Raw genomic sequence first — 110,788 nt, 5'->3', positions numbered from 1 at the left:
GGTGTCGTCGGTCTTAACCGGCAAAAAAGTGCCGGCGCCGACATGCAGCGTGACGAAGCGCCGCTCGATGCCCTTGGCTTCCAGCGCTGCAAACAGCTCCGGCGTGAAATGCAGGCCGGCGGTGGGGGCCGCGACCGCGCCCTCTTCCCTGGCATAGATGGTCTGGTAGTCGCTGCGGTCGCGCTCGTCGTCATCTCGCCTCGAGGCGATGTATGGCGGCAATGGGATGTGGCCTACGGCGTGCATTGCCTCGTCGAGAAAGACGCCCGAGAGGTCGAAGCCGAGCAACACCTCGCCCGCCTCGCCCTTCTCGATCACCGTCGCGTCGAGCTGGCCGAGAAAGCAGGAATTCTGGTCGTGGCCGAAATGAATGCGGTCGCCGACGGCGATGCGCTTGCCGGGCCGCATGAAGGCCCGCCAGCGGTCCGGCGCGAGCCGCATATGCAGCGTGGCCTCGACCTGCGCCATCGCTTCGCCGCGCTTGCGGATGCCTTTCAGCTGGGCCGGAATGACCTTGGTATCGTTGAATACCAGAACGTCGCCTTCTCTCAGCAGCGACGGCAGATCGCTGACGGTGCGGTCGCGCAGCGTTTCGCCCGGTTTGACCACCAATAGCTTGGCGCTGTCACGCGGCTCGGCCGGGCGCAGCGCAATGCGCTCCTCCGGCAGGTCGAAGTCGAAAAGATCGACGCGCATCAGTAGAGCCGGATGAGCAGCGCTCCAACGAGCAGCAGCACGGCGCCGGCCACGCGGCCAAGCGAGACCTCGCGCACGGCAACACCAAGGAAGCCGGCCCGGTCGACCAGTATGCCGGCGATCAGTTGGCCGGCGACCAGGAAGGCCATCAGCGCCGCCGCGCCGATGCGCGGCGTAAGAATGGTGGAGAGCGTGACGTAGAATCCGCCGAGCATGCCGCCGGCGACGAACAGCCAGGGTGCCGGCGCCTTCCAGTCGAGCGAGAGGCCCTGCAGCTTCACCACGGCGATCGCGATGATACCGAGAACGACGGCGCCCGACAGGAACGAGAAAGCGGCGGCCGCGACCGGAAGGCCGAGGCCGCGCGCCAATTGCGAGTTGATCGGCGCCTGGATGGCGATGAAGGCGCCGGACAGGATGCCGAGCAGGGACCAGACTGCGCCCATCATCGTACTATGCCTTACTTGACGTCGGCCGCGACCTTCAGCGACACGATCTTGTCGGGATCCTGCACCGGCTCGCCGCGCTTGATCTTGTCGACATTCTCCATGCCTTCGATGACCTGGCCCCAGACCGTGTACTGGCGATTGAGGAAGGAGGCATCGTCAAAGCAGATGAAGAACTGCGAGTTCGCCGAGTTCGGGTTCTGCGCCCGCGCCATCGAGCAGGTGCCGCGGCCGTGATTGGCGTTGGAGAATTCGGCCTTGAGGTCCGGCTTGTCGGAGCCGCCCATGCCAGCGCGCGACGGGGCGAAGGTCGGCTTCGAGGAGTTGCCGAACTTGACGTCGCCGGTCTGCGCCATGAAGCCGTCGATGACACGGTGGAACACCACGCCGTCATAGGCGCCCTCGCGCGCCAATTCCTTGATGCGCGCGACGTGACCGGGCGCAAGGTCCGGATACATTTCGATGACGACCTCGCCCTTGGTCGTTTCCATGATGAGCGCGTTCTCGCGGTCCTTGATCTCAGCCATGTCAGAAAATCCTTTTGAAAATCGAGCAGTTACTTGCTGTCGGCAGCGATGCGGACTTTGATCATGCGGTCCGGGTCCTTGACCGTGCCGTTGTCCGCCTCATCGCCCTTCTTGATCTTGTCCACCAGATCCATGCCGCTCTCCACCTTGCCGACAATGGTGTACTGCCCGTCGAGGTTCGGCGCGGGCGCGAACATGATGAAGAACTGGGAATTGGCCGAGTTCGGGTCCTGTGAGCGGGCCATGCCGACCACGCCACGGGTGAATTGCTCGGTCTGCGAGAACTCGGCAGGCAGATCGGGAAGGTCGGATCCGCCCGTGCCGACAGCCTCGGGATTAAAACCCTTCTTCATGTTGCCGAACTTGACGTCGCCGGTCTGGGCCATGAAGCCGTCGATGACGCGATGGAAGGCGACATTGTCATAGGCGCCCTCGCGCACCAGCTTCTTGATCTGCGCCACATGCTTCGGCGCGAGATCGGGACGCAGCGCGACGGTCACGTCACCGTCCTTCAGCGTGATGATCATGGTGTTTTCCTTGTCGGCTGCCGAGGCCGGCAAGGACGCCGCCAAAACGCCGGCAAGCACGACAAGCAACGAAGCAAGCTTTTTCAGCTGCATGAGGTTCTCCGAAAGTCTTTGTTTGGGTGCATGTCGTTGCCCCAAAACCGGGATCCACCTTTGGGCGACATGCACTATTTCGCGAATTTGGCAGTGAGGGCGCCTGCGACCGCCGCCGGCACGAACGGGCGGATGTCGCCGCCCATCGACGCAATCTGGCGGACAAGTGTGGCGGTAATGGTGCGCACAGACGGGCTGGCCGGCAGGAAAACCGTCTGCAGCTCCGGCGCCATGGTCTCGTTCATGCCCGCCATCTGCATCTCATAGTCGAGATCGGTGCCGTCGCGCAGGCCGCGGATGATGATCGAGGCGCCATGCTTCCTGGCGGCGTCGATGACCAGCCCATCGAACGAGACGACCTTGATGCGGTCGCTGTCGCGGCCGAATTCCGCCTTGGTCGCGGCCTCGATCAGCTTCACGCGTTCCTCGAAGGAAAACAGCGGCGTCTTGCCGGGATGAATGCCGATTGCAGCGTAGACGGTGTCGGCCACGGCAAGCGAAGCCTTCAACACGTCGAGGTGACCATTGGTCAGCGGGTCGAAGGAGCCGGCGTAAAGGGCGGTGCGTTCGGTCATGGCAGGCTTCTAGCGAGCCTCTCCGACAAAGGCAAATCCCATTGCTGCGCCCGGTCGTGAACCTTTTCACGGACGTCAACGACAGACGAATGCGACAATCACGAACGCTTCACGCAGCATTCACCAGCTTGCCGCTTCAGGAGATGAAACCAAAGCACCATCTTTATCGTTGTGATCGCAGGAGAACACGCAAATGCTGATCTACATGCTTGCCACTGCAATGACCATCGTGATGCTGATCGCCACCGCATTCGGGTTGCACCAGGAAGCGGCGCGGGTGCGCATCAAGACCAACACCAAGCGGCTCGATGGCTTCGTAGGCCGCAACCTGTACCACCGCCGCTGACTTCCAGCCATGATCGCACCGGCCAAGGGCCGGTGGCGCGCAGTAAGGCTATTCGGGATTTCCCTCGCCCGAATCTTCTGCGGTGTCGGCTTCACCCGAAGGCGCTTCCTCGGCTTCCTCGTCCGACTGCGGCTCCGAAATCCGCTCGACCGACACCACCTTCTCACCTTCGGCGGTGTTGAAGATGGTCACCCCCTTGGTGGCACGGCTGGCGAAGCGGATGCCATCGACGGGCACGCGGATGACGGTCCCGCCATCCGATACCAGCATGATCTGATCGTCGTTGCCGACCGGGAAGGTCGCGACCAGCCGGCCGATCTCGGCCACTTTCGAGACATCCGTGGCGCGGATGCCCTTGCCGCCGCGACCCGTCAGGCGGAAATCATAGGACGAGGAACGCTTGCCGTAGCCGTATTCGGTCACCGTCAGCACAAGCTGCTCGTGCATCTTGAGGAATTCGTAGCGCTCGTCGGAAAGCTCGGCTTCCTCGCCGATCTCCTCATTGGTCAGCGCGATCTCTTCCTCCTCGGCTGCACCGCCGGCGGCAAGCCGACGCTCGGATGCCGCACGCTTGAGATAGGCCGCGCGCTCAGCCGGTGAAGCATCTACATGTTCGATCACCGACATCGAGATCACGCGGTCGGTTTCGGCCATGGCGATGCCGCGCACGCCGACGGAATTGCGGCTCTGGAAGACGCGCACATCGGAGACCGAGAAGCGGATGCACTGGCCGGAATTCGCCGTCAGCAGCACGTCGTCATTGTCCGTGCAGGTCTCGACGCCGAGGATTTCGTCGCCTTCTTCCTCCAGCTTCATGGCGATCTTGCCGTTGCGGTTGACCTGGACGAAGTCGGACAGCTTGTTGCGTCGCACGGTGCCGCGCGTGGTCGCGAACATCACGTCGAGCTCGCCCCAGCTCGTCTCGTCCTCCGGCAGCGGCATGATGGTGGTGATGCGCTCGCCCTGCTCGAGCGGCAGCATGTTGATCAGCGCCTTGCCGCGCGACTGCGGGTTGCCGACCGGCAGGCGCCAGACCTTTTCCTTGTAGACGATGCCGCGCGAGGAGAAGAACAGCACCGGCGTATGCGTGTTGGCGACGAATAGCCGGGTGACGAAATCCTCTTCCTTGGTCGACATGCCGGAGCGGCCCTTGCCGCCGCGGCGCTGCGCCCGGTAGAGCGACAGCGGCACGCGCTTGATGTAGCCGGAATGGCTGACCGTGACGACCATGTCCTCGCGCTGGATCAGGTCTTCGTCTTCCATGTCCGCCCCGCCCTCGGCGAGTTCCGTGCGGCGCGGCGTGCCGAACTCGTCGCGGACGGCGATCAGCTCGTCCTTGACGATCTGCTGGATGCGCGCGCGAGAAGACAGGATGTCAAGGTAATCAAGGATTTCAGCGCCGATCTTGTTCAACTCGTCGGCGATCTCGTCGCGGCCGAGCGCGGTCAGGCGCTGCAGGCGCAGGTCGAGGATGGCGCGGGCCTGCTCCTCGGATAGATTGTAGGTGCCGTCCTCGTTGATGCGGTGGCGCGGATCATCGATCAGCTGGATCAGCGGAGCGACGTCGTGCGATGGCCAGCGCCGTTCCATCAACTGCTCGCGCGCCGTCTGCGGATCTGGCGCGGTGCGGATCAGCTTGATCACCTCATCGATGTTGGCGACGGCGATAGCGAGACCGACCAGAACATGGGCGCGCTCGCGCGCCTTGCGCAGAAGATATTTCGTGCGCCGGCTGATAACCTCCTCGCGGAAGCCGACAAAGGCCTTCAGCATGTCGATCAGCGTCAGCACTTCCGGCTTGCCGCCGTTCAGCGCGACCATATTGGCGCCGAACGAGGTCTGCAGCGGCGTGAAGCGGTAAAGCTGGTTCAAAATGACGTCGGCGACCGCCTCGCGCTTGAGCTCGACGACGACACGGTAGCCCTGGCGGTCGCTCTCGTCGCGGATGTCGGAGATGCCCTCGATGCGCTTCTCGCGCACGAGTTCGGCCATCTTCTCGATCATCGCCGCCTTGTTCACCTGATAGGGAATCTCGGTGATGATGATCGATTCACGGTCGTTGCCGCGCGCCTCGATGTTGACGCGGCCGCGCATGACGATCGAGCCGCGGCCCGTCGAATAGGCATTGTAGATGCCGGAGCGGCCAAGCACGATGCCGCCGGTCGGGAAATCCGGACCGGGCACGATCTCCATCAGCGCAGGCAGGTCGATCGCCGGATTGTCGATGATGGCGATGGCGCCGTTGCAGACTTCGGCCAGATTGTGCGGCGGGATGTTGGTGGCCATGCCGACGGCGATGCCGCCCGAGCCGTTGACGAGCAGGTTCGGGAAGCGCGCCGGCAGCACCTTGGGCTCGGTGGCGGAGGCGTCGTAGGTGTCCTGGAAATCGACGGTTTCCTTGTCGATGTCCTCCAGCAGCTCATGCGCAACCTTGGTCAGCCGGGACTCGGTGTAGCGCATCGCCGCCGGCGGGTCGCCGTCGATCGAGCCGAAATTGCCCTGACCGTCGATCAGCGGCACGCGCAGCGACCAATCCTGGGCCATGCGCACCAGCGCGTCATAGATCGAGGCATCGCCATGCGGATGGTATTTACCCATCACGTCGGCGACCGGGCGCGCCGACTTCACATATTTGCGGTTCCAGTGATAGCCGCTCTCATGCGAGGCATAGAGGATGCGGCGGTGCACCGGCTTCAGGCCGTCGCGCACGTCGGGCAGCGCCCGACTGACGATCACGCTCATGGCGTAATCGAGATAGGAGCGCTGCATCTCCTCGATGATCGAAATCGGCTCGATGCCGGTGGGGCCGCCCTCCGGCCCGCGCGGTGTCTTCTGGTCGGTCAAATCAGGTCACAATCCAGTCGGGAATCACTCGCCGCTTATATAGGAAGCCGGGCTGAAACTCCAATGGCTACGACACTTTTCCAAAGACAATTTCGGCGGCAATTTCAAATGGATACCGCTGATTGCGACGATATGGCCAAAGCCACACTTTGAGCTCGCAGGCCAAGTCGATCCCGAACGGCCTTGGCTAATGCCCGCGTCTGCCCGCCCGTTTGCAGCGGTAGGCGCCGGGCGCTTCTCCCATCTCGCGCCGGAACCTCCGGTTGAAGGTCGAAAGGTCGTTGAAGCCGGCATCGAACGCAATCGTCGAGATCGCTTCGTTCGACGCGCACAGCCGCACCGCGGCCCGATGCAGCCTGGTCCTCAGCAGGAACTGATAGGGCGTCATGCCGGCGACATGACGGAACGTGCGCAGGAAATGATACGGGCTGGTCGCCGTGCCGTCGGCGAGTTCGGTCAGCGAAAGCGGGCGATCGGCGTTGAGCTCGATCAAACGCACCGCCTCGGCTACGCGTTTCTGGTCGCGGGGGCTGGGTGTCCGGGCAACCTCGGACGAATTGGCCGCAGCCCCGACCACCGCGCACGCAATGCGCAGACCGAGTTCCTCGAACGCCTCGCCGTCGCCCGTTTGCTGCGCCGCCTCCGCTTGCGCCAGCAACGGCGCCAGCACCGGCAAGGGCGGCAGGCGTGGGTCGGCAAAGCCGAGCCGGCTTGCGCCCGGCACATCGGCGACGACGCGCTCCATATAGGCCGGCGAAAAATGGAAGGAGAGGCAGCGGTCGCCCGCGCCGTGCTCGTGGCCGCACTCGTAGCAGGCGCCCGGATTGCCGAGCAGGATGGCGCCTGGAGCAAGCATTGCGGTGCCCTGGCGCGTCCGGTAGCGGAACGTGCCTCTGGTCACGGCGGCGAGGCAGAAACCGCGATGCTGTTCCTCAAACGGACGGTCGCCGGCGCGAGCCGTGCAGATCACGTCGGATACCTGCCAGCCATGCCCTGAGGCCAGGTTTTTCTCAGTCGTCGCCATCGCCGAAAAATAGCAATTTTTCCCAAGCCCAGAACCCCGCCATGGCCCTATTGCTCCGCCTCTCCTGACAAACGAGGCAGCAACCATGACCGATCCTTTTGCCGAAGCCCTGCACAGCGACGCTCCCAATCCGGATCTCGCCGAAAAGCTGAAACTCTACGGCCGCTTCATCGGCGCCTGGACCTTCGACGCCACGCGCACGCTGGAGGACGGCACCAGGCTCACTGGGCGCGGCGAGGTGCATTTCGGCTGGGTTCTGGAGGGCAAGGCGGTCCAGGACGTCTGGATCCTGCCCGCGCGGAATGCCGGGGTGCAAGCCTCTCTCGGGCCATGGACCTTCTACGGCTCGACGCTGCGCGTCTACGACCCCGGCGCGGACGCCTGGCATATCTTCTGGAGCGATCCGCGCAACCAGTATTACAGCCGCCAGCTCGGCCGCGCCGAAGGCGACACGATCGTTCAGATCGGCGCCGACGGCACCGGCTCCTCGGTGCGCTGGAGCTTTTCGCACATCACCGAGAACGCCTTCCGCTGGCTTGGCGAGCGTTCGCATGACGGCGGCAAAACCTGGCGCACCGAGGTCGAGTTCCTGGCGCGGCGCTCGACTCCAGCCTGACCGATTAACCACCTGTATTTATGGAGAAAACGATGCTTGACCATATCTCGATCGGCGTCCGCGACAGCGGCGCCTCGAAGCGCTTCTACGACGCCGCTTTGGAGCCCCTCGGCTACTCGTGCCTCAGCCAGTCACCCGGCTCGCTCGGCTACGGCGCCAGGACCGTAAAACTCTGGGTCAATGAGGCCGGCCGGCCGGTCCCGGCCGACGCGGACTCCGGCCTGCACTTCTGCTTTGCCGCACCGACACGCGCCGGCGTCGACGCTTTCCATGCGGCCTCCTTGCTTGCGGGTGGCAAGGACAATGGCCGGCCCGGCCCGCGCGCCGCCTATGGCGACAACTACTACGCCGCCTTCGTAATCGACCCTGACGGCTACCGGCTCGAGGCTTATTGCAACAAAGCTGAATAGCCGGCTGAAATCCTCCCGTCCTGTTCCCACCGCTCCCGCTTTGCTCTACGAATGCAGGGCTTGGGCTTCGCCAGGCGGGAGGGGACCAGCGATGCCGAGCTTCGACACCCTGTTCAACGCCTTCGTCACCATCCTAGTGACCATCGATCCGCCCGGGCTGGCACCGCTCTTCCTCGCCGTCACGCGTGGCATGAACCGGGACGAGCGCCAGCAAGTCTCGGTGCGAGCTTCGGTGATCGGCTTTCTGGTGATGGCGTTGTTCGCCGTCGCCGGCGCGTCGATCCTGTCGGTGTTCGGCATCACGCTGCCGGCCTTCCGCGTCGCCGGCGGCTTCCTGCTTTTCTTCATCGCCTTCGAAATGGTGTTCGAGCGCCGTCAGGACCGCAAGGAGAAGATCGGCGACGTCGCCATCACCAAGGACATGATCCACAACATCGCCGCCTTTCCGCTGGCGATCCCGCTGATCGCCGGTCCCGGCGCGATATCGGCGACAGTGCTGCTGTCAGGACACTTCGAGGGCTTTGCCGCGCAAGCGGCGCTGGTCGGCATCATCGCGATCTGTCTTGTGCTCACCTTTCTGGTGTTCGTGCTGGCAGAGCGCATCGACCGCATCCTCGGCCAGACCGGCCGCTCGATCCTGACGAGGCTGCTCGGCGTCATCCTGGCGGCGCTTGCGGTGCAGTTCGTCGCCGACGGCGTCAGGGCGCTGATGTCTGCCTGAGCAGCATCCCTACTGCCTTATTTCACTGCTGTATCGACCACCTCGAAATCATGCGTGACGGCCGCCGTCTTGGCCATCATGGCGGTGGCCGAGCAGTATTTCTCGATCGACAGATCGATCGCCCTTTTCACCTTGTCGCGCGACAGCGCGCGACCCTTGACGATGAAATGCATGTGGATGCGGGTGAAGACGCGCGGTTCCGTCTCGGCACGATCCGCGTCCAGCTCGACCACGCAGTCCTCGACCGCCTCGCGACCTTTTTCGAGGATATGGACCACGTCGTAGGCCGAGCAGCCGCCGGTGCCGATCAGCACCAGCTCCATTGGGCTCGGCCCTGGCGTCCGGCCTTCCGGCCCATGCGCCGTGCCCAGCACGACTTTGTGACCGCTGCCGGACTCGCCGACAAAGGTGCGTTCCTCAACCCATTTGACGCGTGCTTTCACGATGATCTTCCTTAGACGCTGCTTTGCAAGCGGACTATCGCCGCAACTATCAACTATAGGCAATTCCGGACGGAAAACCGCGACGCACTTTCGCTCGAAATTGTTTATTGGCCGAATACGACCGTGTGCATGATGCGGCCGGGCAGCAACGTGAAGATGCCGGCGCCGATCAGCGCAAATAGGTAGAGGTTGATCATGGCGCTGCGATGCGCGGCCACTTTATGGGTGTGCGCATACCAGACCGCCAGCGGGGCGGTGACAACCACCAGGATCGACAGGATGTGGATCGGGCTGAACGGCCCGATCAGGCGTATCTGCTGGATCCAGAAGCTCGAGACGGCGACGACCAGCATCAGCGCTGCCCAGGCATAGCCCAAGACGCGGTGGCGTGTCGTGCCTTTCGGCAATGCCAGTTGCGCCCCGCCTATCGCCAGCGCGGCGAAGGCGGCGAACGCGTGCCATGGAATGGGAGGAGGCGCTGTCAGCAACGGTCCGAGCGACATCGCGCCTTCCCCTCAAACGACGATTGCGAGACCTTCAGAACGGAATCTCGTCATCCAGCTCGCGCGACGAACCACCGCCACCGCCCCTGGAACCGCCACCGCCGCCACGGCTGAAGCCTTCGTTCGGACCCGACTGGCCGAAATCGGAACCCCGGCTGTTGCCGCCGCCGGCATAACTGCCGACCTGGCCGCCGCCTTCGCCGCGCGCGTCGAGCATCTGCAGCTCGCCACGGAATTTCTGCAGTACGACCTCAGTCGTGTAGCGATCGTTGCCGGTCTGGTCCTGCCATTTGCGCGTCTGCAGCTGGCCCTCGACATAGACCTTCATGCCCTTCTTCAAATACTGCTCCGCCACCTTGGCGAGCTGGTCGTTGAAGATGACGACATTGTGCCACTCCGTCTTTTCCTTGCGCTCCCCGGAATTCTTGTCGCGCCAGCTTTCCGACGTGGCGATGCGGATGTTGACGACCGGGTCGCCCGAATTCAGGCGGCGGATTTCAGGGTCCGCCCCGAGATTGCCGACCAGAATGACCTTGTTGACGCTACCCGCCATCGTACTTCTCCGCGCTCATCCGAAACAAATTTTAAGTCGCTCACCTTACAGCCTGCGGTTCGCCCATGCCCGCGAAGGCTGGCTTTTCCCACAAGGTTTTTGTTCTCTCTTCGTTCTAGTCTTGACCGCTGTTTCTGTCAAGGAATGTCAGCAACAGGTAGTATTCCTGGGCAGGAAACAAGGGGATATCGGAATGAACGTTGTTTCGCATGAGGATCAGCCGCGCGAAACGTGGCGCGCCGGAGTCGAAACCCGCATGCATGTTGCCGCCGCCAATGGCGCGGCGGGCCTTTGCATATTCGAGCAGTGGGTCGGACCGGGTAGCGGCGCACCAACGCATGCGCATATGGTCGAGGAAGTACTGACGGTGATTGCCGGCGAAGCCGAAATGTGGGTCGACGACCGACGGGCCGTGCTTGCCGCCGGGCAGTCCCTGATCATTCCCGCGCACCGCAAGCATGGCTTTCGAAACGTGGCTTCCGGCACGCTTCACATCCATGCCGTGCTCGCATCGCCAATCTTCGAGGCAAGCTTCGACGGAGCGGCGGAGCCGGTGAGACGCTGGACGGCCTAAAACGGCGCTTGCCAAACCAATAAGTATCGACTTATGCTTTGCGCATGATCGAAGCAGAGATTTTCCGGGCCCTGGCCGATCCGACACGCCGCGCCGTCTACGAGCGGCTCGCGGCCGGTGAATTGACGGTGTCCGAGCTGCGCGCCGGCGTCAGCGTGTCGCAGCCGGCCGTCTCGCAGCATCTTGCCGTGCTGCGCGGCGCCGGACTGGTGATCGAGCGGCGCGCCGGCCGCAACGCCTATTACCGCGCCGACCCTCAAGGGCTCGATCCCTTGCTCGGCTGGATCGAACGCTACCGCGCCTTCTGGCCGGAGCGCATCGAGCGTTTGAAGAGGGTTCTGAAGGAAATGGACCAATGACGATTACCAAACACCTGGCAGCGGCCAACGCGCCGCTCAGCTTCGAATGCGAGCTTCCCGATCCGCCGGAAAAAGTCTGGCGGGCGCTCACCGAGCCGGAACTGCTCGCCGCGTGGCTGATGCCCAACGACATCAAGCCGGCGATCGGCGAGCGCTTTGCCTTTGCCGGACCAAACGCGCCGATCGAGTGCGAAGTGCTCGAGGCCGAGCCCGGCAAGCTGCTGCGCTATTCCTGGCGCGAGCGACCGGGCGTGGACGCTGCCGACCGGCTACCGGCATTCGACGGTCCCATCTTCGACAGCATTGTCACCTTCACGCTCGCGCGCATGGTTTCCGGCGGCACGCATCTCAGCATCGTCCATGATGGTTTCGCGACGGTCGCGCAACCTGTCGTCGCCGTTTCCGGCGCCGGCTGCGGGATTTCGCTCCACGCGCGCAAGAGCCCAGCTGCCGCCAATGCGCCAAGCATGATGCTGCGCGCGGCTTGACCAAAGAACCGAGGAGATCTGCGATGAGCGCCTTTGCCAATCTCGTGCCGATGGTGATCGAGCAGTCGAGCCGCGGCGAGCGCGCCTTCGACATTTTCTCGCGGCTGCTGCGCGAACGCATCGTCTTCATCAACGGCGAGATCAATGACGGCGTGTCGGCGCTGGTCTGCGCGCAGCTCCTGTCGCTGGAATCGGACCATCCCGACAAGGAGATATCGATCTACATCAACTCGCCGGGCGGCGTGGTGACCAGCGGCTTCGCCATCTACGACACCATGCAGTACATCTCCTGCCCGGTGTCGACGGTGTGCATGGGCTTTGCCGCCTCGATGGGCTCATTCCTGTTGATGGCGGGCTCGCCCGGTCGGCGCATCGCGCTGCCCAACACCAGGATCGTGCTGCATCAGCCGCTGGGCGGCTTCCAGGGCCAGGCCTCCGACATCCAGCGCCACGCCGAGGACATCCTGCGCACCAAGCGCCACATGACGGAGCTGTACGCCAAGCATTGCGGCCGGACCTATGACGAGGTCGAGCGCACGCTCGACCGCGACTATTTCATGACCGCCGAGGAAGCGAAGGCCTGGGGCCTCGTCGACCATGTCTACGACACGCGCAAGAAGGCGGCCTGACCGCGCGGCAAATTGATTGCGGCGCGTCTGGCCTCGCCTTCGGCGCGCCTCTATAGTTCGCGCATGATCCGAGCGCGTTCCTTGACGAATCTGGGTTTTGCCGTTGTCGCAGTCGCCGGCGTGCTTGCGGTCGGCACCGCCGCTTTTGCCGACGACAATTCGACACAAAAACTGCCCGGCGTGAGCAGCGACTACCGTATCGCCAAGCCCGCGCCGCAGCCCGAGCCTGACGACTCACTGCCAGCCGGCAGCAACGGCACGTTCAAGATCGGCGACACCGATGTCAGGATTTCGGGTAGCATAACCATCGACATGGCAACGGGCGCCATCAGGCCTCCCAACCACTGAAGCTTACCCCGCATTGCGGACGCCGGCGACGGACCTTCGACTCGCAAAATGCAAGCCCCGCCACTGCTTCCGCAGGTGGACGGGGCTTTCATGGATCTGAAACCCAATTTTAGCCGGGAGTGGACTGCCGGCGTTCTGTTTCGGATGCAACGCGGCTTTCAGCCGACGATCCGACTATGGTCTCTGATTGTAGGAATCGGCAGGTCACGTTTTTCGGGTGGCGCTCACGCCTACCCTGGCACTATGCCCGCCGCGGCTCCATCGCTTCGTGGAGCCTCAAGGGACTGTCCGGTGGCGTCATGCTCCGCTCCTGGTCCGTTGTGGCAATGTCGTCCGAAGCGCAAATCGCTGAAGCCTGCGGCGTCTCGCAGGCCACCTCTGGGTGACGAGGCCATCGACAGACGGCCGGCTTCGTTGACGCCTTTGAGACTGCCCCCATGGGTCCGAGACGTCAACCGTTGAAGAGCCGGTTACAGAAAAATGTGATCGATCGGAGGTTACGTCCAGGTAAGTCGAATGCCTTCGACTGATCGGTCGCGACGGTTTTTGCAGCCGCTGTTTCCACAGCGCTTTGTCAGGAGGGTGTTCGGCCTTTGTTCTTTCCGCTTGCCCGCTCGCGCGAAAGGCGGTTAAACGCTTTGGTCGAGATTGTGGCGTCTCTCGACGCGGCGACGAGATTACCTACATAGGGGATGGCCGGGACAAACCCGCCAATCCAGCAAATTCCAGACCTGAGGCGGCGACCGGCGATGGCCGACCAAAAATATCTTTCCATTCGCGGCGCGCGCGAACACAATCTCAAGAACGTCGATCTCGACCTGCCGCGCGACAGCCTGATCGTCATGACCGGCCTGTCGGGATCCGGCAAGTCGTCGCTTGCCTTCGACACCATCTATGCCGAGGGTCAGCGTCGCTATGTCGAAAGCCTTTCGGCCTATGCCCGCCAGTTCCTGGAAATGATGCAGAAGCCGGACGTCGACCAGATCGACGGCTTGTCTCCCGCCATCTCGATCGAGCAGAAGACGACGTCGCGCAACCCGCGCTCGACAGTCGGCACCGTCACCGAAATCTACGACTATATGCGCCTGCTCTTCGCCCGCGTCGGCATTCCCTATTCGCCGGCCACCGGCCTGCCGATCGAAAGCCAGACGGTCAGCCAGATGATTGACCGCGTGCTGGCGCTGGACGAGGGCACGCGTCTCTACCTGCTGGCGCCGATCGTGCGCGGCCGCAAGGGCGAATACCGCAAGGAACTTCTGGAGCTGCAGAAGAAGGGGTTCCAGCGCGTCAAGGTCGACGGCGTCTTCTACGAGATCGCCGACGTGCCGGCGCTGGACAAGAAATACAAGCACGACATCGACGTGGTCGTCGACCGCATCGTAGTTCGCGGCGATCTGGCGACGCGGCTTGCGGATTCGATGGAGACGGCGCTGAAGCTCGCCGACGGGCTTGCGGTGGCCGAGTTCGCCGACAAGCCGCTCGACGCCAGCCGGACGGGCGAGGACTCGGTCAACAAGTCGAAGAACGAGACGCATGAGCGCATCATGTTCTCGGAAAAATTCGCCTGCCCGGTGTCCGGCTTCACCATTCCCGAGATCGAGCCCAGGCTGTTCTCCTTCAACAATCCGTTCGGCGCCTGCCCGACCTGCGACGGCCTCGGCAGCCAGCGCGCCATCGACGCCAACCTCATTGTGCCGGACGAGAATGTCTCGCTGCGCGACGGCGCCATCAGCCCGTGGGCGAAATCGACCTCGCCCTATTACGCGCAGACGCTTGAGGCCTTGGGCAAGGCCTATGGCTTCAAGCTCGGCGACAAGTTCAAGGATCTGAGCGCCGAGGCGCAGCAGGCCGTGCTGCACGGCACGGGCGAGCGCGAGCTCACCTTCCAGTATGACGACGGCCTGCGGTCCTACAAAACGACCAAGACCTTCGAGGGCGTCATCCCCAACCTCGACCGGCGCTGGAAAGAAACGGAATCGGCCTGGATGCGCGAGGAGATCGAGCGCTTCATGTCGGCCACCCCCTGCCCCGCCTGCAACGGCTACCGGCTGAAGCCGGAAGCGCTCTCGGTCAAGATCGCCGGCAGGCACATCGGCGAGGTCACGGAGCTGTCGATCCGCAAGGCCGACCGGTGGTTCACCGATCTGCCGGCGCAGCTCAACGAGAAGCAGAATGAGATCGCCGTCCGGGTGCTGAAGGAAATCCGCGAGCGCCTGCGTTTCTTGAACGATGTCGGCCTCGACTATCTGACGTTGTCGCGCAATTCCGGCACGCTGTCGGGCGGCGAGAGCCAGCGCATTCGTTTGGCTTCGCAGATCGGCTCCGGCTTGACGGGCGTGCTCTACGTGCTGGACGAGCCGTCTATCGGTCTGCACCAGCGCGACAACGCGCGCCTGCTCGATACGTTGAAGCACCTGCGCGACATCGGCAACACGGTGATCGTCGTCGAGCATGACGAGGACGCCATCCTGCATGCCGATTATGTCGTCGATATCGGCCCGGCCGCCGGCATCCATGGCGGTGAGATCATCGCGCAAGGCACGCCGCAGCAGATCATGGCGACGCCCGCCTCGATCACCGGGAAATATTTGTCGGGCGAGCTCGAGGTCGCGACGCCGGCGGTGCGCCGCGAGGCGAAAAAGAACCGGCGTATCAAGGTTATCGGCGCGCGCGGCAACAATTTGAAGAACGTCACGGCGGAGATCCCGCTCGGCACTTTCACCTGCGTCACCGGCGTCTCCGGCGGCGGCAAGTCGACCTTCCTGATCGAGACGCTGTTCAAGGCGGCCTCACGCCGCATCATGGGCTCGCGCGAGCATCCGGCCGAGCATGATCGCATCGAGGGCCTGGAGTTCCTCGACAAGGTCATCGATATCGACCAGTCGCCGATTGGCCGCACGCCCCGCTCCAACCCCGCCACTTATACCGGCGCCTTCACGCCGATCCGCGATTGGTTCGCCGGTCTGCCGGAGGCCAAGGCCCGCGGCTATCAGCCGGGCCGTTTCTCCTTCAACGTCAAGGGCGGCCGCTGCGAGGCGTGCCAGGGCGACGGCGTCATCAAGATCGAGATGCACTTCCTGCCCGACGTCTACGTCACCTGCGACGTCTGCCATGGCAAGCGCTACAACCGCGAGACGCTGGACGTGCTTTTCAAGGGCAAGTCGATCGCCGACGTGCTCGACATGACGGTCGAGGAAGGCGTCGAGTTCTTCTCGGCGGTGCCCGGCGTGCGCGACAAGCTCGAGACGCTGAAGCAGGTCGGGCTCGGCTACATCCATATCGGCCAGCAGGCGACGACGCTGTCCGGCGGCGAGGCGCAACGCATCAAGCTGGCCAAGGAACTGTCGCGCAAGGCGACCGGCAAGACGCTCTACATCCTGGATGAGCCGACCACCGGCCTGCATTTCCACGACGTCGCCAAGCTGCTCGAAGTGCTGCATGAGCTGGTCGACCAGGGCAACACGGTGGTGGTGATCGAGCACAATCTCGAAGTCATCAAGACAGCCGACTGGGTGCTCGACCTCGGCCCCGAGGGCGGCGACGGTGGCGGCGAGCTGGTCGCCTCCGGCACCCCGGAAGCGATCGTGCGCGAAAAGCGCAGCTACACCGGCCAGTTCCTGAAGGAGCTTCTGGAGCGGCGCCCCGGGGGCAAGCGCGAAGCGGCCGAGTGAGCGAGTGGGTCGGCAAGCGTTTGGAACAGTCTCGAATGAAGATCAGGCAAGCGCTTGCAGGTGATCTCCAAGCTGTCGTCGCGATAACCACGGACGCCTACGCCCCCTACACCGCCCTGTTCGGCGCGCCGCCGATCCCGGTGACCGAGGACTATGCGCCCCGTATTACGCGCGGCGAGGTCTGGCTGCTGGAGGATGGTTCCGATCTGGCCGGGCTGCTTGTCCTCGAGCGGCACGACGATCATGCCATGATCTTCAGCGTTGCCGTTTCGCCGGCCTTCCAGGGCAGGAGACTCGGTATCGCGCTGCTCGACTTCGCCGACGAACAGGCGCGGTCATGGGGCGTGCCGGAGGTGCGCCTCTACACCAATTCGCGCATGGAGCGGAACATCGCGCTCTATTCGGCTTACGGCTATCGGGAAACGGGTCGCCGCGCCAACCCATACCGGCCAGGATGGATATTGGTCGACATGGCCAAGCCGGTCGACAAAGCAGCCTGAGCCGCATTCAAAACTCGGAGGAGGAAGACGATGAGCCAAGGAAAGATCCGCTCCGGCATGGGCGGCTGGACCTTCGAGCCCTGGGACACCTCCTTCTATCCGGAGAAGCTCGCCAAGGCCAAGCAGTTGCACTATGCCAGCCGCCAGGTGCCGAGCATCGAGGTCAACGGCACCTATTATTCCAGCTTCAAGGAGCCGACCTTCGTCAAGTGGGCGAACGATACGCCGGACGGCTTCGTCTTTTCGCTCAAGGGCAATCGCTTCGTCACCAACCGCCGCGTGCTCGGCGAGGCCGGGGAATCGATAATGCGCTTCCTCGGCTCGGGCATTGTCGCGCTCGGCGACAAGCTGGGACCGATCCTGTGGCAGTTCGCGCCGACGAAGAAGTTCGATGCGGACGATCTCGAGGCCTTCCTGAAGCTGCTGCCCGACAAGCAGGACGGCGTGCCGCTGCGCCATGCGCTCGAAGTGCGGCATGACAGCTTCATTGTCCCGGAATTTCCGGCTCTGGCGCGCAAATACAATGCCGCCATCGTCTATGCCGACCACGCCAAATATCCGGCGATCGCCGACGTCACCGGCGATTTCGTCTATGCCCGCCTGCAAACCGGCAGCGACGACAATCCCGATTGCTACACGCCGAAAGGGCTCGACGAATGGGCGGGCCGCGTCAAGACCTGGGCGGAAGGCAGGCAGCCGGCCGATTTGCCGCGCGCCGATCCCAAGACCGACGCGCCGGTCAAGCCGCGCGACGTGTTCGCCTATTTCATAAGCGAGGGCAAGGTGCGTGCGCCCTTCGGTGCCATGGCGCTGATGAAGCGGGTGGCGGCCTAAACTGCCGCGGCTCTTTGTTGGAACGCCGGAAGTTTGCCCGGCGCGGAACGCCGTCGGCGGTTGGCTTGTCGGAACCTGCCGGCCATGTTGACCGTTCTGTCCCAGCCGATCGCGAGGTCGACGGAGGGTGATCTCGCCGAAAGATTCGGTACGGCGACCTCGCGAAACGCTCGCCACATCCCGCAGCGTCGGAAAGGAGCGAGGGAAGATGACCGTCATCCTCGGTGCGTTGCTTACCATCGCAGGCGTCGTCTACATGGCAGGCGCCACTTTGAGGCGCGGACGCCTGAGTGACCCGGCATCTACAGCGCCGGACCGTCCGGCGCCGAACCTGGCAACACCAGGCCCCACACTGGAGCCGCGGCGACGCGGACTCCGTTTCCTCGGCCTGTCTCAGAATTGGCCAGGTCTGGTGATGATGGCGGTCGGCATCATACTGCTGTTGTCGGTGTTCGTCCTCTGACCTTACGGAATGTCGGAGTCTTCGCTCGCAGCCGCGTGCTCGACATCCACCGCTGCGCTTGAAGCTCAGAGCAATTCCGGAACGGTTGAAGTCTTGCTGCTCAGGCCGTCAATGGTGCCCGATTACTTCGTTATAGGCGTCGAGGTCAACGTAAAAAACCTTGGTTATTTCGCCGAGCAGATCATCCTCGTCGTAGCCCTGCGACATCAGGATGTTGATCGCCGTCATGATATCGACGCGCTCGGTCAGCCGCCGCTTCTGATAGTCCTCGACAAAACGTTCCATCGCCTTCCCCTGGCAAGCTTTTGTTGGACGCATCGACCGACAATCACTGCGGGGAAAGCTAGGCGAGCTTGCTTGCGCGGACCTTGCGGGCGGAGCCCGCGCCATCCCCCTTCATCTCGACTGATACGGAAAGAGCCCGACTCACCAAGGCCATGCAAAGACTAGCATGCGCTATTGGCCACACCAGAGCCGTCGAACACTTCGTCATCCTTCCGCGTAACGACGCGAACCGGAGCGAAGACCCAAGGATCCATTCCGTTACTTGGAAGCGTCATTAATGGTGCATAATCCGCAATGATCTAGGCGTCCGCACGAGGAATCTATTCTGCATCGCGAGACCGGCGACGGCGTGCGCAGCTTCGGCCGCATCACCAGCGCCCGCCCGAGTGGCGAGTTGCCGCTGGTCACCGCACAGGTCGCCGCCGCGCCGCGAAGGCATCTGCCTCAGCACCGCAAACACCTCGAAGACATGCGAAGGAATGTTGCGGTCGCCGCGCTGAAGCGGCGCGAAGCCGGACTTCAGATTTTCGAGGACCGTGAGCAGCGGAGAGATCTCCCTGCCCTGCGGCACCATGCGATGCCCGACCGGGCGCGGTCATACGCCGCGCTCCGGTCGAGCGCCTTCCCCTCGAAGGCAACCCTTCCGCTCGTCAACCGGTGATGGTTGACGATCCGATCTCATCAAACTTGGTTGCAAGCGACGTGCCAAACGCGGACGCAGGCGGGGATCAGGAGAAATAGTCATAAATACAAACGTTTAGCGCTTGAGAAGCGAATAAAACGACTCCGATCAAGCACCCTGGGTTTGAGAAAACGTTGCGCAGCTCTGCCTAGATTTTGCCCAAATCATAAAATGCCCAATACTTAATCTCGTCTCCGTGCCGGCACTCGCCGGCCAGTTGCGGGGCAGCGGCAAAATGGGGCAAGGTCGCCGCCGAAATGAGCGACCGCATGGCCTTCCCGATTCGCATTCTTCTGAGCTTGCTGCTTCTTGCGTCGGCCGTGGGCAAGGCCGGCGCGGACTTCGCCGAAGGCAAGCTTCCGGACGGCGTCTATCATTGCGAGGTCTATCTGCTCGGCCTCTTCATCAATCTCGGCGACATCACCATCAAGGGCAATGTCTATAGCGGCCCAGTGACCTTCGGCACGTCGGGAACCTACAACTACCAGATGGACGCCAATGGCGAGATCAGCTGGCTCGGCCCGCTCGGCGGCTATACGAGCGGCGGCAACTCGATCTCGCTGACACAGGCGACGCTCGACGATCCAGGCGCTCCCTCCTTCGACATCATCATGAAGCAGCAGGACGGCGCCTTTACCGCCTCCACCTGCACGAAACATTGATCGAACAAGGAACTTCGCTTCGATGCTGCGCACAACCTACCGCTTTATCTGCGGGTCGCCGGCCGACAGCCGAGGGGCAGTTGAAGCGGAAACCGCCTAAGCAGTGACCGCGACTTCCAGCGCCAGGCGGGTCATGTCGGTGAACAGCGCCTGGCGTTCGGAATACTCGGTCTGCTCGTCGGCGGCGACGTGGTCGACCACGGTCAGCAGCGATAGGGCGCGCGCGCCGAACTGCGCCGAGATGCGGTAGAGCGCGCTGGTTTCCATGTCGACCGCCAGCGCGCCGAGCGCCCTGGGCTCGTCGAAGCGGGCGCGGCCATCGGGATGATGGAAGATGTCGCTGCAGACGGTCAGGCCGGCGCTGCAGGCAATGCCGAGATCGGCGGCCCGCTGCAGCGCCAGCGCATGGAGCGCCTCATCGGGGCCCGCCGGCTGGTAAAGTCCGAACACCTGCCCGCTGATCGGGCCCTCGGCGCGCACGGCGCTTGAAACGACCAAGCCCCGCAGCGGCACGTCGTCCGACAATGCGCCGCATGTTCCTGTGCGGATCAGCGTCTTCACGCCATGATAGTCCAGCAACTCATGGGCATAGATCAGGAAAGAAGAGACGCCGATGCCGGTTGCCTGGATGCTGACCGGCTTACCGCGGAAACGGCCAGTGAAGCCGAGGGCGCCCCGACGGAGATTGATGCAGCGCGGCGCCTCCAGAAAAGTTTGCGCCATCCACTGCGCGCGCTCGGGGTCGCCCGGCAGCAGCACCGTTTCGGCATAATCTCCCCTGCCCGCCTCGATGTGCGGCGTCACGCGCTATCACCCCCATGACAGGACCCATCCGACCTGCATCATGGCAGGCTGGCTGCAATGTGCAAGCGATAGCTGTTTAAGACATGTCGCCTAAAAGGGCGCAGCGCTTTTGGGGAAAGGACCTGCATCAAGCAATGATCTAAAGCGCGTCGTCTGATCGCTTCGGCGATGCGCTTTAAGATTCCAGCACGTCTTTGACGATCGTCGCCAGTTGCTTGAGCGAGAATGGTTTGGGCAGGAAGCCGAAATGCGCGTCGGCCGGCAGGTTTTTGGCAAAGGCGTCCTCGGCGTAGCCGGAAACGAAGACGAATTTTATGTCCGGCTGGCGCTTGCGCAGTTCGCCGAGCAGCGTCGGCCCGTCCATTTCCGGCATCACCACATCGGACACCACGATGTCGACCTTGCCGCCGAGCGCCTCGAAGACCTCCAGCGCCTCGACGCCGGAGGAAGCCTCGTGCACGGTATAGCCGCGCGAGGTCAGCGCCCTCACGCCGCCCATGCGAACGGCGTCCTCGTCCTCGACCAGAAGCACGGTCGCCGAACCTGAGAGGTCCTTCAGCGTGTCGGCCGGCTTGGCTGGAGCTGCCGCCGCCGCAGTGTCGGCAGGCTCGCTCGCCTTCTTCACCTCCGTCACGTGGCGCGGCAGGAAGATGCGGAACACCGTGCCTTTGCCGACTTCGGAATCGCAGTAGATGAAGCCGCCGGTCTGCTTGATGATGCCATAGACCATCGAGAGGCCAAGGCCCGTTCCCTTGCCGACCTCCTTTGTGGTGAAGAACGGCTCGAATATCTTCTTCAGCACCTCCGGCGCGATGCCGCTGCCCGTGTCCTCGACCTCGACCAGCACATAATCTGCCGGGATAAGCTCGCGATACGGGAAGGATTTGCACTCCTCGGCCATGACGTTGCGGGTGCGCACGGTAAGATCGCCGCCGGTGGGCATCGCATCGCGCGCGTTGACGGCGAGATTAACCACCACCTGCTCGAATTGGCCGATGTCGACCTTGACCGGCCACAGATCCCGCCCGTGGTCGATCTTCAGCCTGATATCGTTGCCCACCAGGCGGGCAAGCAGCATGCGCAGATCGGCAAGCACATCGGTCAGGTTGAGAACTTCCGGCCGCAAGGTCTGCTTGCGCGAGAAGGCCAGCAACTGCCTAACAAGCGACGCCGCCCGGTTGGCGTTCTGCTTGATGTTCATAATGTCGGGGAAGGACGGGTCCGACGGCCGGTGGTTGGTGAGCAGGAGGTCCGACGCCATGATGATGGCGGTGAGCACGTTGTTGAAGTCGTGCGCGATGCCGCCGGCAAGCTGGCCGACCGCCTGCATCTTCTGGCTCTGCGCCATCTGGCCCTCGAGCGCCTTCTGCTCGGTAGTCTCGACGGCGTAGACGATGGCCGATTCCTCCGCACCCTCGCTACCGGCGCCGTCGGCGACGGCATTCACGTAGAAGCGGATGTGGCGCTCCTCATGCCCGGGCAGCAACGAGTCGATCGGCTCGATATTGGCCTGCCGCTGCCGCGCCTTCTCGAAGGCGGCGGCGAAGGCCGGCCGGTCGCGTTCATGCACCACGCTCTCGAAACGCACGCGCCGGTCGACAGCGTCTCGGTCGACGACGGACGAAAACAGCGACAGGAACGGCGCATTGGTGCGCAGGATGCGCCCGCCGGCATCGACGCCGGCTATCGCCATCGGCGTCGAGTTGAAGAAACGCGTGAAGCGCACCTCCGAGGCGCGCAGGTCGGCGGACGCGTCCTCTCCCTGGGTGCGGTTGAGCACGATGGTGCGCGTCGGCCCGTTCACTCCTTCGCGGCTTGCCGAAACGCGGTGCATGAAGCGGACGGGCAGTGCCTGGCCGCTCATTGTCGTCAGATCAAGGTCGATGACGGCGTTGCGCGTGGCGCCGGGATCAGCCTTGACCGAGCGGACGAGCGCCATGCCGTCGCCGGCGACGATCTCCGGCAGCGTGACCGCGCCCGGGGTGAAGCTGGCAAGGTCGATGCCCAGCCATTCGGCAAGCGTCGCATTGATATAGGTGACGCGGCCTTCCTGGTCGGCCGAGAAGAAGCCTGCGGGCGCGTGGTCGAGATGGTCTATCGCCTTTTGCAGGTCGAGGAAGAAACGCTCCTGTTCCGCCCGCTCCTGCGAGATGTCTGCGATCTGCCAGGCAAGCATCGGCAGCCGCTGGCCCGGCACATTGAAGGCGCGGGCACGGACGCGGTACCAGCGCGCGCCCGGCTCGGCCCCAGGCTTGATCGACTGCGCCAGGCGAAATTCACCGTCGCCAGCCTGGCCGTCGCGCAGGCCGGACGCCAGCCGGTAGATGGTCATTGAAGCCTCGGGGACGTCCGAAAGCAGCCCCTCGACCGTCTTGAGGTCCGCCGCCGAAGCGGCCCCCGTCATCTCGGCATAGGCCCGGTTGGCGTAGATTACGCGACCCTTGGTGTCGGTGACCAGGAGGCCTTGCGACATTGAATCGACGAACGCTTTGGACAGCTCGTCGCCGGTTGAACGCGGGGCGATCTGCACGAAGCCGATCGCCGTCGCGAACAGAAAGCCGACGCCGATCATGGCGAGCACGCCAAGCATGCCGAGCAGGAACGGATCGCCGAGGCGCTCGCGGAACAACCCGAAAACGACCGCCGCGCCGGTCAAAACGACGATGAAGATGATGAGCCTGGCGATGGCGCCCGGACGCGTGTTTTGGTCGACGATCGGTACCGGATAGAAATCGCCGCGCGTTTCCTTGGCCATGTGCCCCCTGCTCGTGATTCCGATGCCCCGACACCCGCGAACGGCCGGTTGAATCACATTCTCCTGTAGCGGAAAAGGCCCGGACGGCAAATGTCCGATAAAATCAACGATTCATGTTTCAAACTGTTCACGATGGGTGATGTCGCCTTGCGGAGGCTAGTCCCTAAGGTCTAGTGTCGCGTCACTTCAAAGGCGATTGGGTGCACCGATGCTGCAGTGGCTGGATAGCGTAGCGGGGCCGGGTTATGTCGCTGCAATTCTATGGACGTTCGCGGCCCTTGTTCTGCTGGTCGTGGTCCTGCTCGTCATCAAGGTAGTCCGCAACCTGACTTTCGGCACCTTCGTTGCCGGAGGCCGGAATCGCAAGACACGGCTCGCCGTCATGGACGCCACCGCTGTCGACAGCCACCGCCGGCTGGTGCTGGTGCGGCGCGACGATATCGAACACCTCATCCTGATCGGCGGCCCGACTGATGTCGTGGTCGAACGAGACATAAGGCTGGCAGCACCTCGCCGTCCGGCGCTGACCGGAGACAGCGGCCAGCAGCAGGCCGCCGCGCCGCGCCCGCGGGCGCCTCAGCCCGCACCCGCCCCGGCCAGGCAGCCGACCGCACCGGCGCCGGCTCCCGTGAGCGAGCCCGTGTCGCGCCCGCGCGCGGCGCCCCCTCCGGCAAAGCCGCCGGTACCGCCTCCCCCGGCCGCGAAAGTCATGCCGCTCCCTGCGTATGGGACGAATGGCACTGGCCGGCAGGCCCCGCCGCAGCCCTCCAACGACTCGATCGACGACACACTACTGATGCACGAGCTCGAGGCATCGTTGGAGGAGTCCCATTCCAAACCGGCAAGCAAGCCGGCGGCGAAGCCCTCGCTCGATGACGAGATGACCAAGCTTCTCGGCGAGCTGGCCAGCCACAAACGCTGACCCCCAAAGGATTGCCGCTCAAAAAAGAAAATGGCCGGAAAGATCCGGCCATTTTCGCAAAACCTGCGTCTGTCCCAACCCGCGTCAGTCGTCGCGGTAGACCTTCTCGCGGCGTTCGTGGCGCTCCTGCGCCTCGATCGACAGCGTCGCGATCGGGCGGGCGTCGAGCCGCTTCAGCGCGATCGGCTCGCCGGTTTCCTCGCAATAGCCATAGGTGCCTTCGTCGATCCGCTGCAGCGCGGAGTCGATTTTCGAGATCAGCTTGCGCTGGCGATCGCGGGCGCGCAGTTCGATGGCTCGGTCGGTTTCGGAAGAGGCGCGGTCGGCTAGGTCGGGATGGTTGGCGTTTTCTTGCTGGAGGATTTCGAGTGTTTCACGCGCTTCGCGAAGGATGTCATTCTTCCATGTGATAAGCTTCTGGCGGAAGTATGATTTCTGCCGTTCGTTCATGAACGGCTCGTCTTCGGAGGGTACGTAATCGGCGGTAACGATGTCGTTCATTCGACTCACCCAACAACCCCAAATTTGGCGCCTATATATTCGCGGACAAGGGGCTGCACAAGCGGAAACAATAACAGTTTCACGCATTTGTTAGTCTTCGCAGCAGCAGGCATTCGCGGCGGCCATTTCTCAACGGTCGGGATCGAAATCATCAGCGATTCGGCGCGGTTGCGCGTCCTATGCCATTGTGCACGACACCGTTCTGGTGACTAATCGCCAAAACGCTCAGCGTATTCAACATAAAGGGGGAGCCGGTTGAGCAGACTTTATCTGTTGAGGCATGCCAAAGCCGGATGGGCGCTGCCCGGTGTTCGTGACTTCGATCGTCCGCTCGACGAATCGGGCATGGCCGACGCTGAGGCGATGGGTGACGCCATGCGGGCCCGGGACTACGTGCCGGATGTCACGCTCTGCTCCAACGCCAAGCGAGCACGGCAGACCCTGGAAGGCCTTGCGGGCCGCACCGACACCGGCCGGGTGCTGTTCTTCGACACACTCTACAGCGAAGATGCCGCCGGTTACCTCGAAATCATTCGTAAGAACGGCGGGGCCGGCTCATTGCTGGTGATCGGCCACAATCCGATGACCGAGGACCTGGCCATGGCGGTGTCGGGCGACGGCGATGAGACCGCGCGAGGCATGCTCAACCACGGCTTTCCCACTTCCGGACTCGCCGTCGTGCGTTTTCCCGGCAATCTCGGTGAAGCAGGCCAAGGCCGTGGTTATCTCGAGGCCTTTCTCAGTCCCGCCGATCTCTGACACCATTTCAAACGCCTTGCCCAAGGCCTATATCGGGCCCTGACGGGCGACCCAGAGGCAGATTTGGCATCATCGCTGACCACTTTCACCGACGAGGCGAGGATTGCGCTCGACACGTTGTCGGGCCGGGCCGCCGGGCTCTTCTCCCCATCCCTGCGACTGGGCGTCACCGGCCTCTCCCGCGCCGGCAAGACGGTGTTCATTTCCGCTCTCGTCCATAACCTTATCCATGGCGGGCGGCTGCCGCTGTTCGAAGCGCAAAAATCGGGCCGCATCGCCCGCGCCTTGCTCGAGGAGCAGCCGGACGACGCCGTCCCGCGCTTCCAGTACGAGGACCATGTCGCGGCCCTGGTCGACGACCGTGTCTGGCCGGATTCGACGCGCGCGATTTCAGAGCTGAGGCTGACTATCGAATACGAGTCGGCCTCCGGCTGGAACCGGCTGTTTTCGGCCGGAAAGCTGTCGATCGACATCGTCGATTATCCCGGCGAATGGCTGCTTGACCTGCCGCTGCTCGGTAAATCTTTCGCCGATTTTTCGCGCGAGGCGGTGGAGCTGGCCGCCCTGCCGGTCCGCTCCGACCTGTCACAGGCGTGGCAGGAGCTGGCCTCCTCAGTCGATCCGGACGCCGACGCGGACGAGATGACGGCGCGCCGTCTCGCCGAAAGCTTCGCCGCCTATCTCACGGCCTGCAAGCTCGACGAACGTGCGCTGTCGACGCTGCCGCCGGGTCGTTTCCTGATGCCGGGCGATCTCGAAGGCTCGCCGGCGCTGACCTTCGCGCCGCTGATGAAATTGTCGGAACGGCGCCGCCCCGGATCGCTGCAGGCGATGATGGAGCGCCGCTACGAAGCCTACAAGACCCATGTCGTAAAACCGTTCTTTCGCGAGCATATCACCCGTCTCGACCGCCAGATCGTGCTGATAGACGCCATGCAGGCGCTCAACGCCGGCCCGGCCGCCATGGCCGACCTCGAACGGGCCGTCACCGAAATCCTCTCCTGCTTCCGACCCGGGCGGGGCAATTTCGTCACCGACCTGTTTTCGAGGCGCATCGACCGCATCCTGGTGGCGGCGACCAAAGCCGACCAGTTGCACCACGAAAGCCATGACCGGCTGCAGGCGATCGTGCGCCGCCTGGCCGACCGGGCGGTGGCGCGGGCCAATTTCAGCGGCGCCGATGTCGATGTGGTCGCCATGGCGGCGGTGCGCTCGACCCGCGAGGGCACCGTGAAGCAAGGCCGCGAGACATTGCCGGTGATCATCGGCACGCCCTTGAAAGGCGAGAAGATCAACGGCGAGACATTCGACGGCAAAGCCGAAACAGCCATATTTCCCGGTGACTTGCCGGAAAAGGTCGATCCCGTGTTCGACGTTTCCGGGCAGCAGGCGGAAAACAATGCGATCCGTTTCGTGCGCTTTCGTCCGCCGAAGCTCGAGCGGACGGCCGAAGGCGTCACGCTGTCTTTGCCGCATATTCGCCTCGACCGCGCGCTTCAGTTCCTGATCGGAGATCGTTTGGCATGAATCCGCCCCGCAAACCGGCGGCCTTCCGCATCGAGCCCGAGCCCGCGCCAAGGCACGAGGCGCCGCAGAAGCGTGGCGCCGAACAGCCCGTGCGCAGGCCACGCGCCGCCAGGGCCGATGTCGCCGTGGTCATTCCCTCGGAGATCGACGTTTTCGACCAGCCGGATATCGAGCAGGCCCCGCCGCCACCGGCGACCGCTCCAAGGAGGCGCTCGCTGCTGGCACGCCTGTTTTTCGGAGCTTTCGGCGTGCTTGTCTCGCTCGCGGTGGGCCTGTGGACGGATCAGCTCATCCGTGATCTTTTCGCGCGCGCCGAATGGCTGGGCTGGCTGGCGGCCGGCATGGCGGCCATCGCGCTTTTGTCGCTGCTGATCGTCCTGATCCGCGAGTTCCTCGCCATCGCACGCCTCGCTGAGGTCGAGAAACTACAGCGACGGGCCGTGGATGCGGTGGCGCGCGACGACCCCAAGGCCGCGCGCGCTCTGGTCGACGAGCTTTCCGCCTTCGTCGCGGCAAAACCGGAGACCGCGGCCGGCCGCCGCTCGCTCGCCGAATTGCGCGGCGAGATTATTGATGGCGCCAATCTGGTGCGGCTCGCCGAGACCGAGATTCTGTCGCCGCTCGATGCCCGCGCCAAGATGATGATCCTGGAGGCCGCGAAGCGCGTCTCGCTGGTGACGGCGGTCAGCCCGCGCGCGTTGGTCGACGTCGCCTATGTCGTGTTCGAAGCCGGCAGGTTGATCCGGCGCCTGTCGGAACTTTATGGCGGCCGTCCCGGCACGCTGGGCTTCTTCCGCCTGGCGCGCGGTGTGCTTGCCCATCTCGCGGTGACCGGCTCGATCGCCGTCGGCGACAGTTTCGTGCAGCAGATCGTCGGCCACGGCCTTGCCGTGAAGCTCTCGGCAAAGCTTGGTGAAGGCGTCGTCAACGGCATGATGACGGCGCGCATCGGCATCGCGGCGATGGAAACGACGCGCCCGCTGCCGTTCATTGCGGTAAAGCGACCGGGGCTAGGCGATTTCCTCTCGGCATTGACCTCGTTCGCGACGCGAAAGGATGGCCGAAGCGAGCAGTAAGGTAAATGCAGAAACGGTCGCCAGTGACGAAGCATTAACCAATCTTCTTCATGGTCACTCTGGTTCCAACAGCAGACTCGTTCGTGCCGGGTGTTGTCAATGAGAAGCGTAATCTTGTCCTGCGTCATGACCGCAACGGTTGCGGCCGCCGTACCGCTCGGCCTCGTCGAAAGGGCCTTTGGAGCAGAGGCTGACAAGCAGTTTTTCCGCTCGGTCGAAGGCAAATGGGTCGGCCCTGGCGAAATCATCGCCGGCAAATACAAGGGCACGAAATTCACCTGCAATTTCAACGGTTCCACGCCGGACGGCAAGGTCGGCATGACGCTAGACGGCGACTGCCGGGTCGGCGTCTTCACCCAGAAGATGTCGGCGACGGTCGAACGCCGGGGCCGGGATGGTTACAAAGGCACTTTCATGGGCGGCTCGACCGGCAACGGCATGGACATTGTCGGCGGCAATGTCGTCGATCCCCAAAAGGTCGTCTTCACCATTAACCGCAATCAGTTGAACGGCGTCATGCAGGCGCGCGTTCCCGACGACAATTCGATGACCGTGACGGTCGCCGTGCGCGTCGACAAGCAGCTGGTGCCGGTCATCGGCATGAGCCTAAAGCGGGTCGACGCGGTCGAAGTCGGCTCGATCGCGAAGAACTGAGCAAAGGCGATCGAGGAAGACAAAAGGCGGCAGCCAATGGCCACCGCCTTCTTTCGTTTTGACTTGGCTCAACCCTTGATGGCGGCAGTCACTTCGTCATATGCCTTGCAGGCTTCGTCCAGCGTCGTGGCATTCTGATATTTCGTCGTCACGGCCTGCACCTTGGCCGTCAGATCAGCCGCCTTGCTCGGATCCTTGGTGATTGCTTCCTGAAGCGCGGCAGCCATGTCCTGCGCCTTCTTGGCGGCGATCTCCTGTGTGCACTCCGGTCCCTTCGAACAGGCCGAAACGGCCAGCGCCGCAACGCCAACGGCAACGAGCAAAAAATTCTTCATGTCAGTCATCTCCTCAAAAAAAGGCAGCGGCCCATCGCCGCTGCCCTCCAATGGCTGAAGCTCCATAGCCAAAGCCTACCGGCCTTAACCTTTGATTGTGGCGGCGCGCAACGACCGGGCTCCGTAAACTTGTGTACGAAGCTGCAGCGGGAGTTTGCCTGACGGCACACGCTCGTTTTCGGGCCGACACCCCTGCTCTTCCTGCCAGGCCCCCTGCCCTTGCCTCGCACTCCCGCTGCATGCAAGGAGTGCTGAAACGAAAGGACGGTAGTCATGGCGGCTGAAGCATCGGGCAGCGATCTCGTACAGGTAGTGGCGCTGCTCGCTGCCGGCGTGATCGCCGTGCCGATCTTCAAGCGCATCGGGCTGGGCTCCATCCTCGGCTATCTCGCTGCCGGTGTGGTCATCGGGCCGTTCGGCCTCCGCATTTTTTCCGAATCGGAAGCCATCCTTCACGTCGCCGAGCTTGGCGTCGTCATGTTCCTGTTCATCATCGGCCTGGAAATGCAGCCGTCGCGACTCTGGGGCCTGCGCCGGGAAATCTTTGGTCTCGGCGCGCTGCAGGTTGGCGTCTGCGCCGTTCTGTTGACGCTTGTCGGCCTGGCCGGAGGCTTTCCGATCGCGCAATCCTTCGTCGCCGGCGCCGGCTTCGTGCTGACCTCGACCGCGATCGTCATGCAACTGCTCGAGGAGCGCGGCGAGATCGCCGCGCCCAAAGGGCAGCGCATCGTCTCGATCCTTCTGCTCGAAGACCTGATGATCGTGCCACTTCTGGCGCTGGTGGCGTTCCTGGCGCCGGGGGGCGCGGAGACCAGCCTGTCTGAGCGCTTGACCGAAGTGGGGATCGGGATCGCGGCGATCGTCGGCCTCGTCGTGGCCGGTCGCTATCTGCTCAACCCGCTCTTCCGCATCCTGGCCGATGCCCGCGCCCGCGAAGTGATGACGGCCGCCGCCCTGCTGGTGGTGCTTGGGTCGGCGCTAGCCATGCAGCTTTCCGGTTTGTCGATGGCGATGGGTGCGTTCCTCGCCGGCGTGCTGCTCTCCGAATCGACCTTCCGCCACCAGCTCGAAGCCGATATCGAGCCGTTTCGCGGCATCCTGCTCGGCCTGTTCTTTCTTGCCGTCGGCATGTCGCTCGACCTTGGCGTCGTCGCCCAGAACTGGCGCCTAGTCGCCATTTATGTCGTCGCCTATATGGTCATGAAGGGGCTCGGCATCTATCTGGTCGCGCGTATGCTCAAGAGCGGCCATCGCGAGGCGCTCGAGCGCGCCGTCGTCATGGCCCAGGGCGGCGAATTCGCCTTTGTGCTCTATTCCGCGGCCGCCGTCGTCGGCATCATCGACGGTCAGGCCAATTCCACGCTGGCCGCCATCGTCATCATCTCCATGGTGCTGACGCCCGTGGCTATCTTGGCTCTGCGCTACCTCACCCCGCGCGACGAGCAATCGCTGGAAGGCGTCGACATCGCCGACGGGCTAACCGGCAGCGTGCTGATCATCGGCTTCGGCCGCTTCGGCCAGATCGCCAGCCAGCCGCTGCTTTTGCGCGGCCTCGACGTCTCGATCATCGACAATGAGGTCGAGATGATCCAGGCGGCGGCCGATTTCGGCTTCAAGGTCTATTACGGCGACGGCACGCGGCTCGACATCCTGCGTGCGGCGGGCGCTGGCCGCGCGCGCGCCGTGCTGATCTGCGTCGACAAACCGGACGTGGCCGTGCGCATCGCGCAATTGATCAAGGCGGAATTCCCGCTAGTTACTATCTTGGCGCGCGCCTTCGACCGCGGCACCGCGCTGCAACTCATCCGCGCCGGCGTCGACTATCAGTTGCGCGAGACCTTTGAATCGGCGCTGGTCTTCGGCGGCTCGGCCCTGGAAGCGCTGGGCGTCGATCCGGAGGAGGTAGGCGAGGTGATCGAGGACGTTCGCCGCCGCGACACAGCTCGCATCGAGACACAGCTCGCCGAAGGTATCCGCGCCGGCCAGCGCTTTCTCAAAGGCAATATCGGCACGCCGATCCCGACCCCGCTCGCGCAGCCGCGCCGCGCCGGCCGGGCGCTGAACGAAGAGACGGCCGGCGTGCTGAACAAGGCAGAGACGAAGAGCTGAGGAGCAACGCATGGCAGAACTCGACCCTCGGGCGCTTGCCGTCACCAAATTCTGGCGCGATGCCGGCGAGGACGCCTGGTTCGAAAAGAACGACGCGTTCGACTCGGGTTTCCGCGACTGCTTCCTCGAGCTGCACCACGCCGCCGCCCGGCGCGAATGCGACGCCTGGAGCGAGCATGCCGAAGGATCGCTGGCGTTGATGATCCTGCTCGACCAGTTTCCGCGCAACTGCTTCCGCGGCACCGGACATATGTACGCGACCGATCCGCTGGCCAGGCATTTCGCCGACCTGGCGATCGCCGCCGGTCAGGATCTCGAGCTCGAAGAAGCGCTTCGTGTCTTCCTCTATCTCCCCTTCGAGCATTCGGAGTCGCTCGCGGATCAGGAACGCTCGCTCGAACTCACAGCGGCCAGGGCGCCGGAGTATCTCAAATACGCCAAGGAGCACCTGGAGATCATCCAGCGCTTCGGGCGCTTCCCGCATCGAAACAAAATGCTCGGCCGCGAGACGACGCCCGAGGAAAAGACGTTTCTCGAGGGCGGCGGTTTCTCCGGCTGATAGCCGGACCAATTCCAGAAGTGTAGCGGTTTTCCGCCCAGAAAATTGCTTGAAAACAAACGGCTCAGCCGAGCCACCACTCGCGGCCGGACGGCAGCCGCTCGATCCCCGAAATATCGACGGCGCCGAGCCGCTCCGACACGCTTTTGTTGCCGACCACAAGATCGGGCGCGATCTCGGCCAGCGGCGCCAGCACGAAGGCCCGCTCCAGCATGCGCGGGTGGGGAACCTCAAGACCCGTCTCGTGGATCACCCGGTCACCGAACACCAGAATGTCGATGTCGATCAGGCGCGGCCCCCAACGTTCCTCGCGCACCCGCTTCAGGCGCCTCTCGACATCCAGGCAGAGATCGAGCAGGTCGCGTGGCGAGCGCGCGGTTTCGATGCCGGCCGAGGCATTAAGAAAATCCGGCTGGTCGAGCTTGCCCCACGGCGGCGTCCGGTACAGCGAGGAAACAGCGGTGACGCGCGTCTTGTCGTCGCCGTCCAGCATGCGCAGCGCCGCGGCCATGGATTTCGCCGGATCGCCGAGATTCCCGCCGAGGCTAAGGTAGACGGCGCTATTGGGGCCAGACAACTGTCACCTCGACATGATCGAGCACGCCCGGAACCGGGGCGTTCGGCTTGCGCACCGTAATTTCCGCTTTCCTGATCTGCGGAAAGCGCGCCGCCAGCGCCTTCGCCACTTCCAGCGCCAGCGCCTCGATCAGGAAACGCCGGTGCCCGGTGACGATCTTCTCGATGACCGCGAAGGCGATGCCGTAATTGACGGTATCCTCGATCGAATCGTCCTCCAGCGGCCGGCTGGGCTCGACGGTGAGTTCGGCGTCGACATAAAAACGCTGGCCGAGCGTCTCCTCCTCGTCCAGCACGCCGTGCCGGGCAAAGAAGGCGCAGTTCTTCATGCGGATGACATACATCGTCAGCGTCCGGGAGAAAGTTTTTCTCGCGTCAGCATAGCATCGGCCATCGCCAGCGCATCCACGTTGATTGCGACATCGTGGACGCGAAAAAGATCGGCTCCCTTGAGCCGCAGAATGACGCTCGTGGCCGCGGTGCCGACAGCACGCTCAGCAGGCTCGCGACCCGTGACGCCGCCGATAAAACGCTTTCGCGACGTCCCCGCCATCAGCGGAAAGCCGAGCGCCAGGAGTTCGGAGAACCGCGCCATCAGATCGAGATTTTCCTCCGTCGTTTCCTTGGCAAAGCCGAAACCGGCGTCGAGCACGATCTGGTTCTCGGCAACATTGCTGGCGCGCGCGATCTCCAGCGATTTGCTGAGGAACAGAAGCTGGTCCTCGATCAAGTCCGACAGCTTCTGGCGCTCACGGCCGGTGTGCATGATGATCAGGCCGGCGCCGGTTTCGGCCGCGACTCTCGCGATGCCGGGCTCGCGCTGCAGTCCCCAGACATCGTTGACGATATGCGCCCCCGCAGCGACGGCCCGCCGCGCGGTGTCCTCGCGATAGGTGTCGACCGAAATCAGCGCCTCGCCCGATGCCGCGAGCGCCTCGATGACCGGCAGCACCCGCGTCTGCTCTTCTTCGGCGCTGATCGGGGCAAAACCGGGCCGCGTCGATTCCCCGCCGATGTCGATGATGGCCGCGCCCTCTTCCGCCATGCGGCGCGCCTGGGCTATCGCCTTCTCCGGCGCGATGAACAATCCCCCGTCGGAAAAACTATCCGGCGTGACGTTGAGGATGCCGACTACGACCGACTTGGGGCCGAGGTCGAGATGGCGTCCATGCGCGAGCTGCCACCGCCTTGTCGTCATTGTCCATCAACCATGCGTGATCCGCGCGAAATCAATTTCGTTGCGCCGGCAACGGCCGTAAAGCAAGGTGCGTGAAGAGGCAACATGATGAACCGTTCCCTGCTCTGCGCCCTGATGCTCACGCTGGCCGCCACGCCGGCCGCCGCGGCGAATCTGGTGAAGACCTACAGCTATTTCAGCGTCGGCGGCCGCACGCTGGACGACATCGAAAAACAGCTGACGAAAAACGGACCGGAAGTGAAGAGCACCGGCTCCCGGCATCCGGGCGCAACGCAGATGGCCTTCACCACCCGCGTCAGCTACGCGCAGACCGCGAATTCCTGCCGGATCGCGAACGCGCAGGTGACCGTGAAGGTCAAGGTGATCCTCCCGGAATGGCGGCGCCCGCGCAAGGCGGATCCGGAGGTCAGGCTGTTCTGGGATACGCTGTCGGCCGACATCAAGCGCCACGAAGAGCGCCATGTCGAGATCGCCAAGAATCACGCGCGCGAACTCGAGGACGCGCTGAAGGCGACTTATCCGCAAAGGACCTGCGAAGCCGCGAACGCCCAGGCCGCCCAGATCTCGGCCGCCATCCTCGCCAAGCACGATCGCGCCCAGGTGCAGTTCGACCGCGTCGAAAGCGTCAATTTCGAGAGCCGAATCATCCGGCTCCTGCGCTACCGGATGCAGCGCACCCAAAGCGGGCGGTTGCCGCCGGCTTGACCATTGGACCGGTGGTGCCGGCGAAAGCCAACACCGCCGAAACAATGGTGCCAGATTCCAGAAAACTTTCGAGCATCGGTCGAAAACGGCCTATATCGACCGACATATATCGGGTTTGCCGTCCGGCGGACTTTGGAAACCGAGATACGAATGACGGGCGCAGGACGCCCCGCACCGGCTGCTTCTTGCCGACGGCGCACCGACCTTGAAAGAGTGACGCATGGACCAGACCGTCGACAATCGCACGACGATGAGGACAATGGCCTCGCCGTCGATCAGCGAGAGCGAGAAGAACGCCATCATCGGCGGCGTGCTCTTGTCGATGCTTCTGGCGGCGCTTGACCAGACCATTGTGTCGCCTGCCTTGCCGACCATCGCGCGCGCGCTCGGCCACGCCGAATACCTGCCCTGGATCGTGACCGGCTATCTGCTGACGGCCACTGCGATGGCGCCGCTCTACGGCAAGATTTCCGACGTCTACGGCCGCCGGCCGGTCATCTACGCCGCCATCCTGATCTTTCTTTTGGGATCGCTGGTCAGCGCCCTGGCCCCCAACATGCTGGTGCTGGTCATCGGCCGGGCGATCCAGGGGGCCGGCGGCGGCGGCCTTTTCGCGCTGACGCAAACCGTCATCGGCGATCTGGTGCCGCCACGCGAGCGGGCCCGCTACGCCGCATGGATCTCCGGCACCTGGGCGGTGGCCAGCGTCGCCGGCCCGCTGCTTGGCGGTGTCTTCGCAGAGCATCTCCACTGGTCGTTGATTTTCTGGATCAACCTGCCGATCGGCTTCCTGGCGATGGCCATCATCAACAATCCGCTGAAGAAGTTGCCGATCGCGGCCAAACATCACCGCATCGACGGGCTGGGCGCAGTGCTCTTGGTGATCGCCACGGCGCTGCTGCTTCTGGCGCTCAACTGGGGTGGCAGCACCTATCCATGGTTCTCGCCGGAAATCCTTGGGCTGGTGGCCTGCTCGGCCGCGTTCTGGGCGTTGTTCGCGCTGCGGCTGCTGAGGGCCAGTGAGCCTTTGATCTCGCTCGAGGTGCTGGGCAACCGGATCGTGCTCGCCGGCACGTTGTCGATGTTCCTGCTGCAGGCGGCAAATATCGGGGCGTCGGTTTACCTGCCGGTCTATCTGCAATCGGTCGTCGGGCTCTCGGTCAGTGAATCCGGCATCGCCATGCTGGGTCTCCTGCTCGGCACCGTTGCCGGTGCCACTTTCAGCGGCCGCATGATCCCGCGCTTCGTCCACTACAAGCGCATTGCCATGGTCGGCGTCAGTTTGGCGATCGCGTGCATCGGGGTGCTGAGTGCCATTGCGACACACGCGTCGCTGCTCGAAGTCGAAATCCTGACGACCCTCATTGGCCTCGGCAGTGGCACGACCTTCCCGGTCAGCACCGTCTCGGTACAGAATGCGGTCGATCGCGCCCATCTCGGTGTCGCGACTGGCGTCCTGACCTTCCTGCGCACACTGGGCGGCGCGCTTGGCGTCGCCCTGCTCGGCGCCGTCGCGCTCGGCTACGGCCTGCCGCTCGCCGCCGAGGGCTCGCAGACGCATATCGAGCTGACATCGGCAATGCCGTTCGTGATGATCTTCCTCACCGCCGGCATCACTCTTGTTCTTGCATTGATCGCGCTGGCGCTGATGCCGGAAAAGCCGCTGCGCGGCAAGGACGAGCACGCAGCGCCCGTGCTCGCCGAATGATCACGTCAATCGTGGACGCCGAGCTTCTTTTGCAGGCTGGTCGACGAGGTCGTGTACTGGAAGACGATGCGCTCGCCCGGGCTGACGATGCGTTTTGCGGCCTGCGCCATCAGGGCGACCTCATGGAAACCTGAGAGGATCAGCTTCAGCTTGCCCGGATACCAGTTGATGTCGCCGATGGCGAAGATGCCGGGAACCGACGTCTGGAATTTCTCGGTGTCGACCGGGATGAGGTTCTCATGCAGGTTCAGCCCCCATTCGGCGATCGGCCCGAGTTTCATGGTGAGGCCGAAGAACGGCAGCATGCGCGTACATGGCACCTCGATGTCGCCATCCGGGCCACCCTTGATGGTGGCGGACGAGAGCTGGCCGTCGGCGCCTGCGAGCCCGCTCACCTGACCGACCAGGAATTCCAGCTCTTTCATCTCCTGCATGGCGTACATCTTGTTGACGCTGTCGGGCGCAGCCCGGAATTCCGGACGCCGGTGGACAAGTGTCACGCTTTTGGCGATCGGCTGCAGGTTGAGCGTCCAGTCGAGCGCCGAATCGCCGCCTCCGACGATGACGAGATCGTGGCCGCGGAAATCTTCCATGCGCCGGACCGAATAGAACACGCTCTTGCCTTCGTAGCTCTCGATGCCCGGGATGGGCGGTCGCTTGGGCTGGAATGAGCCGCCGCCGGCGGCGATCACCACCACCTTGGCTTCGAACACCTCAGCCTCGTCCGTGGTGACGCGGAAGCTGCCGTCCTCGAGCTTTTCGAGGCTTGAGACCATCCGGTTGAAAGTGAAGTCCGGCTTGAAGGGATGGATCTGTTCGAGCAGCTTGTCGACCAGACCCTGCGCAGTGATCATCGGCCAGCCGGGAATGTCGTAGATCGGCTTTTCCGGATAGAGTTCGGCGCATTGCCCGCCGGGACGATCGAGGATGTCGATGAGATGGCACTTCATGTCGAAGAGCCCGAGTTCGAACACGGCGAATAGGCCGACCGGCCCTGCCCCGACAATGAGTACGTCCGTCTTGATCGTGTCCGTCATCAGCTCCGCCCCATTTTGGGAATGCTGGCGACAGTGCATGAGCATTGGCCCGCTGCCAAGCAGCCACGGCAAAATTGGAAACGGAGACTTGGTTCAGCCCTGCCGTTCGGGAACGCGCACGACCAGCCCGTCGAGCGCGTCGCGCACCTTGATCTGGCAGGACAGGCGCGAGTTGGGCCGGACGTCGTAGGCGAAGTCCAGCATGTCCTCCTCCATCGCTTCCGGCTCGCCGACCTCACCCGTCCAGGCCTCGTCGACATAGACATGACAGGTCGCGCAGGCGCAGGCGCCGCCGCATTCGGCCTCGATGCCGGGCACCGCGTTGCGGATCGCGTTTTCCATGACGGTCGAGCCGTTCTCGGCCTCCACGTCGAATTGAGTACCGTCATTGGCGATGTAAGTCAGCTTGGCCATTTGTCACCTGAGGAGTCGCAGCCGAGATAATCACTCCGCCGGACAAGTCAACTGCGGCGCGAAAGCGCCACCGCATGACGTTTTTTCTGGATGTGCCCCCTGGAGGACTACCGGCTGATGGCGGCGATGAAGTCCCGCACTTCATCGATCAGCACGCCCAGCTTCCTCAGGATGCGACCATCCTCAGGCTGCTTTTCAATGGCTGCAGCGCATTCGGCGACGGCAAAGGCGCCGATGCCGCGGGCCGAGCCTTTCAGGCCGTGTGCAAGGAGCACCCGTTCCTTGGCATCGGCATCGACGATCTTGTCGCGCACCGAAAGCGCCTGCTGCACGAACAGCGCCAGCACCTCCTGTTCGAGCGCGCGATCATCCATCGTCTGCCGCGCAAGGTGGGCCATATCCACAGGTCGCGAACCTGCCGTCCCCGACACGTCCCCGCCGGGCATGGAAAACGCAATACCAATCTCGCCACGCATACGCACTGCTACTCCAAGAAAGGGCGGCCGGCGGCCCGAAAATAGGCGGATTCCCGTCGCCAACGGGTTAACGATTGCCGGGGAAAAATGTTGTCACGGAGGCAGCCAAATCACGCTCTCGTTAACCTTATATTTAAAGTTTTACGTATCGCCGGGAATGCATGTTTTCTTTACCCGTGTGTGTCATTACGATACGAACGTCCATTTTCAGCCTCCTGTCTGGGACCAGACAAGCCAGAATCAGGCCAAAATCATAAGTCCCGCGGCAGCTAGTACAGGGTAGCGAAGGCATGGCTAAGAAACCGACGACGACCAAATCTCTCGAGAGCGACGTGGCCGCGGAACTGGAAAAGGCGCTTGACCTTGACCTGAACGGCGACGAAGGCGGGCTCGACATGGCGGCGTCGATGGAAGATCTCGAGGCCCAGATTTCGGCGGCCGCGGATGAACTGGCGCGCGAAGGCCGCAGCCATAGAATCGAGCCGGCAAATGAGCCTCAGGCCGCGAAGGCGGCGCCCCAGCCGAAGCCGGCGGAACTGCGCCCGCTCGAATCGCGCGCCTCGCAACCGAACGGTTTTACGCCGGCTCCTGCCGGTTTCACGCCGGCCAATGACGATCGCCAAAAGGATTACCGGACGCTTCTGCATGGCCTCAACCGGCGCGCTTCGAGCACCGTTTACTGGGTGATCGCGTTCATTTCACTCGCCTGGATCGCGGGCGCCGGCGGCCTCGCCAACCTGCTGTTCGGGCCGAGCATCTGGCAGATCCGCACTCTCGACCAGTTCTTCGCCCGCCCCGAGCTGATCGGCCTGGCGGTCGCGGCGATCATCCCAGTCATCCTGTTCTGGGCCTTCGCCGCCATGATCCGGCGCGCGCAGGAAATGCGCATCGCCGCGCAATCCATGACCGAAGTGGCCTTCCGCCTCGCCGAGCCGGAAAACCTTGCCCAAGACCGCGTCATGATGATCGGTCAGGCCGTTCGCCGCGAGGTCGCCGCCATGGGTGAAGGCATCGAACGCACTTTGGCCCGCGCCGTCGAGCTCGAAACCCTCGTCCACAGCGAAGTCAACCAGATCGAGCGCTCCTATTCCGAGAACGAAGCGCGTATCCGCTCGCTGGTCGACGGGCTGGGCAGCGAGCGCGAAGCTGTCGTTAGCCATGCCGAGCGCGTGCGCGCTTCGATCCACGGCGCGCACGAGACGCTGCGCGACGAGATCGGTGCCGCCAGCGATATCATCCGCGATTCGATCCTCAATGCCTCGACCAAGCTGTCGATGACGATCAACAATTCGGGCGACACGCTGATCGATCGCATCAACGAGAGCTCGCTGTCGATCTTCGATTCGGTGGAAACCCGGCTCGACACGATCACTGACCGCCTGTCGACCTCGGGCGAGGCCTTCGCCAGCCTGCTCGACACCCGCATCGCCAAGCTGACCGACACCACGGACGGCCTTACCCGTTCGCTGACCGATCTTCTTGACGATCGCACCAACGGCATGGTTTCGCTGCTCGGCGGCGCCGCCCGAACACTGAACTCCGAGTTCGAAGCAAGCCTCAGCGGCATCGAGCGGACGCTGGCCGAGCGCGGCCAGGCGCTGATCAGCGAGTTCCAGACCCGCGCCGAAGCACTCGACACCGGCACCCAGAAGCTCAATGCCGCGCTCGAAGCGCGTGCCCGCCAGATCAACGAAACTCTGGTCGAACGTGCGCGCGAGATCGCCAACACCTTCGCCGAGAGCAAGGACCAGCTGTCGTCGATGATCGATCAGGGCAAGACCCAGATCGGTGCCGACATGGCCGACATCATCTCGTCGACCTCTTCCATGCTCGAAGCCCGCGCCACGGATTTCGCCGGACGCATGGAGGCGGCCCGCCATGTCGTGTCGCGCGCCTTCGACTCCGACATCCAGCGCCTCGCCGATGCTCGCGCCGGCATTGACGAAGCCATCGAAGACCACAGCCGGAAGCTCTCCGACAGCAGCAACCGTATGGCCGCCGCCATGCAGGAGGATCTCGCGAAATTCGCCGAGAGTCGCGCCGGCATCGATGAGGCCGTGGCCAGTCAGGTCCAAAAACTGGCCGAGGGCCGCAGCCTTATCTCTCGCGCGCTGGAAGAGGACCTGCGCAAGGTCAACGAGTCCCACGCGGCCATCGACGCCTCGCTCGGCGCCCATCTCGAGCAGCTCCAAGAGAGTCGCAACCGCCTCTCCCAGGCGCTGAACGAAGACTCCGGCAAACTCGTGCAAGCCCGCACCATAATTGACGAAATGGTCGCTGGACATGTCGGCAAGCTGGCCGAGGGCCGCAACATTCTGGCGCGCGCACTGGAAGCCGATCTCGGCAAACTGGCGGACAGCCGCGCCTCGATCGACGGCCTGGTCGCCGGCCAGGTCGAGAAGATCGCCGAGGGCCGCGCCGTGCTCGCCAAGGCGCTGGAGACCGACATCGCCGGGATAAGGGACCTGATCGAGACCCATTCGGCCAAGCTCGCGGAGGACAGGGGTGAACTCAGCCGCGCGCTGGAGGGAGACCTGAGCGGAATCCGAAGCCTGATCGACAGCCACGCCGGCAGGCTTGTCGAGGACCGCAGCCTGCTGTCCCAGACGCTCGAATCCGATCTCGCCAAGTTGGCCGAGAGCCGCGCCTCGATCGACGGCCTGGTCGCCGGCCAGGTCGAGAAGCTCGCCGAAGGCCGCGATATCTTGAAGCGTGCCCTGGAAGCCGACATCAACACCATCAGGGGTGCCATTGCGGGACACTCCGAGAAGGTGCAGGAGGAACGCGCTCAGCTGTCGCAGGCCCTGGAGGCCGACCTGCAGACCGTCGGCGGCGCAATCTCCGATCACCAGAACAGGCTCGTCCAGGACCGCGCCGTGCTGTCGAAGTCGCTCGAGGACGATCTGGCCAAGCTGGCCGAGAGCCGTTCCAGCATCGATGGCTTGGTGGCCGGCCAGGTCGAGAAGCTTGCCGAGGGCCGCGATATCCTCAAACGCGCGCTGGAAGCGGACCTCAACACCATCCAGAGCGCCATCGTCGATCATTCGCAGAAGATCGCCGACCATCGCGCCGAGCTGTCGCGCGTCCTGGATGCCGACATGGCCAATGCCAGCGGCCTCATGCAGACCCACGCCGACAGGCTGGTCCAGGACCGCTCGACCCTGTCCAAGGCCTTGGAGGACGATCTCGCCAAGCTGGCCGAAAGCCGGTCCTCGATCGATGGTCTGGTCGCTGGCCAGGTGGAGAAGCTGGCCGAAGGCCGCGATATCCTCAAGCGTGCGCTCGAAGCGGACCTCGCCAAGCTCGCCGAAAGCCGCGCCTCGATCGACGGCCTCGTTGCCGCCCAGGTGGACAAGCTCGCGGAAGGCCGCGATGTCCTCACGCGCGCCCTCGAGGCCGACCTGGCCAAGCTCGCCGAGAGCCGCGCCGGCATCGACGGGCTGGTCTCCGGCCAGGTGGAAAAGCTCGCCGAGGGTCGCGACATCCTCAAGCGGGCGCTTGAATCCGATCTGCAGAAGCTGGCGGAAAGCCGCTCCGAGATCGACGGCGTCATCGCCGGTCACATCGGCAAGCTGTCCGAAGGCCGCGACATGCTGGCCCGCGCGCTGGAAGATGACCTCGTCAAGCTCGCCGAAGCGCGCAAGGACGTCGACCGTTCGGTGTCCGGCCATATCGACCAGATCGCGGCCAAGAGCAGCGACATCTCGGCGGCGATCGCTGCCGATGTCGAGAAGATCGAGCAGGCCTTCAGCCGCCAGACCGGCATCATCGAAGAACGCGCCGGCACCATGGAGCGTGCGCTTTCGGCCGGCGTCGAAAATGTCCGCGGCGTCCTCGAAAAGACCGCCGTCTTCGTTGCCGGCGCGCTGCGCGACAAGGTGATGGAAATCACCAGCACGCTGCACGAGCAGGCGGGCGCTGCCTTCAGCGACGCCGATCGCAAGATCGCCGAACGCGCCGAACAGACTTCGGCTGCGCTGCTCGCCCGGGCCGAAGAGATTGCCAACGCCTTCGAGCAGGCCGACCGCCGCCTGCACGAGCGCGCGCAGGACACCTCGAGTATGCTGATGGCCCGCGCCGATGACGCGTCCAACGCGCTCATGGCCCGTGCCGAGGAAACCGCCGACAAGCTCGCCGCCCGCGCCGGCGAGATCGCCGGCACCTTCGACGCCGCCGATCAGAAACTGGTCGCCCGCGCGGTCGAAACGGCGCAGTCGCTCGCAGCCCGCGCCGGCGACATCCTGCGCAACTTCGAGGGCGCGGACGAGCGCCTCAGCATGCGCATCACCGAATCGGCCGAAGCGCTGGCCGCCCGCGCTTCGGATCTCGGCCGCATCTTCGACGCCGCCGACCAGCATCTGATCTCGCGCATTGCCGAAGGTTCGGAGGCGCTGTCGTCGCGGGCGTCTGAAATTGCCCGCATCTTCGACGACGCCGACAACCGTTTGGTGTCGCGCATCGCCAGCAGCACCTCGACCATCGGCGAACATGCCGACACCATTGTCGGCGCATTCGCCGCCACCGAGCAGCGCGTCGCCGACCGTGCCCGCCAGACCGGCCAGGAACTCGCCGTCCACGCCCGTGAGATCGAGCAGGCGCTCGCCGGTGCCGACGAACGCCTGGCCTCGAGCGCCGCTGCGGCCGCGGCCCGTGTCGAGGAGCAGGTTGCGAGCGTCGAGAACCGGCTCGCCTATGGCGCCGAAACGATGGGTCAGAAGCTCAGCGAGCAGGTCTCCAGCGCCGAGGCGCAGCTCATATCGCGCGCCAACGTCATTGCCGAAACCTTCACCGCGGTCGGCCAGCATATCGGCCAGAGCACCAACGAGGCGGCAAAGACCATTGGCGCCAACACCCGCGAGCTCAACACCATGCTTGCGGCGCGCTCCTCCGAAATGTCGAAGATTCTCGACGAGACGGCGCGTCCGCTGGTCGAGCGCTTCGCCCAGGGCGGCTCCGAGCTGCAAAAGAGGATGGAAGAGGTCACCGAACAGGCGACCGAGAAGCTGCGCAGCGAAAGCGCGGCCCTCGTCAATGCGCTCGCCAACCGTACCGCGGAGACGCTCTCGGCGGTCGAGGGCGCCCGCTCGACGCTGGCCGACAGCGTTGCCGACCTTATCGGCCGCATGACCACCTCCAGCGCGCAGCTCAGTCAGCTGATCGACCAGGCGGCCGTCAATCTCGGCCAGGTCGAGGAGCGCCTGAGCGGCAGCACGCAGAGCTTCGCGGCGACCACCGAGAAGGCGGCCCAGACCTTTGCCAGCTCGGCGCGCCTCGTTGATTCCAACACGACGCGGCTCACCGATCTGTCGTCGGCGACGTTGCGCGAGGTCGCCTCGATCGCGACCAAGTTCGACGAGCACAGCCGCCTGCTGTCGAGCGCCTCGGACCTGCTGAGCTCCGCGCAGAGCAATCTCGAGCACACGCTGGAGCGGCAGTCGTCGCTGGAAGACCTCGCCGTCGGTCTGGTCAAGAAGTCGGAAGACCTCGAGAAAGTCATGCGCTCCTTCGAGACTCTTGTGGGCCAGACGATGCAGAATGCCGAGGGCCGGACGATGGAATCGGCGGAGAAGATTCGCACCGCCATCGCCGAGGTCGTCGATTCGGCGACGCGCCGCTTCGCCGACGCGACCGAGGAGATGCGGCGCACTGCGGGCTCCATCAAGAGCGAGCTGGACCTCACCCGCGCCGAGCTCAAGAAAGGCGTCATCGAGATGCCGGAGGAGGCCAAGGAATCGACCTCGGCCATCCGCCGCGCCGTCGCCGAGCAGATTAACGCGCTCAAGGAACTGTCGGATATCGTTGCGAAATCCGGCCGCAGCGGCAGCAGCGAGACCGGCGAGCCGCGCGCCCTGCGCCCCGCGCCGCAGTCGCCCGCCCGCCCCGCCGAGCAGCCGCTGCGCCGCCCGCCGGCGCCGCAGCAGCCTCAGCCGGAGCGCCCGGCGCCGCAGGCACCGCCCGGCGAGACGACGCTGCGCGGCACGCTCGATCTCGAGCGCCCGGCGGAAGCGCCGCGCCGCGATCCGAACGGCCGCACGCAGCAGGGCGGCTGGGTGCGCGATCTCCTGACCAACGCCTCGCGCGAGGAAGAGCTGAAGCCGGCGACGCCCGCGGAAGCACCGCGCGCGACCCCTGCCCAGCGTTCGCCGCTGCATGTCATGGAATCGCTCAATTCGCTGTCCGTCGACATCGCCCGCGCCATCGACCATGACGCCTCGATCGAGCTGTGGAACCGCTACCGCCGCGGCGAGCGCGACGTGTTCACGCGCCGGCTCTACACGCTGAAGGGCCAGCAGACCTTCGACGAGATCCGCCGCAAGTATCAGGCCGAGGCCGAGTTCCGCGCCGCCGTCGACCGCTACTGCGACGATTTCGAGAAGCTGCTCAAGGATGTGTCGCGCAACGACCGCGACAACATCATGGCGCAAACCTATCTCACGTCGGACACCGGCAAGGTCTACACGATGCTGGCCCACGCCAGCGGCCGCCTGCACTGAGCGGGGCACATATCAGACACTGAAGCGGGGCCATTGCTCCGCTTCTTCATTTTAGAATCCACTTCCAGTTTGACGCAGGTCCCATCTTCGAATTGGCGGGAAGGCCTTGAAGACAGCGATAATCTTCGACTGCGAATTTCTTTGCCTCCAAGGCTCGCAACGCAGATTTTGGTGCGCGGCTCATGATCCCGATCCGGTCATAGCCCAGGTCGGCGCAGTAAAGCTCGGACTTGAGGGGGAGTTTCCCCTATTAGGCACGCACCGCGCCTATGTGCAACCGATTGACCGATTCGGCCGGGGATACGCGCTTGATCCGTTTTTCACCCAGCTCACCGGCATCACTGAAGAAACCCTGGAGACCGAGGGAGTCGGATTGGCAGAAGCTCTTGCCGACATCGACCGGTTCTCCGACGGTGCGCGCTTTTGGTCCTGGGGCAAGGACGAGCTGAACATGGTCGCGATCAGTTGTTATGTCGCCGGCATTCCCGTTTCCATACCAGCCAACCGGTTCGACAATGCAGTCAAGCTGCTGCTAGCGGCAGGGATGCCGATCGAAGATTTGGCGAGGACACCCAGCAACAAGCTGGCGGACTATTATGGCGTCGACCACGCTCCGTTGCGGGCACACGACGCGCTCGACGATGCGCTATCGCTGACCTACACCCTGCAACATCTGTTGAAATCCGAAAAATTGCAGGCAGACGTCTTCGAGTGTTTGTAGCCTGCGTGGCACCGCACCGGCACGCGCATTCGTTCAGATCACCGAATCGGTCCAGCGGACGATGTCCTTCGCCGCTTGGCCGAACGCGTTGTCCAGGGCACCGACATAAGCGGCATTTCCGCCGCCCGAGACCGGTGCGCTGGCCGTGAAGTCCTTCGAGGCGCGCACCTCGCCATTGCGATCGTTGAGGATGCGCACGAACAGCTCGACATCGGCATGTTCGCCGCCATTGACCCGGACTTCGAAGGACCGCACCTCGACGATGATCTGGTAGTCGATCGCCAAACCCTCGCCCGGCTTGCCGACACCGGCAAAGCTGCCGGAGCGCTGAAAAGTCTCGGCGAGCCTTGCCTGCACGATCAGCGGCAGGCGGTCCGCCCATTGCGCGCCCTTGAGGAACTGGATCGACTGGTCGGACGGCCTGATCACGATGTTCTGGCTGTCCAGCGCCTTCAACGCCGAGGGTTGGGCGATCAGGATCTGGCGGCGGCTGTGGCCCCGCATGTCGAGCGAAGGCGCGGAAAGCTCGAACGTGTCGAGCGGCGCCGGCCTGCCCCCCAGTACCGCGCAGCCTGCAAGCGTGAACACGAGCGCCGCGGCAGCAACGGACTTCAACCCTCTCACTGACTTCACGCGCGATCCCCACTGTCCCCGGATCTGACGATCAACTTACAGCTGCAATCCATGTTCTTGGCGTTCGCAGCAGCGGAAGTCAACGCCGTGCCCTGCCGTCAAACTGACGGACCTCCCCCTCGCCGCCCGTCAGTATGCGCTGCGGGTTGCGGCTGAGATCTGTCACCGCTTCCTCGATTCGGCTGATCGAGCGCCGGCTGGCCTGGACCAGCGCCTCGACATCCTGCAGCCCCTGGCCGGAGAAGCGCGACAGATTGTCGACGATGGTGCCCAGCCGAGAGTTCAGCGTATCGGCAACCTGCTTGAAGGACTTCAGCGTCGCCCGAGCATCGGCCATTACGCCATTGGCTTCACCGGACCCGAGAAGCTTGTCGACCTTCTCGAGAATTCCGTCGACGCGCACGGAGGCGTCGTTGAGGCGTTGCGCAAGCTGGCGGGCATTCTTGATCGTATCGTTGATGTCGTCGGAGCGGTTGGCGATCTTGTCGGTGACCTTGGCGATGTCGGCGGCCGCCTTGTTGGCGCTGTCGCTCGCCTTCTGGATGTTGGCGAGCGCCGTACGGACATCCGCCGGATCTATCCCATCGAGAACGCCGTTGACCTTGGCGAGCGTCCCTTGCGTCTGCTTGGCGAAGTCGTTGACCGACCCCACCGCGGCATCGACGTTCTTCAGCACGCCGTCCAACTGTCCGCTGGTTTCCTTGAGGTTCGCGGTGACAGTGTCGACATTGGCGACGATGCTCTTGATCCGGTCCTTGTCGACCGAATTGAGCAGGCCCTCGGCCGCCTTCAGCGTGCTGTCGAGTCGGCCCGACACATTTTGCAATTGCTCCGAAAGCGAGCTCACGGCGGACAGGAATTTATCGATGCCGTCCGAATTCTTGGCCAGCGCGTTGGAAAAGGTCTCGACGTTCTTGACTGTCTGCGTCAGCGGTCCGCGAACATCCTTGGTGAAGCCTTCCAACTCGGAAAGCACCTTGTCGGCACGCGTGAAGATGTTCTGCGCCGTCTGCAGCAGGTTGGTCACGGCCGACGGATTGGCGACGATCTCCGGAACCCTGCCTTCTTTCTCGGCCTGGTCGAGCAGCTTCACTTCCTTTGGATCGGCGCCTTTCAGCTCGATATTGGCCTGGCCGGTGAGGCCGGCGAGCCCGATATCGGCCTGCGTCGACTTGGTGATCGGCGTCATGCGGTCGATCTCGGTATCGGCGATGGCGACCGTCGGGTTGTCGACATCGATATAGACCCGTTTGACGTCGCCCACCTTGACGCCGTTGAACAGCACGAAGCTGCCGCGGCCAAGGCCCGAAGCCGAGCCCGGGATGCGCACGCGCAACAGCGTCGTCTCGCCACGCTCGCCGATCGCGGCCGTCCAGTAGACGAAGGCGAAGGCCGCGAGGATGGCGGCCAGCGTGAAAATGCCGACAATGACGTAGTTGGCTCTGGTTTCCATTGCCTCACTTATGGCTATGCGCGAGCCGCAAGATCAAGTTGCCGGGCGCGTTTTCCGCGGAAATAGGATTTTACCCACGGCTCCTCGCTTTTCAGCATGTCGTCGATCGTGCCTTCGACCAGCACCCTCTTCTTACCGAGCACCGCCACGTGGTCGCAGGCGGTGAACAGCGTGTCGAGGTCGTGCGTGACCATGTAGACCGTCAAATCCATCGTATCGCGCAGCTTGACGACCAATTCGTCGAATTCGGCCGCGCTGATCGGATCGAGGCCCGAGGTCGGCTCGTCGAGGAAGACGATGTCCGGATCGAGCGCCAGCGCGCGAGCCAACGCCGCGCGCTTGATCATGCCGCCCGACAGCTCGGAAGGGAATTTCTGCGCTGCGTCCGGCGGCAGCCCGACCAGCTCGACCTTGAGCATGGCGAGCTCGTCCATCAGCTTCTTCGGCAGGTCGAGATACTCGCGCATCGGCACCTGCACGTTTTCCAGCACTGTCAGCGCCGAAAACAGCGCGCCGTGCTGGAACAGAACGCCGAGCCGCATGTCGATGCGCAGGCGCTCGATCTCGCTTGCCTTGTCGACGTCGACGCCGAACAGCCTGATGGTTCCCGATTGCTTCGGCATAAGCCCGAGGATGGTGCGCAGCAACACCGACTTGCCGGCGCCCGCGGCGCCCACGAAGCCCAGGATCTCGCCGCGCTCGATATCGAGCGAAAGCTTATCGAGGATCAGCTTGTCTTCGATGGCAACGGTGACGTCACGGACCGAAAGCACGATCTCGCTCTGGTCCGCGTTCTGCGCCGTCTTGACCCCGTTGCCGCTTGCAACCGCCATCTCAAAATCCGATCGATGCGTAAAACATGGCGAAAAGCCCGTCGAGGATGATGACGACGAAGATCGACTTCACCACCGACGCGGTCACGTGCTGGCCGAGCGATTCGGCGCTGCCGCCGACCTTCATGCCCTCGACCGAAGCGATGGTGCCGATGATCATGGCCATGAACGGCGCCTTGATCAGCCCGGCAAAAATGGTGCTGAGGTCGATGGCGACCCGCAGCCGATCGATGAATGCCGCCGGTGGAATGTCGGAATAGAGCCAGGCGGCGATGATGCCGCCGCCGAGCGCGGCGAAATTCGCGATGATCGTCAAGCACGGCAGCGCAATCACCAAGGCGACGAGCCGCGGAAACACCAGCACGCCGATCGGGTTCAACCCGATCACCTTCAGCGCGTCGACCTCCTCGCGCATCTTCATCGAGCCGATCTCGGCGGTGATGGCGCTGCCCGAGCGGCCGGCCAGCATGATCGCGGTCATCAGCACGCCAAGTTCGCGTAGGATCAGCACGCCGACGAGGTCGACGACGAAAATGTCGGCACCGAAATAGCTGAGCTGATAAGCGCCTTGCTGGGCGACGATGGCGCCGACGATGGCCGACATCAGCACCACCACGGGAATGGCGCCGACGCCCATGCGGTCGATCTGGTTGAAGATTGCTGCCGGATTGACGGCATGGCCGCGGCCGAGCTTCATCTGCGCGCCGCGGATGGTGGCGCCGAGGATGTTCATCGAGGCCAGAAAATCGTCGCGCATCTCGTAGACGCGGCGGCCGACCAGCTCCAGCGCGCGCAGGATGATGTTGGGCGGTCCGGCCGACCCCGATTCGGGTTCGCGACGCACCGCGTCGCCCACCGCGCCGAGCAGGATTGAGGCGATCTCGCTCTGCCCCTGCACATGGACTTCAACGCCTTTCTTCTCGAAAGCGCTCGCCAGCCGATCGATCAGCCAGGCGCCGGCCGTGTCCATCTTCTCGATCTGCGAAAGGTCGAGCATCAGCTTCTTGGCGCTGTTGCGGTTTTCGATCTTGCGCATCTCCGCATCGACCGATGCCACGGTCCGCGTCGTCCAGACACCCGAGAAAGCGCAGCCGAGCACGTCGTCTTCCTCGCCGACGATAATTCGCGGCTGGTGATTGGCATCACCGGCGGGCGTGCGGCTTGCGTCGCGTTTGCGGATGGTCAACATGGCGTCCTGTTTAGCGTGACGGGACTGGCGTGTCGATTTGCGGGGAGACCGGGTCGCACAGCCGGAGAAGAAAAATATGGCGCGTGTCATTTCGGTCGAGGCGGAGCGATTCCCCATCGCGGGCACCTTCACCATATCGCGCGGATCGAAAAGCGAGGCCGAAGTCATCACCGTGACGATCGCCGACAACGGACATGTCGGGCGCGGCGAATGCGTGCCCTACAGGCGCTACGGCGAGACGATGGAAGGCGTGCGCGCCGCAATCGAGGCGATGCGCGGCCAGATCATCGACGGCATCGGCCGCACCGCCTTGCTCGCGGCTATGCCGGCCGGAGCGGCCCGCAATGCCATCGACTGCGCCTTGTGGGATCTCGAAGCCAAGCTGGGCGCCAGGCCGGTGGCGGACGCGATCGGGGTCGTTTCGCCTAAGGCGCTTGAAACCGCCTACACGCTGTCGCTCGCCGAACCTGACGCGATGGCGGCGCAAGCCCGCGCCGCTGCCTCGCGCCCGCTGCTCAAGGTCAAGATCGGCGGCGACAACGACGCGGCAAGGATTCGCGCCGTGACGCAAGCCGCCCCGCAAAGCCGCATTATACTCGACGCCAACGAGGGCTGGACCGACAACATCGTCGAGAATCTCGCATTCGCAGCCGAGCACGGCATAGTGCTGATCGAGCAGCCGCTGCCGGCCGGCCGTGATGGCATCTTGCGCGAAATCGCGCATCCCGTGCCGATCTGCGCCGACGAAAGCGTGCACGAGGCGAAGAACCTCGAAGCGCTGGTCGGCCTTTATGACGTCGTCAACATCAAGCTCGACAAAACTGGCGGACTGACCGAAGCGCTGATCCTTCGCGATCGTGCCCGCGAGTTGGGTTTCGGCATCATGGTCGGCTGCATGGTCGGCACGTCGCTCGCCATGGCGCCGGCAGTGCTCTTGGCTCAAGGCGCCGATTTCGTCGACCTCGACGGGCCGCTGCTCTTGGCGCACGACCGCGAACCGGGTCTCGTCTACCAGGGCTCGCTGGTCTCACCGCCTCAGCCGGCGCTGTGGGGCTGAGCGCGCGGCAAGCCCGATCAGCGCGAGGCCGATGATCGCGATCGGGATCATCGCCAGGAACCCGTCGACGCCAAGACGATCGTAGAGCGGGCCGGAGACCAGCGTGACCGCGGCCATGAAGAAGCCGTTGAAGAAATAGGCGATGCCTTGCGCGGCGCCCGTGCGCTCTTCGGATACCGTTTCGCCGATCATCTTCTGCAGGCCGATCAGCACCATCGCCACCGAAACCGCATGCAGCGTCTGGACGCCGAAGAAGCCGACGACGCCGAGCCCCAGCGGCCAGACCAGCGGAAAGGCGGCCCATCGCAGGATCGAGCCGATGCCGGCGATCACCATCACCCTGACGACGGAAACCGAGGCGAAAATGCGGTTGAAGAACAAGAACATGCAGACCTCGGCAACCACGCCCCAGGCCCACAGCAGGCCGACGACGGAATCGCTGATGCCGATCGACTTCCAGTAGATCGACACGAAGCCGTAAAGAAAGGCGTGGCTGGCGGTGATGATGCCGACGCCGAGCGTGAAATAGAGGAAATAGGCGTTGAAGAGGCTTGGCGCCGAATGCTGAATCTCGGTCGCCGATAATGGCGACGCCTTGCGAGGCTTGCCCATCCGCGGCGCCCACAAACCCGCGGCAAGCGCTGCGGCAAGGGCCACAAAGATGATCGCCGGAACAGTTTGCGGGCCGGTGGCCGCCAGGATGAAGCCGCCGACTATATTGGCGCAGAAATAGGAGATCGAACCCCATTTGCGCATGGCCGTGTAGTTGGAGCCGAAGCGGCGGACGCCCGACAGAGCCAGCGAATCGGCCATCGGCGAATGCGGCGTCCAGGGGATCGAAAGCAACAGCGAGATGGCCAGCACGCCCGCATAGGTGGCCGGCAGGAAATAGCCGGCCGAAATGATCATCGTCGCCGCGACCAGCGCGATATAGACATTGGCGCGGTCCTTCGCCCGGTCGGCAAACGCGGTGAGCATCGGCGTCGTCACGACGCGCAGGAACATCGGCGCGGCCAGGATGACTGCGATCTGTTCGGCGTGGAAGCCTTTCGCCTCCAGCCAGAGCGGAAAATAGGGCAGATGCGTCCCCTGCGACACGAACAATGTCGCGAAGATCAGGCTCATGCGCAGTTCGAAATGGGCGGGCTTGACGAGTTGCTCAGGCGAAAGCGGCGGCAGCGACATGAATCGATCCAATTACGCTGCATTCCACGACCGCAACGCGTTTCGATCCCTATCACGCGGCAAGGCGCGGCGGAACCGCCTGGACCAGTCGATCTGGCTAAAGCTGTTGAAAGACAAGGAACCTCGGAGCCGGAAAGGCGCTCAGGCAGCCTTGACCGCTCTGCCCTTGAGATCGATGAGATCGACGCGCACCGGCGCGTCCTTGCCGGCCGCAACTTCGGGCAGCACATGCGCCCAGGTCAGGATCTCCATGCGGCCGTCGAAATGCTCGACCACCGCGGTGCAGCTTTCCACCCAGTCGCCGGTGTTGATGTATTGCACGTCGCCATAGCTTTCGATCGCGGCGTGATGGATGTGGCCGCAGATCACGCCGTCGACATGCGAGCGCCGCGCTTCCTCGGAGAGCACCGTCTGGAACGATCCGATGAAGTTCACCGCCTTCTTCACCTTGACCTTCGCCCAGGAAGAGAACGACCAGTAAGGCAGGCCGAGCAGGTGGCGCAGCCTGGTCACGACACGATTGACCAGCATCGCCGTGTCATAGGCGTAATCGCCGAGGTAAGCGAGCCAGCGCTGATTGTGCACCACAGTGTCGAACTGGTCGCCATGGATGACGAGAAGCCGCCTGCCGTCGGCGGTCTCATGAATGGCGCGGTCGGCAACGACGATGCCGCCGAAATGCACGCCCTGGAACTGGCGGGCGAATTCGTCGTGGTTGCCGGCGAGGTAGGTGATCGAGGCGCCCTTGCGCGCCTTGCGCAGCAACTTCTGCACCACGTCGTTATGGCTCTGCGGCCAATGCCAGCTGCGCCGCAGGCGCCAGCCGTCGACGATGTCGCCGACCAGGTAGATGGTATCGGCGTCATGGTGGCGCAGGAAATCGATCAGGAAATCGGCCTTGGCCGCTTTCGAGCCGAGATGCACGTCGGAAATGAACATGGTGCGAAAAGTGCGGGGCTCTGGACCGGACATCGCGATTTCCACCTTTCTTTGGCGTGCTATGCCTCGATTCATGCAACAACCGTATGACGGTTGCGGTTGGTCCAGCCTAGGCGCTAGCTTTGCCGCCCTCGAAAAAGGAGAAATCACCATGGATCTCGGCATTCGCGGCAAGAAGGCCATCGTCTGCGCCTCGAGCAAGGGACTGGGGCGCGGATGCGCGATTGCGCTGGCCGAAGCCGGCGTCGACCTTGTCATCAACGGCCGCAACGCCGAGCTGTTGGCGAAGGCGGCGCAGGAAATCCGCGAAAAATTCGGTGTCGAGGTGATCGAGATCGCCGGCGACGTCTCGAAGCCGGAAGTGCAGAAGGCATTGCTTGCCGCCTGCCCCGCCCCCGACATCCTGGTCAACAACAATGGCGGCCCGCCGCTTCGCGATTTCCGCGAGCTCGACCGCGCGAAAATCCTCGAAGGCGTGACGCAGAACATGGTGACGCCGATCGAGCTGATCCAGGCGGTCATCGACGGTATGGCCAAACGCGGCTTCGGCCGCATCGTCAACATCACATCGCTGTCGGTCTATGTGCCGATCCCGGGCCTCGACCTGTCGTCGGGCGCCCGCGCCGGCCTGACCTCGTTCCTTGCCGGCGTGGCCCGCACGGTCATCGACCGAAACGTCACCATCAACAGCCTGTTGCCCGGCAAGCTCGACACCGACCGGTTGCGTGGCCCGCATGAAGCCGGCACGCCGGAAGACCCGGCAGCGGCCGCCGCGCGCAAGGCCCGCATCAGCGCCGACGTACCGGCAAAGCGCCTCGGCACGCCGGAAGAGTTCGGCCAGATCTGCGCCTTCCTGTGCTCGGTTCATGCCGGCTATCTCACTGGACAGAACATCCCGGTCGACGGCGGCCTCTACGTCAGTGCGTTCTGACGAGCTTCGTCAATCCGCCGCAAGTTTCCGAGCCAACAGGCTGAAATGGATTGATTATCTTCGCCTCGGCATCGTGAATGCCAGGGCCGACATTTGGCGTCGCGAAGAATCGCCGCTGCATGCTAAAAGGCTCGAAAGCAAGAAGCGCAGGAGGGCCGCGAATGGACGGCGAGAGCAAGAAAACGGCCCGATCGGACCTCGATGAGGCCGCGCTCTTCTTTCACAAGCACCCCACCCCGGGAAAGCTCGAGATCCAGGCGACCAAGCCGCTGGGCAACCAGCGCGACCTCGCGCTTGCCTATTCGCCGGGCGTTGCCGCTCCTTGTCTCGAGATCCGGGACGATCCCGCGGCCGCCGCCGACTACACGGCGCGCGCCAACCTCGTCGGCGTTGTCTCCAACGGCTCGGCGGTGCTTGGGCTGGGCAATATCGGCCCGCTCGCCTCCAAGCCGGTGATGGAAGGCAAGGCGGTGCTGTTCAAGAAATTCGCCGGCATCGACGTCTTCGACATCGAGATCGATGCTCCCGAGATCGAGCGCATGGTCGAGACGGTGGCCGCGCTCGAGCCGACCTTCGGCGGCATCAATCTCGAGGACATCAAGGCGCCTGAATGCTTCGAGGTCGAGGAGCGGCTGAAGGCCCGCATGGGCATTCCGGTTTTCCATGACGACCAGCATGGCACGGCAATCATCGTCGCCGCCGCGGTGCTCAACGGGCTGGAATTCGCCGGCAAATCGATCTCCGACATCAAGATCGTCACGTCCGGCGCGGGCGCTGCGGCGCTCGCCTGCCTCAACCTTTTGGTCTCGCTCGGGGCCAAGGTCGAAAACATCTGGGTCACCGATCGTTTCGGCGTCGCCTACAAAGGCCGAGTCGAGGAGATGGACCGCTGGAAAGACCCTTATGTGAAGGACACCCAGGCGCGTACGCTGACCGAGGTCATCCCCGGCGCCGACGTCTTTCTCGGCCTCTCCGCCGCCGGCGTGCTGAAGCCAGAACTCCTGCAGCACATGGCGCCGAAGCCGCTGATCCTGGCGCTCGCCAATCCGACGCCGGAGATCATGCCTGAGGTGGCGCGCGCGGCACGGCCCGACGCCATGATCTGCACCGGGCGCTCCGATTTTCCCAATCAAGTCAATAACGTGCTCTGCTTTCCTTACATCTTCCGCGGCGCGCTGGATTGCGGGGCGAGCGCCATCAACGAGGAGATGAAGATGGCCGCGGTCAGAGCGATCGCGGCGCTGGCCCGCGAGGAGCCATCGGACGTCGCCGCCCGCGCCTATTCCGGCGAGACGCCGGTCTTCGGCCCAGACTTCCTGATCCCCTCGCCCTTCGATCCGCGGCTCATCCTGCGCATCGCGCCGGCGGTGGCGAAAGCCGCCTGCGACACCGGCGTGGCGACGCGGCCGATTGCCGATTTCGCGGCCTATGTCGACAAGCTCAACCGCTTCGTCTTCCGCTCTGGCCTGGTGATGAAACCGGTGTTCTCCTCGGCCAAGGCCGCCAGCGCCAAGCGCGTCATCTTCGCCGACGGCGAGGACGAGCGCGTGCTGCGGGCGGCACAGGTAGTCCTGGAGGAAGGCATCGCCGAGCCGATACTGATCGGCCGGCCGCATGTCGTGGAAGTCAGGCTGAAGCGTTACGGCCTGCGCATCCGGCCGGGCGTCGATTTCGGCCTGATCAACCCGGAGGACGATCCGCGCTACCGGCACTATGTCGATCTCCTGATCGAACTCGCGGGTCGCCGCGGTATAACGACGGAAGCCGCCCGCACCATGGTGCGCACCAACAACACGGTGATCGCCGCCCTTGCGTTGAAGCGCGGCGATGCGGATGCGATGATTTGCGGGCTCGAAGGCCGCTTCGAGCGCCATCTGCGCAATGTCACGCTGATCATCGGGCCGCGTCCCGGCATCAAGGACCGCGATCTCTCGACGCTGTCGATGCTGATCTCGCAGCGCGGCATCATCTTCCTCACCGACACCCATGTCTCCGTCGATCCGACGGCGGAGGAGATCGCCGAGATGACGGTGCTGGCGGCGGAAGAAATCCAGCGCTTCGGCATCGAGCCGAAGGCAGCATTGCTGTCGCATTCGGATTTCGGCTCGCGCGATTCGCCCGGCGCGCTCAAAATGCGCGAGGCCGCCGCCATCCTCGCCCGCATCGCGCCGGAACTGCAGTGCGACGGCGAGATGCATGCCGACTCGGCCCTTTCCGAGCATCTGCGCCAGCGCGTCTACCCGCATTCGCGGCTGAAAGGGGAAGCCAATCTGCTGGTGTTCCCGAACCTCGATTCGGCCAACATCACGCTGACGGCGCTGCGTGCCATGATGGACGCGCTGCATGTCGGGCCGATCCTGCTCGGCACCGACAAGCCCGCGCACATCCTGACGCCTTCTGTGACCTCTCGCGGCGTGGTCAACATGACGGCGCTGGCAGTCGTCGAGGCGGCGCACAAGGCGCAGGCGCTCGCCCCGATCTGAGTTGAGGGTGAGCTCTGGGTTGATGCGAGCTCGCGCCAGCGGAATTGTGTTTGGGTAGTAAGCTAGGGAACAGTTAACCACGAACGCGGTAGCCTTCCACCGGCAATCGGGATTCCAGGCGGATGAAGGGGTTGAAGCTGACGCACCTTGCTGCGCTGCTTGCAGCGTTGGCGGCGTCGGCTGTCGCTGTGACGGAGCCGCAGGCGGCTTCTCGCACCTGCCGCCAGCTCGAAGCGGAGCTTGCAGCCACGCGCGGCGGTGGCGGCGGTCCGGGACTGATCCGCAAATATGACGACGCGATCGCCCGCCAGCGCGAGCAGCTGGCCAAAGCGCGCGGCCGCGCCGGTGATGCCAATTGCGGCTTCGCGCTGTTTTCGCGCAATGCCGGCCAATGCGCGGCGATCAATGCCTCGATAGAGCGTATGAACGCCAATCTCGACATCTTGCAGGCCAAGCGCGAGCGGCTGGCCGGCGGCGGCACGCGGCGCGACCGCAGCCGCATTCTTGCGGCGCTCGACGCCAATGGCTGCCGCGATGATGAAGTCGAGCCGCCTCGCGCCCCGATCCAGGAGGCCGCCCGCAACAATGGTGGCGGCAATCTGTTCGAGCAGCTCTTCGGCCGTGGCGACGAGGAGATCGATACGCTCCACACGCCTGAAGCGCTTCCGCCAGACGATCCCAGCGCGCGCAACATCCGCCGGGTGATCAACCAACCCGATGGCATGGACCTGCCGAGAATGAAGGGCGAGTTCCGCACCGTCTGCGTGCGCACCTGCGACGGCTATTTCTTCCCGATGTCGAACGCCGCCTCTCTTGGCGATTTCGAGCGCGATCAGAAGAATTGCGAATCGAGCTGCCCCGGCACCGAGATGCAGGTCTTCTACACGCGCGGCATGGACGATGACGCCGGCAACATGACGTCCTCGGCGACCGGCCGTCCTTACAGCGAGCTGCCGACGGCCTATCTCTACAAGCAGGCCAACTACTCGCGGCCGCCGCAATGCGGCTGCGACGCCCAGGCCGAAAACTTCTCGATCATAGGCGGTAATCCGCCCAATCCGGAGCAGCCGCAGCCGGACAGCGGGGTGACGACCCTCGTGCCGGCGCCGGCGGCCAAGCTCGATGCTGGCGCCGATCCCGAAACGCTCGCCAACGCTGCAGGTGGGCTCGACCGCGCGGCTATCAAGCAGCTGACCGCCAAGGTGCCGGAGTCACCGGTTTCGGCCCTGCCGCCGGAACAGCGCAAGGTCAGGGTCGTCGGGCCAGCGTTCCTTCCCGACCCATCAGCGGCAATAGATCTGCAAGCTCCGGCCCCGAAGCCCGCCCGGTAAGGGCAAGCCGCAGCGGCATGAACAGCGGCTTGCCCTTGCGGCCCGTCGCTTCCCTGATCTTGCCGGTCCAATCCTTCCAGACCGTGCCGTTCCAAGGCTCTTCCGGCAACAGGTCGAACGCCTGGTGGAGGAAGTCACGGTCCTCGCCGGAAAATTCCGCCGGCTCCTGCGGCCCCTCGCTCAGGATTCGCCACCAGGCGACAGCGTCGGACAAACGGTCGATGTTGCCGCGCACCGCGAGCCAAAAGGGCTCGGCCCTGTCGCCGGAAATGCCAAGCACAATCAGCCGGTCGCGCGCCTCCTCGAACGGCATTTGGTGCATCAGCGTGCGATTGAGCACGAAAAGCTCGTCGGGATCGAACTTGGCGGCAGACTTGGATGTCGCGGCCGGGTCGAAATGGCTGGCGAGCTCGTTGAGATCGTGCGCTGCCGTGACATTTTCCGATGTGCCGACGAGCACGGCAAGCGAGGCGACAGCCATCGGCTCGATGCCGTCCTCCCGCAGGCTTTCTATCGACAGCGCGCCGGTGCGCTTCGACAGCCCCTCACCCGACACGGTGGTCAAGAGATTGTGGTGCCCGAACACCGGCGGCTCAGCGCCCAGCGCCTGGAACAAGGCGATCTGCACGCCGGTGTTGGTGACGTGGTCGTCGCCGCGTATGACATGGGTGACGCCCATCTCGATGTCGTCGACTACCGAAGGCAGTGTGTAGAGATAAGTGCCGTCCTCACGCACCAGGACCGGGTCCGACAGTGAGGCGAGATCGACGGTCTCCTCGCCGCGCACAAGGTCGTTCCAGTGCACCTCGGTCCGCTCCGGCTGCAGCGGGTCGCCGGCGAAGTTCGGCAAAAGAAAGCGCCAATGCGGCCGGCGCCCGTCGGATTCGTATTCGGCCACCTGCTCCGGCGTCAGCGTCAACGCCTCGCGGCCATAGACCGGCGGCAGGCCGCGCGTGCGGCGCACCTTGCGGCGCAGGTCGAGCTCCTCCGGCGTTTCGTAGCAGGCATAAAGCACGCGCGCCGCCTTCAGCCGCTCCACCGCGGCGTCATAGACTTCAAAGCGACGCGACTGGTATTCGGTAACGTCGGGAAAAATGCCGAGCCAATGCAGGTCATAGAGAATTGAATCGGCGAATTCCTGCGTCGAACGGGCAACGTCTGTATCGTCGAAGCGCTGGATGTAGCGGCCCTTGTTGTTCATGGCGAAAAGCCAGTTGAACAGCGCGGTGCGGGCATTGCCGATGTGGATGCGGCCGGTCGGCGACGGGGCGAAACGAACGGTAACTGTCATGAGCGGGGCGTAGCGAATGCTTCCAGGCTTGACAAGACACGCCCCCGCGCAGGGCAACAGATAGTGCAAGCCAGCTAAAATGAAAAGCCGCCCGTCGGGCCGGGCTCCGGGCAACCCGACGAACCGTCCGCAAGGACCGTCAAATAAAGGCTTTTCGATGCGCCTTTCTGTCCCCGTTATCCACATATGTGACACACAACATGTTGGGGTCACAAAACCTATAAAAACGAATCCTTGACGGGTCAGAACGAGTCGCTTTTTATAGGCCATGCGCTCCTGTTACGGGCGTGACCGGAGAGTTCAGAGGCCGGTCTTTTTTCCCGGATATTGTGCGTTTTGCCCACATTTCCGCCCGTTCACGAGGCCGGCGGAAGCGTTGGGAATGATGGGGCTTGGGTGGGCGAAAGGGAGAATTGTCGGGCTGGAAAAAATGATCTGTTAACACTATATTTAGTGTTTGCGGGCAGGCTCGACCCTAGATAGTGTGAACCTCCCTCTTCCGAGGGAATCGACAAAAGTTTCAGTTTTGAGGGACCCGCGGGTCGGCCTGCAGCCTGGGTGAGCGCCTGGAAGGGCGTTTGCTTGTCTGCACGGTGTTGCCCGCGACGAGGAGAATGCCGGCGTCGCCTGCGATGCCGGCAAACGGCGGACCGTGCTTTTCGCCTGGCGGGGCAGCAATCCCTAGGGAAAAGCGCTATATGTAGACAAAAGGGACCGGACCAATGCGCATCGAGCGTCGCTTCACCAAGCCAGACCAAGCAGGTCAAGAAGGGGCAGCTTACGCGGAGATCGAATTCCGCAAGGCCCTGTCGGAAATCAAGAATCCCGACGGCTCGGTGGTGTTCCGCCTCGACAACATCGATGTGCCGGCGCAGTTCAGCCAGGTCGCGGCCGACATCCTGGCCCAAAAATATTTCCGCAAGGCCGGCGTCCCGGCGCGCCTGAAGAAGGTCGAGGAGAACGACGTCCCCTCCTTCCTGTGGCGTTCGGTTGCCGACGAGGCCGAACTCGCCAAGCTCCCCGAGGCCGAGCGCTATGGTTCGGAAACCGATGCTCGCCAGGTCTTCGACCGGCTGTCCGGCACCTGGACCTATTGGGGCTGGAAGGGCGGCTACTTCAAGTCCGAAGAAGATGCCCGCGCTTTCCGCGACGAGCTTGCCTATATGCTGGCCACTCAGCGCGTGGCGCCGAACTCGCCGCAATGGTTCAACACCGGCCTGCACTGGGCCTATGGCATCGACGGGCCGAGCCAGGGTCACTTCTATGTCGACCCCTTCACCGGCAAGCTGACCAAGTCGAAGTCGGCTTACGAGCATCCGCAGCCGCATGCCTGCTTCATCCAGAGCGTTCAGGACGACCTCGTCAACGAGGGCGGCATCATGGACCTGTGGGTGCGTGAGGCGCGCCTGTTCAAATACGGCTCCGGCACCGGCTCGAACTTCTCGATGCTGCGCGGCGAAGGCGAGAAGCTGTCCGGTGGCGGCCGCTCGTCCGGCCTGATGAGCTTCCTCAAGATCGGCGACCGCGCGGCCGGCGCCATCAAGTCGGGCGGCACGACCCGCCGCGCTGCCAAGATGGTCATCGTCGACGCCGACCATCCCGACATCGAGGACTTCATCGACTGGAAGGTCAATGAAGAACAGAAGGTCGCCTCGCTGGTGACCGGCTCGAAGATCGTCAAGAAGCACCTCGAAGCGATCATGAAGGCCTGCGTCAATTGCGAAGGCAATGGCGACGACTGCTTCGACCCGGCCCTCAACACCGCGCTGAAGCGCGAGATCAAGGCGGCCAAGAAGGACGCCGTGCCGGAGAACTACATCTATCGCGTCATCCAGTTCGCCCGCCAGGGCTACACCTCGATGTCGTTCAAGACCTACGACACCGACTGGGACTCTGACGCCTATCTCACCGTTTCCGGCCAGAACTCCAACAACTCGGTGTCGCTGAAGGACAATTTCCTGCGCGCCGTCGAGGCCGACGGCGACTGGCAGCTCACCGCCCGCAAGGACGGCAAGGTGCTGAAGACGCTGAAGGCGCGGGATCTCTGGGAAAAGATAGGTTATGCCGCGTGGGCGTCCGCCGATCCCGGCCTGCATTTCAACACGACGATGAACGACTGGCACACCTGCGCCTCCGCCGGTGCGATCCGGGCCTCCAACCCATGCTCGGAATACATGTTCCTCGACGACACGGCCTGCAATCTCGCCTCGATCAACCTCCTGCCCTACCGCAAGGAAGACGGCACGATCGACATCGCCGCTTACGAGCACACCGTTCGGCTGTGGACCGTCGTGCTCGAGATCTCCGTGATGATGGCGCAGTTCCCGTCGAAGGAGATCGCCAAGCTCTCCTACGACTACCGCACGCTCGGCCTCGGCTACGCCAACATCGGCGGCCTGTTGATGACGTCCGGCATTCCCTACGACTCCGACGAGGGCCGCGCGATCTGCGCCGCGCTCACCGCCATCATGACCGGCATCGCCTATGCGACCTCGGCCGAAATGGCTTCCGAGCTCGGCGCCTTCCCGGACTATGACCGTAACGCCCAGAACATGCTGCGCGTCATGCGCAACCACCGCCGTGCCGCCTATGGCGACAAGGATGGCTACGAGAAGCTCGCCGTCAATCCGGTGCCGCTGGTCGCCTCCGACCTGAAGCAGCAGGCGCTGGCCGAGCATGCCCGCGCCGCCTGGGATCGCGCCATCGAGCTCGGCGAGGAGCATGGCTATCGCAACGCGCAGGCGACCGTCATCGCGCCGACCGGCACGATCGGCCTGGTCATGGACTGCGACACCACCGGCATCGAGCCCGACTTCGCGCTGGTGAAGTTCAAGAAGCTCGCCGGCGGCGGCTACTTCAAGATCATCAACCGCGCGGTGCCGGAAGCGCTGCGCACGCTCGGCTACTCCGAAAGCCAGATTGCCGAGATCGAGGCCTATGCCGTCGGCCATGGCAACCTCAACCAGGCGCCCGGCATCAACCCGTCTTCGCTGAAGGCCAAGGGCTTCACCGATGACAAGATCGCGGCGCTGAATGCGGCGCTGAAGTCGGCCTTCGACATCAAGTTCGTGTTCAACCAGTGGACGCTCGGCGCCGATTGGGTGAAAGAGACGCTCGGCTTCACCGACGAGCAGCTTTCCGACTTTTCCTTCGAGATGCTGCCGGCGCTGGGCTTCTCCAAGAAGGACATCGACGCCGCCAACATCCATGTCTGCGGTGCGATGACGCTGGAAGGGGCGCCGTTCCTCAAGGCCGAGCACCTGCCGGTGTTCGACTGCGCCAGCCCCTGCGGCAAGATCGGCAAGCGCTCGCTGTCGATCCAGAGCCACATCCTGATGATGGCGGCGGCGCAGCCCTTCATCTCGGGCGCCATTTCCAAGACCATCAACATGCCGAACGAGGCGACGGTCGAGGACGCCAAGAACGCCTACATGCTGTCCTGGAAGCTGGCGCTGAAGGCCAACGCGCTCTATCGCGACGGCTCGAAGCTGTCGCAGCCGCTCAATGCCTCGCTGCTCGCCGACGGCGAGGAGGACGAGGACGAGGCGGTCGAGCAGCTGATTGCGGCGCCCGCCGCGCAGCGCGCCGTGCAGGTGACGGAAAAGATCGTCGAGCGCGTCATCGAGCGTCTCTACCGCGACCGCGAGAAGCTGCCGAACCGCCGCAAGGGCTACACGCAGAAGGCGGTCGTCGGCGGCCACAAGGTGTATCTCAGGACCGGCGAGTTCGACGACGGCCGCCTCGGCGAGATCTTCATCGACATGCACAAGGAAGGCGCCGCATTCCGCGCCATGATGAACAACTTCGCCATCGCCATCTCGCTCGGCCTGCAATATGGCGTGCCGCTCGACGAATATGTCGAGGCCTTCACCTTCACCAAGTTCGAGCCGGCCGGCATGGTGCAGGGCAATGACGCGATCAAGAACGCGACGTCGATCCTCGACTACGTGTTCCGCGAGCTTGCCGTGTCCTATCTCGGCCGCCACGACCTCGCCCATGTCGACCAGTCGGACTTCGACAAGACGGCGCTCGGCCGCGGCATCACCGAAGGCAAGGCGACGCCCTTCTCCAAGGGCCTCTATCGCGGTGCCTCGCCGGTGAAGCTGGTGTCGGCTGCCGGTTCGGACCCCAAGGGCTTTGGCGGCTCAGCCCCGACCACGGCCCCTGCCCGTGCAGCGCCCACCGCCTTCGCCGGCTCCAACGTGCTGGCGTTGAAGCCGGCAAGCGACGAGGCCCTTGCCTACAAGCGCGACTATGAGGAGCGCGCCAGGGAACTGGCCGAGGAGATGGTGGAAGAGGAAGCCGAAGCCGCCGGCGGCGCCGAAGCGCTCTTCACCGACGCCGCGGCGAATGAAGCGGCCGAGGCAAAGAAGCTCGCCGCCACTCGTCGCCAGCAGTCGCTGCTCCAGGGCTACACCGGCAACGAATGCTCGGAGTGCCACAACTTCACCATGGTGCGGAACGGCACCTGCGAGAAGTGCGACACGTGCGGTGCGACGAGCGGGTGCAGCTGAGGCCCGATGCCGCCAAGGCTGACAGTCGGCGAAGTTATTCGCAAGCTGGTGGCCGATGGCTGATCTGGTTGCAACCAAAGGCAGCCATCGCCAATATAGATCAAAGCCGGCCGCGTCACCGTGGCCGGCCGCACTGGCCTAATTGTCCAAGAGCTTCTATGATCGACCACATCACCGTCGAAGTGTGCGACCTCGAACAGAGCAAGCTCTTCTACGAAAAGGCTTTTGCGCCCTTGGGCTACAGCCTCTCCTTCGGCAAGGAGGGCGTGTTCTGGGCCTTCGATGTCGGCAATGGCTGCCTGTTCGAGATCCAGAGCACCGGCGAGAAGCCGCCGCTCACCCATCTGCATGTCGCGTTCCGGGTGAAGAGCAAGGCGGAGGTCGATGCGTTCTATTGGGCGGCGCTGGAGGAAGGTGCCGCGGACAATGGCGCGCCCGGGCCGCGTCCGGACTACGCGGCGAACTACTACGCCTGCTTCGTGCTTGATCCCGACGGTTACAACATCGAGGCGATGATCAACGAGGCGTGACGGGCGATGCCCTTCGGCTTCGTCATTCTAGGGCGGAGCAAGGAGCGAAGCGACGCAGCGCAGACCCTAGAATCCATGCCGTTACATCAAGGCGCTGCGGCGTTTCAGAATTCTGCACGCTGCGCCCTACGGCAATGGTCACGGCATGGGTCCTCGGGTCAAGCCCGAGGACGACGAAAGCGCGATGGACGGCCTCTCCTCAGCTCTTGTGGGGAGAAGGGAGCGCCGCCTTCAATCCTTGAACGTGATCCCGTATTTCGCGGCCTGTTCCTTCGGCATGTCGGCCAGCGCCTGGCGTACCGTGTAGCCACCATAGACGTCGCTGCCGTTGCGGATCATCCAGTCTTCGACATCGGCCTCGGCAACCGTCATGCGGTCGCCCATCTTGTACTGGTTGCCGTTGACGGGCTTGTCGGCCAGCAATCCGACGAAGCGGCCGTCGCTGAAAGCCACAAGCTGCATCCAGATATGCTCGGTGGCGCCGTTCTGGGTCAGCGGGAACTTGACCGTATAGGTGCCAGGCGTGCGGGCGGCCATCAACTCATGGAAGCGGGGTAGCGTCGAGTGGCCCTTGGCCTTAGCGCCCTGCATCGCCTCGTCGGTGGTTGAATAGGCGACCACATTGGCGTTGGGCGTATTGCTGCGCAGGTGCGAATTGAAAAATCCGTAGCCGACGGCGGCCACCACAGCGGCAGTGACAATCAGTTTGCGCATAGACCCCTCCAAGACGCGATCACGAACACGTTACCGGAAGGCCGTTGCCGCGCCGCTAAGGGAGACGGTGAGTCGATGGTTAGAGAAATCCTGAAATTGCCGTCGATCGCCGCCCCGCGCCGGGTGAAGCATACGGCCTCAATTCGCGTCGGCCACCACCTCGCCGCCGCCCAGCCACCTGCGCCACTGCCGCTCGTCGCCGTGGAAGACATTGAGGTCGATGCGGCCGCTCACGCCATGCGACAGGCCGGAGCCCGAATATTGCCAGAACAGCCAGTTGCGGCCCGGATAGACCTTTGACGGATGGGCGGCCACCGCGCGCAGCCAGAACGGATAGTCGAGAAATGCACCACGCAGATTGTCGCGATAAAAATCCGGCGACGTGTAGATGATGGGCCGCTGGCCGTAGTGGCGCTCCAGCTTGTCCATGAACACCTGCATCTTCTCCAGCACCTTCTGGCGCGAAGGCCGGCGCTTGCAGGAGGACTCGCCGTTCCACTCGACATCGATGACCGGCGGCAGCGCGCCCTGGACTCGCGGCACGTTGCGGATGAACCAGTCGGCCTGCTCGCCGGCGGTGCGGCACCAGTAGAAGAAATGATAGGCGCCGCGCTTCAGCCCGGCGGCATCGGCGCCGCGCCAGTTTTTCATGAACATCGGATCGAGATGGTCGCCGCCGTCGGTCGCCTTGATGTAGGCGAAGTTGGCGCCCTGGGCGCGCAGCTTTTGCCAGTTGATATTGCCCTGCCAGCGCGACACGTCGACGCCATGGACGGCAAGGTGCCTGGGCGAGGCGCGCCCGAAATTGATCGGTTTGGCATCGCGAAAGGCATAGCGGGTAACAGGGCCAGCCAGCATCGCGGGCGCTGCGCGCGACAGCCGCTTCGGCGGCGAGACGAGTGCTGCGGCCTCGACCGGGGGCTCGATCGTATCCGGCAGGTCCGGCGCCGGGAATGCCACCGTCTCTTCCTCGGCCAAGCCAAAGGGACGCGAATTCTCGACGTCAAGACGCGAGTTCTCGCCCCCTGGACGCGCGTTGTCCTCGTCAACACGAGCATTCTGGTCGCCAGGCAGCGACGCCGGCGGCCTGATGCGCGCGGCGCCCGCCATGGAAACGGTCTCCACTGTCATCGCGGCGTCGGCGGTCTTCACTGCCTTCGTTACCGGCGCGCTCGGCCGCACGACCGAACTGGTCGTCTCGTTCGACGGCATTTGCAAGGCATCAACGCCCGAGGTAGACGAGCAGCCAGCAAGGCAAAGCCCTGCAAGCACGAAACTGACGACGCCAAAAATCCGCATCTTGACCTGTACGCAAAACAAAACAGACCGAGGGCCGAAACAGCGCCGCCGGAAGCCCCATTCCTAATGAGAAATTACCAACAAAGTTTGAATCAAAATTTACCTTTGGTTCGGCGGGGCGATTCGCCAGGCAAGCCGACAATAAAAGCTCCGCCTTTGTTTCCACGCAATTTCCGAACGGCACACCGCTTCTCGGTTTTCCTCGAATTGCTCAGCGCCTGAACACGCCGATCATCGGCCCGAGATTCCAGAAATCGTCGTTGCGGCCAATAGCCGGCGCATAGAGGCTGGAGATCGACCCGTCGAGGAAGAGCGCGTTGGGACAGTCGAGCTCGTCGCGGAACAGGCGCGCGAATTCGTGGAAAGTCACCACGTCGTTCGAGATGGCGAAGACGACGACGCCGTCGCCACGCACGCCGACGCCATCGCGGATTTTTCGCGAAGGGCTGTCGGCCTGGAATTTCGGATGCAGCTTTCCGTCGATCACCAGCATCGGCCCGGACTGGGTGGCATAGTCCACCTTCGGGGAACGCTTCAAATAATCCTTCGTCGCGCGAACGCCGGCCTTGCCGTCGCTAAGATAGAAGACGCCGTTGGGCTGCATCGAGAAATTGCCGGAGCCGGCCCCGGTCTTCGCCGACGCGATCTGCTGCCCGCGCTCGACATAGAGACCGACAGGCGCGAGATTGGGATGGTACATGCCGGCATTGATGCCGAAGAGCATGGTGCGTCCGGCCGCCTGCTGCGCGCTTCGAAGATTGTGCAGCGACTGGTAGAGCTTGCCGTCGGGATCCTTCCAGAACAGCTCGATCGAGTAATGCTTCGGGTCCGTCTCGCAGACGAGATAGGTCGCGGTCTCGAAGGTGTGATTGCGGCACGGCGGCAGCGCTGCGACCCATTGGCTCAGCCCCAGGCCCGCACCGACTACTGCCGGCACCGCCGATTTCACCAGCGCTGCCAGCAACGGCAGCGATTGCAGCAGCGTTGCAATGTCCATAGGCGCACCCGAAGCAAGGTTCAGGTGCCGGTATAGCGGATTCGGTGAAAGCCTCTAGCTCAGCCAGCCGACGGCGACGCCGATCAGCAGCACGACGCCGAGCAGGCCGCGATAGATGACGAAGGGCCAGGCGGAAAAGCGCTCGAGCACGCGCATCAGTCCCCATATGGCGAAGAAGGCGGAAATCGAGGCGACGACGAGGCCGACCGCCAGGACCGACCAGCCATAAGCGCCGAGGTGAATCTTGTGCAGTTCCCAAAGCTCCTTCAGGCCTGCCAACGCGATGGCCGGCAGGCCGAGCAGGAAGGAAAGCCGCGCCGCCTCCGGGCGGGCATAGCCAAGACCCAGCGCCGCCGTCAGCGTCGATCCCGAGCGCGACACGCCGGGAATGAGCGCGCCGACCTGGGCCACGCCGACGAGCAAGGCGTCGAGCACGGACACCTTGTCCAGGGTCAGCCTGTGGCGGGCATAGATTTCCGACAGCGCAAGCAGCACGGCCATGGCGATGCAGGCCCAGCCGATCACGGCCAGCCCGCGCAACGGCGAGTTGCAGGCATTGAGCACGCTGGATAGCGCGAGGCCGGCGATGACGATCGGAACGGTGGCAAGCACGATGCCGATCGCCAGGCGGAAATAGCGGTTGGCATAGTCGCGGCGCGTGAGCGCCGCCAGCGACCCCACCGCGACTTCCCTGACGTCGCTCCAGAAATAGCTGATCACCGCGGCAAGGGCCGCGAGTTGCATAGCCGCAGAAAAGGCCGAGCCCGGGTCCTGCCAGCCAAGCACGGCGGGCACGACGCGCATATGCGCCGTCGAAGAGATCGGCAGCAGTTCGGTGATGCCTTGCACGATGCCGAGAAACGCCACCTTGGCGTAGCCCAGGCTTACGAAGCCGGTGTCCAATCCCTGCGTGCAGACGTCCGTCATCCCTGTCCTTTCCCCGGCGAAAAATGAATTGTTATGCGCAAAGCCCCTCAAGGGCAGGCTTAGCCTCATGGTACGGCGAAGCCAATTCACGGATTTGTAAGGTGCCGCTTATCCTGCTTGACAACAGGCGCTTCCATATTATCATGCGCTAATCTTACACTGTAAGGCAGATCGGAGGAGGACTAGCATGTCGACTGCCGCCCTCTCGGAACTGCAGCCGGTCGTCCCGCCGGTGTCGCACCATCCGGAAATCGGGATCGAGGAGGTCTCGCGTGATTTGAGCCGCGCCATCGAGCGCGCAGAGGTCAATGCCTGGCTCGATCTCTACGATGCCGCGCCCACGGAATTCGCCGCGCGGCACGGCTTGTCGCTCGCCCGCGACGGCGACCTCGTCTGGACCACCTGCACGACGATCCCGTTCATCCATTTCAACTGCGTGAAGAACATCGGCGTCGACGGCCCGGCCACGGAAGATCAGCTCGATTCGCTGCTGGCGCATTACCGCGCTGCCGGCATCTTGCGGCCGTGGTTCTGCACAAGCCCGCACACCGAGCCTTCCCGGCTGCGCTGCTGGCTGGAAGCGCGCGGGCTCCAGCATCAGAGCGGCTGGGAACGAATTTTTCGCGACGCAACGCCGCTGCCTGCCGAGCCGCTGTTCCCGGCAGACGATCTGTCGGTCGAAGAGGTTACGTCCAAGACCGCTCCCGAATGGGCCTCCTTCATCGATGCGAAGTACAGGCTGCCCACCTCGCCCTGGCTCATGGCGCTGGTCGGCCGCGAGGGTTGGCGTCACTACATGCTGAAACGCGATGGCGCCGTGGCTGCCGTGCGTTCAATGTTCATCTCGGATGGCGCCGCCTGGAGCGGGATCGACGCCCCGGTGCCTGGCATCATGGCGCCGAGCTTCGACCTCGACGCCATGCTTGGCGAAAGGCTGGTCCGCGACGGCATAGCCGCCGGCGCAAGACTGTTCGTCGCCGACATCGAGGCGCCGCGCCCCGAACGCGACGGTCCGGCCTACCGCAACTACGCCCGGCTCGGCTACAAAATCGCCTATCTCCGCAGTCATTACAGCTATTTGCCGGCGTATTCGAGCTGATCGGAAAGATCTAAAGCGCGTCAGTTCGGCGCGACGCGCTTTAGCGGTACAGCCATTGCTTCAGGCAGCTTCTGGCCACGATATGCGCCGGCGGCAGCACCGGCTGGTCGAAGCGGGAATCGTCGGCAGCCCTGTCGCGAGCCTTTTCCAAGAGCAGGCGAAGCTCGGCCGGGCGCACGCGGTCTCGCTCCATCACGAGTTGGATCATCGGGTCGTTCAAAAGCTCGTCCAGGGGGTTGCTGCTCTCGCTCATCCGTCGCCTCCTCGATGCCTTCCCGCGTGGCGCTTTAGATAGGCAGCCAATGATGGCCCGCCAATGACGCTTTGCCGGCTATCTCGTGAATCGAAGATGAAATTTTTGTGCAGGCATTCTTCCTTCTCCCATTGTTGTGGGAGAACGGAAAACTCTATGCCGGCGGTGCCCCCTCATATTGCGGCAGGCCGTCATCCAGCCGCACCCAAGGCTGCTTCGAAGCGGTCCAGAAATGCATGTCGGGCTTGAACGCGGACGGATCGTCGAGCGAGCCGGATGTGACGCCGAGAATGCCCCTGGAGTCACGTCGCGAAAAGATCGTCGTGCCGCAAGCCGGGCAGAAGCCACGCTTGAGGTCCGGCGAGGAATTGACCGTCGCCACCGGCCCCTCGATCGTGACATCATCGATGCGAAACAGGAGCCGCGCATTGAAGGCGGCGCCGATCGCCTTCTGGCACAGCCGGCAATGGCAGACGCGCTCGTTGATTGGTTCGGCCTCGGCGCGATAGCGCACTGCGCCGCACAGGCATCCGCCCTGGTATTTCGCCATTTCCAAGTACCCGATTGACAGGAAGGCCGGCACGGTAGCGGCGAACATCGCAGCGTCAATTAAAAAGCATTGATAGGACGCGATCGCTCACGGTGATGCAGGGGCCGACACGGCAACCGATAGGGAATGGCGTCAGTGGCGGCGCGCCTGGACGAGATAGGCGTCGATCTCGGTTTCGCCGAGCCATTTGGCGGCTTCCAGCCGGTGCAGCCCCTCGATCAGGACATGGCGCTTGCCGTCGTGGCGCACCTGGATCGGGGTCTTCATGCCGTTCTCGAGGATATCCTGGGCAAGATGGCGCACCGTCTCCGGATGCAGCGTCTTGCGCCTCGCCATCGGCACATAGATGTCGTCGACCCTGACCCTTTGCACGCGCAGCATCTTGGCTCCCGGCGTTCAAACATCGCCTGAAGATCAAATAAGCCGTTTGCCGGATAAGGCCAAGCGCCTGCTGGCCCGATCGTTTCCATTTGACGCTTGGCCGTCCTACGGTCTCAATGGCGACCACTTGGTTTCGGTTTTTCCATGACGCAACGGCCCGCCGACTTTCCCGATTTCGGACTGACGCCCGAGCAGCGCCGGGAGGCGGTGCGCGGGCATTATTACGAGTGGCCCGGCATGGATGGCTCGAGCGGCGAGATCTGGTGCTACAGCGACCGCTTTTCCTATCGTCCGGGCGAAACGGTGACGATTTTCGTCAGCTCGACGGCCCCGCAATTCAGGATTGTCATCGTCCGCGACGGCGGCGATGAAACCAAGGTCTTCGATGGGTCGGGACTGTCGGCGCGCTGGCAGGAAACGCCCGAGCAATGTTCGGTCGACGGCTGCGGCTGGGAAGCCTCGTTCGAATTCCGCATCGGCGATGACTGGCCGTCGGGAGCTTACCGTGTCAGGCTTTCGGCTGAAGGGCCGGACGGCACGCCGATCGAGAGCCACCACCTCTTCATCGTCGCGCCCCTGCCCAGCCGCAAGCCTGGTCGCCTGCTGCAGATCGCCGCGACCGGCACCTGGCTCGCCTATAACACCTGGGGCGGCTCCAACCACTATCAGGGCATCACCGGCCCGAACCGCGACCGATATGCCACGATGGTCTCCACGCAACGCCCTTGGTGCCGCGGCTTCGTCCTGCTGCCCAAGGATGCACCGCGCGTGCCGCTGGAAGTCGCGATGCCGCCGAAGACCGTGCCGCGTTATCCGCATATGGAATGGGCCTTTGCCACGGGACATTCGAAGAAATACGCGTCTTCCGGCTGGGCCAGCTACGACAGCCATTTCTTCCGCTTTGCCGAACGCGCCGGATATCAGGTCGACCTCGCCAGCCAGCACGAGCTGCACTTCTCGCCGGAAATCCTCGACGGCTATGATTGCGTCGTCTTCGTCGGCCACGACGAATACTGGACCTGGGAGATGCGCGACGCGGTGGACGCTTATGTCGAGCGCGGCGGCCACGCGGCGCGCTTCGCCGGCAATTTCATGTGGCAGACCAGGCTGGAGGACGAGGGCCGACGCCAGGTTTGCTACAAATACCGGGCGCGGGCCGAAGACCCGGCCTATCGCGGCGGCGACATCACCCGCGCCACCAATTCCTGGGAAGCGCCGGAGATCGGCCGTCCGGGCAGCGCTACCTTCGGCCTCAACGCGACGCGTGGCGTCTATGCCGGCTGGGGCGGCTGCGCGCCGCGCGGTGTGCGCGGCTTCCCGGTCTACCGCCCCGAGCACTGGGCCTTCGCCGGCACCGGCATCTATTATGGCGACCTGCTTGGCGCCGATAGCCATGTCTATGGCTATGAGGTCGACGGGCTCGATTTCGAAATACGCGGTGGCCTGCCGTACCCGACTGAAGAGAGCGGCGCGCCGGACGGCTTGCAGGTGCTGGCCGTCGGCCTGGCGAGCCAGGTCGAGGAAAGCGCCGACATTCCGATCGAAGACCAGTTCCTCACCGACGAGGACGGCCGCTTCACCGCCGAGACTTTGTTCGGCGAGGCCAGCGACGCCAATCTCGATAAGGTCAAGCGCGGCAACGGCATGATCGTCAATTTCCCGCGCGGCAAGGGCGAAGTCTTCCACGCCGGAAGCTGCGAATGGGTCGCCGGCCTGCTAAGGCAGGACGCGATGGTCGAACGCGTCACCAAGAATGTTCTCGACCGCTATCTCGGAAAGTCCTGACATGCCGACACCGGAAGTGCAGCCCTCGCCTGAAGCCGAAGCGCGGCCGCCGTCGCATTTGTTCTATCTCTCCAGCCTGCGCCGGCCACTCGTCGACCGCGCCGAGGGCATCTATTTCTGGACCAAGGACGGCCGCCGCTTCATCGACGGTTCAAGCGGACCGATGGTCGCCAATATCGGCCATTCCAACCGCAACGTGCTCGACGCCATGAAGCGGCAGATGGACAAGACCACCTTCGCCTATCGGCTTCATTTCGAGAACGAACCGGCGGAAGAACTGGCGCGGGCACTGTCTCACAAGCTGCCCGAAGGCATGGACCGCATCTTCTTCGTCTCGGGCGGCTCGGAAGCGACCGAATCCTGCATCAAACTCGCCCGGCAATGGGCGGTCGCCACCGGGCAGCCGAAGCGCTGGAAGGTGATCACCCGCTTCCCGTCCTATCACGGTGGCACGCTGGGTTCGCTCGCCATCACCGGCGACGACGCGCTTGCCGAGACTTTTACGCCGTTGATGCGGGTGATGCCGACGGTGCCGGCGCCGGCCGCCTGGCGCGATCGCGACAACCTCTCGATGGAGCAGCGCGGCATCCGTTATGCCGACATGCTCGAAGACAAGATACAGGCCGAGGGCCCGGGAAGCGTGCTCGCCTTCATCATGGAACCCGTCGGCGGCGCGGCAACGGCAGCCCTTGTCGCGCCCGACAGCTACTATGCGCGCATCCGCGAGATATGCGACCGCTACGGCATCCTGCTCATCCATGACGAGGTGATGAGCGGTGCCGGCCGCACCGGTAAATTTTTGGGCGGCGACCATTGGAACTGCAAGCCGGACATCGTCGCGCTGTCAAAAGGGCTGGGCTCCGGCTATGCGCCGCTCGGCGCGCTGGCGGCTCCCATGCGACTGGTCGAGCCGCTGCTCGCCTCCGGCGGCTTCCAGCACGGCCACACCTACGCCGGCAATCCGCTTGCCTGTGCGGCCGGCCTTGCGGTGCTGAGCGAAATGGACCGGCTCGATCTCATCGCCAACGCCGCCACCATGGGGGATGTGCTGATCGCAGAATTGAAGGCGTTGCAGAAGCGTTTCCCTTTCATCGCCGACGTGCGCGGCAAGGGCTTGCTGCTCGGCGCCGAGATGGTCGCCGATCCGGAGACGCTGACGCCGATCGCGCCGGCGAAAAAGGCAACGCAGCGCCTGCTCGACCACGCCTATGCGCGCGGCCTGATCATCTATGGCCGCAAGGTCAAGGGCGGCGTCGACGGCGACAATTTCATGGTGGCGCCGCCGATGATCATCACGCGCGAGCAGATCGGCGAGATGATCGCCATCATCGGCGACTCGCTCGAGGCGCTGGCGGAGGAACTCGATCTGCCGGTTGCAGGCTGAGGGTGAAATGGCGCTGATCCTTCGCTCCCCCCTCTGGCCGGCCGGCCATCTCCCCCACGAGGGGGGAGATCCGATGTCGCTGTCGCTTTCGCCAATCGCCGACGTTGCAGGAACCGCGCCGTCGGTGCACCTGCTGATCTCCCCCGTTTCGGGGGAGATGTCCGGCGGGACAGAGGGGGGTGCCCGGGCGCCATACTTGTCGTGAGCACAATTATCCTCCGCCCCGGCCAAATCGAGGATGCCGAAACCATCCATGCCGCCTTGCTGCGCCTCGGTACCCACATCGGCGCGCATCAAGAGATCACCTCGACACCGGATGACCTCCGCCGCTACGGCTTCGGCGCAAAGCCCGCCTTTTCGACCTTGATCGCCGAGGTCGACGGCGAGTTTGCCGGGCTCTGCCTGCACTTTCCGATCTTTTCGACCTGGATGGGCCGGCCCGGGGTCTTTGTGCAGGACCTCTATGTCGAGGACCGCTTTCGCGGCCGCCGCATCGGTGAGAAGCTGTTGCGGCGCGTGGCCAAGGAGTGTCGCGCTGCAGGCGGCGTCTATCTCAGGCTCTCTGTCGACACCGATAACGAAACCGCGAAGACCTTCTATGAAAAGCTCGGCATCGGCTGGTCGAGCTACGAGCAGGTGCACAAGATTGTCGGCGAGGCCTTTTTTGCCTTTGCCGACGCGCCGGAGGACGAACGATGAAAGCCTTCTATGCCGAGGAACAGAAGCGCCATGACCCGAAGGCCTTCCTTTCCAGCGGCGCGCCGCAACCCAATCCGGAAAAGCCGGAACGGGTCGAGAGATTGCTAGCCGGCGCAAGATCGGCCGGTGTGACGATCGAACGGCCCAACGACCATGGCCTTGGGCCGATCGCCGCCGTGCATACGCCCGAATATCTCGACTTTCTCGAGCACATCTTCGCGCGCTGGCAACGCATCGAAGGCGCCTCGGCGGAGGTCATCCCGAACATCCATCCAATCGGCCGCGGCGGCTCCTACCCGGCCTCGGCGGTCGGCCAGGCCGGCTATCATATGGCCGACACCGCCTGCCCGATCTCGGCAGAGACCTGGAACAGTGCGCTCTGGAGCGCCTGGAGCGCAGTGGAAGCCGCCGAAGCCGTGATGGCCGGCGCGACGGCGGCTTACGCGCTCTGCCGCCCGCCTGGCCATCACGCCTTTGCCGACGTGGCGGGCGGCTTCTGCTTCATCAACAATTCGGCGGTCGCCGCGCAGGTGCTGAGAAAGGACGCGGGACGCGTCGCCATACTCGATGTCGACCTGCATCACGGCAACGGCACGCAGGGAATCTTTTACGCCCGGCCGGATGTTCTGACCGTCTCGCTGCATGCCGATCCGGTGCGCTTCTACCCCTTCTTCTGGGGCCATGCCGACGAGCGCGGCGAAGGGGCGGGCCTCGGCTACAACCTCAACCTGCCGCTGCCGCGCAAATCCGGCGACGCGGCCTTTCTGGAAGGGCTGAAAACAGCCTTCCGGCGCATCCGTGCCTTCGCGCCGGAAGCGCTGGTTGTCGCGCTCGGCCTCGACGCATTCGAAGGCGATCCGTTCGGAGGCCTTTCGGTGACGACGCCCGGCTTCGCGCGCATCGGCGAGGCGATCGCCGGCCTTGGCCTGCCGACGGTCATCATCCAGGAGGGCGGCTACCTCTGCGATGCGCTCGGCGACAACCTCACCGCTTTCCTGACCGGCTTTGGCGGGAAGAAAGGATAGTTCAGGCGCGCTGCTGCCTCAGCATTGCAATGACGCGATGTACGCTTTCCAGCGTCTCGTCGATCTCTGCGGCCGTGTTGTAATGCGCGATGCCGATGCGCACGACGCCCTGCTCCGGCGGAATGCCGAGTTGGTGGACGATCTCCCATGCATAGTTGTGGCCGGACCACAGGAAGATGTTCTCGGCATTCATCTGTCGCACGATCGTTTCCGGCGCGATGCCCTCTACCGTGAAGGAAATTGTCGGCACGCGATCGCCGAAGCGTTCCGGATCGGTAATGCCGCGGATAGTCAGCCCCTCGATGTCCGACAAGCCCTCGATCAACTGCCGGGCGAGCGCGTTCTCGTAAGCGATCGACACTTCGAAGGCTCTCGCTATCCGCTGCCGCCGCGAACCGCCCTCGCCGGCTGCGGCGCCGAGATCGGCGAAGTAGTCGACCGCTGCGGTCAACCCAGCCATCAGCTCGATCTGCGGCGTGCCGAGCTCGAATCTTTCCGGCAGGTGGTTGGACGAGCAGCGGCATTTGTAGGGTTTCAGCGCATCGATGACGTCGCGGCGGCCCCACAATATACCCATATGCGGCCCGAAGAATTTATAGGCCGAGCAGACCAGGAAATCGCAGCCCAGCGCCTGAACGTCGATCAGCCCGTGCGGCGCGAATTGCACCGCGTCGACATAGACCAGCGCCCCGGCCTGCTTGGCGAGTGCCGTCAGCTCGCTCACGCGGTTGATCGAGCCGGTGAGGTTCGAGGCATAGTTCAGCGCCACAAGCCGCGTCCTTTCCGAAAGCAGCGCCTTCAGCCGCGCTTCCTCGACCTGCCAGCTCTTGTCGTCGAAGGGCAGGAAACGCACGACAAGGCCGAGATCCTCTGCAAGCTGCAGCCAGGGCGAGACATTGCCCTCGTGGTCCATGCGCGTGAGGATGATCTCGTCGCCCGGCTTCATCGTCCGGCCGAGTGTGCGCGACATGTGGTAGGTCAGCGTCGTCATATTGGCGCCGATGATGATTTCCTCGACGCTTGCCGCACCGAGAAAATCGGCCATCGCCGCATGCGCATCATCGACCACCTGCTGCGCCGCGACCGTCGTTTCGAAGAAGCCGCCGAGGTTGGCGTTTGTCGTTAGCAGGCAGCGCGAGACCGCATCCGCCACCGCCTGCGGCACCTGGGTTCCGGCGGGATTGTCGAGATAGATGCGACGGCGGCCCTTGTCGGTCAGCGAAAGTGCTGGAAACCGTCCGCGCACGAGCTCGATCGGAAAATCTGCCATCGCCTCCATCCCTTCGTCCTTCTCAATGATTTCCAGTCACGGGCAAGGGTTGCCGACGCGCTGGTGGATGGCATCGACCGCCTTCTGCATCTCCTCCGTCCAGCGGACCTCGACCGAAGACAGCGCCATGTCGAGCTGCGCGACGCTGGTGGCGCCGACGATATTCGCGGTCACAAAAGGCCGGCTCGTCACATAGGCGTTGGCGAAGAGCGCCGGCTCCATGCCGAAAGAGCGCGCCAGCTCGCTGTATTGGAGCAGCACTTCCGCCGCATTCGGCGTCTCGTAGCGCTGGCCGCGATTGAAGAGCTGCGTGCGAGAGCCTTGCGGCCGCGCGCCGTGATCATATTTGCCGGTGAGGTAGCCCTGCGCCAGCGGAGAATAAGGTAGAAACGCGATCTCTTCGCGTTGGCAGACTTCGGCCAGGTTCACCTCGAAGGTGCGGTTGACGAGATTGTAGGCGTTCTGCAGCGAGGCGACGCGCGGGCCGACGCCCTTGTCGGACTCGGCCAGGAAACGCATGACGCCCCACGAGCTTTCGTTCGACAGGCCTAAATGGCGGATTTTTCCCGCCTTCACCAGTTCCTCGAAGACAGCTAGCGTCTCGGCGATCGGCGTCTCGTCCGCCGGCGCTCCGACAGCATCGGCCCGCCGCGCTACCGCCCCGACCCGCGTCGGGTTCGAACCCCAGGGAATGTCCCGGTCCGGCCAATGAATCTGGTAGAGATCGATGTAATCGGTGCGGAGCTTGGCGAGCGACTTCTCGACCGCATCGAAAATGTCGGCGCGCACAAGCTTCGATGGCCGGCCGCCGCGAAACCAGGCGTTGGCCGTGCGGCCGACCACTTTCGAGGCGATGATGACCTTGTCGCGGTTGCCCCTGGTCTTCATCCAACTGCCGATGATCCTCTCGGTCCACCCTTGCGTCTCGGCTTTGGGCGGGATCGGGTAAAGCTCGGCGGTGTCGATGAAATTCACGCCGCGCGAGAAGGCCAGATCCATCTGGGCATGGCCTTCGGCCTCTGTGTTCTGCTGGCCCCAGGTCATCGAACCGAGGCAGATTTGCGAAACAAGGAGGTCTGTCCGACCGAGGCGGCGTTTTTGCATGAAATGTCTCCGGCGGGAGGTGGCGCGCGGCTGCGCGGGGAGGAATTCAAGCATAAGGCATAGGCCGGATTTTCTCCAAGCCGGTCCTGGCGACTTTTGCGTGAATTCGGAAACCGGTTAGCGTCGTGCCGCGGCCAGCGCGCGCCGCTTGGCCTCGTCGATCAGCATGTTGGCCACTTGCATGCGGATCATGGCGCGCTGACGCAGATGCGGGGCGACACGGTCCGGATGGTTGGCGAAGGCGAAGTTGCGTCGAATGCGCCCGAAATCGGTATCCTTCGCAGGGCGATCGAGGCCGAGCTCGCCGGCAATCGATTCAGGGTCGATCGGCGCCAGCTCTTCCTCAGGGCGATGCTCTTCCTCAGCGAGAGCCAGCTTGGCCTGGTCGAGAAGCGCGGCGAACTCGGCGGCAAGGTCGGCGCCCGCTTCGCGGTACTCGGCGGCGACGCTTTCGCCGGCGACCTTGATGCGGCCGGAGTGAAGCTCGTCCGCCACCGACAGATAGTCGAATGGAATCGAGGGCCGGGCGCCCCCGTCTTCGCCCTTCTCGGAAGCGATGATGAGGTCGTCGAGCAACGAAGCGAAATCCAGCTTGTTCCCGGTCCCGATCTCAGCCTCCTCCTGTCGCAACGGCGTTCATTGTTGCCGTCGACCATAGATCGCTGTCGTTAAAAATGAATGCCGACGACATTAACGATTGTGTTGCAGCCGCAGACGCCGGCCGGAAAGATCAAAGCCGCGCTGCATTTGATACCGACCGGCAGGTCGCCAGAGTGGCGAGGAAAAAGCCCACCCGCCAGGACCGTGCCGTACGGTCGAGTTTCCGCAAAAGTTTCAGAAGAGAAGCGATTTTGGCGGAAAAAATTCACCAGGCATGGCTGCCATGCGCTTGCTGCACTGCACAATTGTAACAAATCACCTATATTCTCAGCGTGTGGAGGACAAACAAGGGGCTGGAATATGGGGTTCTTCACCGAAATGTTCGCGCGGCCGCGGCCGCAGGAACAACAGCGTTACCGATCGGCGCTCGCGCTGCTGAACGCGATGAGCAACGCCGACCGCGCCGATATCGGCATCAAGCCGGCCGACTTTCCGCGTATCGCCCGCGAGATGTCGATACGCTGATTCAACGATGAAAAAGAGGGTTCTCGGCCGCGCCGGGAAACCTCTCCGTGGTCAGCGTCCCAGGAAAATCGACTTGCCCAGCGGCACGCCATTGTGCCGCAGGATGTCGTATGCCGTGGTGATGTGGAAGTAGAAGTTCGGCATGGCTGCGTCGAGCAGATATTGCAGTCCGGCCATCGAGACCTCGCGTCCGGCAAGCCTCAATTCGATCGTCCGCTCCTCCGACCCGTCCAGATCGGCGGCCGAGAATGTCGCCAGATGATCGAGCGTCTTGGCGATTCGGGCGTGCAGCTCTGCGAAACTGGACTCGTTGTCCTCGTATTTCGGCACTTCGCGGCCGGCGAGCCGCGACGGCGCGCCCTTGGCATGATCGGTGGCGATCTGCACCTGCCGGGTCAGCGCGAACATGTCGGGCGCCAGCCTCGCGGTCAGAAACACCTGCGGGTCGATCTTGCGGTCGGCGGCGTTCTGTTCGGCCAGTGACAGCACGCTGGCCAGCGCCTTCAGCCGGGCCGAAAAGACGGCCACCGAAATATCGTACATGGATATGGTCACGTGAGTTATCTCCCCAGGCGGCGTCAGCGCCGCGGGCCGTGAGCTAGCGCTTCCCGGCTCGATTCTTCAAGCAGCCCGTGCGCCCCTGTCACCGCCTCGCCGCAATCGCGGTGGTACTATTTTCGTTATCGAGCGGAGATTCCCGATGAGACCTGCCATTCTCGCAGCGACTGCCCTGTTCTCCCTTGCGGCCATCGGCCGGTCGGCGCTTGCAGCCGAAGCCGCTTATATCGACGACCGGTCCAGTGCCGAGGCTGTTGTTCGCTCGCTCTACAGCGCGATCAACCGGCATGAATTCGCCCGCGCCTGGGGTTATTTCGGCGACACCAAGCCGGCAAAAGATTTCGATGCCTTCGTTAAAGGCTACGACAGCACCGACACGGTCGAGGTCAAGACCGGCGCGGTATCGGACGAGGGTGCTGCCGGCAGCATCTACTACAGCGTCCCTGTCGCCATCCAGGCCACCGACAAGAAGGGCGAAGCCAAAATCTTTGCCGGCTGCTACACGCTTCGCCAGGTCAACGCGCAGATCCAGGAACCGCCGTTCCAGCCGATCTTTATCGACAAGGGCGCCCTGAAGCCGTCGACTTCGGATTTCCAGGATGCCGTGCCGACAAGCTGCGGCGACGGCCCGCCGCCGCCCAAGAAGGACGAGGCGCTGGAACAGGCCAGGAAGGCGTTCCTCGCCGCCTATGGCGAGCAGTGCGACAAGGAGAACCCGGAAGGCAAGCCGGCCGGCGAGCCGGACGCCTACTCGATCCATTACAAGGACAAGGACGCCGGAGCCGACGAGCCGGAGCGCGAGACGCGGCTCTTCCGCTTCTTCTGCTCGATGGCCGCCTACAATGAAAGCGCGGTCTATTACGTCTATGACGATGTGTCCGGCGTCCGGCAGTTGCAGTTCGCCGCGCCGGAACTCGACATCCGTTACGAGAACAACAACAGCGAAGGCAAGGTCGAGGGCATCCACATTATCGGCTTCCAGACCGACGACCAACTGGTCAATTCCGAATATGACGACAAGACCCAGACGATCACCTCGATGAACAAATGGCGCGGCGTCGGCGACGCTTCATCGACCGGCACCTATCTGTTCCGCCACGGCAATTTCTCGCTGGTGCAGTATGATGTCGATGCGTCCTACGACGGCGAGATCAATCCCGAGACCGTCCTGGACTACAACACGCCGCCTTGATCAGGGCGCTTTCGTCAGCATCCAGTTCAGTGTGCCGCGCCAATCGACCATGCGGATCGGCGTCCCATGCGTGCCGGTCTCGAACCGCACGAAGCGGGCCGGATAGGTCTTCGATTTGGCGAGAATCGAGCGGAAGAAGGCTTCCTGCTTCTCAACCTGGAAAACCACGTCACGGCTGCCCTGGCCGAAGAACACCGGCACGCGGCGCTTGAACGCCGGGCTGGTCAAGAAGCTTTCGTCCCAGAGCGAGCCGAGCAGCAGGAGCCCACTGACGCGGGCGCCAATATCCTTGCGGTCGGCCAGCTTCCAGCAGAGAATGCCGCCCATCGAGCCGCAGGCGACGAAGATTTTCGCGCCGGGCGATGTCTCTGCATAGTGGTCGATCAAAGCCGCGACTTGGGCGGCGCCCTTGTCGCCGAAATCGGGAAAGTCCGGCGAAAGATAAAGACCGCCATTTTCGGCCATCAGATTCTTCAGGCGGTTGAAATTGCCGCCAAAGGTGAAGTCGTCGACGCCCTGCTTGCGGCTGCCGCCCTGCCCGTGCAGGTAAAGGACGATGATGGCGGCACCTTGCGTCTTGCCGACTGCGACATGCCGGACATCGCCGACATCGGTCTTCAGCATCAAGTCCTGCTGCATCTTGCGCACGCCGGGGTCGATATATTGGGCATGCACACGCCTTTCAGGCACCTCGTCGCGCTGATTGATGTCGCGCATCTCGCGATAGTCGAGCACCGTATAGGCACCGTTGTCGCCGCTCGACAGCGTCGCCGGGTAGGCGAAAAGCTCGTCCTTGAAGGGTTTCAGCGACAACGTCTGGCCCTCGGCGGCAGAGAGCGAAAAAGCTGTTGCGGCGAGCAAAGTGAGGAAAGTTCGGCAGCGCAAAGACATTCCGAAGCCATGCGAAATTCGGCTTCGGTTTGTCAATCCTGCAGCACGCCGCCCGCGCCTTCCAGCGCCTCGCGCGTATCGACGTCGATCGAAGCGCCCTGCCCGATTTCGACATCGATGACGTCGAGCCCTTCGGCCTCGACCAGATGGCGCGCGCCTGTATCGCCTTCGAGCTGCGCGACGGCGGCAAAGAGCGACCGCGGCAGCAGCACCGGGTTGCCGCGTTTGCCGTGATGCGCCGCGCGCACCACGGCGCGGCCCCCGGATCGGCGGAACGCATCGATCAGGCTATCGAGATCCTTAGACGAGATACCAGGCATGTCGCCGAGCACGATCATGGCGCCGGCCGCATCGGGCGCGACCCGCGCGATGCCCGCCTTAAGCGACGAGGCCAACCCGTCGGCGAAGTCCGGATTGTGGGCAAGCGTGATATCGAGACCTGAGAGCGCCGAGCGCACCCGCTCGCGCTGATGGCCGGTGACGACGATGGCGTTGGCCGCTTTCGATCCCAGCGCCCGCTCGGCGGTGCGCCGCACCAGCGGCTTGCCGTCGAACAGCGCCAGCAGTTTGTTCGGCCCGCCCATGCGGCTGGAGCGCCCGGCGGCGAGAAGCACGATGTCGACCCTCGGCTCCGCTTTTGCCGACTGCGACGGCAGCGGCTCGCGCGGCTGCGGCCTGGACGGGATTTCCATCAACAGGCCTCCGACGCCCATGCCGGCAATGTCGCCCGCCGTCACGTCAAGCCCGGCGATCAGCCGGTCCAGCACCCAGTCGAAACCGTTTTCCTTCGGGCTGCGGGCACAGCCGGGCGCGCCGATGACGCGCTTGCCGTCGAGCGTACCGAGCACCAGCAGATTGCCGGGATCGACCGGCATGCCGGCTCGAATGACTTTGCCGCCCGCCTTCTCGATCGCGGCAGGGATGACATCGGCGAAATCGGCCAGCGCCGAGGCGCCGAAGATCACCACCATGTCGTTGTCGCGCGCCAGCGCGCTTGCTGCTTCCGCAACAAGCGTCACGTCATGCGGCGTGCGCCGCTCCGCCTTCAGCCGGCCGCCGGAGCGCGCCAGCCGCGCCTCGGTGACCCGCAGCGTCTTGTCGAGCACGCTCGGCTTCAAGCCGGGCAGCGTCGTCTGGATGACGCCGACATTGACCGGGCGATAGGCGTTGACGGCGCAGATTTCGCCGCCGGCGCAAATCCTGGCCACCGCATCGACTAGGCTCGCAGCGAGGGCAAACGGAATGATCTTCACCGTCGCCACCATCTGGCCCGCCTCGACAGGCGCGTGCTGCGCCAGGGTAGCGATGGTGATCGCCGGGTCGATGGCATTGATGGCGTCGATCATCTTGGCGTCGACGGTGAAGACGCCTGCGGCTTCGGCATGCAGGTTCACGCGTCCCGTTGCAGCGGGCTTCGTCTCCACGTTGCGATGGGACATGCTCAACGCGATCTTTTCGGCTGCGGCATCCTCGCCGAGGTCATCGGGAGCCAGAACGGCCACGACGACTTCGCTGATGCCGGCCGCCTTCAGCGCAGCAACGTCCTCGCCGTTCAGCCGATGCGCCTTGCGGAATCGCCGCTCGCCGGCAGTGGTCGCATGCGCCAGCACCGCGCCTTCGGCCTCATCGATCGCGATCGGGCCGAACTTCACGCCACCGCGCCTTTGCTTTCCAGGCCGCGCGAGCGGAAGGCGTGGATGGTTTGTGCCAGCACCGCGACGGCGATCTCGGCCGGGCTCGCGGCGCCGATGTCCAGCCCGATCGGCGCATGGATGCGGGCGATCTGGTCGGCGCTGGCGCCGAGCGCCAGCAGACGCTCGACCCGCTTGGCGTGAGTCTTCCTGCTGCCAAGCGCCCCGACATAGAAGCACCTGGCGTCGAGCGCCGCCTTCAGCGCGAAATCGTCGATCTTGGGATCGTGAGTGACGGCGGCAAGCGCGGTGTAGCTGTCGAGCGGCTGGCGCTTCAGCACATCTTCCGGCCATTCGGCATGCAGCGCCACATCGTGGAAGCGCTCCGGCGTGGCGAAGGCGGTGCGCGGATCGATGATCTCGATCGGATAGCCGGCGATTCTGGCCATCGGCGCCAGCGCCTGGCTGATATGCACCGCTCCGACCACCACCAGGCGCGGGCGCGGCAGATGCGCATTGAGAAAGAAAGTCCGCCCTTCCGCTTCCACCGATCGAGAGATGCCGGTGCGGAACGCACTGGCGATCGCCGCGCCGAGCTCGCCCGCGACGCGGTCGCCTTCACGCACGATGCGGTCGCGGCCGTCACCGAGGTCGGTGACCAGCACCGCGGCGCGCCTGGCGCGGCGCTCTTCGTTCAATGTTTTCAGAACATACGGATCCATCCGCAGTCAACCCAGCCGCTCGACATAGACCTTGATGCGGCCGCCGCAGGACAGCCCCACCTGCCAGGCGGTTTCGTCGGCAACGCCGAACTCCAGCATCCTCGGCTTGCCCGAGCCGATGACGTCGATCGCTTCGGCCACCACCGCGCCCTCGACACAGCCGCCCGACACCGAGCCGTGGAAATTGCCTTCGGCGTCGATGACCAGATGGCTGCCGATCGGGCGGGGGGCCGAACCCCAGGTTTCGACCACGGTCGCGATGGCGACATTCTTACCGTTCTTCATCCAGCCTTCCGCGATGATCAGGGGATCGCGGAGCTCATCGAGATAAATGCTCTCGTCCATCGTCGCTTCTCACAAAGTCTGTTTTCTCGGGGAACGTCCCAGAGGAATATATCGCTGCGAAACATATGGCTACGCGGCTCGCCTGTCGCCAGTTCCCAGCCAGCGCCGCAGGTCCACAGCTGCGGCCGGCCGCTGGGCGAGCGGGGCGCAAGGATCGGCCAGCGCGTCCGAGATTGTGCACGGCGCGGAACTCGTCGCCACGCGGCAGCATCGCCTTCACGCCACGGGGGCGCGCCTCGAATCATCAAAGCGCAAGAGCGGTTTTCACAGAACGTGGTAGTCGCGGTTGTGATAGATCAGCGGCCGCAAATTATCGCCGATGCGCAGGCCTGTCACCTTGCCAAAAAGCACACGGTGGGTGGCCAAATCCTTGGTATCGATGATCTGACAATCGAAGACGGCGAGCGCGCCTTTCAGCGTCGGCGCTCCGGTCGAGATCACGTCCCATTCGCCGAGCGCGAAGCGCTCCTCGGACGGCAGGCCGGTGATGCCGGAAAAGCCGACCGACAGCGCCTCCTGGTCCGAGGCGAGCGTGTTCAGCGCGAAATTGCCGTTCCGGATGAAGGCCTCGTTCTTGGGATTTTCGCGGTTGAGGCAGACAAGCACGGCGGGCGGCGTATCCGAGACCGAGCAGGCGGCAATCACCGTTGCGCCTCGTCTCCCGGCCGGGCCGTCCGTGGTCACCACATGCACATGGCCGGCAAAATGCGCCATCGCATCGCGATAGGCTTGCGGCCCGATGTCATTAATCTTCAGCACCCGATGATCCACCTGCCAAAACGGAAGCTCGTTATATATGGCTGCATATTGTATGACACAAGCGAAGTGCTTGAGCGCAATCCTGAATTCGCGTGTTGCACCGGGATTAGGCAGCCTTTAGGTCTTTGCTGGAATAGTGCCGGAACAATACTCCCGGCACGGAGGACCTCTTCGCCCGAATGCGCCTTCTCACGACGACTTTAGCCGCGCTGCTTTGGCTGGCCGCGAGCGTCCATGCCGAGACGCTGGTTGGCGTCGCCGCACCGCTGTCGGGACCGTCGGCGATCCTCGGCAAGCAGATCGAGGCGGGGACCGCGCTGGCGGCGGAGGCCGAAGGCGTCGCCGTCCAAACCGTTGACGACGCCTGCACTGCCGATGGCGGTGCAGCGGCTGCCAGGCAGTTCGTGGATGCCAAGGTCAACATCGTTGTCGGTTTTCTGTGCACCGAAGCGATCGAGGCGGCGCTGCCGATCCTGAAGGATGCCAACATTCCGGTCATCGCGATCGGCGTGCGCACCGAGAGCCTGACCGACCGCCGCGCCAAGACCGGCTGGCCGGTCTACCGGCTTGGCCCGCGCGGCGACGACGAACGCAATGCGGTGGCCACGATCCTCACTCGGCTCTGGCAGAACGAATTGTTCGCCGTTATCGATGACGGCACCATCTATGGCCGAGAGATCGCAGAGACTTTCCGCGCGGCCGCCGAGCAGGCGGCGCTGAAACCGGTCTTCGTCGACACGTTCCGGCCGCAGCTCGACAACCAGATCGGGCTGATCGGCCGCCTGAAGAAAGCGGGGGCTACGAAAGTGTTTGCCGGCGGCGACGGCGACGACATCGCCATCATGGGGCGCGACGCTGCCTCGCTCAATGCCGGCATCACCTTCGCCGGCGGCGAGACGCTGCGCACGCCACCCGGCGATGTGCCCTATGCGGCCGGCACACTGATGATCGCGCTGCCGGAGTGGGCAGAAGTCGCGGACCCCAAGGTCGTGCAGGCCTTTGGCGAAAGGAAGATCGTGACCGACGGCTACACGCTGCCGGCTTATGCCGCGGTGGAGGTCGCCAAGGCGGCAGCGGTCGACGCAGAAAGCTCCGGCAAGCCGCTCGCCAAGACGCTGACCGACCATGATTTCGCGACCGCTATCGGCACCGTCCGCTTCGACGAAAAGGGCGATCTCAGCCAAAACCCATTCCGCGCCTTCCGCTTCGACGGCACCCATTTCGTGCCGCTGGAGGAAAACTGATGTTCCGCACCGGTCCACGCAACCTGATCACCGACGTCGCCGGACTCACCGTCGGCAATGCTGCTGACGCCAGGCTGAAGTCCGGCGTCACGGTAGTGCTTTGCGAGGAGCCGGCGGTGGCCGGAGTCCAGGTGCTGGGTGGCGCACCAGGCACGCGTGAGACCGACCTGCTCGAGCCGCAAAACTCGATCGCGACCATTCACGCAGTCGTGCTGTCCGGCGGCTCGGCCTTCGGCCTCGATGCCGCTTCCGGCGTCCAGGCGGCGCTGCGGGAGAAAAACATCGGCGTCGAGGTGGGTGGTTTTCGCGTGCCGATCGTGCCGGCCGCGATCCTCTTCGACCTGCGCAATGGCGGCGACAAGGATTGGGGCCGCTATCCGCCCTATCGCGAGCTTGGCTACGAGGCGGCTCAGGCGACAACGACCGATTTCCCGCTCGGTACGGTCGGCGCCGGTACCGGCGCTCTGACTTCCGGTCTGAAGGGCGGGCTGGGTTCGGCCTCGACGATGCTCGACAGCGGCGTCACCATCGGCGCGCTCGCCGCCGTCAACCCGACCGGTTCGGTGACGGTCGGACGCAGCCGCCATTTCTGGGCCGCTCCCTTCGAGATGGGCGATGAATTCGGCGGCTTGGGTTATCCCGACCCGATACCGGAAGACGCCAGGAAGATACTCTTGAAGTACCGCGACAGGCGCGCAGGGGAACCACCAGAGGGCGCCAGCACGACGATTGCCGTCATTGCCACCGATGCCGTGCTTTCCAAGTCGGCCGCCAAACGGCTGGCGATTTCGGCGCATGACGGATTTGCCCGCGCCATCTGGCCGACGCACACACCGGCCGACGGCGATCTCGTCTTTGCGCTCGCGACCGGCAGGAGCGGCATCGAACTCAGCGCCGATGCAGCGATCGACCTCTATGCCGCAGCGGGGTCTACGATGGCCCGCGCCATCAGCCGCGCCGTCCACGCGGCAAGGCCGGCCGACGGCGATCTCTTTCCGGTCTGGTCGTCCCGCTAGAGTTCTGGACGCCGGTCAGGTCGGGTCGGACTTCTCTTCCTCGAACGTCACCGCGACTTCCGAATTCGCCGAGAGCCAGACCTTCTTTCCTTCGATCTCCGCGACCAGAGCCAGCGGAACGTAATGGTGGTGGCCTTTGTGCGAGCCCATGCCGCTGTCGGCCTTGGTCAGCTTGATGCGCTGCCCCTCGACCTTGTCGACGGTGCCGACATGGACGCCATCGGCGCCGACTACTTCCATATGCTCGCGTATCTTACTGAGATCGACGGTCATGCTGGTCCCTCCGGTGGGTGGCCGCGCGTCCCTGTCGGCCGCCCACAATAACAAACGGCCGCCGGATTGAATGCATCGAGCGGCACGTCTTGTTCACCATGGCGTGATAGCCATGACGCCAATGAGACAGGGAGCATTGCCAACACCACGCAAGCCGAACCGCTTTTCGCCGCGGAACGTGGCCCAGTGACCGTAACGTCGCTGCAGCCGGCCTCCTTGCGTCTGCGCCTGGCAAACCGCCTGCGCGACGCTCTGCCGTCGACCGGCACGGCAATTGTCGGCGCCTTGCTGTGGGGGCTTGCGATGGCGGCGAGCGCTTTCCTCAATCTGTATTATTGGGAGACGCCGGACAGCGCACGCTTCGTCGTGCTGCTTTATGCCCTCGGCGGCGCGCTTGCTTTTCCGGTCGGGCTGACGTTCGCCGCGCTGGTATCGCGCGGCCGCCACTGGGAAACCGCGCTCGCCGCAGCTTTCGTATGCCTGCTCGGCGCGACGCTCGCTTTCACCGGCGGGCTGTTTGCCCTGCAATACCGTTCTTACTACGCCGAGTGGCACGCGCCGGCCTTCACGCGGACCTGGGCGTCTGAGTTCGTGTTCACGATCCTCGCTGCGCTCTACCAGTTCGTCGTCCTGGGCATCCGGCTCTATTTTCCGTTCGGCTTTGCCGTACTTGCCGCCGCCAGCATCTGGTTTGCACGCCGGCGGCGTTGAGCATTGAGCCGGCCTCTGTTAGGACGCGGCCAAAGCTTCTCCCAGCAGGACTAAGAAACCATGATCCCTCGCTATTCCCGGCCGGAAATGGTCGCCATCTGGTCGCCCGAAACCCGGTTCCGCATCTGGTTCGAGATCGAGGCTTATGCCTGCGATGCGCTGGCCGAGCTCGGCGTCATCCCGAAGGAAGCCGCCAAGACCATCTGGGAAAAGGGCGGCGCGGCCAAATTCGACGTCGATAAGATTGACGAGATCGAGCGCGTCACCAAGCACGACGTGATTGCATTCCTGACCCATCTCGCCGAATTCGTCGGACCGGACGCTCGCTTCATTCACCAGGGCATGACCTCGTCGGACGTTCTCGACACGTGTCTTGCGGTGCAATTGACACGCGCCAGCGACATTCTGCTTGCCGACATTGACGCGCTGCTTGTGGCCCTGAAGCGCCGCGCCTTCGAGCACAAGGATACCATCACCATCGGCCGCAGCCACGGCATCCATGCCGAGCCGACCACCTTCGGCGTCAAGCTCGCGCTGGCATATGCCGAATTCTCGCGTTGCCGCGAGCGGTTGCTGCACGCGCGCGAAGACATCGCCACCTGCGCCATCTCGGGCGCGGTCGGCACATTCGCCAACATCGATCCCTACGTCGAAGAGCATGTGGCGAAGAAACTCGGCCTGAAGCCGGAACCGGTCTCGACTCAGGTCATCCCGCGAGACCGCCATGCGATGTTCTTCGCTACGCTCGGCGTGATCGCCTCGTCGGTCGAGCGCCTGGCCGTCGAGATCCGGCATCTGCAGCGCACCGAGGTGCTGGAAGCGGAAGAATATTTCTCGCCGGGACAAAAGGGCTCGTCGGCGATGCCGCACAAGCGCAACCCGGTGTTGACCGAGAATCTCACCGGCCTTGCCCGCATGGTCCGCTCCTACGCCATGCCGGCCATGGAGGATGTGGCGCTGTGGCACGAGCGCGATATCTCGCACTCCTCGGTGGAGCGCATGATCGGACCGGACGCGACGGTGACGCTCGACTTCGCCTTGGCACGCCTGACCGGTGTCGTCGATAAGCTGCTCGTTTACCCCGAGAACATGGAGAAGAACCTCAACAAGTTCCGCGGCCTGGTGCATTCGCAGCGCGTGCTGCTGGCGTTGACCCAGGCTGGCGTGTCACGCGAGGATGCCTATCGCCTGGTGCAGCGCAATGCCATGAAGGTATGGGAGCAAGGTGCTGATTTCCTTGAGGAACTGCTTGCCGACAAGGACGTGACAGCGGCACTGCCCGAGGCCGAGATCCGCGAGAAGTTCGACCTCGGCTATCACACCAAGCATGTCGACACGATCTTCAAGCGGGTGTTTGGACAGGCCTGAGTCCGGGGGAAGGCCCGCTAGCGTGGCGCAGCCTAATCAGGCCTTGCCAGGCACCGTCCTGATCACCGTGCCCCAGGGATCTTCATGCGTCGTCTCGGCCTTCACGTTATCCGAGCGCATTTCGACCCAGGCGAGGCCCGAGCGGGAGGGATCGCGGCGGCCGGCGCCGGCGCTGCGCCAGGAATTGGCACCGATATGGTGGTGGTAGTGGCCGGAGGACAGGAACACCGCCTGACCGCCATATTTGGCGACCGTGTCGAAGCCGAATTCGTCATGCCACCACGCTTCGGCGTCTTCCGGACGCCCGACGCGCAGGTGGACATGGCCGACAATGGTGTTTTCCGGCGCTCCCTGCCAGCCGGCGTCACCGACGGGCACGCTGGCGACGACCGCGGGGAGATTCAGCAGCTCGGTCGACATTGCGATCTTGTCGCCGTTCCATTTCCAATCCTGCGGACGGCGATCGGCGTAGATCTCGATGCCGTTGCCTTCAGGGTCGGTGAGGTAGAGCGCCTCGCTGACCAGATGGTCCGAGGCGCCTTCGATGCCGATCCGGTTGGCGGCGGCATGGCTGATCCACCGGCCGAGATCGGCGCGCGATGGCAGCAGGAACGCAGTATGGAACAGGCCGGCGCTGCGCGGGTCGTCAGGCTTGGCCGAGGCATCCTGCTCCAGCACCAGCAGCGGGCGGCCCGCGGCGCCGAGGGTGATCGCGCCATCGGCGCGGCTCAACTCCTGCAGGCCGACGACGGCACGATAATAGGCGGCAAGGTTTTCGGCATCGCGCGCCTTCAACCCGACACGCGCGACGCTGACCGGGGTGGTCGCGGCAAAAGGCAGTTCGCTCATCACACTCTCCGTTCGGGCGCCGATCTCACGATGGGCAGTCGCTCCGACGTTTATTAGTCATTCCTGTTCCCTCTCCAGATCGTTCATCACCATCGTTCACACAAGGTTGAAAGAATCGAACACGTTGTTCACCTTTGTGATGCCACTGCATTCCACCGGCCGGTTGCATCAGACAGGGGCGCTCGCTACATCGGCGCCATGAAAGTCAAGGACGCCGATATCCTCATCATACCCGGCTACACCAACTCCGGTCCCGAGCATTGGCAGACCCGCTGGCAGTCGAAATTGTCGACGGCACGCAGGGTCGAACAGGCCGAGTGGACGAAACCCGTGCGCGAGGACTGGACGGCAAGTGTAGCGAAAGCTGTCAACGAGGCCGAGCGGCCGGTGGTCATCGTCGCGCATTCGCTGGGTGTGGCGGCGGCGGTGCAGGCGATCCCGCAATTCCAGAAGCCGGTCGCGGGCGCCTTCTTCGTGGCGCCCCCTGATGTCGCCAATCCGGAGATCAGGCCGAGGCACCTGATGACCTTCGGGCCCTATTCGCGCGATCCCCTGCCCTTTCCGTCGATCGTGATCGCCAGCCGCAACGACCCGTTCTGCGCCTTTGAGGTTGCCGAGGACATCGCCGCCGCCTGGGGTTCGCTGTTCATCGACGCCGGCGACGCCGGCCATCTCAACCAGGATGCGGGCTTCGGCCCCTGGCCGGAGGGATCGATGACTTTCGCCAAGTTCCTGACGGAACTGAAGGAGCCTTGAAACGCCGGCGCCTCAGGCGCCGATCGAATCCCGCATGCTCTTCAGCAGCGTCCTGGCTCCGAGCGAGATCAGCGTGTGGTCAGAACCCATGGCGAGCAGCCGATAGCCCATCGACACGACGCGGCCGGCAACGGCCGGTTCGATGACATAGATCGCGGCGTGCTTCCCTGCCTTGCGCGTCCGCTCGGCGATCGAGGCGACCGTCTCCATCATGCTTTCCAGCGTCGAATTGACGGTGGTGCCATTCGACCAGGCGATCGAGAAATCCGACGGCCCGACGAAGATGCCATCGATGCCGGGCGTCTCGAGGATGCCGTCCAGCGCCTCGAACGCCGCACGCGTCTCGACCATGGCAAAGGCCATGGTGCGCTGGTTCGAGTCGCGCAGCCAATCGGCATGGTCGCCCTTCCCATGGCGCGGGAAGGCATAGGTCGGGCCCCAAGAACGCTCGCCCATCGGCGGGTACTTCATCGCTGCGGCGAACTGCCTGGCGTCGTCAACGGAATTGACCATCGGCGCGATCACCGCCTCTGCGCCGAAATCGAGCGCCCGGCTCGCCATGTCGAAGCGCCCGACCGGGATGCGCACCAGCGCCGGCTTGTTGGCGGCAAGCACCGGCACCAGGCCGCGCAGAACGCTGTCCTCGTGGTGGCCGCCATGCTGCATGTCGAGGGTAACGGCATCAAAGCCCTGCTTGGCGATGATCTCTACCGTCAGCGCGTCCGGCACGCCGGACCAGGCGGTGAACAGCGTTTCGTCGGCGGCCAGGCGGGACTTGAGCGACATCGGAACTTCCTTGGTAACGATCCGCAGTCTCAGCCGGGCGGTCGATTGGTCCAACGATTTTTACGTGTTCTTGACCTGCTCGATCGCCTGCGCCATCAGCTCGTCCATGGTGCGGCGGATCTGATGGTCCGACTGGTTGACGCCCGCGGCGTCGAAGTCCTCGCGGATCTTGCGGAAGACGTCATGGTCGCCGGCCTCCTCGATGTCGGAGACGACTACCGCTTTGGCATAGGCCTCGGCATCGGCTCCGCTCTTGCCCAGCTTTTCGGCGGCCCACAGGCCGAGCGCTCTGTTGCGGCGCGCCGAGGCCTTGAAGCGGAGCTCCTCGTCGAAGACGAATTTGCGCTCGAAGCCCTCTTCGCGGTCTTTCATGCTGCTCATGCGTCCCTCCGATCAAATCGATTCGCTTGGCTATGAATATGTGTGCTTACCCAGCACAAACCAAAAGGTCGCGGGCCGGTCAATATGCAACGTCCCATGCTGCGCTGCGGCATTTCGGTTCCGAAAGCGGTTGATCGGCTGGATTTGCCGATTGAGCAAACATTACGATTGCTATAGACACCGGCATTGAACGCACCCGTCGCCACAACTAATTTAGGCAGACGGACAGGAACTGGTCGCTTGCCGCCTGCCCGCCAATCCAGAGAAAAAATCAGATGAAAAATCGCCGCCGCATTTACGAAGGCAAGGCCAAGATCCTCTATGAAGGACCTGAGCCCGGGACGCTGATCCAGTTCTTCAAGGATGACGCCACCGCCTTCAACAAGAAGAAACATGAGGTGGTCGACGGCAAGGGCGTGCTCAACAACCGCATCTCCGAGCACATTTTCAATCACCTCAATCGTATGGGCATCCCGACCCATTTCATCCGCCGGCTGAACATGCGCGAGCAGCTGATCAAGGAAGTCGAGATCATCCCGCTCGAGGTGGTGGTGCGCAACGTCGCCGCCGGCTCGCTCGCAAAGCGCCTGGGCATCGAGGAAGGCACGGTTCTGCCGCGCTCGATCATCGAATTCTACTACAAGGCAGATGCGCTGGACGACCCGATGGTGTCGGAAGAGCACATCACCGCCTTCGGCTGGGCGAGCCCGCAGGAGATCGACGACATCATGGCGCTGGCTATCCGCGTCAATGACTTCCTCTCCGGCCTGTTCCTGGGCGTCGGCATCCAGCTTGTCGACTTCAAGATCGAATGCGGGCGCCTGTTCGAGGGCGACATGATGCGCATCGTCGTCGCCGACGAGATCTCGCCGGATTCCTGCCGGCTGTGGGACGTCGCCACCCAGGACAAGCTCGATAAGGACCGCTTTCGCCGCGACATGGGCGGCCTGGTCGAGGCCTACCAGGAAGTTGCCCGCCGCCTCGGTATCATGAACGAGAACGAGCCGCCGCGCCCGACAGGCCCGGTGCTCGTTGCCTCTTCCGAGCCCTCGAAGAGCACGAAGCACTGACTGCCAGCGCGGGCCTGCCGGAAACGGCGTGCCCGCCCTCCGCACTACCGATCACTCAGGAGTATCGATGAAAGCCCGCGTCACCGTCACCCTCAAGAACGGAGTTCTCGACCCGCAGGGCAAGGCGATCGAGCACGCCCTCTCAGGACTGGGCTTCGACGGCGTCGGCCAGGTGCGGCAGGGCAAGGTCTTCGACATCGAGCTCACCGGAACCGACAAAGCCAAGGCCGAAGCCGACCTCAAGGCCATGTGCGACAAGCTTCTGGCGAACACGGTGATTGAGAATTACAGTGTGGCTATTACCTGAGTTGCAGCGCAGAGGTTATGCCTGAAGCCACCAGCGATTTGATGTACAGGCTCCTGAAGCGCGTGCATCACCAGCGAACTCGCCGAAAACCAGAGGCCCTACGACCGAAATGAAATCAGCCGTCGTCCTCCTGCCTGGGCTCAACCGTGACCGCGACATGATCGCGGCTCTGACCAAGATTTCCGGTCAGGCGCCGGCGACCGTCTGGCAGACCGATACCGAAATCCCGGACGTCGACCTGATCGCCATTCCCGGCGGCTTCTCCTTCGGCGACTATCTGCGCTGCGGGGCGATCGCCGCGCGCATGCCGGTGATGCGGGCAGTGGCCGAAAAGGCGGCCAAGGGGGTCATGGTCATCGGCGTCTGCAACGGCTTCCAGATCCTGGTCGAAGCGGGGCTGCTGCCCGGCGCCCTGATGCGCAACGCCTCGCTGAAATTCGTCTGCCGGCACGTGAAGCTCGAGATCGCCAACGCCAACACGATGTTTACCCGCGGCTATCAGCCCGGCCAGATCATTCGCTCACCGGTCGCGCATCACGACGGCAACTATTTCGCCGACGCCGAAACGCTGGCCCGCCTCGAAGGCGAAGGCCAGGTGGTGTTCCGCTATGCCGAAGGCACCAATCCCAACGGCTCGATCAACGACATCGCCGGCATCGTCAGCGAGAAGGGCAATGTGCTCGGTCTGATGCCGCACCCGGAGAACCTGATCGAGGCGGCACACGGCGGCAGCGACGGCCGGGCGCTGTTCGAAGGCGCGCTTGGCATCGCCGCTTGATCCTTTCAGACGATTCCTTCAGACCATTCTTTCAGACCAACGGGGCGGCCTGACCATGAGACTGACGATTGCTCGCCTTGCTCTCCTGGCCGCCGCCGGATTTGCGCTTGCCTCTTGCCAGTCCGGCTCGAAGACCACGCCGCCCCCCTCTGGCAAGAGCGCTTCCCTGCTTGCCATGGAGCAGGTCGCCATCGCCGCTCACAAGTGCTGGATCGCCAGCAAGGACCCGGCCTTCAAGCCCTATCAGATGGCCAACGAGCTCAACTCCTACAGCGGCACGCCGCGCTTCCTGCTGGTGCCCGCCAAGCACTATGGCGGCAAGCCGCTGCTGGTCGTGCAAGCACAAGGCAATTCCCGCAAAGTGGACGTGTTCGGGCCGTTGATGGCCGAACCGCTGGGCGCGCGCATAGGCTCCGACATCGCGCGCTGGCAGGCCGGCAATTCATCCTGCGCCGCTGCCGCGTGACTCGGCCGTAGCCCACTTCCTGCAAATGCAGGATTGACGGTCGGCTTTTCGCGCTCGTCAATCAACATACCATCGAAGCTCTGTTCGCGGTCGATGTATGCCCAAACCGCGCAGCGATTTGACATGCATCGCAACAATCAAGGGCGTCGCGACGCGCTTAGTCCCAGAACGGCCTGATACCTTCGCGATGGGCGTCGCAGCGCGAAATGCCGATGTCCTTGAGCTGCTCGTCGGTCATCTCCAAGAGCGCAAGGCGTCCGCGACGGCGTTCCAGCATTCGGTCGATTTGCCTGGCGATGGCACGAAGCACGAATACGACCCGGTCAACGAACCTGCGGCGCCCCGACGGGCGGCCGTGCAACTCGGCGCTGTCATAACGGAATGTATCAATTGTATTCATCTTGCGATCAACCATTCTATCAATTGTACTCTAGCTACCCGCGTTCTCATATCGATTGACTCGTCTCGCGATGCAATATAAAGAATTGTCACCATGACAAATTGGCTCCCAGACCTCGCTTCCGGTTCCGGCCCTCTCTATCAGCGCCTTGCTGACAGCATTGAGTCAGATATCGACAAGGGCGTCATCGATGCGGGTGCAAAACTGCCGCCGCAGCGCGACCTCGCCTACGACATTGGCACTACGGTCGGCACGGTCGGCCGGGCCTATCAGTTGCTGCGCGAGCGCGGGCTGGTGAGTGGGGAGGTCGGGCGCGGCACCTATGTGCTCGCGCAACGCGCGGAGAGCCCCAAGCCCGAGCTGCAGCCCGCCGCGCTCGGAACGCGGCTCATAGATGCGCCCAGCGGCAAGCTGCGCTTCGACAGCACCGCCGCCCCCGATGTCGGACAAGGCGCATTGATTGCCGAACTGCTGGCGCGGACGGCGGAGGAGCACCCCCACGACATTTCAAGCTATACCAGGGATTTCCCGGATCGCTGGTTCGAGGCCGGCGGCCTTTGGCTCAAGCGCAATTCCTTTCACCCCTCGCCCGATTCGATCGTGCCGACGCTTGGCACCCATGCGGCGGTGATGGCGGCGATCGCGGCGCTCACCACGCCTGGCGACACGATCGTCTTCGAGCATCTCACCTATTCGCAGATCTCGCGCAGCGCCGGTCTGATCGGGCGCCGTACCGCGCTGGTCTCGGCGGACGATGAAGGTCTCGATCCCGACGATTTCGAACGCGTCTGCGCGCAGAAACACCCGAAGATGATGTTCGTGATGCCGACGGCGAAGAACCCGACGCTGGTTACGCTGTCGGCGGAGCGGCGCCAGGCGATCGCGCGCATAGCGCGCGAGTACAATGTCGTCCTGATCGAGGATGATCTTTATGGCGAATTGACCGACGATCCGACGCCACTGCTCGCCGAATACGCCCCTGAGCGCACGATCGTAGCCGGCGGCCTGTCGAAGTCGGTCGCGGCCGGCGTGCGCGGCGGCTGGCTCTCCTGCCCGCCCGCCTACCGCCACCGCATCCGCGTGGCGCACAAGATGATGACCGGCGGGCTGCCCTTTCTGCTGGCGGAGGTCGGAACAAGGCTGGTGATGTCGGGCCAGGCCAACGATATCCGCAAGCGCTGCATTGCCGAGATCCAAGCTCGTCTCCATGTCGTGCGCGAGACGCTGGCTGGCTTTGACTTCAAGGCGCGGGACAATGTGCCCTTCGTCTGGCTCACCTTGCCGGATCCTTGGCTCTCAGGCACCTTCAAGAATGCCTGCCTTGCGCAGGGCTTGCTCATCGACGACGAGGACGAGTTCAAGGCCGGTCGTTCCGAGCAAGTCTTCCACGGCGTCCGCTTCGGTGTTTCGCAACCCCGGCAAAGTAAGGACGTCGCCGGTGGCGTCGCGGTCATCCGCCGCCTGCTCGACGAGGGCCGCGCCGGCTACGACAGTTTTTCCTGACCAGTCCTTTCCCAAGCGCCTCGCGCTACCGGCCGGTGCCGGCGCAGCGGTTTTGCGGCGTTTTCGTCGTGCTTTGGGGGTGTATCGCTCGAAAGCTTGCGATAAGAGGAGACTCAGAAAAGCCCCCTCTCCCACGGATACCAATCGCCGCTCATGACCATATCCAATTCCGTGCCGATCACCCCCGAGCTCGTCGCCGCGCATGGGCTGAAGCCCGACGAATACCAGCGCATCCTCGATCTGGTTGGCCGCGAGCCGAGCTTCACCGAGCTCGGCATCTTCTCGGCGATGTGGAACGAGCACTGCTCCTACAAGTCTTCCAAGAAATGGCTGCGCACGCTGCCCACCAGCGGCCCGCGGGTTATCCAGGGGCCGGGCGAGAATGCCGGCGTAGTCGACATTGGCGACGGCGACTGCGTCGTCTTCAAGATGGAGAGCCACAACCACCCCTCCTATATCGAGCCCTATCAGGGAGCCGCGACCGGCGTCGGCGGCATCCTGCGCGATGTCTTCACCATGGGCGCGCGACCGGTTGCGGCGATGAACGCATTGCGCTTCGGCGCGCCTGACCATCCCAAGACCCGGCACCTGGTTGCTGGAGTCGTTTCCGGTGTCGGCGGCTACGGCAATTCCTTCGGCGTGCCGACCGTTGGCGGCGAGGTCAATTTCGACGCCCGCTACAACGGCAACATCTTGGTCAACGCCTTCGCGGCCGGCCTCGCCAAAACCAACGCCATCTTCCTGTCGCAGGCCAAGGGCGTCGGCCTGCCGGTCGTCTATCTCGGCGCCAAGACCGGGCGCGACGGCGTCGGCGGCGCCACCATGGCCTCGGCCGAGTTCGACGACAAGATCGAGGAGAAGCGGCCGACCGTACAGGTTGGCGACCCCTTCACCGAAAAGTGCCTGCTGGAGGCCTGCCTCGAGCTGATGGCGTCGGGCGCGGTCATCGCCATCCAGGACATGGGCGCCGCCGGCCTGACCTGCTCGGCGGTCGAGATGGGCGCCAAGGGCGATCTCGGCATCGAGCTCGACCTCGACAAGGTGCCGGTGCGCGAGGAGCGCATGAGCGCCTACGAGATGATGCTGTCGGAAAGCCAGGAGCGCATGTTGATGGTGCTGCGCCCCGAGAAAGAGGAGGAAGCCGAGGCGATCTTCCGCAAATGGGGCCTCGACTTCGCCATCGTCGGCAAGACCACCGACGACCTGCGCTTCCGCGTGCTGCACCATGGCGACGAGGTCGCCAACCTGCCGATCAAGGAACTGGGCGACCAGGCGCCGGAATATGATCGCCCCTGGGTCGAAACGAAGAAGCCGGCGTCGCTTGCAGCGAACGACGCGCCCAAGGCCGACGTCGCTGACGCGTTGCTCACGATGCTGGGCGGACCGGACCTCTCTTCGCGCCGCTGGGTGTGGGAGCAGTATGACACGCTGATCCAGGGCAATTCGCTGCAGCTCCCAGGCGGCGATGCCGGCGTGGTGCGCGTCGAAGGCCATCCAACCAAGGCGCTCGCCTTCTCTTCCGACGTCACGCCGCGCTATTGCGAGGCCGACCCGTATGAGGGCGGCAAGCAGGCCGTCGCCGAATGCTGGCGCAACCTGACGGCAACGGGCGCCCTGCCGCTTGCCGCCACCGACAATCTTAATTTCGGCAATCCGGAGCGGCCGGAGATCATGGGCCAGTTTGTCGGAGCGGTTAAGGGTATCGGCGACGCCTGTCGCGCGCTCGGCTTCCCGATCGTCTCCGGCAATGTCTCGCTCTACAACGAAACCAATGGCCGCGGCATCCTGCCGACGCCGACCATCGGCGGCGTCGGGCTGATCGCAGATTGGTCGAAGATGGCCCGCGTCGGCTTTGCCGCCGAGGGCCAGATGATCGTGCTGGTCGGCGCGCCGCCGACATGGGGCAGCCATCTCGGCCAGTCGGTCTATATGCGCGACATCCACGGCCGCGCCGACGGTTCGCCGCCGCCCGTCGACCTCGAACATGAAAAGCGCGTCGGCGACCATGTGCGCGCGCTGATCGCTTCCGGCATCGTGACTGCCGCGCACGATGTCTCCGACGGCGGCCTTGCCGTGGCGCTGGCCGAAATGGCGATGGCATCCGGCATCGGCGCCACCATTCCCGGTCTCACCGGGACCGATCCGATCCCGGTCTGGTTCGGCGAGGACCAAGGACGTTATCTCCTGACCTTGTCGATCGACCCGCAAAGCGGCGAATGGGACAGGATCCGCGCGGAGCAGGGCAAGCTCGGCATCTTCGCGCCGTGGATCGGCACGACCGGTGGCGACATGCTGAAGCTCGGCGAGGCGCGTGCCGTTCCGGTCAGCGAATTGACCGCCGCCCATGAGGGCTGGTTCCCGCGCTTCATGGATCAGGCCATTTGACCAGGCTGGCGGTCCGGGCGCTGCTTGCAGCGGTTTTCTGGCCGTCGCTGTTCTTTTTCTGGTTCCTCGGCCCGTTCGTCTTTCTGCTGCTGTCGACGACCTCGAGCGAGGTCTGTCCAAGGCTCGAAACGCGAGCCGAGTTCCTTGCTGCGGCGAACGGCGCAATCCCGTTGCTGGCCGCTCAGGACCTCGTCTACGCCATTCCTGTTTTGTGCCTGGTGCTGTGGCAGCGCCTTTTGCCGGAGCCGGCTCGGGCAAGGCATATCGTCACTTGCGTCAAGCTCTTCGCCATTGCAACCGCCATCGGAGCGCTTTGGGCGTATGGTTCTTCGCTTATGTGCGATGGCTACGGCCGGCCGTTTTTCTCCCCGGTCTGGCAGTGGACGAGCTACTTGCCGATGGTCGGTATCGCGATAAACGTGCCGCTCTACGTGCTGACCTTCAGCCTCGGTCGCGCCTACTCGACGCGCGAGGATGTGTCCGCCGGCGACGCGGCTCAGCCGGATCGGAATGTCCCGTGAAGCCTCGGTCACGGATGGAACCGCTTCAATCCGGACCGGAAAGGCTCTACGCTTATCCCCGACTCTCATCGCACGGGCTGCGCCCGCTCGAAAACAGGATTTCTGCCATGGCAATGGATGCGCACGACATCGAACGACTGATCAAGGAAGGCATTCCGGACGCCAAGGTGACAATTCGCGATCTGGCTGGTGACGGCGACCACTACGCTGCCGAAGTGGTGGCCGAGAGCTTCCGCGGCAAAAGCCGCGTCCAGCAGCACCAGATGGTCTATGACGCGCTGAAAGGCAATATGGGCGGCGTGCTGCATGCGCTCGCCCTGCAGACCAGCGTTCCGGACTGAGTGTTGACGCCGCGGTTGTTCAGATCTTTACCAGCATCGCCGTGAGGTACATGAAGCCGACCCCGGCTGTCAGCCCGGCCATCGCAGCCGGTGCGAGCAAGGCGCGCGAGCCATCGGGGCGCTGGCGAAGCTGCAGCGAAACCATCTCGACGATCACTTGCAGGATCGCTCCGGCGCCGATCGCCAGCGCCAGCGCCGACCATTGTGGCGCATAGGCGAGGCTGCCGATCCATAGGCCGACGACGGCTGGACCTCCCGCGAGCAGCGTCAACATGGCGAAGGTCCTGAGCGGCGGTTGCTGCTTCAGGATCGGGGCGGCGATGGCGATGCCTTCGGTGATGTTGTGCAAGGTGAAGCCAAGCACCAGGAACGTGCCGAGCCCGGCTGCGCCCGAGACGAAGGCGGCGCCGATCGCCAGCCCTTCGCCGAGATTGTGCAGGCCGATGCCGAGTGCGATGAAGGTGGCAAGCGCCAGCCCGGTCGGTGTCCCGCTGCGCCGGCCTGCCGCCATGAGCAGAAGGAAACTGGCGGTGGCTGCGAGTACGATCATGGTCGATCCCTGGAACAGGGCGGCTGCTTCGCCGGCCAGTTCGAACGCGTCCTCGAGCGTGTCGACGAAAAGGAAGGCGAGCAGACCGACGGTCATCGACAGGAGAAAATCCATGCCGTTCCGCCCGACCCCGCGTAGTGCCGGATAGAACATCAGGCCGATCGCCACGGGCAGGATGCCGACAAAGCCGCCCAGCACCGCTTGCGCGGCAAAGCTAGGTGAACTGCGCGTCGGTGTGGGTACGGCGACGGCGATATCGTGCCCGAATGTTGTCCCGGTACTGGTTACGACATTGATCGCATGCGCCTCCCCCAGCACCCAGGGGTATGGCAGGCTGATCCATGCCGTTGCGCCGCGCGGGATCGGCCCCGGCGGATCCTGCGTGAACTGCCAGTAAGCGTCGTCGACCTGGACCTGTGCGATCGTCATCGGTTCCGACCCACCGGCCCGCACGAGGATTCGAATGCCGTCGTTTCCGATAATTGTCCGCTCGAAGGTCAGGTTCTCGACCGGCGGCGCGCCGTTGCGAAAGCTGGCCAACGGGTCGGAAGAGACCATCCACGCAACCGCGAGCCCGAGTACGGCGAGCGGCAGTACTATCCAGAGCAGAGAGAGCCAGCGCGGCCGACCGGCCTGTGTATCCCGGGAGGTGCTACTGACATCGGTCACGACAAGGCCTCCACGACGTCGAACATGCCCGACCAGCCGAGTTCGGTAAACTCCGACTGGTGGGGATGGAACATGTAGAGGCCTGGCTCGTGCTCCCTGAAATGGAACTCGAGGATACCGCGCTCGGCCTGGCACTGGGTGATCAGATCGACGGTCCTGAGTGTCGGCGTCAGCGTCGTGCCCTGATTGTAGTAGTCGAAGAAATTGGCATGCAGATGGAAGGAGTTGATCGGGTCGAACTCGACCACGTTCACGAGATAGATCCGGACAGGCTTGTCCTTCAGCACCCGTATCGGCTTCTTCGCGTAGGCATGGGCGACGGTGTTGACGGCATAGACCTCGTTCTCGTTGTCGAAATTGGTGTCGAAGGCGTTCATCACCATTACGAATTCCTGCCAGCCGGCATTCTCCGGCGTGCCGAGCAGGCGCGAGCGGGCGACCGCCTCGTGCTCCGGATGCCTGGCGGGATCGGGATCGATGATGAAGGCGCCGTACATACCTTTCTGGATGTGCCGCTTCAGCGGCAGCGCATGGCAATGATAGAGGTGGCAGCCGAACGGCCTGGCATCGAACTCGTAGACGAACTCCTCGCCCGGCCCGATCAGACCGGCGCCGGGAACGCCGTCCATCCGGGCTGCGTGAATGCCGTGGAAATGCATGGAATGCGGATGCGAGCCGTTGTTGCGGAAGACGATCTTCAAGCGATCGCCTTCGGTCGCCCGCAGCGACGGCCCCGGCACGCGGCCATTATAGGTCCAGGCGGGGAACAGGATGCCGGGCGCGATCTCGATCTCCTTGTCCTCGGCCGTGACCTCGAAGCTGCGCAGTGTCCGCCCGTCCGACAGCGTCGACACCGTCCCGGTCTCCCAGTCGCTCAGCAGCTTCACTGGATCGAATCCGTTGCGGCTATCATCGACCTCGCCGACGGTGATCATCGCCCCATGCGCGGACAGGTGCGCCGGCTGCGGTTCGGCCGCCCCTGGCGTTCCGTGACCGGCGTGGTCGGTCTGCCCGCGCGCCGCGGTCGCCATCACCGCCGTGCCGCCGGCCGCCAGGCCACCGGCCAGAAGCAGCCTTCGATCGAGCTTTTGTTCCAGCAGCGATTTCGTTTCGCGCATATCCGCGTTCCTCCAAGGCACTGGCAAGGATAGCGCATGCTTCAAGATTTAGCTATAGCTATAATTCTGGCGCGTGCGCACCTGGGAAACCGTCAGCGGCACCGAGACAAGAGAACCGGCCTGCCGGCCCGCTTGTGGGAAGAGTTCCGGCTGGCGGATTTGGCCCAATGGCGGACCAAAGCTTTGCGCCATTTCGGGTGCGTCGCGGCTAACGTCTTGTTTCAGCCAACCTATGGGTTTATTTGATGGACATGCTTCGAGCCTGACTCCCACAGGCGTGAAAGGATTCCCCATGAGCGGCATCAACGACTACATCGACAGCGAAGTGAAGAGCAACGACGTCGTGCTCTTCATGAAGGGCACCCCCGGCTTCCCGCAGTGCGGGTTCTCCGGCCAGGTGGTGCAGATCCTCGACTATGTCGGGGTCGACTACAAAGGCGTGAACGTGCTGACCTCGGCCGAGCTGCGCCAGGGCATCAAGGACTATTCCAACTGGCCGACCATTCCGCAGCTCTACGTCAAGGGCGAGTTCGTCGGCGGTTGCGACATCGTGCGCGAGATGTTCCAGGCCGGCGAGCTGCAGGATTTCCTGGTCGAAAAAGGCGTCAGCGTCAAAGGCGCCGCCTAATTTGAGCTCGCGCTGGCCGGCCCAGCCGGCTGCGCCGTGACATCCGGGGCCGCCCCACCTCGGCACTTTGGCTTTCGAACTCGAGAACGAGACGAATTGATGCGCCGGTCGACCGGCGCGTGTTCGTTTGATTGATCGGATTTTGCCGTGGACAATCAGGCACTAGCGCAGCAGTCGGCAAAAAGCTTACCCATTCCGCGCTGGGAATTCATTGCGCTCTGCGCGGCGCTGATGGCGCTCAATTCGCTCGCCATCGACATCATGCTGCCGGCACTGCAGCAGATCGGCGCCTCGCTCGGCGTCGAGAATGAAAACCACCGCCAGTATGTGATCACAGCCTACATTCTTGGCTTCGGCACCGGTCAGCTCTTCTTCGGTCCGGTTTCCGATCGTTTCGGCCGCCGTGCGCCGCTGGTCGCCGGCCTGATCATCTATGTGGCGGCGGTAGCGGCCGCTGCTGTTGCTCCGACCTTTGCCACCCTGCTCGCCTGCCGTGTCGTGCAAGGCATCGGCGCGGCGGCCACCCGCGTCATCGCTGTCTCCATCGTGCGCGACACCTTCGAGGGCCGCCGCATGGCCGAGGTCATGTCTCTGATCTTCATGGTGTTCATGGCGATACCGGTCGTCGCGCCCGGCGTCGGCCAGTTCATCATGCTTTTCGCCACCTGGCACTGGATCTTCGTCACCATGGCCGTCGGCGCGCTCATCGTGTCGGCATGGTCGCTGTTGCGCTTGCCGGAGACGCTGCATCCGGAATACCGGCGGCCCTTAACCGTCAACGCCGTCGTCGGCGGCTTCCGCATCGTGCTCACCAACCGCATCGCGCTTTGCTATGCCTTTGCCAGCACCTTCATCTTCGGCGCCATGTTCGGCTTCATCAATTCCGCGCAGCAGATCTATCTCGAAGTCTTCCATGTCGGCGAGCTGTTTCCGCTGATCTTCGCCGGCGTCGCGGGCGTGCTCGCCTTCTCGAACTTCCTCAACGCGCGGCTCGTCGGCAAGGTCGGCATGCGGCGCCTGTCGCAGAGCGCGCTGCTGCTCTTCCTCGCCATCAGCCTGGTCTGGCTCGTCGTCTCGCTCGAGATCGAGATGCCGCTCTGGCTGTTCATCGCCTTCTTTGCCGGCGCGATGGTTCCATTTGGCTGTCTCGGCGCGAATTTCAACGCGCTTGCGATGGAGCCGCTCGGCGAGCTTGCCGGCACGGCGTCCTCCATCCTCGGCTTCATGCAGACCTTTCTCGGCGGCCTGCTCGGAACGCTGATAGGCCAGGCCTATAACGGCACGGTCACGCCATTGGCCGCCGGCTTCTGCAGCGTTTCCCTCGCCGCCCTGCTGATGATCCTGATCGCCGAGCGCGGAAGGCTGTTCCAGCCCCACAATCCGCCGGTGTGAGACCCTCGCCTACGGCCACCCGCTCAGGATTTTCGTTCAAGCGCAACCGTGAAGCGGGGCGAAAGTATGCGCCCTGCGATCGCCTCGCCCATGCTCTCGGTAAAGGGTAACGGCAGGGCCTTATCGAGAGCCTCGAGGACTGAGGCAACGAAGGCTCTGTTCAATGCATCGTTCGATCCGAGTACGGAGAAGGTCGCGCGCGGCTTGCCAATGAGCGTTCCGTCTCGGCGGAGCGAGAACCGCAGGGTCAAGGACAGGCCGGCAGTTCCGTGAGGCGGCCGCCAGCAGGCGTAAATGGCAGCCGACATTTCCGCTATGGAGTTTACGGGATCGCGACTGCCGCAGGCGCGCTCCCGTGCCGCTGCTTCGTCAGCACCCGTGATCGTCACGGCGAGGGCGAGAGCCAGAGCGACCATCGCGGACCGGGTGCTCATTCACATCTCCGGATTTGCGTGAGGGTGTAGATCGACACCTTCCAGCCGACGGGCTGGCCCTCGTCAGCGCAATCGATCCTATTCCGCCCAGAGCTCGCGCCGCAGTTCGTTCCAGCTATCCTTGTCTGGCGCAACCAACAACCCGCCGTCGACATGCGACGGCAGATAGGCATCGCCGTCGATCCGCGCCGCATAACCACCGGCCTCCTGATGGATCAGCACGCCGGCCAGATGGTCCCACGGCATCAGCTTGTTGTAGACGACGAAATGCGCATGGCCGCTCGCCAGCAGCCGGTATTCGTGCGCGGCGCAACGATAGCCGAACTGCGACAGCGCCTTTGTGTGGTTGCGAGCGAGCCGCGAGCGCTCCGGTTCCTTCAGATACTGCCACGAGATCGCGCCGGTCATCTCGGAGATCGGCACCGGCTCGGCGACCCGCACCCTGTCCAGCGCGCCATGTGCGTGGCGGATATGGCTGCCCGCCCCCCTGGCGCCGATCAGCCAGTCCTTCCCGATCGGGTCGTGGATGATGCCGGCAACCGTCTCGCCGTTGACCACGACGCCGAGCATGACGCCGAACAGCGGCACGCCGGAGGCGAAGTTGAAGGTGCCGTCGACCGGATCGATGACGAAGGCCAGCGCGGCATCGCCGAGCCCTTTGAGCAAGGCCGGATTGTCGGAGCAGGTCTCCTCGCCGACGATCATCGCTGTAGGGTAACGCTCGCGCAGCCTGGCAGTGATCAGCCTTTCGGCGTTGACGTCCGCCTCCGTAACTAGATCGGCGGCGGACGTCTTCTGGCGAATATCGCCCTCGCCCAACCGGCGAAAGCGCGGCATGATTTCGGCCCTGGCTGCGTCAGCTAGAAGCTCGGCCAGCCAGTCGATCGCTTGCATGTCAAACGTCATCGGAAATGTCTTTTCCCATGGTAAGGCGCACATCGAGCGCGGCGAAGTCGAACAGTTTTCGGTCGAGCAGATGCGAGGGTCGCACATTGGTCATCGCGCGGATCATCGTGTCCTTGCGGCCAGGCATACGCTTCTCGATATCGTCGAGCATCGCCTTCATGGCGTTGCGCTGCAGCCCTTCCTGGCTGCCGCAGAGATCGCACGGGATGATTGGGAACTTCATTGCACTGGCGAATTTCTCGAGATCCGCCTCGGCGCAATAGGCGAGCGGGCGCAGAACCATGACGTCGCCCTCGTCATTGAGAAGCTTCGGCGGCATGGCGGCGAGACGCCCGCCATGGAACAGGTTCATGAAGAAGGTTTCGAGGATGTCCTCACGGTGGTGGCCGAGCACCAGCGCGGTGCAACCCTCCTCGCGCGCGATGCGATAGAGATGGCCGCGCCTCAGCCGCGAGCAGAGCGAGCAATAGGTGCTGCCTTCGGGCAGCTTGTCGGTGACCACCGAATAGGTGTCCTGGTACTCGATGCGATGCGCAATGCCGTTGGCGCCGAGATAGTCCGGCAGGATGTGCTTCGGGAAATTCGGCTGACCTTGGTCGAGATTGCAGGCAAGCAGCTCGACCGGCAGCAGCCCGCGCCATTTGAGATCGAGCAGCAAGGCAAGCAGGCCATAAGAATCCTTGCCGCCGGAGAGCGCCACCAGCCAGCGCTCGCCGGGTTTCACCATGGCGAAGTCTTCGATCGCTTGGCGCGTGAGCCGCAGCAGCCGCTTGCGCAGTTTGTTGAACTCGACCGAGGATGGCACGTCGCGGAACAGCGGATGGAATCCGCCTTCCGGCTCGTCGGCGATCGGCTCAAGCGATTTGACGTTTGGCAGCATATTCATGGCGCAGGTGCCCACGGTTCTGTTGCCGCTTCGCTTAGAGCATTTTGCAGCCAAGTGGAATCACTAGCCGTCGCGGAATTGCGGCTAAAAAAATGACCAGGGTGGAATTGCCGCCGTGGCCGACGCGACAAACAAAGAAAAGGCCGCCTCGAGGGCGGCCTTGGATGGGTGTCGCCGATTGGTCGGATCAGCGCGAATAGAATTCGACGACCAGGTTCGGTTCCATCTGGACGGCGAACGGAACATCCGCCAGGCCGGGAACGCGGTTGTAGGTCGCGGTCATCTTGTTGTGGTCGGCCTCGATATAGTCCGGCACGTCACGCTCGGCCAAGCCTACCGATTCCAGCACGATGACGAGCTGCTTCGACTTCTCGCGCACCTCGATGACGTCGCCCGGCTTGCAGCGGTACGAACCGATATTGGTGCGCTTGCCGTTGACGTTGACGTGGCCGTGGTTGACGAACTGGCGGGCCGCGAAGATGGTCGGCACGAACTTGGCGCGATAGACGATCGCGTCGAGACGCGACTCGAGCAGGCCGATCAGGTTCTCGGAGGTGTCGCCCTTGCGGCGGTTGGCTTCCTCATAGACCTTGCGGAACTGCTTTTCCGAAACGTCGCCATAGTGGCCCTTGAGCTTCTGCTTGGCGCGCAGCTGCAGGCCGAAGTCGGAAAGCTTGCCCTTGCGGCGCTGGCCATGCTGTCCGGGGCCGTATTCGCGCTTGTTGACCGGGGACTTCGGACGGCCCCAGATATTTTCGCCGAGACGGCGGTCGATCTTGTATTTCGCGGATTCGCGCTTGCTCATCGCATTCCCTTTCAAAACGATATGACCCGGGGCCCCATGGCTCCGGGTGAAGGAAACGCGCCCTCCTCTGGCCTCCGTTTTCGAGGCCTGACAGGGTTTTCCCACGCAACGCGACGGAAAACCCACGGGACACGTCAGTTCGAACAAGACCGCCGACAGACTGGCTTCCGGTGAGGTCTTGCCCATGCAAAACAAACCACCGGACGTCGCCGCCCGGTGTTGGTGGCCCTGTTAAACAGAGATTTAACCGGTGTCAAGCTCGTGATCGGCGACGCACCGGCTCCACTATTCTGCCGTCAGAAAGCCGCAGCCCGGCGAAGGCACTGGCATGGCCGAAAGCAGATCCGCCACGTCATGGCATGCCGCGGTTTCCTATCCAGGCACCAACTTGAGAGCCAGGCAGGAGTTCATGACTTCTTGCTAGGCAGTCCCTTGCGTTTGGTCTCGGCGAACTCCTCGAGTTGCTTCTCGCTCATGGACTCGTACATCTCGCGCGAAGCACCCTTAAGCTCGGTTTTCTTGGTCTCGCCGCGCTTGGCCGAAAGGGCTGCGCCGGCTGCCTTCTGTTGGGCTTGCGATTTGGCTGGCATGCGATTTCTCCCCTGTGCGGTAGTGGGAAGAGAAACGCTGCGGCGCTATCGCAGTTCCAGCTAGCGCGAGGTCAGCCCAAAGCCCTGGATGAGCCTGCGCGTGGCGAAATCCACCTTACCAGAGGTGAAGAGGGCGATATCGGGCTCGGTCTCGCCCGACGGTTCGCCGATAGGCTGCAGCAGCGACATGGCGCGCCGGGCAATGGCTTCCGCCGGATCGATCCAGTCGACCGGCCACGGAGCGGTCTTGCGCATGCGGTTGGCCAGGAACGGATAATGCGTGCAGGCGAGCACGACGATGTCGGTGCGCTGCCCGTCGTGCTCGATGAAGCAGGGCGCGATCTCGGCGCGCACGGCTTCCTCGTCGACAAAACCTTCGCGCATATAGATCTCGGCCAATGCGGCAAGCCTGTCGCTGCCGACGAGCCGGACATGGCATTTCTGCGCCCATTTGCTGATCAGGTCACGCGTGTACTGACGCTTAACCGTGCCCGGGGTCGCCAGCACCGAAACCAGGCCGGACCGCGTGCGCTCGGCCGCCGGCTTGATCGCGGGCACCGTTCCGACAAACAGATGACCGGGAAATTTTTCCCGCAGCGCATCGATCACCAGGGTCGAGGCGGTGTTGCAGGCGATCACTGAGATCGCCGGCTGCAGACGGTCGAGCAATTTGCCGAACAGGGCGAGTATGTGCTCCTTGAGCGCCGGCTCTTCCCATGCGCCGTAAGGAAAAGCCGCGTCGTCGGCGACATAGACGAAGCGCCGATCCGGCATCAGGACGCGCGCCTCGCGCAGCACCGTCAGTCCGCCGACACCGGAATCGAACATCAGGATCGGACGCTGGTTTGATCGATCGTTCATTGTCATCCGACTACAGGAAGAAGCTGACCCGAGATTTGGCCAACCGCGCTTCTATCCTGAACGATCATGGTCTTGAAGTGGCAGATGCCAGCAGCTTTTGCGCAACTCAGAGCCCCCGCTTGCCGAAGCCGGCGGGTCGCGCCCGGCCAAACGGCTGCGGCGCCGGCGCCGGCGCCGGACGCGCGGGTTGCGCAGCAGTCCGTGGCGCAGCTGGAGCGACGCTCGCTGTCGCCCTCGCGGGGCGCGCCTCCGCCGGCAACGAGCCTTCAAAGTCGAAAGCCTCGGTCAGCTCATCGATGTTGCTGCCGGCCACAGGCTTTGCCCACAGGATCGTGCACCAGAGGCCGATATGGCAAGGCCGAGCAGGTTCAGGCCACCGGGCGCGCTCTCAGGATTGCCGAAATCGATGACCAGAAGCGTGCCCGCCTGCAGCAAGCCATAGATGCCGGAAAAGACGATATAGGACCAGAGGATCCAGCCTGAACCATCGGCATCGCGGCTGCGGCGCCATGCGATGTTGCCGCGCAGCGCGACGAAGACGAGCGACACAACAAGCGCGGCGCCGGCCAGGCTTTGCCGCGACGGACCCGGCATCGAATTGATCAATCCCGCGAAGCCGGTCGTTGCGGCAATGCAGAGCACGATCGCTACCGCTTCCGCTATGAACAGACCTAGCGAATAGAAGAAGAAATGCAGACGGCCAATATTGGACGTAAACATCTGCTGCCCCATCGTTTCGAGAACGATGAACCAAACCGCATAATATTCGGTTACCTTGAAGGTTCGGAGCTTACGGATTTTAACTTTCTTTGTCCGTTGTTCGTTTGCGCGTAGCCGGCGCCCGCCTCGGATCATCCCCCGGTGAGCCGTCGCCGCGCGGCATTGCCGGCGAGAACCTGTCGAGCGACGAGATGATGCCGCGCAGCACCTTCAACTCGGGCTCGGCGAATCCCGCCCGCGTCAGCACGGCGCGCAGATTGTCGACCATCTTAGGCCTCTTCTCTTCCGGGCGGAAATAGCCGCGCGCCTCGAGAGCGCCTTCGAGATAGGTGAACAGGCTGTGCAGCTGTTCCTTGGTCGCCGGAACGAGCTCCGGTCCGGCGAAGTTGGTCTCGGTCTCTTCGGCAAGGCCGGATTTCATCCATTCATAGGACATCAAAAGCACGGCCTGTGCGATGTTGAGCGAGGAGAAGCCGGGATCGACGGGAAAGGTGACGATCTCGTCAGTCAGACCAACCTCTTCATTGTAGAGGCCAAAACGTTCACGGCCGAACAGAATTCCGGTGCGCAGCCCCGCCTGCTCGCGGGCCCGGAGCGCCCTGCCCGCATCCACCGGACCGCGCACCGGCTTGAAGCCGTCACGCTCGCGGGCGGTGGTGGCGAAGACGAAGTTGAGGTCGGCCACTGCCGAGGCAAGGTCGTCGAACACCGTTGTCGCATCGATGACGTGGTCGGCGCGGCTGGCGGCGGCGCGCGCCTTCTCGCTCGGCCAGCCGTCGCGCGGATTGACCAGGCGCAGCTCAGAAAGGCCGAAATTCGCCATGGCGCGCGCGACCATGCCGATATTCTCGCCGAGTTGCGGCTCGACAAGGATGATCGCCGGTCCGGCGGTCTTGGCGGTGTCGTTTGCGGCTGGCATGGCTCTCCGTACATGAGGTTTGCGGCGTTTCGGCGTCCCCTGCCACAACCGGGCCTGAAAATGAAGCATTCACAAGCGCGACACCGGTCTGCGATCGGCTGATCGCGGTTTGCGCGCTCAAAAAGGCTTTGATATACGCTGCCCAACCTCGGCCGAAGCCACGGGCAAGGCCGTTCAGATCCCCAGCAACGAGGCATTTTTCCATGGCGAAGATCAAGGTGGCGAACCCGGTCGTCGAGCTCGACGGCGACGAGATGACCCGCATCATCTGGCAGTTCATCAAGGACAAGCTGATCCACCCCTATCTCGACATCAAGCTGGACTATTTCGATCTAGGGATCGAGAACCGGGACGCCACCAATGACCAGGTGACCGTCGACTCGGCCAACGCCATCAAGAAATACGGCGTCGGCGTGAAATGCGCGACGATCACGCCCGACGAGCAGCGCGTCGAGGAATTCAAGCTGAAGAAAATGTGGAAGTCGCCCAACGGCACCATCCGCAACATCCTCGGCGGCACCATCTTTCGCGAGCCGATCATCATGAAGAACGTGCCGCGCCTGGTGCCCGGCTGGACCAAGCCGATCGTCGTCGGCCGTCACGCCTTCGGCGACCAATACCGCGCCACCGACTTCCGCTTCCCGGGCAAGGGGAAGCTGACAATCAAATTCGTCGGCGAGGACGGCCAGATGATCGAGCATGACGTCTTCGATGCGCCGGGCGCCGGCGTCGCCATGGCCATGTACAATCTCGACGAGTCGATCCGCGAATTCGCTCGCGCCTCGCTGAACTATGGCCTGCTGCGCAACTTCCCGGTCTATCTCTCGACCAAGAATACCATTCTCAAAGCCTATGACGGGCGCTTCAAGGACATCTTCCAGGAGGTCTACGAGAAGGAATTCGAGGCCGAGTTCAAGGCGAGAAAAC

114 protein-coding genes and 2 pseudogenes (2 of these 116 cut by a window edge) are annotated in these 110,788 nt (G+C 63.8%); 54 read left to right on the top strand and 62 right to left on the bottom strand.

The window, feature by feature from the left end; genetic code table 11:
• The 5 genes from queA to coaD all read right to left on the bottom strand — a co-directional run.
• Positions 1–696, bottom strand: the 5' portion of a protein-coding gene (queA, locus tag P9217_RS21790) for a tRNA preQ1(34) S-adenosylmethionine ribosyltransferase-isomerase QueA (protein ID WP_278054112.1). Its footprint begins 393 nt before the window's first position; 696 of the gene's 1,089 nt are visible here — the first part of the coding sequence; its start codon is at positions 694–696; its stop codon lies beyond the left edge, outside the window.
• Entirely contained in the window at positions 696–1,145 is a 450-nt protein-coding gene (locus P9217_RS21785; RefSeq protein ID WP_278087500.1) for a DMT family transporter, read from the bottom strand. The genes queA and P9217_RS21785 overlap by 1 nt, the downstream gene beginning before the upstream one ends.
• Positions 1,146–1,156: 11 nt before the next feature.
• Complete coding sequence (locus tag P9217_RS21780) at positions 1,157–1,669, bottom strand: peptidylprolyl isomerase (RefSeq protein ID WP_066992487.1); 513 nt, start codon at positions 1,667–1,669, stop codon at positions 1,157–1,159.
• 29 nt (positions 1,670–1,698) lie between these two features.
• On the bottom strand, positions 1,699–2,196 hold the full coding sequence (locus tag P9217_RS21775; RefSeq protein WP_245307383.1) for a peptidylprolyl isomerase: 498 nt from the start codon (positions 2,194–2,196) through the stop codon (positions 1,699–1,701).
• A 167-nt stretch (positions 2,197–2,363) separates the two neighbouring features.
• Positions 2,364–2,864, bottom strand: coding sequence for a pantetheine-phosphate adenylyltransferase (gene coaD, locus P9217_RS21770; RefSeq protein WP_095780560.1), 501 nt, complete (start codon positions 2,862–2,864; stop codon positions 2,364–2,366).
• 193 nt (positions 2,865–3,057) lie between these two features.
• Between coaD and P9217_RS21765 the strand changes: the two genes are divergently transcribed.
• Positions 3,058–3,210: a hypothetical protein gene (locus P9217_RS21765; RefSeq protein WP_082953674.1), complete on the top strand. Its 153-nt coding sequence runs from the start codon at positions 3,058–3,060 to the stop codon at positions 3,208–3,210.
• A gap of 48 nt (positions 3,211–3,258) precedes the next feature.
• On the opposite strand, the gene gyrA is transcribed toward P9217_RS21765, so the two are convergent.
• Positions 3,259–6,054: a DNA gyrase subunit A gene (gyrA, locus tag P9217_RS21760; RefSeq protein ID WP_067319763.1), complete on the bottom strand. Its 2,796-nt coding sequence runs from the start codon at positions 6,052–6,054 to the stop codon at positions 3,259–3,261.
• A 187-nt stretch (positions 6,055–6,241) separates the two neighbouring features.
• Entirely contained in the window at positions 6,242–7,078 is an 837-nt protein-coding gene (locus tag P9217_RS21755; protein ID WP_278087499.1) for an AraC family transcriptional regulator, read from the bottom strand.
• Between the two features lie 85 nt (positions 7,079–7,163).
• Between P9217_RS21755 and P9217_RS21750 the strand changes: the two genes are divergently transcribed.
• From P9217_RS21750 to P9217_RS21740, 3 genes are all read left to right on the top strand, one after another.
• Positions 7,164–7,694 (top strand): hypothetical protein, encoded by a 531-nt coding sequence (locus P9217_RS21750; protein ID WP_278054309.1) that lies wholly within the window; start codon positions 7,164–7,166, stop codon positions 7,692–7,694.
• Between the two features lie 32 nt (positions 7,695–7,726).
• The gene (locus P9217_RS21745; RefSeq protein ID WP_278087498.1) at positions 7,727–8,104 is read left to right on the top strand and encodes a VOC family protein; all 378 of its coding nucleotides are present in this window, start codon (positions 7,727–7,729) and stop codon (positions 8,102–8,104) included.
• Between the two features lie 91 nt (positions 8,105–8,195).
• Positions 8,196–8,825 carry a MarC family protein gene (locus tag P9217_RS21740; RefSeq protein WP_278087497.1) on the top strand — a complete coding sequence of 210 codons (630 nt, stop codon included), beginning with the start codon at positions 8,196–8,198 and terminating at the stop codon, positions 8,823–8,825.
• A gap of 17 nt (positions 8,826–8,842) precedes the next feature.
• Here P9217_RS21740 and P9217_RS21735 read toward each other — a convergent pair whose 3' ends face one another.
• The 3 genes from P9217_RS21735 to P9217_RS21725 all read right to left on the bottom strand — a co-directional run bounded on the left by P9217_RS21735 (position 8,843) and on the right by P9217_RS21725 (position 10,324).
• Positions 8,843–9,268 carry an OsmC family protein gene (locus tag P9217_RS21735; protein WP_095777762.1) on the bottom strand — a complete coding sequence of 142 codons (426 nt, stop codon included), beginning with the start codon at positions 9,266–9,268 and terminating at the stop codon, positions 8,843–8,845.
• A gap of 104 nt (positions 9,269–9,372) precedes the next feature.
• Positions 9,373–9,771, bottom strand: coding sequence for a DUF2306 domain-containing protein (locus P9217_RS21730; RefSeq protein ID WP_278054306.1), 399 nt, complete (start codon positions 9,769–9,771; stop codon positions 9,373–9,375).
• A gap of 34 nt (positions 9,772–9,805) precedes the next feature.
• Entirely contained in the window at positions 9,806–10,324 is a 519-nt protein-coding gene (locus tag P9217_RS21725; RefSeq protein WP_067319755.1) for a single-stranded DNA-binding protein, read from the bottom strand.
• Here P9217_RS21725 and P9217_RS30455 point away from each other — a divergent pair.
• From P9217_RS30455 to P9217_RS21680, 9 genes are all read left to right on the top strand, one after another.
• A complete protein-coding gene (locus P9217_RS30455; protein WP_336618904.1) occupies positions 10,308–10,898 on the top strand; it encodes a cupin domain-containing protein in 591 nt (196 codons plus the stop codon). The two genes, P9217_RS21725 and P9217_RS30455, sit on opposite strands and share 17 nt — an antisense overlap.
• Positions 10,899–10,942: 44 nt before the next feature.
• Entirely contained in the window at positions 10,943–11,257 is a 315-nt protein-coding gene (locus P9217_RS21715; RefSeq protein ID WP_067319753.1) for a metalloregulator ArsR/SmtB family transcription factor, read from the top strand.
• The gene (locus P9217_RS21710) at positions 11,254–11,745 is read left to right on the top strand and encodes an SRPBCC domain-containing protein (RefSeq protein WP_278087496.1); all 492 of its coding nucleotides are present in this window, start codon (positions 11,254–11,256) and stop codon (positions 11,743–11,745) included. The genes P9217_RS21715 and P9217_RS21710 overlap by 4 nt, the downstream gene beginning before the upstream one ends.
• 23 nt (positions 11,746–11,768) lie before the next feature.
• On the top strand, positions 11,769–12,374 hold the full coding sequence (locus P9217_RS21705; protein ID WP_066992448.1) for an ATP-dependent Clp protease proteolytic subunit: 606 nt from the start codon (positions 11,769–11,771) through the stop codon (positions 12,372–12,374).
• Positions 12,375–12,455: 81 nt separating this feature from the next.
• Positions 12,456–12,722 (top strand): hypothetical protein, encoded by a 267-nt coding sequence (locus tag P9217_RS21700; protein ID WP_245466679.1) that lies wholly within the window; start codon positions 12,456–12,458, stop codon positions 12,720–12,722.
• A gap of 749 nt (positions 12,723–13,471) precedes the next feature.
• Complete coding sequence (gene uvrA, locus P9217_RS21695) at positions 13,472–16,393, top strand: excinuclease ABC subunit UvrA (RefSeq protein WP_278087495.1); 2,922 nt, start codon at positions 13,472–13,474, stop codon at positions 16,391–16,393.
• A gap of 35 nt (positions 16,394–16,428) precedes the next feature.
• Positions 16,429–16,893, top strand: a complete 465-nt coding sequence (locus tag P9217_RS21690) for a GNAT family N-acetyltransferase (RefSeq protein WP_095830011.1) — start codon at positions 16,429–16,431, stop codon at positions 16,891–16,893.
• A gap of 30 nt (positions 16,894–16,923) precedes the next feature.
• Positions 16,924–17,727: a DUF72 domain-containing protein gene (locus P9217_RS21685; protein WP_278087494.1), complete on the top strand. Its 804-nt coding sequence runs from the start codon at positions 16,924–16,926 to the stop codon at positions 17,725–17,727.
• A 208-nt stretch (positions 17,728–17,935) separates the two neighbouring features.
• On the top strand, positions 17,936–18,190 hold the full coding sequence (locus P9217_RS21680; protein ID WP_067320133.1) for a hypothetical protein: 255 nt from the start codon (positions 17,936–17,938) through the stop codon (positions 18,188–18,190).
• A 108-nt stretch (positions 18,191–18,298) separates the two neighbouring features.
• Here the strand turns inward: P9217_RS21680 and P9217_RS21675 are convergent, their stop codons facing one another.
• Together P9217_RS21675 and P9217_RS21670 are read right to left on the bottom strand one after the other, a co-directional pair.
• Positions 18,299–18,475: a hypothetical protein gene (locus tag P9217_RS21675; RefSeq protein ID WP_082953673.1), complete on the bottom strand. Its 177-nt coding sequence runs from the start codon at positions 18,473–18,475 to the stop codon at positions 18,299–18,301.
• A 354-nt stretch (positions 18,476–18,829) separates the two neighbouring features.
• A pseudogene (locus P9217_RS21670) lies at positions 18,830–19,147 on the bottom strand (ABC transporter ATP-binding protein); the annotation flags it as partial.
• A gap of 279 nt (positions 19,148–19,426) precedes the next feature.
• Between P9217_RS21670 and P9217_RS21665 the strand changes: the two are divergent.
• Entirely contained in the window at positions 19,427–19,819 is a 393-nt protein-coding gene (locus tag P9217_RS21665) for a hypothetical protein (RefSeq protein WP_095825347.1), read from the top strand.
• 96 nt (positions 19,820–19,915) lie between these two features.
• Here the strand turns inward: P9217_RS21665 and P9217_RS21660 are convergent, their stop codons facing one another.
• On the bottom strand, positions 19,916–20,623 hold the full coding sequence (locus P9217_RS21660; protein ID WP_066992426.1) for a purine-nucleoside phosphorylase: 708 nt from the start codon (positions 20,621–20,623) through the stop codon (positions 19,916–19,918).
• Positions 20,624–20,798: 175 nt separating this feature from the next.
• Positions 20,799–23,378 (bottom strand): PAS domain-containing sensor histidine kinase, encoded by a 2,580-nt coding sequence (locus P9217_RS21655; protein ID WP_278087493.1) that lies wholly within the window; start codon positions 23,376–23,378, stop codon positions 20,799–20,801.
• A gap of 208 nt (positions 23,379–23,586) precedes the next feature.
• Between P9217_RS21655 and P9217_RS21650 the strand changes: the two genes are divergently transcribed.
• Entirely contained in the window at positions 23,587–24,300 is a 714-nt protein-coding gene (locus tag P9217_RS21650; RefSeq protein ID WP_278087492.1) for a flagellar biosynthetic protein FliO, read from the top strand.
• A gap of 84 nt (positions 24,301–24,384) precedes the next feature.
• On the opposite strand, the gene dksA is transcribed toward P9217_RS21650, so the two are convergent.
• Positions 24,385–24,801: an RNA polymerase-binding protein DksA gene (gene dksA, locus P9217_RS21645; protein WP_040972254.1), complete on the bottom strand. Its 417-nt coding sequence runs from the start codon at positions 24,799–24,801 to the stop codon at positions 24,385–24,387.
• Positions 24,802–25,056: 255 nt separating this feature from the next.
• Here dksA and P9217_RS21640 point away from each other — a divergent pair, with 255 nt between their 5' ends.
• From P9217_RS21640 to P9217_RS21625, 4 genes are all read left to right on the top strand, one after another.
• Entirely contained in the window at positions 25,057–25,560 is a 504-nt protein-coding gene (locus tag P9217_RS21640; RefSeq protein ID WP_067319736.1) for a histidine phosphatase family protein, read from the top strand.
• Positions 25,561–25,623: 63 nt separating this feature from the next.
• The gene (locus tag P9217_RS21635) at positions 25,624–27,087 is read left to right on the top strand and encodes a YcjX family protein (protein ID WP_095825311.1); all 1,464 of its coding nucleotides are present in this window, start codon (positions 25,624–25,626) and stop codon (positions 27,085–27,087) included.
• The gene (locus tag P9217_RS21630; RefSeq protein WP_127241219.1) at positions 27,084–28,163 is read left to right on the top strand and encodes a TIGR01620 family protein; all 1,080 of its coding nucleotides are present in this window, start codon (positions 27,084–27,086) and stop codon (positions 28,161–28,163) included. The genes P9217_RS21635 and P9217_RS21630 overlap by 4 nt, the downstream gene beginning before the upstream one ends.
• 126 nt (positions 28,164–28,289) lie before the next feature.
• Positions 28,290–28,817 (top strand): hypothetical protein, encoded by a 528-nt coding sequence (locus tag P9217_RS21625; RefSeq protein WP_278087614.1) that lies wholly within the window; start codon positions 28,290–28,292, stop codon positions 28,815–28,817.
• A gap of 68 nt (positions 28,818–28,885) precedes the next feature.
• Here the strand turns inward: P9217_RS21625 and P9217_RS21620 are convergent, their stop codons facing one another.
• Positions 28,886–29,203 (bottom strand): hypothetical protein, encoded by a 318-nt coding sequence (locus tag P9217_RS21620; RefSeq protein WP_278087491.1) that lies wholly within the window; start codon positions 29,201–29,203, stop codon positions 28,886–28,888.
• A 222-nt stretch (positions 29,204–29,425) separates the two neighbouring features.
• On the opposite strand from P9217_RS21620, the gene P9217_RS21615 reads away from it, so the two are divergent.
• A complete protein-coding gene (locus tag P9217_RS21615) occupies positions 29,426–31,261 on the top strand; it encodes a monovalent cation:proton antiporter-2 (CPA2) family protein (protein WP_278087490.1) in 1,836 nt (611 codons plus the stop codon).
• Positions 31,262–31,271: 10 nt separating this feature from the next.
• A complete protein-coding gene (locus P9217_RS21610; RefSeq protein WP_278087489.1) occupies positions 31,272–31,820 on the top strand; it encodes a DUF924 family protein in 549 nt (182 codons plus the stop codon).
• 64 nt (positions 31,821–31,884) lie between these two features.
• On the opposite strand, the gene folK is transcribed toward P9217_RS21610, so the two are convergent.
• Genes folK through folP form a run of 3 tightly spaced genes read right to left on the bottom strand, consistent with a single transcriptional unit; the run spans position 31,885 to position 33,594 of the window.
• Positions 31,885–32,397 (bottom strand): 2-amino-4-hydroxy-6-hydroxymethyldihydropteridine diphosphokinase, encoded by a 513-nt coding sequence (gene folK, locus P9217_RS21605; RefSeq protein ID WP_127216235.1) that lies wholly within the window; start codon positions 32,395–32,397, stop codon positions 31,885–31,887.
• Positions 32,381–32,740: a dihydroneopterin aldolase gene (gene folB / locus P9217_RS21600; protein WP_066992392.1), complete on the bottom strand. Its 360-nt coding sequence runs from the start codon at positions 32,738–32,740 to the stop codon at positions 32,381–32,383. Before folB ends, folK begins: the two co-directional genes overlap by 17 nt.
• A gap of 2 nt (positions 32,741–32,742) precedes the next feature.
• Positions 32,743–33,594: a dihydropteroate synthase gene (gene folP / locus P9217_RS21595; RefSeq protein ID WP_278087488.1), complete on the bottom strand. Its 852-nt coding sequence runs from the start codon at positions 33,592–33,594 to the stop codon at positions 32,743–32,745.
• An 84-nt stretch (positions 33,595–33,678) separates the two neighbouring features.
• Here folP and P9217_RS21590 point away from each other — a divergent pair, with 84 nt between their 5' ends.
• Entirely contained in the window at positions 33,679–34,299 is a 621-nt protein-coding gene (locus P9217_RS21590) for a DUF922 domain-containing protein (RefSeq protein ID WP_278087487.1), read from the top strand.
• A gap of 220 nt (positions 34,300–34,519) precedes the next feature.
• Positions 34,520–36,007: an MDR family MFS transporter gene (locus P9217_RS21585; protein ID WP_095830001.1), complete on the top strand. Its 1,488-nt coding sequence runs from the start codon at positions 34,520–34,522 to the stop codon at positions 36,005–36,007.
• Between the two features lie 5 nt (positions 36,008–36,012).
• Here P9217_RS21585 and P9217_RS21580 read toward each other — a convergent pair whose 3' ends face one another.
• The 3 genes from P9217_RS21580 to P9217_RS21570 form a co-directional block, all read right to left on the bottom strand.
• Positions 36,013–37,044 carry an NAD(P)/FAD-dependent oxidoreductase gene (locus P9217_RS21580; RefSeq protein ID WP_067319714.1) on the bottom strand — a complete coding sequence of 344 codons (1,032 nt, stop codon included), beginning with the start codon at positions 37,042–37,044 and terminating at the stop codon, positions 36,013–36,015.
• 93 nt (positions 37,045–37,137) lie between these two features.
• Complete coding sequence (locus P9217_RS21575) at positions 37,138–37,458, bottom strand: 2Fe-2S iron-sulfur cluster-binding protein (protein WP_066992377.1); 321 nt, start codon at positions 37,456–37,458, stop codon at positions 37,138–37,140.
• Between the two features lie 107 nt (positions 37,459–37,565).
• Positions 37,566–37,934, bottom strand: coding sequence for an Hpt domain-containing protein (locus tag P9217_RS21570; protein WP_066992375.1), 369 nt, complete (start codon positions 37,932–37,934; stop codon positions 37,566–37,568).
• 290 nt (positions 37,935–38,224) lie between these two features.
• Between P9217_RS21570 and P9217_RS21565 the strand changes: the two genes are divergently transcribed.
• On the top strand, positions 38,225–44,428 hold the full coding sequence (locus P9217_RS21565; RefSeq protein WP_278087486.1) for a kinesin: 6,204 nt from the start codon (positions 38,225–38,227) through the stop codon (positions 44,426–44,428).
• A gap of 106 nt (positions 44,429–44,534) precedes the next feature.
• Positions 44,535–45,149: a 3'-5' exonuclease gene (locus P9217_RS21560; protein WP_067328411.1), complete on the top strand. Its 615-nt coding sequence runs from the start codon at positions 44,535–44,537 to the stop codon at positions 45,147–45,149.
• A gap of 33 nt (positions 45,150–45,182) precedes the next feature.
• On the opposite strand, the gene P9217_RS21555 is transcribed toward P9217_RS21560, so the two are convergent.
• The 4 genes from P9217_RS21555 to P9217_RS21540 form a co-directional block, all read right to left on the bottom strand.
• Positions 45,183–45,773 (bottom strand): ABC-type transport auxiliary lipoprotein family protein, encoded by a 591-nt coding sequence (locus P9217_RS21555; RefSeq protein ID WP_156751133.1) that lies wholly within the window; start codon positions 45,771–45,773, stop codon positions 45,183–45,185.
• A gap of 88 nt (positions 45,774–45,861) precedes the next feature.
• Complete coding sequence (locus P9217_RS21550; RefSeq protein ID WP_095800813.1) at positions 45,862–47,235, bottom strand: MlaD family protein; 1,374 nt, start codon at positions 47,233–47,235, stop codon at positions 45,862–45,864.
• 14 nt (positions 47,236–47,249) lie between these two features.
• Positions 47,250–48,068 (bottom strand): ABC transporter ATP-binding protein, encoded by an 819-nt coding sequence (locus P9217_RS21545; protein ID WP_278088308.1) that lies wholly within the window; start codon positions 48,066–48,068, stop codon positions 47,250–47,252.
• Position 48,069: 1 nt separating this feature from the next.
• The gene (locus tag P9217_RS21540) at positions 48,070–49,257 is read right to left on the bottom strand and encodes an ABC transporter permease (protein WP_278087485.1); all 1,188 of its coding nucleotides are present in this window, start codon (positions 49,255–49,257) and stop codon (positions 48,070–48,072) included.
• A 76-nt stretch (positions 49,258–49,333) separates the two neighbouring features.
• Between P9217_RS21540 and dgcA the strand changes: the two genes are divergently transcribed.
• Complete coding sequence (gene dgcA, locus P9217_RS21535; RefSeq protein WP_278087484.1) at positions 49,334–50,314, top strand: N-acetyl-D-Glu racemase DgcA; 981 nt, start codon at positions 49,334–49,336, stop codon at positions 50,312–50,314.
• On the opposite strand, the gene P9217_RS21530 is transcribed toward dgcA, so the two are convergent.
• Both P9217_RS21530 and P9217_RS21525 read right to left on the bottom strand, forming a co-directional pair.
• Entirely contained in the window at positions 50,285–51,499 is a 1,215-nt protein-coding gene (locus tag P9217_RS21530) for an MFS transporter (RefSeq protein ID WP_278087483.1), read from the bottom strand. The genes dgcA and P9217_RS21530 overlap by 30 nt on opposite strands.
• A gap of 141 nt (positions 51,500–51,640) precedes the next feature.
• Positions 51,641–52,471, bottom strand: a complete 831-nt coding sequence (locus P9217_RS21525; RefSeq protein WP_278087482.1) for a UDP-2,3-diacylglucosamine diphosphatase — start codon at positions 52,469–52,471, stop codon at positions 51,641–51,643.
• Between the two features lie 118 nt (positions 52,472–52,589).
• Between P9217_RS21525 and P9217_RS21520 the strand changes: the two genes are divergently transcribed.
• The 3 genes from P9217_RS21520 (at position 52,590) to P9217_RS21510 (ending at position 57,183) form a co-directional block, all read left to right on the top strand.
• Positions 52,590–53,369: an SDR family oxidoreductase gene (locus tag P9217_RS21520; protein ID WP_278087481.1), complete on the top strand. Its 780-nt coding sequence runs from the start codon at positions 52,590–52,592 to the stop codon at positions 53,367–53,369.
• Positions 53,370–53,530: 161 nt separating this feature from the next.
• Entirely contained in the window at positions 53,531–55,852 is a 2,322-nt protein-coding gene (locus P9217_RS21515) for an NADP-dependent malic enzyme (protein ID WP_278087480.1), read from the top strand.
• A 122-nt stretch (positions 55,853–55,974) separates the two neighbouring features.
• Complete coding sequence (locus P9217_RS21510; RefSeq protein WP_278087479.1) at positions 55,975–57,183, top strand: DUF2865 domain-containing protein; 1,209 nt, start codon at positions 55,975–55,977, stop codon at positions 57,181–57,183.
• Here the strand turns inward: P9217_RS21510 and gltX are convergent.
• Entirely contained in the window at positions 57,101–58,474 is a 1,374-nt protein-coding gene (gltX, locus tag P9217_RS21505) for a glutamate--tRNA ligase (protein ID WP_278087478.1), read from the bottom strand. The genes P9217_RS21510 and gltX overlap by 83 nt on opposite strands.
• A gap of 722 nt (positions 58,475–59,196) precedes the next feature.
• Between gltX and P9217_RS21500 the strand changes: the two genes are divergently transcribed.
• Both P9217_RS21500 and P9217_RS21495 read left to right on the top strand, forming a co-directional pair.
• Positions 59,197–62,988 carry a vitamin B12-dependent ribonucleotide reductase gene (locus P9217_RS21500; protein WP_278087477.1) on the top strand — a complete coding sequence of 1,264 codons (3,792 nt, stop codon included), beginning with the start codon at positions 59,197–59,199 and terminating at the stop codon, positions 62,986–62,988.
• Between the two features lie 158 nt (positions 62,989–63,146).
• Entirely contained in the window at positions 63,147–63,518 is a 372-nt protein-coding gene (locus P9217_RS21495; RefSeq protein WP_278087476.1) for a VOC family protein, read from the top strand.
• A 231-nt stretch (positions 63,519–63,749) separates the two neighbouring features.
• On the opposite strand, the gene P9217_RS21490 is transcribed toward P9217_RS21495, so the two are convergent.
• From P9217_RS21490 to P9217_RS21470, 5 genes are all read right to left on the bottom strand, one after another.
• The gene (locus P9217_RS21490; protein ID WP_066995245.1) at positions 63,750–64,232 is read right to left on the bottom strand and encodes a DUF2314 domain-containing protein; all 483 of its coding nucleotides are present in this window, start codon (positions 64,230–64,232) and stop codon (positions 63,750–63,752) included.
• A gap of 138 nt (positions 64,233–64,370) precedes the next feature.
• A complete protein-coding gene (locus tag P9217_RS21485; protein WP_278087475.1) occupies positions 64,371–65,531 on the bottom strand; it encodes a GH25 family lysozyme in 1,161 nt (386 codons plus the stop codon).
• Positions 65,455–65,697, bottom strand: coding sequence for a hypothetical protein (locus P9217_RS21480; RefSeq protein ID WP_278087620.1), 243 nt, complete (start codon positions 65,695–65,697; stop codon positions 65,455–65,457). Before P9217_RS21480 ends, P9217_RS21485 begins: the two co-directional genes overlap by 77 nt.
• A gap of 45 nt (positions 65,698–65,742) precedes the next feature.
• The gene (locus P9217_RS21475) at positions 65,743–66,528 is read right to left on the bottom strand and encodes a phosphodiester glycosidase family protein (protein WP_095800824.1); all 786 of its coding nucleotides are present in this window, start codon (positions 66,526–66,528) and stop codon (positions 65,743–65,745) included.
• 54 nt (positions 66,529–66,582) lie between these two features.
• Complete coding sequence (locus tag P9217_RS21470) at positions 66,583–67,455, bottom strand: undecaprenyl-diphosphate phosphatase (protein WP_066995237.1); 873 nt, start codon at positions 67,453–67,455, stop codon at positions 66,583–66,585.
• 187 nt (positions 67,456–67,642) lie between these two features.
• On the opposite strand from P9217_RS21470, the gene P9217_RS21465 reads away from it, so the two are divergent.
• Entirely contained in the window at positions 67,643–68,554 is a 912-nt protein-coding gene (locus tag P9217_RS21465; protein WP_127324901.1) for a hypothetical protein, read from the top strand.
• Between the two features lie 40 nt (positions 68,555–68,594).
• Here the strand turns inward: P9217_RS21465 and P9217_RS21460 are convergent, their stop codons facing one another.
• The 3 genes from P9217_RS21460 to P9217_RS21450 all read right to left on the bottom strand — a co-directional run bounded on the left by P9217_RS21460 (position 68,595) and on the right by P9217_RS21450 (position 69,738).
• Positions 68,595–68,807, bottom strand: a complete 213-nt coding sequence (locus P9217_RS21460; RefSeq protein ID WP_067328366.1) for a hypothetical protein — start codon at positions 68,805–68,807, stop codon at positions 68,595–68,597.
• 154 nt (positions 68,808–68,961) lie between these two features.
• Positions 68,962–69,357: a GFA family protein gene (locus tag P9217_RS21455; protein WP_095779642.1), complete on the bottom strand. Its 396-nt coding sequence runs from the start codon at positions 69,355–69,357 to the stop codon at positions 68,962–68,964.
• 132 nt (positions 69,358–69,489) lie between these two features.
• Positions 69,490–69,738, bottom strand: coding sequence for a ParB N-terminal domain-containing protein (locus P9217_RS21450; RefSeq protein WP_278087474.1), 249 nt, complete (start codon positions 69,736–69,738; stop codon positions 69,490–69,492).
• A gap of 144 nt (positions 69,739–69,882) precedes the next feature.
• Here P9217_RS21450 and P9217_RS21445 point away from each other — a divergent pair, with 144 nt between their 5' ends.
• The 4 genes from P9217_RS21445 to P9217_RS21430 all read left to right on the top strand — a co-directional run bounded on the left by P9217_RS21445 (position 69,883) and on the right by P9217_RS21430 (position 74,631).
• Entirely contained in the window at positions 69,883–71,523 is a 1,641-nt protein-coding gene (locus P9217_RS21445; protein ID WP_278087473.1) for a N,N-dimethylformamidase beta subunit family domain-containing protein, read from the top strand.
• 1 nt (position 71,524) lies between these two features.
• Positions 71,525–72,907 (top strand): aspartate aminotransferase family protein, encoded by a 1,383-nt coding sequence (locus P9217_RS21440; protein WP_278087472.1) that lies wholly within the window; start codon positions 71,525–71,527, stop codon positions 72,905–72,907.
• A gap of 201 nt (positions 72,908–73,108) precedes the next feature.
• Positions 73,109–73,606, top strand: coding sequence for a GNAT family N-acetyltransferase (locus P9217_RS21435; protein ID WP_278054259.1), 498 nt, complete (start codon positions 73,109–73,111; stop codon positions 73,604–73,606).
• Positions 73,603–74,631 carry a histone deacetylase family protein gene (locus tag P9217_RS21430; RefSeq protein ID WP_278087471.1) on the top strand — a complete coding sequence of 343 codons (1,029 nt, stop codon included), beginning with the start codon at positions 73,603–73,605 and terminating at the stop codon, positions 74,629–74,631. The genes P9217_RS21435 and P9217_RS21430 overlap by 4 nt, the downstream gene beginning before the upstream one ends.
• 1 nt (position 74,632) lies before the next feature.
• On the opposite strand, the gene P9217_RS21425 is transcribed toward P9217_RS21430, so the two are convergent.
• The 3 genes from P9217_RS21425 to P9217_RS21415 form a co-directional block, all read right to left on the bottom strand.
• Positions 74,633–75,901 (bottom strand): cysteine desulfurase-like protein, encoded by a 1,269-nt coding sequence (locus P9217_RS21425; RefSeq protein ID WP_127243386.1) that lies wholly within the window; start codon positions 75,899–75,901, stop codon positions 74,633–74,635.
• Positions 75,902–75,937: 36 nt separating this feature from the next.
• Positions 75,938–77,005, bottom strand: a complete 1,068-nt coding sequence (locus P9217_RS21420; protein WP_067328473.1) for an aldo/keto reductase — start codon at positions 77,003–77,005, stop codon at positions 75,938–75,940.
• A 117-nt stretch (positions 77,006–77,122) separates the two neighbouring features.
• Positions 77,123–77,581 (bottom strand): hypothetical protein, encoded by a 459-nt coding sequence (locus P9217_RS21415; RefSeq protein ID WP_095779640.1) that lies wholly within the window; start codon positions 77,579–77,581, stop codon positions 77,123–77,125.
• Between the two features lie 384 nt (positions 77,582–77,965).
• On the opposite strand from P9217_RS21415, the gene P9217_RS21410 reads away from it, so the two are divergent.
• A complete protein-coding gene (locus P9217_RS21410; protein WP_082954041.1) occupies positions 77,966–78,130 on the top strand; it encodes a DUF1127 domain-containing protein in 165 nt (54 codons plus the stop codon).
• A gap of 51 nt (positions 78,131–78,181) precedes the next feature.
• Here P9217_RS21410 and P9217_RS21405 read toward each other — a convergent pair whose 3' ends face one another.
• Positions 78,182–78,685 carry a DUF1993 family protein gene (locus P9217_RS21405; protein WP_095827832.1) on the bottom strand — a complete coding sequence of 168 codons (504 nt, stop codon included), beginning with the start codon at positions 78,683–78,685 and terminating at the stop codon, positions 78,182–78,184.
• A gap of 145 nt (positions 78,686–78,830) precedes the next feature.
• On the opposite strand from P9217_RS21405, the gene P9217_RS21400 reads away from it, so the two are divergent.
• Positions 78,831–79,880 (top strand): DUF1176 domain-containing protein, encoded by a 1,050-nt coding sequence (locus P9217_RS21400; protein ID WP_278087470.1) that lies wholly within the window; start codon positions 78,831–78,833, stop codon positions 79,878–79,880.
• Here the strand turns inward: P9217_RS21400 and P9217_RS21395 are convergent, their stop codons facing one another.
• From P9217_RS21395 to P9217_RS21370, 6 genes and pseudogenes are all read right to left on the bottom strand, one after another.
• Complete coding sequence (locus tag P9217_RS21395; protein ID WP_127248025.1) at positions 79,881–80,771, bottom strand: alpha/beta fold hydrolase; 891 nt, start codon at positions 80,769–80,771, stop codon at positions 79,881–79,883.
• 32 nt (positions 80,772–80,803) lie between these two features.
• Positions 80,804–82,423, bottom strand: coding sequence for a molybdopterin-binding/glycosyltransferase family 2 protein (locus tag P9217_RS21390; RefSeq protein ID WP_278087469.1), 1,620 nt, complete (start codon positions 82,421–82,423; stop codon positions 80,804–80,806).
• Positions 82,420–83,124: an XdhC family protein gene (locus tag P9217_RS21385; protein ID WP_278087468.1), complete on the bottom strand. Its 705-nt coding sequence runs from the start codon at positions 83,122–83,124 to the stop codon at positions 82,420–82,422. Before P9217_RS21385 ends, P9217_RS21390 begins: the two co-directional genes overlap by 4 nt.
• Before the next feature lie 6 nt (positions 83,125–83,130).
• The gene (locus P9217_RS21380) at positions 83,131–83,469 is read right to left on the bottom strand and encodes an XdhC family protein (RefSeq protein ID WP_067328341.1); all 339 of its coding nucleotides are present in this window, start codon (positions 83,467–83,469) and stop codon (positions 83,131–83,133) included.
• Between the two features lie 69 nt (positions 83,470–83,538).
• Positions 83,539–83,730, bottom strand: a pseudogene (locus tag P9217_RS21375) (VWA domain-containing protein); the annotation flags it as partial.
• 3 nt (positions 83,731–83,733) lie between these two features.
• The gene (locus P9217_RS21370) at positions 83,734–84,228 is read right to left on the bottom strand and encodes a flavin reductase (protein ID WP_067328468.1); all 495 of its coding nucleotides are present in this window, start codon (positions 84,226–84,228) and stop codon (positions 83,734–83,736) included.
• Between the two features lie 179 nt (positions 84,229–84,407).
• On the opposite strand from P9217_RS21370, the gene P9217_RS21365 reads away from it, so the two are divergent.
• On the top strand, positions 84,408–85,472 hold the full coding sequence (locus P9217_RS21365) for a branched-chain amino acid ABC transporter substrate-binding protein (protein WP_278087467.1): 1,065 nt from the start codon (positions 84,408–84,410) through the stop codon (positions 85,470–85,472).
• Positions 85,472–86,488 (top strand): P1 family peptidase, encoded by a 1,017-nt coding sequence (locus tag P9217_RS21360; RefSeq protein ID WP_278087466.1) that lies wholly within the window; start codon positions 85,472–85,474, stop codon positions 86,486–86,488. The genes P9217_RS21365 and P9217_RS21360 overlap by 1 nt, the downstream gene beginning before the upstream one ends.
• Positions 86,489–86,503: 15 nt before the next feature.
• Here the strand turns inward: P9217_RS21360 and P9217_RS21355 are convergent, their stop codons facing one another.
• A complete protein-coding gene (locus tag P9217_RS21355) occupies positions 86,504–86,761 on the bottom strand; it encodes a DUF2171 domain-containing protein (RefSeq protein WP_095800838.1) in 258 nt (85 codons plus the stop codon).
• Between the two features lie 66 nt (positions 86,762–86,827).
• On the opposite strand from P9217_RS21355, the gene P9217_RS21350 reads away from it, so the two are divergent.
• Positions 86,828–87,472 carry a hypothetical protein gene (locus P9217_RS21350; RefSeq protein WP_347404365.1) on the top strand — a complete coding sequence of 215 codons (645 nt, stop codon included), beginning with the start codon at positions 86,828–86,830 and terminating at the stop codon, positions 87,470–87,472.
• A gap of 60 nt (positions 87,473–87,532) precedes the next feature.
• Positions 87,533–88,840 (top strand): adenylosuccinate lyase, encoded by a 1,308-nt coding sequence (gene purB / locus P9217_RS21345; RefSeq protein ID WP_278054024.1) that lies wholly within the window; start codon positions 87,533–87,535, stop codon positions 88,838–88,840.
• A 36-nt stretch (positions 88,841–88,876) separates the two neighbouring features.
• Here purB and P9217_RS21340 read toward each other — a convergent pair whose 3' ends face one another.
• Entirely contained in the window at positions 88,877–89,689 is an 813-nt protein-coding gene (locus P9217_RS21340) for a VOC family protein (RefSeq protein WP_278087465.1), read from the bottom strand.
• Between the two features lie 198 nt (positions 89,690–89,887).
• Between P9217_RS21340 and P9217_RS21335 the strand changes: the two genes are divergently transcribed.
• Positions 89,888–90,445: an alpha/beta hydrolase gene (locus P9217_RS21335; protein ID WP_067328331.1), complete on the top strand. Its 558-nt coding sequence runs from the start codon at positions 89,888–89,890 to the stop codon at positions 90,443–90,445.
• A gap of 12 nt (positions 90,446–90,457) precedes the next feature.
• Here the strand turns inward: P9217_RS21335 and P9217_RS21330 are convergent, their stop codons facing one another.
• Together P9217_RS21330 and P9217_RS21325 are read right to left on the bottom strand one after the other, a co-directional pair.
• Positions 90,458–91,231 carry an HpcH/HpaI aldolase/citrate lyase family protein gene (locus P9217_RS21330; protein ID WP_278087464.1) on the bottom strand — a complete coding sequence of 258 codons (774 nt, stop codon included), beginning with the start codon at positions 91,229–91,231 and terminating at the stop codon, positions 90,458–90,460.
• Positions 91,232–91,291: 60 nt separating this feature from the next.
• A complete protein-coding gene (locus tag P9217_RS21325) occupies positions 91,292–91,612 on the bottom strand; it encodes a DUF1476 domain-containing protein (RefSeq protein ID WP_066995175.1) in 321 nt (106 codons plus the stop codon).
• Positions 91,613–91,887: 275 nt separating this feature from the next.
• Between P9217_RS21325 and purC the strand changes: the two genes are divergently transcribed.
• The 4 genes from purC to P9217_RS21305 all read left to right on the top strand — a co-directional run bounded on the left by purC (position 91,888) and on the right by P9217_RS21305 (position 94,233).
• Positions 91,888–92,682, top strand: coding sequence for a phosphoribosylaminoimidazolesuccinocarboxamide synthase (purC, locus tag P9217_RS21320; RefSeq protein ID WP_040969563.1), 795 nt, complete (start codon positions 91,888–91,890; stop codon positions 92,680–92,682).
• Positions 92,683–92,749: 67 nt separating this feature from the next.
• A complete protein-coding gene (gene purS / locus P9217_RS21315; protein ID WP_066995172.1) occupies positions 92,750–92,989 on the top strand; it encodes a phosphoribosylformylglycinamidine synthase subunit PurS in 240 nt (79 codons plus the stop codon).
• Between the two features lie 109 nt (positions 92,990–93,098).
• Complete coding sequence (gene purQ, locus P9217_RS21310; protein ID WP_067328327.1) at positions 93,099–93,767, top strand: phosphoribosylformylglycinamidine synthase subunit PurQ; 669 nt, start codon at positions 93,099–93,101, stop codon at positions 93,765–93,767.
• A gap of 55 nt (positions 93,768–93,822) precedes the next feature.
• Complete coding sequence (locus P9217_RS21305; protein WP_067328325.1) at positions 93,823–94,233, top strand: hypothetical protein; 411 nt, start codon at positions 93,823–93,825, stop codon at positions 94,231–94,233.
• Positions 94,234–94,390: 157 nt separating this feature from the next.
• On the opposite strand, the gene P9217_RS21300 is transcribed toward P9217_RS21305, so the two are convergent.
• Entirely contained in the window at positions 94,391–94,633 is a 243-nt protein-coding gene (locus P9217_RS21300; RefSeq protein WP_067328464.1) for a DUF1127 domain-containing protein, read from the bottom strand.
• Positions 94,634–94,726: 93 nt separating this feature from the next.
• On the opposite strand from P9217_RS21300, the gene P9217_RS21295 reads away from it, so the two are divergent.
• From P9217_RS21295 to P9217_RS21280, 4 genes are all read left to right on the top strand, one after another.
• The gene (locus tag P9217_RS21295; protein ID WP_278087463.1) at positions 94,727–96,136 is read left to right on the top strand and encodes a PLP-dependent aminotransferase family protein; all 1,410 of its coding nucleotides are present in this window, start codon (positions 94,727–94,729) and stop codon (positions 96,134–96,136) included.
• Between the two features lie 153 nt (positions 96,137–96,289).
• Entirely contained in the window at positions 96,290–98,521 is a 2,232-nt protein-coding gene (gene purL / locus P9217_RS21290; protein ID WP_095800845.1) for a phosphoribosylformylglycinamidine synthase subunit PurL, read from the top strand.
• Complete coding sequence (locus tag P9217_RS21285) at positions 98,518–99,042, top strand: hypothetical protein (RefSeq protein ID WP_067328318.1); 525 nt, start codon at positions 98,518–98,520, stop codon at positions 99,040–99,042. Before purL ends, P9217_RS21285 begins: the two co-directional genes overlap by 4 nt.
• A gap of 107 nt (positions 99,043–99,149) precedes the next feature.
• Positions 99,150–99,383, top strand: coding sequence for a BolA family transcriptional regulator (locus tag P9217_RS21280; RefSeq protein ID WP_023674714.1), 234 nt, complete (start codon positions 99,150–99,152; stop codon positions 99,381–99,383).
• A 19-nt stretch (positions 99,384–99,402) separates the two neighbouring features.
• On the opposite strand, the gene P9217_RS21275 is transcribed toward P9217_RS21280, so the two are convergent.
• Both P9217_RS21275 and P9217_RS21270 read right to left on the bottom strand, forming a co-directional pair.
• A complete protein-coding gene (locus P9217_RS21275; RefSeq protein WP_278054236.1) occupies positions 99,403–100,602 on the bottom strand; it encodes a ZIP family metal transporter in 1,200 nt (399 codons plus the stop codon).
• Complete coding sequence (locus P9217_RS21270) at positions 100,599–101,720, bottom strand: multicopper oxidase domain-containing protein (protein WP_127241474.1); 1,122 nt, start codon at positions 101,718–101,720, stop codon at positions 100,599–100,601. Before P9217_RS21270 ends, P9217_RS21275 begins: the two co-directional genes overlap by 4 nt.
• Before the next feature lie 292 nt (positions 101,721–102,012).
• Between P9217_RS21270 and grxD the strand changes: the two genes are divergently transcribed.
• Together grxD and P9217_RS21260 are read left to right on the top strand one after the other, a co-directional pair.
• Positions 102,013–102,348 carry a Grx4 family monothiol glutaredoxin gene (gene grxD, locus P9217_RS21265; RefSeq protein WP_066995148.1) on the top strand — a complete coding sequence of 112 codons (336 nt, stop codon included), beginning with the start codon at positions 102,013–102,015 and terminating at the stop codon, positions 102,346–102,348.
• Between the two features lie 192 nt (positions 102,349–102,540).
• Positions 102,541–103,740 carry a multidrug effflux MFS transporter gene (locus P9217_RS21260; RefSeq protein WP_278087613.1) on the top strand — a complete coding sequence of 400 codons (1,200 nt, stop codon included), beginning with the start codon at positions 102,541–102,543 and terminating at the stop codon, positions 103,738–103,740.
• A 23-nt stretch (positions 103,741–103,763) separates the two neighbouring features.
• On the opposite strand, the gene P9217_RS21255 is transcribed toward P9217_RS21260, so the two are convergent.
• The 8 genes from P9217_RS21255 to P9217_RS21220 all read right to left on the bottom strand — a co-directional run bounded on the left by P9217_RS21255 (position 103,764) and on the right by P9217_RS21220 (position 109,861).
• Positions 103,764–104,174 carry a hypothetical protein gene (locus P9217_RS21255; protein ID WP_278087462.1) on the bottom strand — a complete coding sequence of 137 codons (411 nt, stop codon included), beginning with the start codon at positions 104,172–104,174 and terminating at the stop codon, positions 103,764–103,766.
• Between the two features lie 78 nt (positions 104,175–104,252).
• Positions 104,253–105,080 carry an inositol monophosphatase family protein gene (locus P9217_RS21250; RefSeq protein ID WP_095829969.1) on the bottom strand — a complete coding sequence of 276 codons (828 nt, stop codon included), beginning with the start codon at positions 105,078–105,080 and terminating at the stop codon, positions 104,253–104,255.
• Positions 105,070–105,966 carry a tRNA 2-thiocytidine(32) synthetase TtcA gene (ttcA, locus tag P9217_RS21245; RefSeq protein WP_066995139.1) on the bottom strand — a complete coding sequence of 299 codons (897 nt, stop codon included), beginning with the start codon at positions 105,964–105,966 and terminating at the stop codon, positions 105,070–105,072. The genes P9217_RS21250 and ttcA overlap by 11 nt, the downstream gene beginning before the upstream one ends.
• A 187-nt stretch (positions 105,967–106,153) precedes the next feature.
• On the bottom strand, positions 106,154–106,771 hold the full coding sequence (gene rpsD, locus P9217_RS21240; RefSeq protein ID WP_066995136.1) for a 30S ribosomal protein S4: 618 nt from the start codon (positions 106,769–106,771) through the stop codon (positions 106,154–106,156).
• Positions 106,772–107,178: 407 nt separating this feature from the next.
• Entirely contained in the window at positions 107,179–107,361 is a 183-nt protein-coding gene (locus P9217_RS21235) for a DUF3008 family protein (RefSeq protein WP_066995133.1), read from the bottom strand.
• A 60-nt stretch (positions 107,362–107,421) separates the two neighbouring features.
• Positions 107,422–108,222: a glutamate racemase gene (gene murI / locus P9217_RS21230; RefSeq protein WP_067328310.1), complete on the bottom strand. Its 801-nt coding sequence runs from the start codon at positions 108,220–108,222 to the stop codon at positions 107,422–107,424.
• 285 nt (positions 108,223–108,507) lie between these two features.
• Entirely contained in the window at positions 108,508–108,942 is a 435-nt protein-coding gene (locus P9217_RS21225) for a DUF805 domain-containing protein (RefSeq protein WP_278087461.1), read from the bottom strand.
• A gap of 79 nt (positions 108,943–109,021) precedes the next feature.
• Positions 109,022–109,861, bottom strand: a complete 840-nt coding sequence (locus tag P9217_RS21220) for an RNA methyltransferase (RefSeq protein WP_278087460.1) — start codon at positions 109,859–109,861, stop codon at positions 109,022–109,024.
• A 203-nt stretch (positions 109,862–110,064) separates the two neighbouring features.
• On the opposite strand from P9217_RS21220, the gene P9217_RS21215 reads away from it, so the two are divergent.
• On the top strand, positions 110,065–110,788 hold the 5' portion of the coding sequence (locus P9217_RS21215; protein WP_067328302.1) for an NADP-dependent isocitrate dehydrogenase. 488 nt of this gene lie beyond the right edge of the window; the window shows 724 of its 1,212 coding nt (coding positions 1–724); the start codon lies at positions 110,065–110,067; its stop codon lies off the right edge, out of view.

Source organism: Mesorhizobium sp. WSM4989, from assembly GCF_029625795.1.
In the GTDB taxonomy this organism is placed as follows: Bacteria; Pseudomonadota; Alphaproteobacteria; order Rhizobiales; family Rhizobiaceae; genus Mesorhizobium.
Note: the sequence above shows the minus strand (reverse complement) of the source record. Positions and strands in the feature narration are given on the sequence as shown.

What these genes read in the sequence shown, in the direction of transcription:
- P9217_RS21785 (WP_278087500.1), bottom strand. Translation starts at nt 1,145, where the DNA reads ATGATGGGCGCAGTCTGGTCCCTGCTCGGCATCCTGTCCGGCGCCTTC.
- P9217_RS21780 (WP_066992487.1), bottom strand. Translation starts at nt 1,669, where the DNA reads ATGGCTGAGATCAAGGACCGCGAGAACGCGCTCATCATGGAAACGACC.
- P9217_RS21775 (WP_245307383.1), bottom strand. Translation starts at nt 2,196, where the DNA reads ATGATCATCACGCTGAAGGACGGTGACGTGACCGTCGCGCTGCGTCCC.
- coaD (WP_095780560.1), bottom strand. Translation starts at nt 2,864, where the DNA reads ATGACCGAACGCACCGCCCTTTACGCCGGCTCCTTCGACCCGCTGACC.
- P9217_RS21765 (WP_082953674.1), top strand. Translation starts at nt 3,058, where the DNA reads ATGCTGATCTACATGCTTGCCACTGCAATGACCATCGTGATGCTGATC.
- P9217_RS21755 (WP_278087499.1), bottom strand. Translation starts at nt 7,078, where the DNA reads ATGGCGACGACTGAGAAAAACCTGGCCTCAGGGCATGGCTGGCAGGTA.
- P9217_RS21750 (WP_278054309.1), top strand. Translation starts at nt 7,164, where the DNA reads ATGACCGATCCTTTTGCCGAAGCCCTGCACAGCGACGCTCCCAATCCG.
- P9217_RS21745 (WP_278087498.1), top strand. Translation starts at nt 7,727, where the DNA reads ATGCTTGACCATATCTCGATCGGCGTCCGCGACAGCGGCGCCTCGAAG.
- P9217_RS21740 (WP_278087497.1), top strand. Translation starts at nt 8,196, where the DNA reads ATGCCGAGCTTCGACACCCTGTTCAACGCCTTCGTCACCATCCTAGTG.
- P9217_RS21730 (WP_278054306.1), bottom strand. Translation starts at nt 9,771, where the DNA reads ATGTCGCTCGGACCGTTGCTGACAGCGCCTCCTCCCATTCCATGGCAC.
- P9217_RS21725 (WP_067319755.1), bottom strand. Translation starts at nt 10,324, where the DNA reads ATGGCGGGTAGCGTCAACAAGGTCATTCTGGTCGGCAATCTCGGGGCG.
- P9217_RS21715 (WP_067319753.1), top strand. Translation starts at nt 10,943, where the DNA reads ATGATCGAAGCAGAGATTTTCCGGGCCCTGGCCGATCCGACACGCCGC.
- P9217_RS21710 (WP_278087496.1), top strand. Translation starts at nt 11,254, where the DNA reads ATGACGATTACCAAACACCTGGCAGCGGCCAACGCGCCGCTCAGCTTC.
- P9217_RS21705 (WP_066992448.1), top strand. Translation starts at nt 11,769, where the DNA reads ATGAGCGCCTTTGCCAATCTCGTGCCGATGGTGATCGAGCAGTCGAGC.
- uvrA (WP_278087495.1), top strand. Translation starts at nt 13,472, where the DNA reads ATGGCCGACCAAAAATATCTTTCCATTCGCGGCGCGCGCGAACACAAT.
- P9217_RS21690 (WP_095830011.1), top strand. Translation starts at nt 16,429, where the DNA reads ATGAAGATCAGGCAAGCGCTTGCAGGTGATCTCCAAGCTGTCGTCGCG.
- P9217_RS21685 (WP_278087494.1), top strand. Translation starts at nt 16,924, where the DNA reads ATGAGCCAAGGAAAGATCCGCTCCGGCATGGGCGGCTGGACCTTCGAG.
- P9217_RS21680 (WP_067320133.1), top strand. Translation starts at nt 17,936, where the DNA reads ATGACCGTCATCCTCGGTGCGTTGCTTACCATCGCAGGCGTCGTCTAC.
- P9217_RS21675 (WP_082953673.1), bottom strand. Translation starts at nt 18,475, where the DNA reads ATGGAACGTTTTGTCGAGGACTATCAGAAGCGGCGGCTGACCGAGCGC.
- P9217_RS21665 (WP_095825347.1), top strand. Translation starts at nt 19,427, where the DNA reads ATGGCCTTCCCGATTCGCATTCTTCTGAGCTTGCTGCTTCTTGCGTCG.
- P9217_RS21655 (WP_278087493.1), bottom strand. Translation starts at nt 23,378, where the DNA reads ATGGCCAAGGAAACGCGCGGCGATTTCTATCCGGTACCGATCGTCGAC.
- P9217_RS21650 (WP_278087492.1), top strand. Translation starts at nt 23,587, where the DNA reads ATGCTGCAGTGGCTGGATAGCGTAGCGGGGCCGGGTTATGTCGCTGCA.
- dksA (WP_040972254.1), bottom strand. Translation starts at nt 24,801, where the DNA reads ATGAACGACATCGTTACCGCCGATTACGTACCCTCCGAAGACGAGCCG.
- P9217_RS21630 (WP_127241219.1), top strand. Translation starts at nt 27,084, where the DNA reads ATGAATCCGCCCCGCAAACCGGCGGCCTTCCGCATCGAGCCCGAGCCC.
- P9217_RS21625 (WP_278087614.1), top strand. Translation starts at nt 28,290, where the DNA reads ATGACCGCAACGGTTGCGGCCGCCGTACCGCTCGGCCTCGTCGAAAGG.
- P9217_RS21615 (WP_278087490.1), top strand. Translation starts at nt 29,426, where the DNA reads ATGGCGGCTGAAGCATCGGGCAGCGATCTCGTACAGGTAGTGGCGCTG.
- P9217_RS21610 (WP_278087489.1), top strand. Translation starts at nt 31,272, where the DNA reads ATGGCAGAACTCGACCCTCGGGCGCTTGCCGTCACCAAATTCTGGCGC.
- folB (WP_066992392.1), bottom strand. Translation starts at nt 32,740, where the DNA reads ATGTATGTCATCCGCATGAAGAACTGCGCCTTCTTTGCCCGGCACGGC.
- folP (WP_278087488.1), bottom strand. Translation starts at nt 33,594, where the DNA reads ATGACGACAAGGCGGTGGCAGCTCGCGCATGGACGCCATCTCGACCTC.
- P9217_RS21590 (WP_278087487.1), top strand. Translation starts at nt 33,679, where the DNA reads ATGATGAACCGTTCCCTGCTCTGCGCCCTGATGCTCACGCTGGCCGCC.
- P9217_RS21585 (WP_095830001.1), top strand. Translation starts at nt 34,520, where the DNA reads ATGGACCAGACCGTCGACAATCGCACGACGATGAGGACAATGGCCTCG.
- P9217_RS21580 (WP_067319714.1), bottom strand. Translation starts at nt 37,044, where the DNA reads ATGACGGACACGATCAAGACGGACGTACTCATTGTCGGGGCAGGGCCG.
- P9217_RS21575 (WP_066992377.1), bottom strand. Translation starts at nt 37,458, where the DNA reads ATGGCCAAGCTGACTTACATCGCCAATGACGGTACTCAATTCGACGTG.
- P9217_RS21570 (WP_066992375.1), bottom strand. Translation starts at nt 37,934, where the DNA reads ATGCGTGGCGAGATTGGTATTGCGTTTTCCATGCCCGGCGGGGACGTG.
- P9217_RS21565 (WP_278087486.1), top strand. Translation starts at nt 38,225, where the DNA reads ATGGCTAAGAAACCGACGACGACCAAATCTCTCGAGAGCGACGTGGCC.
- P9217_RS21550 (WP_095800813.1), bottom strand. Translation starts at nt 47,235, where the DNA reads ATGGAAACCAGAGCCAACTACGTCATTGTCGGCATTTTCACGCTGGCC.
- P9217_RS21545 (WP_278088308.1), bottom strand. Translation starts at nt 48,068, where the DNA reads ATGGCGGTTGCAAGCGGCAACGGGGTCAAGACGGCGCAGAACGCGGAC.
- P9217_RS21540 (WP_278087485.1), bottom strand. Translation starts at nt 49,257, where the DNA reads ATGTTGACCATCCGCAAACGCGACGCAAGCCGCACGCCCGCCGGTGAT.
- dgcA (WP_278087484.1), top strand. Translation starts at nt 49,334, where the DNA reads ATGGCGCGTGTCATTTCGGTCGAGGCGGAGCGATTCCCCATCGCGGGC.
- P9217_RS21530 (WP_278087483.1), bottom strand. Translation starts at nt 51,499, where the DNA reads ATGTCGCTGCCGCCGCTTTCGCCTGAGCAACTCGTCAAGCCCGCCCAT.
- P9217_RS21525 (WP_278087482.1), bottom strand. Translation starts at nt 52,471, where the DNA reads ATGTCCGGTCCAGAGCCCCGCACTTTTCGCACCATGTTCATTTCCGAC.
- P9217_RS21520 (WP_278087481.1), top strand. Translation starts at nt 52,590, where the DNA reads ATGGATCTCGGCATTCGCGGCAAGAAGGCCATCGTCTGCGCCTCGAGC.
- P9217_RS21515 (WP_278087480.1), top strand. Translation starts at nt 53,531, where the DNA reads ATGGACGGCGAGAGCAAGAAAACGGCCCGATCGGACCTCGATGAGGCC.
- P9217_RS21510 (WP_278087479.1), top strand. Translation starts at nt 55,975, where the DNA reads ATGAAGGGGTTGAAGCTGACGCACCTTGCTGCGCTGCTTGCAGCGTTG.
- gltX (WP_278087478.1), bottom strand. Translation starts at nt 58,474, where the DNA reads ATGACAGTTACCGTTCGTTTCGCCCCGTCGCCGACCGGCCGCATCCAC.
- P9217_RS21500 (WP_278087477.1), top strand. Translation starts at nt 59,197, where the DNA reads ATGCGCATCGAGCGTCGCTTCACCAAGCCAGACCAAGCAGGTCAAGAA.
- P9217_RS21495 (WP_278087476.1), top strand. Translation starts at nt 63,147, where the DNA reads ATGATCGACCACATCACCGTCGAAGTGTGCGACCTCGAACAGAGCAAG.
- P9217_RS21490 (WP_066995245.1), bottom strand. Translation starts at nt 64,232, where the DNA reads ATGCGCAAACTGATTGTCACTGCCGCTGTGGTGGCCGCCGTCGGCTAC.
- P9217_RS21485 (WP_278087475.1), bottom strand. Translation starts at nt 65,531, where the DNA reads ATGCGGATTTTTGGCGTCGTCAGTTTCGTGCTTGCAGGGCTTTGCCTT.
- P9217_RS21475 (WP_095800824.1), bottom strand. Translation starts at nt 66,528, where the DNA reads ATGGACATTGCAACGCTGCTGCAATCGCTGCCGTTGCTGGCAGCGCTG.
- P9217_RS21470 (WP_066995237.1), bottom strand. Translation starts at nt 67,455, where the DNA reads ATGACGGACGTCTGCACGCAGGGATTGGACACCGGCTTCGTAAGCCTG.
- P9217_RS21465 (WP_127324901.1), top strand. Translation starts at nt 67,643, where the DNA reads ATGTCGACTGCCGCCCTCTCGGAACTGCAGCCGGTCGTCCCGCCGGTG.
- P9217_RS21460 (WP_067328366.1), bottom strand. Translation starts at nt 68,807, where the DNA reads ATGAGCGAGAGCAGCAACCCCCTGGACGAGCTTTTGAACGACCCGATG.
- P9217_RS21455 (WP_095779642.1), bottom strand. Translation starts at nt 69,357, where the DNA reads ATGGCGAAATACCAGGGCGGATGCCTGTGCGGCGCAGTGCGCTATCGC.
- P9217_RS21450 (WP_278087474.1), bottom strand. Translation starts at nt 69,738, where the DNA reads ATGCTGCGCGTGCAAAGGGTCAGGGTCGACGACATCTATGTGCCGATG.
- P9217_RS21445 (WP_278087473.1), top strand. Translation starts at nt 69,883, where the DNA reads ATGACGCAACGGCCCGCCGACTTTCCCGATTTCGGACTGACGCCCGAG.
- P9217_RS21440 (WP_278087472.1), top strand. Translation starts at nt 71,525, where the DNA reads ATGCCGACACCGGAAGTGCAGCCCTCGCCTGAAGCCGAAGCGCGGCCG.
- P9217_RS21430 (WP_278087471.1), top strand. Translation starts at nt 73,603, where the DNA reads ATGAAAGCCTTCTATGCCGAGGAACAGAAGCGCCATGACCCGAAGGCC.
- P9217_RS21425 (WP_127243386.1), bottom strand. Translation starts at nt 75,901, where the DNA reads ATGGCAGATTTTCCGATCGAGCTCGTGCGCGGACGGTTTCCAGCACTT.
- P9217_RS21420 (WP_067328473.1), bottom strand. Translation starts at nt 77,005, where the DNA reads ATGCAAAAACGCCGCCTCGGTCGGACAGACCTCCTTGTTTCGCAAATC.
- P9217_RS21410 (WP_082954041.1), top strand. Translation starts at nt 77,966, where the DNA reads ATGGGGTTCTTCACCGAAATGTTCGCGCGGCCGCGGCCGCAGGAACAA.
- P9217_RS21400 (WP_278087470.1), top strand. Translation starts at nt 78,831, where the DNA reads ATGAGACCTGCCATTCTCGCAGCGACTGCCCTGTTCTCCCTTGCGGCC.
- P9217_RS21395 (WP_127248025.1), bottom strand. Translation starts at nt 80,771, where the DNA reads ATGTCTTTGCGCTGCCGAACTTTCCTCACTTTGCTCGCCGCAACAGCT.
- P9217_RS21385 (WP_278087468.1), bottom strand. Translation starts at nt 83,124, where the DNA reads ATGGATCCGTATGTTCTGAAAACATTGAACGAAGAGCGCCGCGCCAGG.
- P9217_RS21380 (WP_067328341.1), bottom strand. Translation starts at nt 83,469, where the DNA reads ATGGACGAGAGCATTTATCTCGATGAGCTCCGCGATCCCCTGATCATC.
- P9217_RS21365 (WP_278087467.1), top strand. Translation starts at nt 84,408, where the DNA reads ATGCGCCTTCTCACGACGACTTTAGCCGCGCTGCTTTGGCTGGCCGCG.
- P9217_RS21360 (WP_278087466.1), top strand. Translation starts at nt 85,472, where the DNA reads ATGTTCCGCACCGGTCCACGCAACCTGATCACCGACGTCGCCGGACTC.
- P9217_RS21355 (WP_095800838.1), bottom strand. Translation starts at nt 86,761, where the DNA reads ATGACCGTCGATCTCAGTAAGATACGCGAGCATATGGAAGTAGTCGGC.
- purB (WP_278054024.1), top strand. Translation starts at nt 87,533, where the DNA reads ATGATCCCTCGCTATTCCCGGCCGGAAATGGTCGCCATCTGGTCGCCC.
- P9217_RS21340 (WP_278087465.1), bottom strand. Translation starts at nt 89,689, where the DNA reads ATGAGCGAACTGCCTTTTGCCGCGACCACCCCGGTCAGCGTCGCGCGT.
- P9217_RS21335 (WP_067328331.1), top strand. Translation starts at nt 89,888, where the DNA reads ATGAAAGTCAAGGACGCCGATATCCTCATCATACCCGGCTACACCAAC.
- P9217_RS21330 (WP_278087464.1), bottom strand. Translation starts at nt 91,231, where the DNA reads ATGTCGCTCAAGTCCCGCCTGGCCGCCGACGAAACGCTGTTCACCGCC.
- P9217_RS21325 (WP_066995175.1), bottom strand. Translation starts at nt 91,612, where the DNA reads ATGAGCAGCATGAAAGACCGCGAAGAGGGCTTCGAGCGCAAATTCGTC.
- purC (WP_040969563.1), top strand. Translation starts at nt 91,888, where the DNA reads ATGAAAAATCGCCGCCGCATTTACGAAGGCAAGGCCAAGATCCTCTAT.
- purS (WP_066995172.1), top strand. Translation starts at nt 92,750, where the DNA reads ATGAAAGCCCGCGTCACCGTCACCCTCAAGAACGGAGTTCTCGACCCG.
- purQ (WP_067328327.1), top strand. Translation starts at nt 93,099, where the DNA reads ATGAAATCAGCCGTCGTCCTCCTGCCTGGGCTCAACCGTGACCGCGAC.
- P9217_RS21305 (WP_067328325.1), top strand. Translation starts at nt 93,823, where the DNA reads ATGAGACTGACGATTGCTCGCCTTGCTCTCCTGGCCGCCGCCGGATTT.
- P9217_RS21300 (WP_067328464.1), bottom strand. Translation starts at nt 94,633, where the DNA reads ATGAATACAATTGATACATTCCGTTATGACAGCGCCGAGTTGCACGGC.
- P9217_RS21295 (WP_278087463.1), top strand. Translation starts at nt 94,727, where the DNA reads ATGACAAATTGGCTCCCAGACCTCGCTTCCGGTTCCGGCCCTCTCTAT.
- purL (WP_095800845.1), top strand. Translation starts at nt 96,290, where the DNA reads ATGACCATATCCAATTCCGTGCCGATCACCCCCGAGCTCGTCGCCGCG.
- P9217_RS21280 (WP_023674714.1), top strand. Translation starts at nt 99,150, where the DNA reads ATGGCAATGGATGCGCACGACATCGAACGACTGATCAAGGAAGGCATT.
- P9217_RS21270 (WP_127241474.1), bottom strand. Translation starts at nt 101,720, where the DNA reads ATGCGCGAAACGAAATCGCTGCTGGAACAAAAGCTCGATCGAAGGCTG.
- grxD (WP_066995148.1), top strand. Translation starts at nt 102,013, where the DNA reads ATGAGCGGCATCAACGACTACATCGACAGCGAAGTGAAGAGCAACGAC.
- P9217_RS21255 (WP_278087462.1), bottom strand. Translation starts at nt 104,174, where the DNA reads ATGAGCACCCGGTCCGCGATGGTCGCTCTGGCTCTCGCCCTCGCCGTG.
- P9217_RS21250 (WP_095829969.1), bottom strand. Translation starts at nt 105,080, where the DNA reads ATGACGTTTGACATGCAAGCGATCGACTGGCTGGCCGAGCTTCTAGCT.
- ttcA (WP_066995139.1), bottom strand. Translation starts at nt 105,966, where the DNA reads ATGAATATGCTGCCAAACGTCAAATCGCTTGAGCCGATCGCCGACGAG.
- rpsD (WP_066995136.1), bottom strand. Translation starts at nt 106,771, where the DNA reads ATGAGCAAGCGCGAATCCGCGAAATACAAGATCGACCGCCGTCTCGGC.
- P9217_RS21235 (WP_066995133.1), bottom strand. Translation starts at nt 107,361, where the DNA reads ATGCCAGCCAAATCGCAAGCCCAACAGAAGGCAGCCGGCGCAGCCCTT.
- murI (WP_067328310.1), bottom strand. Translation starts at nt 108,222, where the DNA reads ATGAACGATCGATCAAACCAGCGTCCGATCCTGATGTTCGATTCCGGT.
- P9217_RS21225 (WP_278087461.1), bottom strand. Translation starts at nt 108,942, where the DNA reads ATGTTTACGTCCAATATTGGCCGTCTGCATTTCTTCTTCTATTCGCTA.
- P9217_RS21220 (WP_278087460.1), bottom strand. Translation starts at nt 109,861, where the DNA reads ATGCCAGCCGCAAACGACACCGCCAAGACCGCCGGACCGGCGATCATC.